At 58.3% G+C, this 114242-nt stretch carries 108 protein-coding genes, 1 tRNA gene, 2 pseudogenes and 1 riboswitch (1 of these 112 only partly in view); of the genes and pseudogenes, 72 read left to right on the top strand and 39 right to left on the bottom strand.

Annotated elements, in window-relative coordinates:
• Positions 1-40: 40 nt before the first annotated feature.
• Positions 41-141: riboswitch (guanidine-I (ykkC/yxkD leader) on the bottom strand.
• A gap of 283 nt (positions 142-424) precedes the next feature.
• Together AACY11_RS01055 and AACY11_RS01050 are read left to right on the top strand one after the other, a co-directional pair.
• Positions 425-688 carry a hypothetical protein gene (locus AACY11_RS01055; RefSeq protein ID WP_093438415.1) on the top strand — a complete coding sequence of 88 codons (264 nt, stop codon included), beginning with the start codon at positions 425-427 and terminating at the stop codon, positions 686-688.
• Between the two features lie 180 nt (positions 689-868).
• Positions 869-1276, top strand: a complete 408-nt coding sequence (locus AACY11_RS01050) for a hypothetical protein (RefSeq protein WP_194933739.1) — start codon at positions 869-871, stop codon at positions 1274-1276.
• Positions 1277-1402: 126 nt separating this feature from the next.
• Here AACY11_RS01050 and AACY11_RS01045 read toward each other — a convergent pair whose 3' ends face one another.
• Entirely contained in the window at positions 1403-6529 is a 5127-nt protein-coding gene (locus AACY11_RS01045; RefSeq protein ID WP_339430729.1) for an SET domain-containing protein-lysine N-methyltransferase, read from the bottom strand.
• Between the two features lie 387 nt (positions 6530-6916).
• Here AACY11_RS01045 and AACY11_RS01040 point away from each other — a divergent pair, with 387 nt between their 5' ends.
• The 3 genes from AACY11_RS01040 to AACY11_RS01030 are packed head-to-tail and all read left to right on the top strand — an operon-like array spanning position 6917 to position 14581.
• On the top strand, positions 6917-8161 hold the full coding sequence (locus tag AACY11_RS01040) for a glycosyltransferase family 4 protein (RefSeq protein ID WP_339493653.1): 1245 nt from the start codon (positions 6917-6919) through the stop codon (positions 8159-8161).
• A gap of 1 nt (position 8162) precedes the next feature.
• Positions 8163-9017, top strand: coding sequence for a hypothetical protein (locus AACY11_RS01035; protein ID WP_339430731.1), 855 nt, complete (start codon positions 8163-8165; stop codon positions 9015-9017).
• Between the two features lie 2 nt (positions 9018-9019).
• The gene (locus AACY11_RS01030) at positions 9020-14581 is read left to right on the top strand and encodes a calcium-binding protein (RefSeq protein ID WP_339493652.1); all 5562 of its coding nucleotides are present in this window, start codon (positions 9020-9022) and stop codon (positions 14579-14581) included.
• A 69-nt stretch (positions 14582-14650) separates the two neighbouring features.
• On the opposite strand, the gene AACY11_RS01025 is transcribed toward AACY11_RS01030, so the two are convergent.
• Complete coding sequence (locus AACY11_RS01025) at positions 14651-15763, bottom strand: enoyl-CoA hydratase/isomerase family protein (protein ID WP_339493650.1); 1113 nt, start codon at positions 15761-15763, stop codon at positions 14651-14653.
• Positions 15764-15895: 132 nt separating this feature from the next.
• Between AACY11_RS01025 and ung the strand changes: the two genes are divergently transcribed.
• Entirely contained in the window at positions 15896-16588 is a 693-nt protein-coding gene (gene ung / locus AACY11_RS01020) for a uracil-DNA glycosylase (protein WP_339493649.1), read from the top strand.
• A 64-nt stretch (positions 16589-16652) separates the two neighbouring features.
• Here the strand turns inward: ung and AACY11_RS01015 are convergent, their stop codons facing one another.
• From AACY11_RS01015 to AACY11_RS00995, 5 genes are read right to left on the bottom strand one after another with little or no spacing between them, the layout of a single operon-like run.
• A complete protein-coding gene (locus AACY11_RS01015; protein ID WP_339493648.1) occupies positions 16653-17678 on the bottom strand; it encodes an AbrB family transcriptional regulator in 1026 nt (341 codons plus the stop codon).
• Complete coding sequence (locus tag AACY11_RS01010; RefSeq protein ID WP_339430737.1) at positions 17671-19185, bottom strand: tripartite tricarboxylate transporter permease; 1515 nt, start codon at positions 19183-19185, stop codon at positions 17671-17673. Before AACY11_RS01010 ends, AACY11_RS01015 begins: the two co-directional genes overlap by 8 nt.
• Before the next feature lies 1 nt (position 19186).
• Positions 19187-19645, bottom strand: coding sequence for a tripartite tricarboxylate transporter TctB family protein (locus tag AACY11_RS01005; RefSeq protein WP_221731337.1), 459 nt, complete (start codon positions 19643-19645; stop codon positions 19187-19189).
• Positions 19646-19705: 60 nt separating this feature from the next.
• On the bottom strand, positions 19706-20683 hold the full coding sequence (locus AACY11_RS01000; protein WP_339430739.1) for a Bug family tripartite tricarboxylate transporter substrate binding protein: 978 nt from the start codon (positions 20681-20683) through the stop codon (positions 19706-19708).
• Between the two features lie 53 nt (positions 20684-20736).
• Entirely contained in the window at positions 20737-22029 is a 1293-nt protein-coding gene (locus tag AACY11_RS00995) for an OprD family porin (RefSeq protein ID WP_339493646.1), read from the bottom strand.
• Between the two features lie 236 nt (positions 22030-22265).
• Between AACY11_RS00995 and AACY11_RS00990 the strand changes: the two genes are divergently transcribed.
• On the top strand, positions 22266-22937 hold the full coding sequence (locus tag AACY11_RS00990) for a response regulator (RefSeq protein ID WP_339430741.1): 672 nt from the start codon (positions 22266-22268) through the stop codon (positions 22935-22937).
• On the top strand, positions 22930-24315 hold the full coding sequence (locus AACY11_RS00985; RefSeq protein ID WP_339493645.1) for a sensor histidine kinase: 1386 nt from the start codon (positions 22930-22932) through the stop codon (positions 24313-24315). Before AACY11_RS00990 ends, AACY11_RS00985 begins: the two co-directional genes overlap by 8 nt.
• Positions 24316-24406: 91 nt before the next feature.
• Here AACY11_RS00985 and AACY11_RS00980 read toward each other — a convergent pair whose 3' ends face one another.
• Both AACY11_RS00980 and ygfZ read right to left on the bottom strand, forming a co-directional pair.
• On the bottom strand, positions 24407-25228 hold the full coding sequence (locus AACY11_RS00980; protein WP_339430743.1) for an HDOD domain-containing protein: 822 nt from the start codon (positions 25226-25228) through the stop codon (positions 24407-24409).
• A 34-nt stretch (positions 25229-25262) separates the two neighbouring features.
• Entirely contained in the window at positions 25263-26204 is a 942-nt protein-coding gene (gene ygfZ, locus AACY11_RS00975; protein WP_339493643.1) for a CAF17-like 4Fe-4S cluster assembly/insertion protein YgfZ, read from the bottom strand.
• Between the two features lie 151 nt (positions 26205-26355).
• Between ygfZ and AACY11_RS00970 the strand changes: the two genes are divergently transcribed.
• The gene (locus tag AACY11_RS00970) at positions 26356-26610 is read left to right on the top strand and encodes an FAD assembly factor SdhE (RefSeq protein ID WP_093438371.1); all 255 of its coding nucleotides are present in this window, start codon (positions 26356-26358) and stop codon (positions 26608-26610) included.
• A complete protein-coding gene (locus AACY11_RS00965; RefSeq protein WP_339430745.1) occupies positions 26594-27046 on the top strand; it encodes a protein YgfX in 453 nt (150 codons plus the stop codon). Before AACY11_RS00970 ends, AACY11_RS00965 begins: the two co-directional genes overlap by 17 nt.
• Here the strand turns inward: AACY11_RS00965 and nadB are convergent.
• Entirely contained in the window at positions 27015-28631 is a 1617-nt protein-coding gene (gene nadB / locus AACY11_RS00960) for an L-aspartate oxidase (protein WP_339430746.1), read from the bottom strand. The genes AACY11_RS00965 and nadB overlap by 32 nt on opposite strands.
• Before the next feature lie 557 nt (positions 28632-29188).
• Here nadB and rpoE point away from each other — a divergent pair.
• The 3 genes from rpoE to AACY11_RS00945 are packed head-to-tail and all read left to right on the top strand — an operon-like array spanning position 29189 to position 31362.
• The gene (rpoE, locus tag AACY11_RS00955) at positions 29189-29770 is read left to right on the top strand and encodes an RNA polymerase sigma factor RpoE (RefSeq protein ID WP_003172477.1); all 582 of its coding nucleotides are present in this window, start codon (positions 29189-29191) and stop codon (positions 29768-29770) included.
• A gap of 30 nt (positions 29771-29800) precedes the next feature.
• Positions 29801-30388: a sigma-E factor negative regulatory protein gene (locus AACY11_RS00950; RefSeq protein ID WP_007911408.1), complete on the top strand. Its 588-nt coding sequence runs from the start codon at positions 29801-29803 to the stop codon at positions 30386-30388.
• Positions 30389-30396: 8 nt separating this feature from the next.
• On the top strand, positions 30397-31362 hold the full coding sequence (locus tag AACY11_RS00945; protein ID WP_339493641.1) for a MucB/RseB C-terminal domain-containing protein: 966 nt from the start codon (positions 30397-30399) through the stop codon (positions 31360-31362).
• A gap of 29 nt (positions 31363-31391) precedes the next feature.
• On the opposite strand, the gene AACY11_RS00940 is transcribed toward AACY11_RS00945, so the two are convergent.
• Positions 31392-31538 (bottom strand): hypothetical protein, encoded by a 147-nt coding sequence (locus AACY11_RS00940; protein WP_221729411.1) that lies wholly within the window; start codon positions 31536-31538, stop codon positions 31392-31394.
• Between the two features lie 34 nt (positions 31539-31572).
• On the opposite strand from AACY11_RS00940, the gene AACY11_RS00935 reads away from it, so the two are divergent.
• Positions 31573-33003, top strand: a complete 1431-nt coding sequence (locus tag AACY11_RS00935; protein ID WP_339430748.1) for a DegQ family serine endoprotease — start codon at positions 31573-31575, stop codon at positions 33001-33003.
• A gap of 77 nt (positions 33004-33080) precedes the next feature.
• Here the strand turns inward: AACY11_RS00935 and AACY11_RS00930 are convergent, their stop codons facing one another.
• Positions 33081-34514, bottom strand: coding sequence for a M48 family metalloprotease (locus tag AACY11_RS00930; protein ID WP_221729409.1), 1434 nt, complete (start codon positions 34512-34514; stop codon positions 33081-33083).
• 99 nt (positions 34515-34613) lie between these two features.
• On the opposite strand from AACY11_RS00930, the gene AACY11_RS00925 reads away from it, so the two are divergent.
• Positions 34614-34853 carry a sulfurtransferase TusA family protein gene (locus AACY11_RS00925; RefSeq protein WP_221729408.1) on the top strand — a complete coding sequence of 80 codons (240 nt, stop codon included), beginning with the start codon at positions 34614-34616 and terminating at the stop codon, positions 34851-34853.
• A 32-nt stretch (positions 34854-34885) separates the two neighbouring features.
• On the top strand, positions 34886-35956 hold the full coding sequence (locus AACY11_RS00920) for an AI-2E family transporter (protein ID WP_339430750.1): 1071 nt from the start codon (positions 34886-34888) through the stop codon (positions 35954-35956).
• A 139-nt stretch (positions 35957-36095) separates the two neighbouring features.
• On the opposite strand, the gene AACY11_RS00915 is transcribed toward AACY11_RS00920, so the two are convergent.
• Entirely contained in the window at positions 36096-36569 is a 474-nt protein-coding gene (locus AACY11_RS00915; protein WP_339493640.1) for a peroxiredoxin, read from the bottom strand.
• Between the two features lie 10 nt (positions 36570-36579).
• Positions 36580-37140: a glycine cleavage system protein R gene (locus AACY11_RS00910; RefSeq protein WP_016984694.1), complete on the bottom strand. Its 561-nt coding sequence runs from the start codon at positions 37138-37140 to the stop codon at positions 36580-36582.
• Positions 37141-37479: 339 nt separating this feature from the next.
• Here AACY11_RS00910 and dapA point away from each other — a divergent pair, with 339 nt between their 5' ends.
• The 6 genes from dapA (at position 37480) to AACY11_RS00880 (ending at position 41964) form a co-directional block, all read left to right on the top strand.
• Entirely contained in the window at positions 37480-38358 is an 879-nt protein-coding gene (gene dapA, locus AACY11_RS00905) for a 4-hydroxy-tetrahydrodipicolinate synthase (RefSeq protein WP_339430751.1), read from the top strand.
• Between the two features lie 17 nt (positions 38359-38375).
• A complete protein-coding gene (bamC, locus tag AACY11_RS00900) occupies positions 38376-39491 on the top strand; it encodes an outer membrane protein assembly factor BamC (RefSeq protein WP_339464863.1) in 1116 nt (371 codons plus the stop codon).
• Positions 39492-39495: 4 nt separating this feature from the next.
• Positions 39496-40257, top strand: a complete 762-nt coding sequence (locus AACY11_RS00895; RefSeq protein ID WP_339493638.1) for an MBL fold metallo-hydrolase — start codon at positions 39496-39498, stop codon at positions 40255-40257.
• A gap of 28 nt (positions 40258-40285) precedes the next feature.
• Complete coding sequence (gene purC / locus AACY11_RS00890) at positions 40286-40999, top strand: phosphoribosylaminoimidazolesuccinocarboxamide synthase (RefSeq protein WP_122608857.1); 714 nt, start codon at positions 40286-40288, stop codon at positions 40997-40999.
• Between the two features lie 84 nt (positions 41000-41083).
• Positions 41084-41173: transfer RNA gene (locus AACY11_RS00885), tRNA-Ser, on the top strand.
• A 245-nt stretch (positions 41174-41418) separates the two neighbouring features.
• A complete protein-coding gene (locus tag AACY11_RS00880) occupies positions 41419-41964 on the top strand; it encodes a YfbU family protein (RefSeq protein ID WP_339464864.1) in 546 nt (181 codons plus the stop codon).
• Positions 41965-42005: 41 nt separating this feature from the next.
• Here AACY11_RS00880 and AACY11_RS00875 read toward each other — a convergent pair whose 3' ends face one another.
• Positions 42006-42491 (bottom strand): tyrosine-type recombinase/integrase, encoded by a 486-nt coding sequence (locus tag AACY11_RS00875; RefSeq protein ID WP_445261971.1) that lies wholly within the window; start codon positions 42489-42491, stop codon positions 42006-42008.
• 5 nt (positions 42492-42496) lie between these two features.
• Here AACY11_RS00875 and AACY11_RS00870 point away from each other — a divergent pair, with 5 nt between their 5' ends.
• The 7 genes and pseudogenes from AACY11_RS00870 to gmtX all read left to right on the top strand — a co-directional run bounded on the left by AACY11_RS00870 (position 42497) and on the right by gmtX (position 47746).
• Positions 42497-43549 (top strand): phage late control D family protein, encoded by a 1053-nt coding sequence (locus AACY11_RS00870; RefSeq protein WP_339493637.1) that lies wholly within the window; start codon positions 42497-42499, stop codon positions 43547-43549.
• A gap of 13 nt (positions 43550-43562) precedes the next feature.
• Positions 43563-44021: pseudogene (locus tag AACY11_RS00865) on the top strand (glycoside hydrolase family 19 protein); the annotation flags it as partial.
• A 38-nt stretch (positions 44022-44059) separates the two neighbouring features.
• Positions 44060-44602 carry a lysis protein gene (locus tag AACY11_RS00860; RefSeq protein WP_339493636.1) on the top strand — a complete coding sequence of 181 codons (543 nt, stop codon included), beginning with the start codon at positions 44060-44062 and terminating at the stop codon, positions 44600-44602.
• A 608-nt stretch (positions 44603-45210) separates the two neighbouring features.
• Positions 45211-46152, top strand: coding sequence for a 2-hexyl, 5-propylresorcinol biosynthesis aromatase DarA (darA, locus tag AACY11_RS00855; protein WP_339434329.1), 942 nt, complete (start codon positions 45211-45213; stop codon positions 46150-46152).
• 7 nt (positions 46153-46159) lie between these two features.
• A complete protein-coding gene (gene darB, locus AACY11_RS00850) occupies positions 46160-47311 on the top strand; it encodes a beta-ketoacyl synthase DarB (RefSeq protein ID WP_339434328.1) in 1152 nt (383 codons plus the stop codon).
• 86 nt (positions 47312-47397) lie between these two features.
• Complete coding sequence (locus AACY11_RS00845) at positions 47398-47520, top strand: hypothetical protein (RefSeq protein WP_339434327.1); 123 nt, start codon at positions 47398-47400, stop codon at positions 47518-47520.
• Positions 47474-47746, top strand: a complete 273-nt coding sequence (gene gmtX, locus AACY11_RS00840; RefSeq protein WP_339464866.1) for a gamma-mobile-trio protein GmtX — start codon at positions 47474-47476, stop codon at positions 47744-47746. The genes AACY11_RS00845 and gmtX overlap by 47 nt, the downstream gene beginning before the upstream one ends.
• Positions 47747-48048: 302 nt before the next feature.
• Here gmtX and AACY11_RS00835 read toward each other — a convergent pair whose 3' ends face one another.
• Positions 48049-48255 carry a hypothetical protein gene (locus tag AACY11_RS00835; RefSeq protein WP_339431019.1) on the bottom strand — a complete coding sequence of 69 codons (207 nt, stop codon included), beginning with the start codon at positions 48253-48255 and terminating at the stop codon, positions 48049-48051.
• Positions 48256-48406: 151 nt separating this feature from the next.
• Positions 48407-48598 carry a YegP family protein gene (locus tag AACY11_RS00830; RefSeq protein WP_221729401.1) on the bottom strand — a complete coding sequence of 64 codons (192 nt, stop codon included), beginning with the start codon at positions 48596-48598 and terminating at the stop codon, positions 48407-48409.
• Positions 48599-48939: 341 nt separating this feature from the next.
• On the opposite strand from AACY11_RS00830, the gene AACY11_RS00825 reads away from it, so the two are divergent.
• The 3 genes from AACY11_RS00825 (at position 48940) to AACY11_RS00815 (ending at position 51583) form a co-directional block, all read left to right on the top strand.
• Complete coding sequence (locus AACY11_RS00825) at positions 48940-49860, top strand: LysR family transcriptional regulator (RefSeq protein ID WP_221729396.1); 921 nt, start codon at positions 48940-48942, stop codon at positions 49858-49860.
• A 95-nt stretch (positions 49861-49955) separates the two neighbouring features.
• Positions 49956-51164 carry a low temperature requirement protein A gene (locus AACY11_RS00820; protein ID WP_339431021.1) on the top strand — a complete coding sequence of 403 codons (1209 nt, stop codon included), beginning with the start codon at positions 49956-49958 and terminating at the stop codon, positions 51162-51164.
• A gap of 53 nt (positions 51165-51217) precedes the next feature.
• Positions 51218-51583: a 5-carboxymethyl-2-hydroxymuconate Delta-isomerase gene (locus AACY11_RS00815; protein WP_339431022.1), complete on the top strand. Its 366-nt coding sequence runs from the start codon at positions 51218-51220 to the stop codon at positions 51581-51583.
• Between the two features lie 3 nt (positions 51584-51586).
• On the opposite strand, the gene AACY11_RS00810 is transcribed toward AACY11_RS00815, so the two are convergent.
• Both AACY11_RS00810 and AACY11_RS00805 read right to left on the bottom strand, forming a co-directional pair.
• On the bottom strand, positions 51587-52522 hold the full coding sequence (locus AACY11_RS00810; protein ID WP_339431023.1) for a LysR family transcriptional regulator: 936 nt from the start codon (positions 52520-52522) through the stop codon (positions 51587-51589).
• A 197-nt stretch (positions 52523-52719) separates the two neighbouring features.
• Complete coding sequence (locus tag AACY11_RS00805) at positions 52720-53904, bottom strand: cyanate transporter (protein WP_339493724.1); 1185 nt, start codon at positions 53902-53904, stop codon at positions 52720-52722.
• A gap of 343 nt (positions 53905-54247) precedes the next feature.
• On the opposite strand from AACY11_RS00805, the gene AACY11_RS00800 reads away from it, so the two are divergent.
• The 4 genes from AACY11_RS00800 (at position 54248) to AACY11_RS00785 (ending at position 58522) form a co-directional block, all read left to right on the top strand.
• On the top strand, positions 54248-55897 hold the full coding sequence (locus AACY11_RS00800; protein WP_339431024.1) for a phosphoethanolamine transferase: 1650 nt from the start codon (positions 54248-54250) through the stop codon (positions 55895-55897).
• Between the two features lie 163 nt (positions 55898-56060).
• The gene (gene rnd / locus AACY11_RS00795; RefSeq protein ID WP_221729391.1) at positions 56061-57194 is read left to right on the top strand and encodes a ribonuclease D; all 1134 of its coding nucleotides are present in this window, start codon (positions 56061-56063) and stop codon (positions 57192-57194) included.
• Entirely contained in the window at positions 57191-57484 is a 294-nt protein-coding gene (locus AACY11_RS00790) for a YcgL domain-containing protein (protein ID WP_339431025.1), read from the top strand. Before rnd ends, AACY11_RS00790 begins: the two co-directional genes overlap by 4 nt.
• Before the next feature lie 105 nt (positions 57485-57589).
• Positions 57590-58522 (top strand): D-2-hydroxyacid dehydrogenase, encoded by a 933-nt coding sequence (locus AACY11_RS00785; RefSeq protein WP_339431026.1) that lies wholly within the window; start codon positions 57590-57592, stop codon positions 58520-58522.
• A 124-nt stretch (positions 58523-58646) separates the two neighbouring features.
• On the opposite strand, the gene AACY11_RS00780 is transcribed toward AACY11_RS00785, so the two are convergent.
• A complete protein-coding gene (locus AACY11_RS00780) occupies positions 58647-59240 on the bottom strand; it encodes a nitroreductase family protein (RefSeq protein ID WP_339493635.1) in 594 nt (197 codons plus the stop codon).
• Between the two features lie 163 nt (positions 59241-59403).
• Here AACY11_RS00780 and AACY11_RS00775 point away from each other — a divergent pair, with 163 nt between their 5' ends.
• Both AACY11_RS00775 and AACY11_RS00770 read left to right on the top strand, forming a co-directional pair.
• The gene (locus AACY11_RS00775; RefSeq protein ID WP_339431028.1) at positions 59404-59853 is read left to right on the top strand and encodes a YcgN family cysteine cluster protein; all 450 of its coding nucleotides are present in this window, start codon (positions 59404-59406) and stop codon (positions 59851-59853) included.
• 35 nt (positions 59854-59888) lie between these two features.
• Entirely contained in the window at positions 59889-61118 is a 1230-nt protein-coding gene (locus AACY11_RS00770) for a hypothetical protein (RefSeq protein ID WP_339493633.1), read from the top strand.
• Between the two features lie 113 nt (positions 61119-61231).
• On the opposite strand, the gene AACY11_RS00765 is transcribed toward AACY11_RS00770, so the two are convergent.
• The 4 genes from AACY11_RS00765 to AACY11_RS00750 form a co-directional block, all read right to left on the bottom strand.
• Positions 61232-61609, bottom strand: a complete 378-nt coding sequence (locus AACY11_RS00765; protein ID WP_339431030.1) for a YgaP family membrane protein — start codon at positions 61607-61609, stop codon at positions 61232-61234.
• 81 nt (positions 61610-61690) lie between these two features.
• Positions 61691-62161, bottom strand: coding sequence for an RNA methyltransferase (locus AACY11_RS00760; protein ID WP_221729385.1), 471 nt, complete (start codon positions 62159-62161; stop codon positions 61691-61693).
• A gap of 192 nt (positions 62162-62353) precedes the next feature.
• Positions 62354-62725 (bottom strand): YajD family HNH nuclease, encoded by a 372-nt coding sequence (locus AACY11_RS00755; RefSeq protein ID WP_007911336.1) that lies wholly within the window; start codon positions 62723-62725, stop codon positions 62354-62356.
• Between the two features lie 49 nt (positions 62726-62774).
• Positions 62775-63461: a spermidine synthase gene (locus AACY11_RS00750; RefSeq protein ID WP_221729383.1), complete on the bottom strand. Its 687-nt coding sequence runs from the start codon at positions 63459-63461 to the stop codon at positions 62775-62777.
• Positions 63462-63539: 78 nt separating this feature from the next.
• On the opposite strand from AACY11_RS00750, the gene AACY11_RS00745 reads away from it, so the two are divergent.
• The gene (locus AACY11_RS00745; RefSeq protein WP_339493632.1) at positions 63540-63824 is read left to right on the top strand and encodes a hypothetical protein; all 285 of its coding nucleotides are present in this window, start codon (positions 63540-63542) and stop codon (positions 63822-63824) included.
• On the opposite strand, the gene AACY11_RS00740 is transcribed toward AACY11_RS00745, so the two are convergent.
• On the bottom strand, positions 63821-64294 hold the full coding sequence (locus tag AACY11_RS00740; RefSeq protein WP_339431034.1) for a cyclic nucleotide-binding domain-containing protein: 474 nt from the start codon (positions 64292-64294) through the stop codon (positions 63821-63823). The two genes, AACY11_RS00745 and AACY11_RS00740, sit on opposite strands and share 4 nt — an antisense overlap.
• Before the next feature lie 136 nt (positions 64295-64430).
• Positions 64431-66485, bottom strand: a complete 2055-nt coding sequence (locus AACY11_RS00735) for a S9 family peptidase (RefSeq protein WP_339493631.1) — start codon at positions 66483-66485, stop codon at positions 64431-64433.
• Between the two features lie 236 nt (positions 66486-66721).
• Here AACY11_RS00735 and AACY11_RS00730 point away from each other — a divergent pair, with 236 nt between their 5' ends.
• The 3 genes from AACY11_RS00730 to AACY11_RS00720 are packed head-to-tail and all read left to right on the top strand — an operon-like array spanning position 66722 to position 68575.
• On the top strand, positions 66722-67228 hold the full coding sequence (locus AACY11_RS00730) for an MFS transporter (RefSeq protein ID WP_339493630.1): 507 nt from the start codon (positions 66722-66724) through the stop codon (positions 67226-67228).
• A 15-nt stretch (positions 67229-67243) separates the two neighbouring features.
• Positions 67244-68020 (top strand): class II glutamine amidotransferase, encoded by a 777-nt coding sequence (locus tag AACY11_RS00725; protein ID WP_339431037.1) that lies wholly within the window; start codon positions 67244-67246, stop codon positions 68018-68020.
• A gap of 12 nt (positions 68021-68032) precedes the next feature.
• Entirely contained in the window at positions 68033-68575 is a 543-nt protein-coding gene (locus AACY11_RS00720) for a DUF2937 family protein (protein ID WP_339493628.1), read from the top strand.
• 41 nt (positions 68576-68616) lie between these two features.
• Here the strand turns inward: AACY11_RS00720 and AACY11_RS00715 are convergent, their stop codons facing one another.
• Positions 68617-69531, bottom strand: coding sequence for a LysR family transcriptional regulator (locus tag AACY11_RS00715; RefSeq protein ID WP_339493627.1), 915 nt, complete (start codon positions 69529-69531; stop codon positions 68617-68619).
• Positions 69532-69690: 159 nt separating this feature from the next.
• On the opposite strand from AACY11_RS00715, the gene AACY11_RS00710 reads away from it, so the two are divergent.
• From AACY11_RS00710 to AACY11_RS00690, 5 genes are all read left to right on the top strand, one after another.
• Positions 69691-70989, top strand: coding sequence for an MFS transporter (locus AACY11_RS00710; RefSeq protein ID WP_339493625.1), 1299 nt, complete (start codon positions 69691-69693; stop codon positions 70987-70989).
• Between the two features lie 76 nt (positions 70990-71065).
• On the top strand, positions 71066-71818 hold the full coding sequence (locus AACY11_RS00705; protein WP_339493624.1) for a 5-oxoprolinase subunit PxpA: 753 nt from the start codon (positions 71066-71068) through the stop codon (positions 71816-71818).
• Positions 71815-72519, top strand: coding sequence for a 5-oxoprolinase subunit PxpB (pxpB, locus tag AACY11_RS00700; protein WP_339431042.1), 705 nt, complete (start codon positions 71815-71817; stop codon positions 72517-72519). The genes AACY11_RS00705 and pxpB overlap by 4 nt, the downstream gene beginning before the upstream one ends.
• Positions 72516-73433, top strand: a complete 918-nt coding sequence (locus AACY11_RS00695; RefSeq protein ID WP_339431043.1) for a 5-oxoprolinase subunit C family protein — start codon at positions 72516-72518, stop codon at positions 73431-73433. Before pxpB ends, AACY11_RS00695 begins: the two co-directional genes overlap by 4 nt.
• A gap of 119 nt (positions 73434-73552) precedes the next feature.
• On the top strand, positions 73553-74101 hold the full coding sequence (locus AACY11_RS00690; protein ID WP_339431044.1) for a hypothetical protein: 549 nt from the start codon (positions 73553-73555) through the stop codon (positions 74099-74101).
• A gap of 69 nt (positions 74102-74170) precedes the next feature.
• On the opposite strand, the gene AACY11_RS00685 is transcribed toward AACY11_RS00690, so the two are convergent.
• The 3 genes from AACY11_RS00685 to AACY11_RS00675 all read right to left on the bottom strand — a co-directional run bounded on the left by AACY11_RS00685 (position 74171) and on the right by AACY11_RS00675 (position 77504).
• Complete coding sequence (locus AACY11_RS00685) at positions 74171-75349, bottom strand: vWA domain-containing protein (protein WP_339431045.1); 1179 nt, start codon at positions 75347-75349, stop codon at positions 74171-74173.
• Between the two features lie 12 nt (positions 75350-75361).
• Complete coding sequence (locus AACY11_RS00680) at positions 75362-76207, bottom strand: AAA family ATPase (protein ID WP_007911294.1); 846 nt, start codon at positions 76205-76207, stop codon at positions 75362-75364.
• Positions 76208-76430: 223 nt separating this feature from the next.
• On the bottom strand, positions 76431-77504 hold the full coding sequence (locus AACY11_RS00675; RefSeq protein WP_339493622.1) for a DUF748 domain-containing protein: 1074 nt from the start codon (positions 77502-77504) through the stop codon (positions 76431-76433).
• 128 nt (positions 77505-77632) lie between these two features.
• On the opposite strand from AACY11_RS00675, the gene cysK reads away from it, so the two are divergent.
• The 4 genes from cysK (at position 77633) to AACY11_RS00655 (ending at position 81121) form a co-directional block, all read left to right on the top strand.
• Entirely contained in the window at positions 77633-78607 is a 975-nt protein-coding gene (gene cysK / locus AACY11_RS00670) for a cysteine synthase A (RefSeq protein ID WP_339493620.1), read from the top strand.
• 184 nt (positions 78608-78791) lie between these two features.
• Positions 78792-79730: an aspartyl/asparaginyl beta-hydroxylase domain-containing protein gene (locus AACY11_RS00665; RefSeq protein WP_339431048.1), complete on the top strand. Its 939-nt coding sequence runs from the start codon at positions 78792-78794 to the stop codon at positions 79728-79730.
• 269 nt (positions 79731-79999) lie between these two features.
• Positions 80000-80164 carry a hypothetical protein gene (locus AACY11_RS00660; protein ID WP_339431049.1) on the top strand — a complete coding sequence of 55 codons (165 nt, stop codon included), beginning with the start codon at positions 80000-80002 and terminating at the stop codon, positions 80162-80164.
• 93 nt (positions 80165-80257) lie between these two features.
• Positions 80258-81121, top strand: a complete 864-nt coding sequence (locus AACY11_RS00655; RefSeq protein ID WP_339493619.1) for a DMT family transporter — start codon at positions 80258-80260, stop codon at positions 81119-81121.
• 58 nt (positions 81122-81179) lie between these two features.
• On the opposite strand, the gene AACY11_RS00650 is transcribed toward AACY11_RS00655, so the two are convergent.
• Positions 81180-82088 (bottom strand): DMT family transporter, encoded by a 909-nt coding sequence (locus tag AACY11_RS00650; RefSeq protein ID WP_339431051.1) that lies wholly within the window; start codon positions 82086-82088, stop codon positions 81180-81182.
• Positions 82089-82315: 227 nt separating this feature from the next.
• Here AACY11_RS00650 and aceK point away from each other — a divergent pair, with 227 nt between their 5' ends.
• The 5 genes from aceK (at position 82316) to AACY11_RS00625 (ending at position 90522) form a co-directional block, all read left to right on the top strand.
• Entirely contained in the window at positions 82316-84037 is a 1722-nt protein-coding gene (aceK, locus tag AACY11_RS00645) for a bifunctional isocitrate dehydrogenase kinase/phosphatase (protein WP_339493617.1), read from the top strand.
• A gap of 135 nt (positions 84038-84172) precedes the next feature.
• Positions 84173-88084 (top strand): ATP-dependent RNA helicase HrpA, encoded by a 3912-nt coding sequence (gene hrpA / locus AACY11_RS00640; protein ID WP_339493616.1) that lies wholly within the window; start codon positions 84173-84175, stop codon positions 88082-88084.
• Between the two features lie 328 nt (positions 88085-88412).
• A complete protein-coding gene (locus AACY11_RS00635; RefSeq protein WP_339464887.1) occupies positions 88413-89534 on the top strand; it encodes a beta-ketoacyl-ACP synthase III in 1122 nt (373 codons plus the stop codon).
• Between the two features lie 146 nt (positions 89535-89680).
• Positions 89681-90292, top strand: a complete 612-nt coding sequence (locus AACY11_RS00630; RefSeq protein ID WP_221729362.1) for an RNA polymerase sigma factor — start codon at positions 89681-89683, stop codon at positions 90290-90292.
• Positions 90286-90522, top strand: coding sequence for an anti-sigma factor family protein (locus AACY11_RS00625; RefSeq protein WP_221729361.1), 237 nt, complete (start codon positions 90286-90288; stop codon positions 90520-90522). Before AACY11_RS00630 ends, AACY11_RS00625 begins: the two co-directional genes overlap by 7 nt.
• A gap of 132 nt (positions 90523-90654) precedes the next feature.
• On the opposite strand, the gene AACY11_RS00620 is transcribed toward AACY11_RS00625, so the two are convergent.
• Complete coding sequence (locus tag AACY11_RS00620; RefSeq protein WP_339493615.1) at positions 90655-91977, bottom strand: putative porin; 1323 nt, start codon at positions 91975-91977, stop codon at positions 90655-90657.
• Between the two features lie 281 nt (positions 91978-92258).
• Between AACY11_RS00620 and AACY11_RS00615 the strand changes: the two genes are divergently transcribed.
• Positions 92259-93383 carry a GNAT family N-acetyltransferase gene (locus AACY11_RS00615; protein ID WP_339464888.1) on the top strand — a complete coding sequence of 375 codons (1125 nt, stop codon included), beginning with the start codon at positions 92259-92261 and terminating at the stop codon, positions 93381-93383.
• Between the two features lie 110 nt (positions 93384-93493).
• On the opposite strand, the pseudogene AACY11_RS00610 reads toward AACY11_RS00615, so the two are convergent.
• From AACY11_RS00610 to AACY11_RS00590, 5 genes and pseudogenes are all read right to left on the bottom strand, one after another.
• Positions 93494-93874 (bottom strand): annotated as a pseudogene (locus AACY11_RS00610) (aquaporin); the annotation flags it as partial.
• Between the two features lie 26 nt (positions 93875-93900).
• The gene (locus tag AACY11_RS00605; protein ID WP_339431057.1) at positions 93901-95733 is read right to left on the bottom strand and encodes an ABC transporter ATP-binding protein; all 1833 of its coding nucleotides are present in this window, start codon (positions 95731-95733) and stop codon (positions 93901-93903) included.
• Positions 95734-95821: 88 nt separating this feature from the next.
• Positions 95822-96385 carry a peptidylprolyl isomerase gene (locus AACY11_RS00600; protein ID WP_339431058.1) on the bottom strand — a complete coding sequence of 188 codons (564 nt, stop codon included), beginning with the start codon at positions 96383-96385 and terminating at the stop codon, positions 95822-95824.
• Between the two features lie 3 nt (positions 96386-96388).
• Positions 96389-97192, bottom strand: a complete 804-nt coding sequence (locus AACY11_RS00595; RefSeq protein ID WP_339493613.1) for an alpha/beta fold hydrolase — start codon at positions 97190-97192, stop codon at positions 96389-96391.
• Between the two features lie 14 nt (positions 97193-97206).
• On the bottom strand, positions 97207-98130 hold the full coding sequence (locus AACY11_RS00590; protein WP_339431060.1) for a LysR family transcriptional regulator: 924 nt from the start codon (positions 98128-98130) through the stop codon (positions 97207-97209).
• Between the two features lie 49 nt (positions 98131-98179).
• On the opposite strand from AACY11_RS00590, the gene AACY11_RS00585 reads away from it, so the two are divergent.
• Together AACY11_RS00585 and AACY11_RS00580 are read left to right on the top strand one after the other, a co-directional pair.
• On the top strand, positions 98180-98494 hold the full coding sequence (locus AACY11_RS00585) for a 3-phosphoglycerate kinase (RefSeq protein ID WP_221729354.1): 315 nt from the start codon (positions 98180-98182) through the stop codon (positions 98492-98494).
• A 230-nt stretch (positions 98495-98724) separates the two neighbouring features.
• The gene (locus AACY11_RS00580; protein ID WP_339431061.1) at positions 98725-99324 is read left to right on the top strand and encodes an FMN-dependent NADH-azoreductase; all 600 of its coding nucleotides are present in this window, start codon (positions 98725-98727) and stop codon (positions 99322-99324) included.
• Positions 99325-99561: 237 nt separating this feature from the next.
• Here the strand turns inward: AACY11_RS00580 and rne are convergent, their stop codons facing one another.
• Positions 99562-102729, bottom strand: a complete 3168-nt coding sequence (rne, locus tag AACY11_RS00575; RefSeq protein WP_339493612.1) for a ribonuclease E — start codon at positions 102727-102729, stop codon at positions 99562-99564.
• 699 nt (positions 102730-103428) lie between these two features.
• On the opposite strand from rne, the gene rluC reads away from it, so the two are divergent.
• The 3 genes from rluC to sppA are packed head-to-tail and all read left to right on the top strand — an operon-like array spanning position 103429 to position 106051.
• A complete protein-coding gene (gene rluC, locus AACY11_RS00570) occupies positions 103429-104388 on the top strand; it encodes a 23S rRNA pseudouridine(955/2504/2580) synthase RluC (RefSeq protein WP_339431063.1) in 960 nt (319 codons plus the stop codon).
• Entirely contained in the window at positions 104375-105037 is a 663-nt protein-coding gene (locus tag AACY11_RS00565) for an HAD-IA family hydrolase (RefSeq protein WP_339493610.1), read from the top strand. The genes rluC and AACY11_RS00565 overlap by 14 nt, the downstream gene beginning before the upstream one ends.
• Positions 105038-105061: 24 nt before the next feature.
• Positions 105062-106051, top strand: coding sequence for a signal peptide peptidase SppA (gene sppA / locus AACY11_RS00560; RefSeq protein ID WP_339431065.1), 990 nt, complete (start codon positions 105062-105064; stop codon positions 106049-106051).
• Between the two features lie 72 nt (positions 106052-106123).
• Here the strand turns inward: sppA and AACY11_RS00555 are convergent, their stop codons facing one another.
• Positions 106124-106702, bottom strand: coding sequence for a Maf family protein (locus AACY11_RS00555; RefSeq protein ID WP_339431066.1), 579 nt, complete (start codon positions 106700-106702; stop codon positions 106124-106126).
• Between the two features lie 105 nt (positions 106703-106807).
• On the opposite strand from AACY11_RS00555, the gene AACY11_RS00550 reads away from it, so the two are divergent.
• From AACY11_RS00550 to tmk, 10 genes are all read left to right on the top strand, one after another.
• Positions 106808-107335, top strand: coding sequence for a YceD family protein (locus AACY11_RS00550; protein ID WP_014339505.1), 528 nt, complete (start codon positions 106808-106810; stop codon positions 107333-107335).
• 13 nt (positions 107336-107348) lie between these two features.
• Complete coding sequence (gene rpmF / locus AACY11_RS00545; protein ID WP_003179396.1) at positions 107349-107531, top strand: 50S ribosomal protein L32; 183 nt, start codon at positions 107349-107351, stop codon at positions 107529-107531.
• Between the two features lie 4 nt (positions 107532-107535).
• Positions 107536-108546 (top strand): phosphate acyltransferase PlsX, encoded by a 1011-nt coding sequence (gene plsX / locus AACY11_RS00540; protein WP_339493608.1) that lies wholly within the window; start codon positions 107536-107538, stop codon positions 108544-108546.
• Positions 108547-108669: 123 nt separating this feature from the next.
• Positions 108670-109608 (top strand): ACP S-malonyltransferase, encoded by a 939-nt coding sequence (gene fabD, locus AACY11_RS00535; protein WP_339464892.1) that lies wholly within the window; start codon positions 108670-108672, stop codon positions 109606-109608.
• Positions 109609-109624: 16 nt separating this feature from the next.
• Positions 109625-110365 (top strand): 3-oxoacyl-ACP reductase FabG, encoded by a 741-nt coding sequence (fabG, locus tag AACY11_RS00530; RefSeq protein WP_339464893.1) that lies wholly within the window; start codon positions 109625-109627, stop codon positions 110363-110365.
• 196 nt (positions 110366-110561) lie between these two features.
• Positions 110562-110798: an acyl carrier protein gene (gene acpP / locus AACY11_RS00525; protein WP_003175607.1), complete on the top strand. Its 237-nt coding sequence runs from the start codon at positions 110562-110564 to the stop codon at positions 110796-110798.
• A gap of 108 nt (positions 110799-110906) precedes the next feature.
• A complete protein-coding gene (gene fabF, locus AACY11_RS00520; protein ID WP_339431070.1) occupies positions 110907-112151 on the top strand; it encodes a beta-ketoacyl-ACP synthase II in 1245 nt (414 codons plus the stop codon).
• Positions 112151-112966 (top strand): aminodeoxychorismate lyase, encoded by an 816-nt coding sequence (pabC, locus tag AACY11_RS00515; RefSeq protein ID WP_339431071.1) that lies wholly within the window; start codon positions 112151-112153, stop codon positions 112964-112966. The genes fabF and pabC overlap by 1 nt, the downstream gene beginning before the upstream one ends.
• 3 nt (positions 112967-112969) lie before the next feature.
• Positions 112970-114139: an endolytic transglycosylase MltG gene (gene mltG, locus AACY11_RS00510; protein ID WP_339493607.1), complete on the top strand. Its 1170-nt coding sequence runs from the start codon at positions 112970-112972 to the stop codon at positions 114137-114139.
• 19 nt (positions 114140-114158) lie between these two features.
• Positions 114159-114242: the start of a dTMP kinase gene (gene tmk, locus AACY11_RS00505; protein ID WP_339431073.1), read on the top strand. 549 nt of this gene lie beyond the right edge of the window; only the first 84 of its 633 coding nucleotides appear in the window; it begins with the start codon at positions 114159-114161; its stop codon lies beyond the right edge, outside the window.

The following is a 114242-nucleotide window of genomic DNA, read 5'->3' as shown; positions in this document are numbered from 1 at the left end:
GGCGGACAGGAAGGCAACGCGGCACCGCGAACGGTGGCTTGTCTCCCGGGCTTTTGTCCCGCCGTGTAACCTCAACTGGAGGTCGCCAACTCTCGGACCAGTCACTCGCAGATGCGAGCCGGAACCCTAGTCAGCCATTGCAAATTGTGGTGCCGCGAACCTGTGATGACTCCTGCACGGGTTTGCTTAAGCGAGACGCGTGCCAAGTCGCGTCAGGCGCTCTGGCACGGGCGCGCGGCTTACCTAGTGTTGGTGGCGAGGCTGCTGAGGCGCTTTGAGTTGGTGCGCGGCTGCACCGTGATGCAGCGTGTTTGCCGCTGATCCGATGATTTTGCGCTGTTGGCACTCGGTCTGGGTTTGCCAGTCAAAACAGATGTCAGCCGGTCTGTGCCGACTGCTGTCGCGGGTCTTTCAGGAGGCCGCCATGCTTATTCAAAAAACATTGCGAAGGGTGCTGCTGGGAGCGGTGCTCGGTTTGGGTCTGTCCGGTTGTTACTACTACGCCGGGCCCTACGATGCTTATCCGTCTACCTACTACTATCCCGGCTATTACTCACCTTATTCCTACGGTGGTTATTACGCTCCGCGCTACTACGGCGGCGCGCGTTATTACCACGGTGGCTACGGCTATCGAGGCGGTTACGGACGGGGTTATCACGGCGGCGGATATCACGGTGGCCACCATTAATCAGCGGCTGAATGACAGCGTTTTCCAAATGAACAGGATTTCATCAATCACTTGTTTCAACTTGTTGCAGGAACGCACCAGATGCCGAAAACGCTGTCTGATTTTTCGACAGTCACCGATTAAATGACTGTCGCCTGCCAGCGTCGCTGGTGTGGCCAACCCGCGGTCCAGGAGGCCGCCATGTATAGACGAATTCTTCTACTTGCTGCGATGATGTTTTCCGTTGCCGGTTGCGTCCCGTACTCCTACGCGGACTCGTATTACAGCTCAGAGGTCTACACATCACCCGCACCGGCCTACTACAACACGGGCGGCACGTATTACAACGGTGGCAGCACGTATTACGCGCAGCCTCGCTACTACCAGCCGGCCCCGCGGTATTACCAGCAACCGCGCTATTACCAATCGGCGCCGCGTTACTACCAGCCGGCTCCACGTTATTACGAAAGCCGTCGCTGGCACGACAACGATCGCGGGCGTTGGGATGGCCATCGTCGCGGCGGTTGGGATAACGATCACCGCGGTCGCGGTAACTATGACCGACACAGCGGGCGTGGTGACCATAACGGGCGTGGCAACCGATGGTAATCACCCGCCAACAAAAAGCGGCGCATAAAGCGCCGCTTTTTTGTGCCCGGAATATTGTCAGGATGCAGCCGCAACGGTAAACGCAGGATTAATGGCCATAGCAGGCTCGGCGCCGGAACTGAATACTCATCGACTAGGGTCCGGTTTAATCGCTATATCAGGCACTGGCTTATAGGAAAGGCCGTAATCAACCAGCAATTCTTCACCCTTCCTGATGTCATTCAGCGCCACGTAAAACGTCAGGTTTTTCCCCACTGCGATGGAAATGACGTTATTCGAGCGCCACGCCGGCCCACCGCCCAATTGCGAGGTATTGATCAGGCTCAGGTTGTTGCCCGTGTGCAGCGCACTCACCGAGCGATTGCCCGACCGTGTGCCGAACAAGTAGGTCAGTACAGCCCTTGAACCTTGTTTGCGTATTTCCTGAAACAACGACGCTTCTGATTCATGGAATTTGCCTGCGTACGGTCCTAGCACTTCAAATTTGGCAATATCGCGTCGTGCCCACACTGACGCGCCGCGATTGGGCCCACCGTCATCCAGTGCCGTGAACACTTCCAGAGTTTGATCAAACCGTGATTGATGCCGTCCTTCGGTACGCAACCAGTCTTTGATCGATTCCTTGATCTGGCTTGAAACGTTTTTTTTGCTTGCGTTATCGAGACCGTCAAGCAGGCCATTCCAGTGGGCGATACGGATGTCATCTATCGGCCCTTCGAGGGATAAAGTCCGGCTGATTGTCGGGTTTCGCGGGTCCTGCAGAATCGGCAGGTTGTTGTCGACCTGATGAGGCAACGACGAGGAGATCCCTGGTTCAACTTTGATAGCGACAGGCAAGATGTCCGAAGAGGGACCCGGAACTTCTGCGACACGGTCTGGCGTGTCGGCGGGTCTTTTCGGCGGCGGTGACTCCAGTGAGGCCGGCGCCGGACGCTTTTGTGGCGTACTCGTTTCAGCTTGTTGGCCTTCAAGGCGTGGCATGGAGCTTTGCCCCGAATGGCCTGCAACCTTGCGAATCATGGACTGCCCCCTTGGCCCAAGACTGCCATCGACCCGGACATAATTGTAAAAAGTGTTCGGATAAAGATGATGATGACCGGCAAATCCTTCGATGGTCATTGTGTCTCGCTCTTGCTGAGACATGTTTTGCCACGCAAGAACATGTGTTTCTTCCGGCTGGTTAAACGGTAAGTCGTCAGGACGGTCACGCACTAATACGCCAGTCGCGCTCAACTCGCCGTCGGGCTTCACGTAGTACTCGAATGTTTTCCGAGGCAGGTTGTTCTCTCGGGCAAACCCCTTGCGTGTGAGCCTCTGTCGCTCCGCTTGCGGTAATGCCTCCCAGTCCCGCAAATGTTCGGCAATGACCCTTTGCTTACGCACTCTCGAAGTCCGGCCTGTCAGTTGGGTGGACATTTCAGGAGGCAAGGCATTTTTGATACGGTGCAAGGCTGCGGTTCTGAGGGATCCATCGACTTTGACGTTCGCCTGCCATGTAGCAGGATTGAATGCGTGTTGACGGATGAATTCCTCTGCCGTGAGGGTGTTATCGCGCTGCCCGGAAAGCACCCACCACTGACGTAAATGTTCATCGGTCAAAGTCTTGTAGGTGCCACCGGCCGCGCGGTGCATCAAGGATTGTCCGGTTGGTTTCAGGCTTCCATCGGCATGTACATAGCCCGCAAAAGTCTCCGGGTGAAGAAAATGAAGACCGGAAAATCCTTGAGTTGTGATGGTGTCACGTTCTTGCTGGGTCAAGTTTTGCCAGGCACGGACATGCGTTTCGCTGGTCCTGTTGAAGGCTTTGTCTGTCGGACGGTCACGCACGAGTACGCCGGTTTCACTCAATTGGCCGTCAGGCTTCACGTAGTACTCAAATGTTTTTCGCGGCAGATTGTTCTGCAGCGCAAAGCCGTCACGCGTCAGCTTCTGCTGCTCTGCTTGAGGCAGCGCCTCCCATTGCCGCAGGTGCTCGGCAGTGACCCTTCGAGTCTTGCCCTTCGGAACCCGGCCGGGCCAGTCGATTTCCGGAACTCTCTGCGTATCAGGTTGCTGATCCGGGACAGGTTGATCGGTGTTTTTTTTCACCTTGTCCAGACGTTTGATCGCCTCCTCTGTCAGCGACCCATCCTGCCTGACATGTTTTCGCCATATGTTGGGGTTGAGCTGATGTTGATGCATGAACTGCGCTTCTGTCACCGTGTTGCCCGGTTGCCTGAAGAGCACATTCCACTGGTGTAAATGGTCATAACCGAATTTGTTATAGGCACCACCGGCCGCGCTGTGCAGCAGCGCTTCGCCGGCCGGCCCCAAGCGACCGTCGGCTCTTGCGTAACTTCTGAAGGTTGCCGGGTTGAAGTGATGCAGACCGGCAAATCCCCCCATGGTCATTTCGTCACGGGCTTTCTGCGTCATGTTCTGCCATTCACGGACATGCGCTACGTTCGGCAGATTGAAGGCTGTATCTGCGGGGCGGTCACGCACCAGCACGCCGGCAGCGCTCAATTCACCGCCAGGCTTGACGTAGTACTCAAATGTATTTCGCGGCAGTAGATACTGTCGGGCAAAGCCGCCGCGGGTAACTTGATGCTGTTGCGCCGGGGACAATGCTTCCCACATCCGTAAATGCAATGCACTAATCTCCCGTCCACCCCCTTGCGCGCCCAGTCGTTGCCACTGGTCACCGCGGAGATGCTGGATCAGCAATTCGGTTTGCCGGTTGCGGTGATAGACCCGCGCCTGCACGACGCCATCTTCACTGCGAGTGACTTGCCTGACCTCGTACACCGCTGTTTTACCGCTGCTATCGGTATGGCGTATGTGGGAGAGATGCCCGTCGGCGGCAACATATATCCCTTGGCCGTTGCGCGAGAGCCCGGCAATGCTGGATTCGGGCACACTGAAGTGACTGAACAGAGCATGGCTCAGCTCGTGCAACTCATCGAGGTATGAAGTGACCACTTTACCGGCGACCGCCTGGGTGGTGACTGCAAACTCCTCGATCGGACTGCCGTAAGGTCGCATCGTGTCGGCATCAAATGAATACCATTGACCGTTCTTCAATACAGCTGCGCCTTCCACAGTCTGGCCGGCGACTTTTACGGTGCCCGTTGCCGCTGCGTCATACTGTTTGCTGACAGCTTTCAATACTTCGTAACTGTCGGCAGCGCCCCTGAGCCGGTTGACGGTTTTGGCGCCTTTGGACAGTAGATAAAGGCCACCGGTCCCCACCAGTCTGGCCAGATCACCCAAGCCGCCCACCGGGTTGAGCACATCGATTGTGGCGACGCCGATGACATGGACGGTCTTCAAGGCCTTGGCTCCAGTGGAGAGCGCAGTGCTGCCGATCCTGATCAGTTTTCCTGCAGTGGCGGCGCCCGCCGTGAGAAAACCGAATATATCCACGGTGAGATCAAACACCGCCGCGCCATAGTTGCCCTGCTGAAAATTGACAATGGCTGATCGGAAGGGGATCAGGTTCAACAAAAACTCACCCAGCGGTTTGGGCTGGTAATACTCGTCCATGGGTGTCTGCCCGCGGGCCAGCGCTCTGATTGCGGGATCATCCAGATCGAGATGTTGCACAAAGGCGTCGGCAATCGCACGGGACCGAGCGCTGCTGAAACTGTTAAAAAGTGATTCGCTCAACGCGCGCTCACGCCCCAGCTCACTTGCCGCCTCACGGGGGATAAGCTCTCTGGTCGTAAAATATTTGTTGGCTTCCCTTGATTCCCGGTGCTTTGCCCTGTGCAGGGCTGTTCGTTCAATCGTGTCTTTATTGATATTGATTTCATACGCCCGAAGGTTGCCGCTCAGCTCCGTTCTGATGAGCAGTCCGGGCTCGTTCGGGCAAGGAGTATGATTAAAGAAACCATCTGACACATATGAACCTTGTTGGAAGAAACTGATTTTTCCAAACTCGAAGTTCTTTTTGTCCTCCAGTGGGAGCAGGCAGATCATGTGCCTGACCGTTGTATTGACGGCGGCTTTTTTATCCTCGATGGCGCGCGTGAACTGCTGCTCGAAAGCTTCCCGCACTCCAAACGTCGGGTTGTTATTCAATGCCTCCAACGGGATGCGGGCATCAATGGATGCCAGCGGCCGCGGATTGGGCAAATCCATCATCGCGTAATCCTGTAGCGAATGAATGCCACTGAAACCCGACTGCCCACTCTCGCCGCGATACGTATCCGTGTGGAGTGCCTTGACCTCGAAAAGCGTGCCCAGATCGCCAAATCGCTCTATCAATACGGCCAGGGCAATGTCTTTTCGTGTCGGTAATTCTTTGTCCAGTATTCTGGCGGCAACAAGCCGCTCATCAAGCTCCTGGTTAAATGCCGCCCTTATCGTTTCAAGTTGTCCGGCGGGGTAGTTATCAGCGTGCCGTTTCAGAATGATTTGGTTGGCGACAGCCCAATCGAGTAATACGGCTGCCTGAATGCGTTGGCTGGATGCAGGGTCAACCAGGCGAGCACTTTCAGACTGACTCATGATCTGGGCAAACGACATGCCGGGGACTTTGCCCGGTGTTTGAGCCTCGATGGTCATTGCCGCAATGGTCAGGTTCGCCCATGCCAGACTGCCAACTTTTACATTCCCGGGTATGTCCTCAATCAGAAATTGCGGTGCCGACCTGCCCAGCAAAAGGTACGCACCGGCTTTCGCCAGGGCAGCGCTGGTTCTACCTTCCCGGCTCAAGTGATCAGCCAGGTTATCTGCGACTTCAGAGGCGCGCCGGCCCCAATGCTGATCACTGGCCAGATCAAAATCGGCTGTTTTGCGCCGATCAGGGGCAGTGATCGATTCGGGGTCCAGTTGCAGTGTGATGCCTGCCAGCAGGTAATCCATCGCACTGCTTTCGCTGTCGATACCCTGCATTCTTCGTTGCAGCGCATTGCCCATCAGTTGCCCTTGCGCGGAGCCGATCAGGATTTCGAGTATCCGGGCAGGATCGTTCGCGATGTTATCCGGGAGTGGGCAGCGATAACGCAGAAACTCCAGCGCACCACCCTGGGTCTGCATCACCAACGGCTGGTCGCCCAAGTGGTGCGCATGATTCATCGTAATCAGGCGCAAGCGCCGTTGTTCGTCTGGATTCAGTGGAATCGGCCAGGACAACGCCCCACCCCAATTGCCTAAGGGGGGCTCAATCGTGCTGTCAGTGACAGCCGGCAGCGCTTCGATGCCTTCAGGTTCATCGGGGGGGAGCGGTTGTGTCAGCGAAGGTGTGCGTTCTAGGGTGTTGCCCGTCATGAGACTGTCCATAGTCAAAGAGTCGTCCTTGGGAAAGCGCGGTTAGGCGCTTCCAGCGTTCACGAGTGTAAAAACACGCGGTGAACACATTCCATAAATCAAGTGCGAGTTCTTGTGTCCAGTTAAACGCCGTGTTGGCGGTCGGACAGGATGTAGATTTGCGTCCGGTCCGACCCTGCGTCTGGCTCAGTAACCCGTCAAATCCGCCAACGGATGCCGCCCCGCGTTACTACGCAACCGTCGAAAAGTCGTCCCGTTAGCCATCTCCTAGGGCATTCCCAGACGCTTCCTACAGTTTCATTTCCTTGCATTTGTTAGCGTCTGTTCGTGCCGATCAAGGTGAGCAAAACTCAGTTCAACAGCGGCGAATAAAAGGACGATGCCGCTATGAAGCTTCTTGTTATTCACCAAAACTTTCCGGGCCAGTTCCGTCATGTGGTGCTGGCGGCGATTGACAGGCGTTATGAGGTTTTAGCGATAGGTCGGGATACGGCGCCGGGTATCGCAGGGGTGAAAATATATCGATACCGCGCTGCCAGCCGAGCGCCGAGCGGTATTCACCCCTACCTGACCCGTTACGAACAAGCGGTGACTGATGGACAGAAGGTTTTTGAAACTCTGAGCCGGCTGAAACATTCGGGTTATCGGCCGGACGTGATTCTCGCTCATCCCGGATGGGGGGAAACGCTCTTCGTCAAGGATGTCTATCCTGACGCGCCGCTTATTCACTATTGCGAATATTACTATCGGGCGCAGGGCGCAGATTCCGGGTTCGACCCTGAATTCCCGCGAGCAACAAGAGAGTCATCAAGGCTGCGAGTGCTCAATTCGCTGCATCTTTTGAATCTTGAGCAATGTGACATTGCCATTGCGCCCACGCGGTGGCAGCGCAGTCTCTTTCCGGCCGCTTATCAGTCGGCCATTCGGGTTATTCACGAGGGCGTCATTCAGAGTTCCTGTTTGGCGAAAGCTGGGGCCGTCAGGTTGCCCAATGGCGTCGAACTGAGAGCCGGGCAGCCGATCGTTACTTATGTCGCGAGGAATCTTGAGCCTTATCGCGGGTTTCACAGTTTTATGCGAGCGATCCCGCATATTCAGGCTGAGTGTCCCGGTGCGCAGATAATCATAGTGGGCGGTGATGACGTCAGTTACGGGGGTAAGCCGGTTGGCTATGCAAATTGGCGCAGCAGGATGGAGGCAGAGGTAAGTTTCGATCATTCCACCGTTCATTTCACAGGGAAGCTTCCTTACCAGACTTACCGGGCAGTTCTGGACTGTTCAAAGGTTCATGTTTATTTGACGTATCCGTTTGTTATGTCGTGGTCGTTACTGGAGGCGATGGCGGCTGGGTGTGTGGTAGTAGCGTCGGATACGGCTCCGGTAAGGGAGGTGATCGTCGATGGTCACAATGGAATGCTGGTGGATTTCTTCGATCATCACGGTATCGCCAAACGTATTGCCAAGGTTCTTGATTCCGTTGATGAGTTCGACTGCCTGCGCCGCGCTGCGAAGTTGACGGCGAGCAGATTTGATGTGGCGTACGGCACGAAACATTACTTTGAGGTATTTGAAAGCGCGATGTTCGGGCATCCCAAGAAACCGCATGCTCGTCAGTTTGACAGGGAGATTTGAAATGCTCCGGATGTCGCACAAGCCATGGGTTAAATGGTTTAAGAGGTTGTTGAAATACGGCTTGTTTATTTATGCCTGTTATTGCGTGGTGAATTTTTATATCCGTGAAGAACAGGTCGCCGAGGCGATGGCAATCTATTACGCGGATCAGGAGGCCTGTCAAAAGAAGCTGGCGAGCATGAAGCAGGTGCCCATACTGGGCGGCAGCTATGTGGATAAGACTCTGGTCCCGGAGTTTTATGTGGGCATGCCTGAACTGGCGAATAAGAAAGCGTGTCTGGCCAATACGCTCAAGGGGCATTTCTGGTGGACCGGGACGGAGATACGGTCTTACCACGATCAGAGTGTAAAGCCGACTCCTGAAAGTTGGCGTCTTTATAAACTGAACGCTGGGCTTTATACAAAAAAAGAAAACACTGAACCCCATGAACGGGGCTATCGGCACGTCAACTGGCCGGATGAGTTGATTGTGAAGTTGAAAAATTATCCTGGACTGGAACTTTGGCTGAATGCACCTCCGCCGCATTTCAAGAATGAGGCTTCCGTTCGAAAGTTTGTCATTGCTGACTGGCCGCGGCGTGATGGCACTCCTCGATTGATAAGCTGTAACGGCTTGATTCGCCCGGCTGCTGAGGAGGAACTGACTGACGAGAAATTGGCGAAACTCAGTAGGGCCGAATTGGAAAACCTGGATTTTGGGAGTTTGAACTTTTTTTGCACTGTGGAGTTACACAGCTTTGATTTTTCCGGAGGGCACGGTCGGGTAAGTCTCGGTCTATCGTCATTACGAGAGTCACCTGAGATGCTTAAGTTTCTCAGTAGCTATCTTTCACGCTCTGTTATTACAAGGAAGTAACGATGAGTTATGTTTTTAATGATCTGGAAAAAACAGAAATCTTAAATGCAGCAAATATTTGCAAGGGACTGATGTTCGATTCTGAAGATGTCGAATATCTTGCGCTGGAATTAACAGGGGCTAGCTGCGCTCCCCTGTATCAAAAGCTATTCGATATTATTGGCGGAAGAGTTTCTGAGGCTACCGCTGTCGATCAAGAAGCGGGAAAAGTTCTGAAAAGCGCCAGGCTCTGGCTTGCCGTGGCCATTGATGCCAACGGTGGAAACGGTGCCTACTCCGCCCTGATTCGCGGCTACACCTCGCGGCAAGGTGAACTGAGATTGAATAAAATCTTCAGTGAAAACCTGATGCAACTGTCATCGAATCAGGTCGCCGCCAATTTCATCAATACTTTGATCGACGGATCCCTCGCGGGTCGGCTGGCACCCTGGACGGTTCCATCCATCAGCCAGATTGCAGAGATTGATGCCAGTGCGATCGGCAAGGCACTGTTTAGTGAGGCTTGCGGAGAGAAGGATACAGCCGTGAGCCATAACGCCGGCTGGTCAGGGACAGTCGGATTCAGCCTGTTGGGTGGAGCGCCGCCCTATGAAACCTGGAGATTGATCTCTGCGGGTGATTCGCAAGGGGAAGATGGCGGCCCGCCGATTCAAGCAAAAGCCAACAGGCTCGATGACTATAAAAATATTCTGTTCGCCATCGATTCCTACAGTGTCGGCCTGCGAGCGGCGATCAGCAATTTCGGCGTCAATCCATTGCAAAGTCTGCTTTCCGTCGTGCCAGAGCAAATCAATATCGCGCTCGCCAGTGGCAGCCTCAATCCGCTGATTCAGCATGTCGTGAAAGGCACGCCGGTTTCCGTCGTGGTCGACCTGATATTGCGCTATGGCCAGAACGAATTTCTGGACATGTTCAAGCGCACCTACAACGGCGATTCAGCAGCGCCACCTACCACCGATGAAACCTTCGCCACCAACGCTTACGCATTCTTCTCGGCATTTTCACCAGAGCAGTCCCAAAGCATCGTCACCCGTTCGATAGGCGAATACGGAAACGCCAATTCATGGGCAAAACTGGCTGGCGAGTCGACACCCATCGGCCTGGCGTTGCGTAATTCCCTGAAGCAACTCAGTGAAATCGTCATCGAACGCGATGACGGTTACCCCGGACGCGGACTGGAACTCTACGATCCGCTGACCGGCGAAGGTTTCATCACTGCGCAATGGCTTGCCGATCGTGCGCAGATGTTGGCCCGGTTGATTGCCCGAACCCAGGGCTCGTTTGGAGAGCACTCGCTGCAGAAGTTTTCCTACTCCGATCTCGCCTCAGCCAAACAGGCGCCGATGACCACCGGTGTGTTGAATCCGCTGGTCATGTTCGGCGATGACGGTGCACGGTCTTTCGCAGGCGGTGCGAACACTGATCATCTGTATGGCGGCGCGGGCAATGACACGATCAACGGACTGGCAGGTCACGATGTCATCGAGGGTGGACGCGGCAACGACTTGCTTGGTGGAGGCGACGGCAATGATGCGTTGCACGGAATGGCCGGTGATGATGTTCTGGTCGGAGGAAAGGGTAACGACTCTTTGAGCGGTGGCGAAGGCAGCGACCGCTATGAGTTTTCCAGCGGTGATGGCATCGATGAGATCTTCGACGCCAACGCCAATGGGCAGCTGTGGATCAACGGCGCGCCGATTCCTTCACTCAAACGTCGCGCCCCTTTGAGCAATATCTGGTCGACCGAGGATCAGGCCATCACCCTGACCCTCATCGAAGAACTCACTGAACCCACCCTCAACATCAAATATGGCCTGAACGACCTCGTCGTTATCAAGAACTTCCGCCCCGGGATGCTTGGTATCCGACTTCCTGAACACCAAGACCATACGGTCTCTGCTCCCGATCTGGTTCTCCAGGGCGACTGGAAAGCGAAAGATATCGACCCCAATGTTCCCGGTGATCAGTTCTCATACGATGAGCTGGGCAACGCGTTGCTATTGGCCAACGTAAAACAGAGAAACAAGGCCGATGTGCTCTACGGCTCTGCAAAAGACGACGTCATTCTCGGACTTGGTGGATCAGACCGATTATTCGGCAAGGACGGAAACGATCAGTTGTTTGGGGATAAACAGACGACGCTCGAAAAAGCCATGGCCGCTGGTGACTCTAAAGGGAAAGCCGCTCGAGGCGATTGGCTTGACGGAGGCGCCGGCCACGATTTGCTCATCGGTACGGCATCCCAGGACGTGCTTCTGGGCGGTAACGATCGGGATACGCTGATTGGAGGTGCGGGAGATGACGTTTTATCAGGGGATGAAACGACCGGCGCGCTGGAGCAGAAATGGGGATTCAAACGCGTCGAAGTGCTTATAGACGGTGGTGTCACCAGTCACCGAACTGTCTTTTCACAGGCCTCCTTTAACAGTTCGACGCAGGGCGATAACGATGTTCTCTACGGCCAGGGCGGTCGCGATGTTCTCAATGGCGGATGGGGCGAGGATCTACTTGATGGCGGAACAGAAGATGATCTTCTTGCAGGGGATGGGGGGGATGACACGCTGGCCGGAGGAAGCGGTAACGACACGATAATGGGAGACAACCTCGATTGGGGCGGGGGACTGCAAAGCAAACACCATGGTAACGATGTATTGGACGGTGGAAGTGGCGATGATTGGCTCGCTGGTAACGGTGGAAACGATGCGATTTATGGTGGTCCAGGCAATGACACTCTCAAGGGCGATGACGATGTACTGAACGGCGTTGCCGGTGACGCTGCCCACTTTTTTGGAAGCGACCTGCTGGACGGTGGTGCAGGAGACGACACACTCTGGGGCGGTGGGGCGGATGATCTGCTGTTCGGAGGTGAGGGTAACGACGCGCTGGCCGGGGATTATGCTGAGCATCCAATTCGGTACCACGGTAATGATTTACTTGATGGTGGAGCGGGCGATGACACACTTCAGGGAATGGGGGGGGCCGATACCCTGATCGGTGGGGCAGGAGCTGACGCGCTGGATGGCGATGTGTCCAACCTGCAGTCAGGTGGAATCAACAATGATTACCTTCAAGGCGATGAAGGAAACGATACCCTTCTGGGCGGCTTGGGCGCCGACACGCTTTATGGCGGCGCTGATGATGACATTTTATCCGGCGACTACGCGCAGACAGCCGAAGCCGAACATGGCGCAGATTATCTGGACGGTGGTTCAGGCAACGATACCTTGCTCGGCGGTGGTGGCAACGACACGTTGTTGGGCGGGGAGGGTGTAGACCACCTTCGTGGGGATTCCGGCAATAACGTTTTTGATGGCGGGCCCGGTAACGACGTGATGGAGGGCCATGACGGCGCTGATGTTTACTATTTCGGGGTGGGTGATGGTCTTGACGTTATCACCGATTCAGGTGGCAGCAATGTCATCAAGTTCGGTGCCGGGTTCTCTGCGGAAAGTTTGAAAGCCGACATTATTGATGTTTCCGTAGGCCGGGTATTGCGGCTGTTCAATGGTGAGGGGGACGCCATCCTTATCAGGAATTATGAAGAATGGAAGAATTCAACGTTCACGTTTAGCGATGGTGTCATTCTCGGCTATCAAGAGGTCATGAAAAAAACGCTGCCAGCTGTAGAGATCATCGAGCCGCCAGCAGGGGATGGAGTGCTGGCCAAAGAAGAAGATAAAGACATTATTGCAAACGAAGTACAGGTTGCTGTTCCGGACCAATCAGGGATCGTTGTTCCTGGCGAGGAACGAAGTAATGCCATTGATCATAATGTTGGCTGGACAGACAGGTTCCTGGCGGAGCTCAAAGCAAAGCGCTCCGCTAGCAGGCATGCAACAGGCTTTACCTTGAGCAAACCAGGTGTCTGGGTTCGTAACCATATAACCACCAACGATACGGGTTATATCACCCACACTGATGTGATCGATGAAAGCATCGAAACGGGGGCATTGTCTGAAACGCCTCAATGGATGGGGTCTGCCACTGGCGATGCGGTATTTAGCGAAAGACAGTCAAGCTCTACATCCCGATCCAGTTTTCGAGAGGTAAAGAAAGAGGGCATTACGTCGCCGTTATTGCTGGAGCCACGTTATTTTCGATCTGGCACTGCCAGCGGTTTTTCATTCAAAGTCGGCGACGTAATTATTGCAGATAGAACAGATTCAGGTGCTATCGAAGGATGGTACATCTATCCTGCTGAAAGTTTCACGGCGGGCGAAACTGTCCGCAAGGAATTTCGGCGGGATGTCACAACTGAAACGATCAAACATAAAGTTGTCCACGGCGACGATGTCGGTGGGCGAGTTAATGTCGAAGTCGGCAATCTTTTCCTGGGGGGTGCAGGCGATGACCTGATCGTCGCCTATTCTGGTGTTCTACTTGATTACGGCTATATTAATGAAAGGATACCGGGTGCCTTTCTGTCCGCCGGTGCAGGCAACGATACCCTCCTCGGTTCTGAAGGCGCTGATTATTTAGTGAGCGGCGCTGGGGATGACTACCTGTACGGTGAAAACGGTGCCGATACTTACATCGTGCAGGCGCATGCCGGCGCAACGACCATTATCGCGGATGTGCTGAATCCGGTTTTTATCCGACCTGAAGTAGGTGTTGCCGGATGGAAGGACGAGTATGGATTAGTCGATCAAGATACTGTCGTGCTTCCAGAAGACGCGACGCAGGAGAATTTGCAGCTCAGTTGGGGCGCAACACTCATTGAAACAGTGAATGTTGAGTTGGCACCTGATCCGCGTCGTGATGCCTATCGCCATCCGCCGCGCGCGCAAATGCTCTATTCGACACTCGATATTAAATGGGGTGGGTCGCAGAAAGTTCGCATTGTTCTACCCAATGCCGGAGATATCGAGGGTTCCGGCATTGAGATTATTAAATTTGCAGATGGCTCAAGCCTTACTCTCAAAGAACTGTTTGGCTCCAGTCAGCTGGGTCCTGCCCCGAATACTTATTACAATGGTCTCTTGGTCGATAATGCGGCCAGTGCCAAATCTATGAGAAATGGCCAAGCGCTCCCACTGGTGGGAAGTCACGGTAATGACACTCTAAGCGGCGCAGGTGAAATCAGAGGTATGCAGGGACATGATGCGCTGATGGGGAGTGTCGACGATGATGTACTGCTAGGCGGTCCCGGTAATGACACGTTGTCTGGTGGTGCTGGCAACGATCTCTACAAATACGATGGTCTTGGAAGAGACTTGATTAATAACACCGGGGGTGGGATCGATGGAATCGATTTTTCTGGTGTGGGTATACCTATTGAACAATTAAGGTTTCATCGCGATCAGGAAGATCTTGTCATAGTGGTCTGCTATGGCATGGGCCCCAAGGTTCGAGTGGCTAATCATTTTTCTGGAGGCGAAAGCGCGATTGGGTTCATAAGGGTTAGCGGCGAAGGAGAAACGGTTAAAGACTACCCCGCAGCGCAAATTGCCGAACGACTGCATCCTCTTCCGCCACTGCGTGATGTGGAGGATATTCTTGTAAAAGAAAATGAAGAGTCGCAACTCGCGTTGGCCGAGATAATCAAGTTCTACGAACTGAATTAACTGTAATAACGTCAGTTTGAGGGTGCCCGCGATCGAAGACAAAGGTGACCATCGCGGGCAATCAGTACTTCAATACTGCGTCAGATCCGCCAACGGATGTCGTCCCTCCCAAACCTTGTGAAAGTGCGCCTCGACCACTGCATCCGGCACGTGATTGACGTCCGGCCAATGCCAGTGCGGCTTCTGATCCTTGTCGATCAACCGTGCGCGAACCCCTTCGCTGAACTCCGGATGCCTGCAGCAATTGAGGCTCAGGGTGTATTCCATCTGAAAGACTTCGGCGAGTGACATATAACGGGCGCGGATGATCTGTTCCCAGACCAGATGAGCGGTCACCGGCGAGCCTTCGCTCAGGGTCTTGGCAGCGCGGGCGAGTAACGGGTCGCTGCTGTCACGTTGCAGGCTGATGGCTTTCCACGCACAGGTGACGTCGCTGACGTCGAGCAGATCGTCGATTTGCTGACGACGCGGCAACCACTGCGCCTCTGGCAATTGGCCAACGGCTTCCTGCTGCAACGCTTTGAGCAGGCTGTTGAGTTGCATGTCGGTCTGTTCCTGCCAGTTCAATTGCAGCAGGCCTTCGATCAGTTCCGGTTGTTGTTCGTCGAGCATAAAACGGTCGGCCAAGCCCAGATCAATCGCATCGCGCCCGTTCAGATGCGCGCCGGTCAGGCCGAGAAACAAGCCGAGCTTGCCCGGCAGCCTTGAGAGAAACCAACTGGCACCCACATCCGGATACAGACCAATGGTGATTTCCGGCATCGCCAAGCGGCTGCTCGGGGTGACGATCCGCGTGCTGGCGCCTTGCAACAGGCCCATGCCGCCACCGAGCACGTAACCATGGCCCCAGCAGATCAGCGGTTTTGGATAAGTGTGCAGGCTGTAATCCAGGCGATATTCCGCGCTGAAGAACTGCGCGGCCAGCGGCGGCACTTCGCCGGGACGGGCGCGACAGGCTTCCACCAGGCTGCGCACTTCGCCGCCGGCGCAGAAGGCCTTGGCGCCGTTGCCGCGCAGCAGTACGCAGACGATTTGCGGATCCTTGGCCCAAACGTTCAGTTTGTCGCTCAAGGCGTTGATCATTGGCAGGGACAACGCGTTCAGCGATTTTTCAGCATCCAGGCTGGCGATACCGATGCGGGCGCCGTCGGTGCCGGTGAGTTCTTCGAAGTGCAGATTCATCGTGACCTCGATCGGGAATTGGAGCGTTCAGTATGATCGCTGTGGGGGAAAGTGCCGGATCTGCGTCAGATCAATTGACAAGCGTGGTCGGCTTTCCTAGGGTTCGCCCCATTGTTTTTGCCGGGTATGACCATGACTGCTGACGACCGTATCAAACTCGAACCGAGCTGGAAGGAGGCACTGCGTGCCGAATTCGACCAGCCTTACATGGCAGAGTTGCGTAACTTCCTGCAGCAGGAGCGGGCGGCCGGCAAGGAAATCTATCCGCCGGGGCCGCTGATTTTCAACGCGCTGAATTCGACGCCGCTGGATAAAGTCAAAGTGGTGATCCTCGGCCAGGACCCGTATCACGGCCCGGGCCAGGCCCATGGCCTGTGCTTCTCGGTGCAACCGGGCGTGCCGGCACCGCCGTCGCTGGTCAACATCTACAAAGAGTTGAAGCGCGACCTGAACATCGACATCCCCACCCATGGCTACTTGCAGAGCTGGGCCGATCAAGGCGTGTTGATGCTTAACACCACCATGACGGTGGAGCGCGCCACCGCCAACGCGCACAAGGACAAGGGCTGGCAGTTTTTCACTGATCGAATCATTGGGCTGGTCAGCGAGCAGCAGCCGCACCTGGTGTTCATGCTGTGGGGCGCCCATGCGCAGAGCAAGCAAAAGCTGATTGATGCGACCAAGCATCTGGTGCTGACGTCAGTGCATCCGTCACCGTTGTCGGCGTATCGTGGCTTTTTGGGTTGCGGGCACTTCAGTCGCACCAACAAGTTTCTGGAGCAGAACGGCGAGACGCCGATTGAGTGGCGGTTGCCGCCGGTTTGATGGGGTGACCGGGTTGCCTTCTTCGCGAACAGGCTCGCGAAGAAGGCAACCCGGTCTTTCTGAATTACTCGGGATTGCGATTCCAGTATTTGAACAACGGCTCAGCCAGAAACAGCACAAATAACAACCGCATCACCTGCATCGCCGTCACCAGCGGCACCGACAGTTGCAGGGTCTGCGCCGTCAGACTCATTTCAGCGATACCGCCAGGCATCATGCCCAGGGTCAGCGAGCGTAGATCCAGATGGGTCAGTGTGCTCAAGCCCAGCGCCGCCAATGTTGCGATCAACATGGTCAACACCGTGCCGATCAACGTGCGGCCCATGAACGATGGCGCCCGCCGGAAGAATTGCCGGTTGAAGTGGCAGCCCAAACCGCTGCCGATCAGCCACTGGCCAATCTGACTGCCGCCATCGGGCAGACCGATGTGCAAGTCCCAGCCAATGCTGATCGACGCGCTCACCAGCAATGGCCCGAACAGCCAGGGATTGGGTTGACGCAGTCGCTCCCAGACCCAGGCGAGCAGGGCACCCGCCGGAAACAGAAGCGCCAGCCAGCGCCAGTCGACGCTGCCTGCGTGAGAAACAGGCGTGCCATCGCCGAGCAAATACTTGAACGCCGCCGGCACACACAACACCACCACCAACACCCGCAAACTCTGCCCCGCCGCGACATGGCTGAGCATCGCGCCGTTGCGCGCGCCGAGGTTGACCATCTCACCCGAGCCGCCGGGCATGCTGGAAAAAAACGCGGTAGCTCGATCTTCGCCGGTACGGCGCATCAACCACACACCGACCACCGCCGACACACTGGTGACCAGCGCCCCGAAGAAGATCAAACCGAAATGACTCAGCACCTGTTCCATCACCACCGGGGTGAAGTGCAGGCCGATTCCCACAATCCACTGGCCGCATTTACGCCCGCCAGGGATTTCGCTCAATTGCCAAGGAGTGAAGCAGCGCACGAGGATGATCGCCAGCAACGAGCCGACCATCCACGGCAGTGGCCAGCCGATCTGGCTGGCGATATAACCGCCAAGCAGACCGACCAGCGGCGTTCCCCACCCGGTCTTGAGCGACCGATCAGACACCGGCAATGGCGCGACGGGCAGCGGAACGTTTGCGCCAGATACGGATGATCGGCATCAAGAGCATGATCCCCGTCAACACCCAGCAACCGAGGGTGATCGGGCTCGACCAGAGGATTTCCAGTGCACCGTTGGAGATCGACAGGGCGCGGCGCAGGTTCTGCTCCATCAGTTCGCCGAGGATGAAGCCCAGCAGCAGCGGCGACAACGGGAAGTCCAGCTTGCGCAGGATGTAACCGAAGATACCAATGCCGATCATCAGGAACAGATCGAACGTGGTGGCATGCACCGCGTAAACGCCGATCCCGGTGATGATGGCGATGACCGGCACCAGTGCCCAGTTCGGCACGGCGAGGATGCGGGTGAACACGCGGATCATCGGGATGTTGAGAACCACCAGCATGACGTTGGCGATGAACAACGAGGCGATCAGACCCCAGACGATGTCCGGTTGTTGCTGGAATAGCAGTGGGCCCGGCGTGATGTTGTACAGCGATAGCGCACCGATCATCACCGCGGTGGTACCTGAACCTGGAACACCAAGGGTCAGCATCGGCACCAAGGCACCGCAAGCCGCGCCACCGATGGCGGTTTCCGGGGCTGCGAGGCCACGGGCATCGCCCTCACCAAATTTGCCTGTGGCGCCGGCAAGACGCTTCTCGGTCATGTAGGCCACGGCGCTGGCAAGCGTCGCACCGGCCCCCGGCAACACGCCCATGATGAAACCCAGCACGCCGCAACGCAGGTTCACCGTGAACACCGACGCCGCTTCCTTGAAGTTGAACATCATGCGCCCGGTGGCTTTTACCGCTTCCTGGCCGTGGTGGGTTTTTTCCAGCAGCAGGAGGATTTCGCTGATGGAGAACAGGCCCAGCACCAGCACGACGAACTGAATGCCGTCAGTCAGGTGAATGTTGTCACCGGTGAAGCGATACACGCCGCTGTTGGCGTCGATGCCGACGGTCGACAGGAACAGACCGATCAGCGCCGCAATAAAGGTTTTCAGCGGTCGATCACCGGCCATGCCGCCGAGACAGACAATCGCGAAGACCATCAACACGAAGTATTCCGCGGGACCAAAGGCAATCGCCCATTTCGCCAGCAGCGGGGCGAACAGCACCATGCCGCAAGTGGCGATGAGCGCGCCGATGAACGAACTCCACGCCGACAGCGACAACGCCACGCCAGCCAGACCCTTGCGGGCCATCGGGTAGCCGTCGAGGGTGGTCATTACGGTGGAGGCTTCGCCAGGAATGTTCAGCAGGATCGAACTGATTCGCCCGCCGTATTCGCAGCCCAGATAAACCGCCGCCAGCAGAATCAACGCCGATTCCGGCGGCAGGCCGAGGGCGAATGCGATCGGGATCAGCAGGGCCACGCCGTTGATCGGGCCCAGACCCGGCAGCAGGCCGACGACAGTACCGATCAAGGTGCCGCAGAGCGCGGTGACCAGGTTGTAGGGGGTCAGCGCGACGCCAAAGCCCTGACCCAAATAGCCAAGAGTATCCATATCAGTTCTCCAGAACGTCGAGCAGGCCGAGGGGCAGCGGAACGTCCATCACACGGTCGAACAGCAGGTAAAGACCGACGGCCATCAGGCTGATGATCACGATGCTTGGCAACCAGCGGCCGCCGTACAGGCGCGCCATCGGTATGCCCGTCAGGATGCTGGCGATGACGAAACCAAGGGGTTCGAAGGTGCCGGCGAAGACCAGCAGCAGAATCACGCAAATACCGATCTTGGTCAGGGTTTCACGATCCAGCGGCGGCTCGTCATCTTTGCTTTTGATCGGTGCGGGACGAAACACCATGTACAGCAAGGCCAGGCCCATCAGACCGAGCATCAACAGAGGAAAGGCGCGAGGGCCAACCGGTTCGTAGGAAAAGGCTGCCTGATACGGCCAGGCCATCAGTGCCAGGCCGACGCAGGCCAGCAACAGCACCGAGGCGAAAATGCGTTGAATAAGCATGGGGGAACTCCTGTGCTGCAGCCCCGGGCGAACGGGGCCACAGCCGCTAGACAGAGACGATCACTGAATCAGGCCGAACTCTTTGGCCAGCACTTTGTAGTCCGCGACCTGCTTCTTCACGTAGGTGTCCAGTTCCGGACCGGTCATGGCGAACGGGAACAGTTCACGCTGATCGCGCAGCTTGGCGAAGTCTTCGGAGGCCAGCAGTTTGTCGAACGCCGCTTTCCACCAGGCGTAGTCTTCATCGCTGACTTTTGGCCCGAGGTAGAAACCGCGTACCACCGGCCAGACGATGTCATAGCCTTGCTCTTTGGCCGTCGGGATGTCTTTCATTTCCGGCTGATCCAGACGCTTGTCGGCAAACACCGCCAGCAGACGCATGTCACCGCTCTGGATGTGCGGCATGGAGTCGGAGATGTCGGTGCTGCCGACCTGAATGTGCCCGCCAAGCAGGGCCGTGGCGATTTCGCCGCCGCCTTCGAGGGCGACGTAACGCAGGTCACGCGGGTTGATCCCGGCAGCCTTGGCGATCAGCGCTGTTTGCATCCAGTCCTGGCTGCCGACGGTGCCACCGGAACCGATGACCACTTTGCTCGGATCTTTCTTCAGCGCCTGAACGAGATCGTCGAGAGTCTTGTAGGGCGAATCGCTTTTCACGGCGATGGCGCCGTAGCTTGTACCGACGGCTGCCAGCCAGCGCACGTTGCTTTCATCGAAACGACCGAACTTGCCCTGAGCCAGGTTCAGCAGCGAACCGCTCGACCACGCCACCAGGGTGCCGGCGTCGGCGGGACGTTGAGCGACCACCGCGTTGTAGGCGACCGCGCCGACACCGCCGGGCATGTAGGTCACGCGCATCGGTTTGCTCAGCAGCTTCTCGTTGACCAGCGCACTTTGCGCCAGTTTGCAGGTCAGGTCGAAACCACCGCCAGGCGAAGCCGGGGCGATACATTCCGGACGTTTCGGTTCGGCCAAGAGCTGGCCGGCAAACAGGATGCAACTGGCGGCGAGAGCCACTTTACGCAGTGATAAGTTCATTTCAGTCTCCACGGACATTGTTGTTATTCGAGGTGTTGCTTACCCAAGGGCGGTTACCAAAGAGCAACGCTATAGCTCACCAGCAGACGCACTTCGTCCGCATCGCGAGCAGAATAGTTGGAACGGTAGGTTGCATTACGCAGGCGCACGGCAACGTCTTTCAGGGCGCCGCTTTGCACCACATATTTGATTTCGGTGTTGCGCTCCCACTCTTTGCCTTCATCACCGTTCTTGAGTTTGATGTTGTCGCCGCTCAAGTAGCGGGTCATGAAGCTCAGGCCAGGGATGCCGAGTTTGCCGAAGTCATAGTCGTAACGTGCTTGCCAGGAGCGCTCTTCGGCGCCGGCGAAATCGTTGATCTGCACGAAGTTGACCAGGTACGGGTCACTGCCATCGACATAGGGGAATGCACTGTCGCCGGACATGTGCTGATAACCGGCGGTGAACTTGTGGCCGCTCAAGGCATAGCTGACCAGACCGTTGAGCGAGCGGTTGTCGATCTCGCCGCCACGGGCTGCGCCTTGGTCATCACTGAGGGCAAAACGCAGGTCGGTCGCAAAAGTCCCCGGGCCCATCGACCGTGAGGCGACGAGGCCGAAAAAGTGCTGGTTGTAGACTTCGTCGAGTTGGGCGAAGTGGTAGCTGCCGGTGATCTTGTCGGTGAACTTGTAGTCCACGCCGCCAAAATCGAAGTGTTTACCGGCGACGGCGCCAGCGAAACGGCCGTTCTTGTTGTTGAGGGCGATGTCCTCGAAATCGGTGCTGTCGCGATCCTTGGCCTTCTCCAGACGGCCACCGGTGAAGGTCAGGTTCTTGAACTCTTTGGACGTCAGCAAGCCGCCTTCAAAGGTCTGCGGCAGGATGCGCCCGTCGTTCGCCTTGAGGATTGGCAGTTCGGGAATCAGGCTGCCGATTTTCAGTTCCGTGGCGGAGATCTTTACTTTGCCGGTCAGGCTGACTTTCGAGTATTCGTTCGCGGCGCGCCCATCGTCGTGGGTCGGCAGCAGGCCGCTGCCGGTGCGATCCGGACTCGAATCGAGTTTGACCCCGAGCATGCCCAGCGCATCGACACCGAACCCCACGGTGCCGTCGGTGTAACCCGATTGCAGATTGAGCATGAAACCCTGAGCCCATTCATCGCGTTTGGATTGCTGGGCGCTGGTGCCAGAGCGAAAGTCGCGGTTGAAATACATGTTGCGGGTTTCGAAGGTGGCGCTGCTGTCTTCGATGAAGTCGGCGTGGCTCAGCGGCGAAAAACCGGCGAGGGCGGCGGCACTGGCAAGGGCGGTATGGCTGAAACGGGAAGGACGAACAGGCGTGAGAGCCTTGGTCTGCAAGGACGGCATGCGGGGGTACTCCGTTTATTGTTCTTATTGGTCGAAAACGCTTCGTGGCGTTTTTCGTAACGCTGTGTGGCATCAGCGACGGCAGTCTGGACTGTCCGTGCATTGACTCTAACGGGCCAACCTTTCGCTAACCTTTCAAATGACTTTCACGGTTTTCGGGCTTCACAGCGGCAGAGGCGGCTGTAAACTCCGCGGCAAAGCGTGGCGTCGGCCACCCCTGAATGAGGTGAAAATCCATGCGTGTTCTGCTCGTCGAAGACCATCTGCAACTGGCCGAAAGTGTTGCTCAGGCGCTCAAGAGCACGGGTCTTACCGTGGATGTGTTGCACGATGGGGTGGCGGCCGACCTTGCGCTCGGCAGCGAGGAGTACGCGGTGGCGATCCTCGATGTCGGCCTGCCGCGCATGGACGGGTTTGAGGTGCTGGCGCGATTGCGCGCGCGCGGAAAGAATTTGCCGGTGTTGATGTTGACCGCACGCAGTGATGTGAAGGATCGCGTGCACGGCCTCAATCTTGGCGCTGACGACTACCTTGCCAAACCTTTCGAGTTGACCGAACTGGAAGCGCGGGTCAAGGCCCTGTTGCGCCGCACTGTGCTCGGCGGCGAGCGTCAGCAGCGTTGCGGTGTGCTGGCCTACGACCTCGACACCCGTCGTTTCACCCTCGGCGAGGAATTGCTGAGCCTGACGTCTCGCGAACAAGCGGTACTCGAAGCACTGATAGCAAGGCCGGGGAGGGTGATGAGCAAAGAGCAACTGGCGTCGCAGGTGTTTGGCCTTGATGAGGAGGCCAGCCCTGACGCGATCGAAATCTACGTGCATCGCTTGCGCAAGAAACTCGATGGCCAACCGGTGGCGATCGTAACCTTCCGTGGCCTCGGCTATCTGCTGGAAAGCCGCGATGCATAAGCCCAGCAGCTTGCGCTGGCGGTTGCTGTGGAATCTGGCGATATTGCTGGTGGTGTTGATGCTTGCCAGTGGCTTGAGTGCTTACTGGAATGGCCGCGTCGCCGCCGACACTGCCTATGACCGAACCTTGCTGGCCTCGGCGCGAACCATCGCTGCCGGCTTGTCCCAGCGTGACGGCACCCTCAGTGCCGATGTGCCTTATGTGGCCCTCGATACGTTCGCCTACGACAGCGCCGGGCGGATCTATTACCAGGTCAACGACATTCATCAGAAGTTGATTTCCGGTTACGAAAACCTGCCAGGACCGCCGCCCGGCACGCCAAGAACCGACGATTATCCGGCGTTGGCGCGCTTCTACAACGCCACCTACCGGGGCCAGAACGTGCGCGTGGTCAGCCTGCTCAAAGCGGTGAGCGAGCCGAACATGAATGGCATGGCGGAAATCCGCGTCGCTGAAACCGATGAAGCTCGCGTCAGCATGGCACGCGGTCTGGCGGGCGATACGTTGCTGCGATTGGGCATGTTGGCGATTGGCGCGTTGCTGTTGGTCTGGTTCGCGGTCAGTGCAGCGTTGCGGCCATTGGAGCGGTTGCGCACGGCGGTGGAGGAGCGTCAGCCCGATGACTTGCGCCCGTTGCCATTGGTGGAAGTGCAGCACGAGTTTGGCCCGCTGGTACGCAGCCTCAACCATTTTACCGAGCGCCTGCGCGGCCAATTTGAACGTCAGGCGCAGTTCATCGCCGATGCGGCGCATGAATTGCGTACGCCATTGGCAGCGCTCAAGGCTCGGCTTGAGTTGGGTTTGCGATCAAGTGAACCCGAGACGTGGCGCAGCACTCTGGAATCCTGCGCGCAAAGCACCGATCGTCTGACCCATTTGGCTAATCAGTTGCTGTCGCTGGCCCGCGTCGAAAACGGCGCTCGGGCAATTGCCGAGGGCGGCGCGCAGTTGCTCGATCTGAGTCAATTGGCCCGTGAACTGGGCATGGCCATGGCGCCGCTGGCGCACGCGCGCGGTGTCGCCCTGGCGCTGGAGGCGGATGAGCCGGTGTGGTTGCGTGGCGAGCCGACGCTGCTCAATGAGTTGCTGAGCAATCTGGTGGACAACGCATTGGCGCATACACCGTCGGGCGGCAATGTGATTCTGCGGGTCACGGCGCCGGCGGTGCTTGAGGTTGAAGATGACGGGCCGGGGATTCCGCTGGAGGAGCGTGATCGGGTGTTCGAGCGCTTCTATCGGCGTAATCAGCAGTTGGCGGGCTCGGGTTTGGGCTTGGCGATTGTCGGTGAGATTTGTCGGGCGCATCTGGCGCAGATCAGCCTGCACGATGGTGAGCAGGCGGGGTTGAAGGTGCGGGTGAGCTTTATCGCCGGGTGATTTGTATGGGGTGTGCAGGCCTCTTCGCGAGCAAGCTCGCACAGTGGGCGCGTAAACCTGTGGGCTTGCTCGCCAATGGCGTGGTTTCAGATCAGTAAAACATCGTCCGCGACTCTTCCAGGTCTGCGCACAACACTTTGTTCTCGGGATCGATCCCAAGCTTCCTGAACGCCGGGACAGTGAGCGGATCAATGCGTGCAAACGGATGATCGGTGTCCTTGTGGCAATACAGGCTCGCCACTTGCACCAGATCGACGTAATCGATTTCAGCCGAATCGCGTGTGAAATCCTGATAAAGCCCCGGCAATTTCACCAGTCGCTCGGGGAACTCCCAAACGCGCAGCAGTTTGTCACCGAGCAGCGGATGAATGTTGTCGATCACATGGTTGAGGCTGACCGGGTCCGACAGCAGTTCGTAGTGGTCTTCGGCGTAGGTCAGAATCGGCAGCACACCGATCTGATGCACCAACCCGCCCAATGCCGCCTGATCGGGCTTGAGCTGGGAGTAGCGGCGACACAGCGCATAACTGACCCCGGCGATTTCCAGGCTCTTGCGCCAGACGTCGCGCATTTTCTGTTCCACCACTTCGGAACTGGCGTGGAAAATCTGCTCCATCACCAGGCCGATCGCCAGATTGCTGCTGTAGTTGATGCCCAGTCGGGTGATGGCCGTGTGCAGATCGGTGACTTCCTGCGCCGCGCGCAGCAGGGGGCTGTTGACCACTTTGATCAGGCGCGCCGAGAGCGCGGTGTCTCGGCCTATCACTTTGCTCAGGTCGCTGACGCTGATTTCCGGATCTTCAGCGGCCTTGCGAATTTGCAGGGCCACCTCCGGCAACGTGGGCAGAACCAGGTCATCGTTGTCGATGGCCTCAATCAAATCCTTTTGGACCTTATCCGCCAGTTCGCTCATTTAGACTCTCTAGGGTGTTGCACAAACGCTGCGATCAGCGCTGGATTTCGCGGTCGCGATCCAGTTCGTAGGGCAAATCGAGCAAGTGCAGTGTCTGGCCTTCAAGGCTGCCCAGATGCAGATTGCCCGCTTCGGCAGCTTCGGCCTGCAGCACCGCCAGTAGTTCAATGTTTTGTCCGGCGTGGGCGGCCAGTACGATTTCGCCGATCGAACTGTTGTGGCTCGGCGCGAACAGTTGCGTGCCGGGCTCCGGCAACTCACCCGCCTCCAGGCTCACGCGATACAGGCGGCGCTTGAGTTTGCCCAGGTATTGCATGCGCGCGACGATTTCCTGGCCGGTGTAGCAACCCTTCTTGAAACTTACGCCGCCAACTGCTTGCAGGTTGAGCATCTGCGGGATGAGCAGTTCGCGGGTGCTCGGCATGACCTGGCCGATACCGGCGCGGATCTGGCCCAGCAGCCAATGATTGAGTTCACCTTCAGGCAGGACCGCCGACAATTTGCTTTTGATCGCATCGGCTTGATCGGCCGGCACCCAAAGTTCGGCACGGTCCGGCGAGACGCGAATCGCGACCAGACCTTCACTGCGCACGACGCTGTCGGTTTCCGCCGGCAAGTCCAGACCGAGGCTGGTCAAGGCGCTGTCACCATGCGACAGGCCGAAACGCACCCAAGCGGCGCTTTCATCAGTCAGTTTGGATTTGGAGAACACGGCGTATTTTTTCAGATCCGCCAGTTGCGGCTCCAGCAGCTCACTGGCCATGGCCAACACCACGCCGTCACCTTCGAGCAGAATGCGGAAACTGGACTGCATCCGGCCTTTTTGTGTGCAGCGCGCACCCAGACTGGCCTTGGTGTCACTCAGGTAGTTGATGTTGCAGGTCAATTGGCCTTGCAGGAATTTTCCGGCATCCGCGCCGCGAACCGCGAGAACGCCTTCATGAGACAGGGTGCAGAAAAAAGCAGAATCGGCCATGGGTCTTCGCAGGGTAAAAAAGTCTGGGGCACATCATAAGGGGGCGTTGTTGAAATGGGTAGTTCATAAAGGATCGATGGTGCCCGACCAAAGCCGACTGTGCGAGCCGCGTGGGGGCTGTATACTTGCCGCCAAATTTGAGGAGGGCCCCATGGTCGAACAAGTTGAACTCAATCGCCTCTTTTGGCACAGCCGTCGCGGCATGCTTGAACTTGACGTGCTGCTGGTGCCGTTCGTGAAAGAGGTTTACGCAGACCTGAATCAGGTGGATCGCGATTTGTACGTGCGACTGCTGACGTGTGAGGATCAGGACATGTTCGGTTGGTTCATGGAGCGCAGCGAGTCCGAAGATCCGGAATTGCAACGCATGGTTCGCATGATCCTGGATCGTGTTCAGCCCAAGTAATACGTTCGAATGCCGCTGGCATGCCTCACGGCAGTTGCTGGCGGCGTATCTATTGGCCCAGGCATTCGCTTTGGGCTCGTTGTGCCTACTGTCTATTCCTCTCTGGGCGAGTCTGGTCGGTGCTTTCGGCTGCCTGGTTCACGGTTTCTGGGTATTGCCGCGGCAGATCCTGCTGAGTCATCCAAAAGCATTTTGTGGATTGCGTCGAGATGCCGATGGCTGGCAATTGTGGAATCAGGTCGAAGGCTGGCAAGCCGTGCAGTTGCGCCCCGACAGTCTGGCGCTGCCGTTGATCGTGGTGCTGCGCTTTCGTTTGCGCGGGGAGTGGCAGGTCAGGTCGATCTGTGTGCCTCGGGACTCGCAGACGGCGGATCTGCACCGACGTCTGCGAGTACGACTCAAGTTCAGCCGACGTAGGTGGGCGGCACCAGAATAGTGTCGAGCGCTTCGGGCAGCAGGTCAGGATAGTCGAGGGTGTAATGCAGGCCGCGACTTTCCTTGCGCTCCATGGCTGAGCAAATCATCAGCTCAGCAACCTGGGCGAGATTTCGCAGCTCAATCAGATCGCGACTGACTTTATAGTTGCTGTAGAACTCGTCGATTTCGTCCAGCAACAGGCGCACACGGTGCTGGGCCCGTTGCAGGCGCTTGTTGGTGCGCACGATACCGACGTAGTCCCACATGAAACGGCGCAGTTCATCCCAGTTGTGCGCAATGATTACGTCTTCGTCGGAATCAGTGACCTGGCTGGCGTCCCACGCGGGCAGGGCGCTTGGCGCTGTCACATCATCGAGTTGCGCCAGAATGTCTGCCGCCGCCGAGCGGGCGTAGACGAAACATTCCAGCAGCGAGTTGCTGGCCATGCGATTGGCGCCATGCAGGCCGGTGAAACTGGTTTCACCGATGGCATACAAACCCGGTACATCGGTGCGACCGTTTTGGTCGACCATGACTCCGCCGCAGGTGTAGTGCGCGGCGGGTACGACCGGGATCGGTTGTTGAGTGATGTCGATGCCGAAACCGAGACAGCGTTCATAAACCGTCGGGAAGTGACTTTTTATAAAGGCTTCAGGCTTGTGGCTGATGTCGAGATAGACACAATCCACACCCAGACGCTTCATTTCATGGTCGATGGCGCGTGCGACGATGTCTCGCGGTGCGAGTTCGGCGCGCTTGTCGAAGCGGTGCATGAAGCGATCGCCATTGGGCAGCTTCAAATGCGCGCCTTCGCCGCGCAACGCTTCAGTGATCAGGAAGCTTTTGGCTTGCGGGTGATACAGGCAGGTGGGGTGGAACTGATTGAATTCGAGATTTGCCACGCGGCAGCCCGAGCGCCAGGCCATGGCGATGCCATCACCACAGGCGCCGTCAGGGTTGCTGGTATAGAGGTAGACCTTGGCAGCCCCGCCGGAAGCCAGAATCACGAAACGCGCTCCATAGGTATCGACTTCACCTGTGGCGCGGTTCAACACGTAGGCGCCCAGGCAGCGGTCGCCGTCCATGCCCAAGCGTCGTTCGGTAATCAGATCGACGGCAACCCGCTGCTCCAGCAGTTCGATGTTGGAGCGTTCTTTGGCTTGGGTCAGCAAGGTTTTGAATATCGCAGCGCCGGTGGCATCGGCCGCATGGATGATGCGCCGGTGACTATGGCCGCCTTCGCGGGTCAGGTGGAATTCAAAGCCGCCGTCTTCAGTGCCGGACTGTTCGTCGCGGGTGAACGGCACGCCTTGATCGATCAGCCACTGGATGGCTTCCCGGCTGTGCTCGACGGTGAAGCGCACGGCGTCTTCATGGCACAGACCGCCGCCGGCGTTCAGGGTGTCATCGACGTGGGATTCGACAGTGTCGGTGTCGTCCAGTACGGCGGCGACGCCACCCTGGGCCCAGAATGTCGAACCGTTGGCGAGATCGCCCTTGCTCAATACGGCAATGCGCAAATGGCCTGGAAGGGTCAGCGCAAGACTCAAACCGGCAGCACCGCTGCCAATGACCAGAACATCGTGTTGAAACTGTTGGCTCATTTCAGGATTCCGCTCAAAGCGACCCGGATCGGGGGTGGCGCAAGACAGCTGGATTGGCGAGTCAAGACAACCACACAGCCCACTAGTATATAGAGGGGTGGGGCGGCACAATAGCCGGGCCTATATGGCATTGTGAAACTACTGTGACGGAAAAAACCGTGTGTTTCGTCGGAAGATTTTCCATGAGTTTTGGGAAAAGACGACTGTATCGACGATGAAACAGACTTTTCCTTCCCGGGGTTGCCCAATGTGGAGTGGGTGCGTCTATAAATAATTGGAACTTTTGCCAAAGGTCCAAGATCAATAGACGGTGCCAGAAACAAGGGACAGTGTCGGCTTACGTGCGGAATCTGCGGTTGGGTTCCTGCCGGCGAAACCGATGACAAGATTATTCGCGCAGCCGGTTTATCCCGCGCTGCGTTTTTCGTGCGTGCCAAAACAGAGCCCGCAGGAAACTTGCTTGGAGGGGGAGAACTTTTGCGAAAAGCCCGAGTCTATGGTTGCAAGTCTGGTCATTTAGTTATGCAAGTCTCCTCCGGGCTTATCGAGGAGTGTTCATGCTAACCCAGGAAGAGGATCAGCAACTGGTCGAACGCGTTCAACGTGGCGACAAGCGAGCTTTCGATCTGCTGGTGCTGAAATATCAGCACAAAATTCTCGGGTTGATCGTGCGTTTTGTGCACGACACCCATGAAGCCCAGGACGTGGCTCAGGAAGCCTTTATCAAGGCGTATCGAGCACTTGGAAACTTTCGCGGCGACAGTGCGTTTTATACGTGGCTGTACCGTATTGCCATTAACACGGCGAAGAATTACCTGGTTTCACGCGGCCGCCGGCCGCCGGATAGCGATGTAAGTTCCGAAGATGCAGAGTTCTACGACGGCGATCATGGCCTCAAGGATCTCGAATCACCAGAACGTGCACTGCTGCGGGATGAGATCGAAGGCACCGTCCATCGAACCATTCAGCAACTGCCAGAGGATTTGCGTACGGCTTTAACTTTACGTGAATTCGATGGTCTGAGTTACGAGGACATTGCGAGCGTCATGCAGTGTCCGGTGGGTACCGTGCGCTCTCGGATTTTCCGCGCCCGGGAGGCCATCGATAAAGCCCTGCAGCCGTTGTTGCAGGAAAACTGAGACAGCGGCGACAGCCAAGAGAGGAACGCCATGAGTCGTGAAGCCCTGCAGGAATCGCTGTCCGCAGTGATGGATAACGAAGCGGACGAATTGGAATTGCGTCGAGTGCTCAATGCACTGGACGACGTTGAAACCCGTGAGACCTGGGCTCGTTACCAGATCGCTCGGGCAGCCATGCACAAGGATTTGCTGCTTCCACGTCTGGATATCGCTGCGGCAGTGTCTGCTGCACTGGAAGACGAAACGGCTCCGGCCAAAGTATCCCGTAGCCCATGGCGCAACCTCGGCCGTCTGGCTGTTGCAGCCTCGGTAACTGTTGCCGTTCTGGCCGGTGTTCGTCTTTACAACCAGGACGAAATTGCAGGTGTTGAACTGGCACAGCAATCGAACCAGCCAACCCTGGCCACTCCACAAGTAAAAGGCCCGGCTGTTCTGGCAGGCTATAGTGAGAGTTCGGAAGCCACTGGCCCTATGGCCAACGGCGTACTGCAAGGTCAGCCGGGCTGGCACGATCAGCGTCTGCCGGGTTACTTGCGCCAACACGCTCAACAGGCAGCGCTGAAAGGTACTGAAAGCGCACTGCCATATGCACGTGCAGCGAGCCTGGAAAACCGTTAAGGAGGATCATGCGCGCCATACCTCTACTCTCGCTTCTGCTCAGTGGCTGGTTCGGTGTTCCAGCCCACGCCGACGAGGCCCAGGACTGGTTGAACCGTCTGGGCCAGGCCGAACAGCAGCAGAGCTTTAAAGGCACATTCGTTTACGAGCGTAACGGTAGTTTTTCTACCCATAACATCTGGCATCGCGTCCAGAATGGCCAGGTTCGCGAGCGTTTACTTCAGCTCGACGGTTCTGCACAGGAAGTCGTGCGCATTGATGGACATACTCAATGCGTCAGCGGCACCCTGATTGCCGGGCTGGGGGATACTCCCAACTCCGCCGCTCGTTCTCTCGATCCGCAAAAGCTTAAGAACTGGTATGACCTTGCCGTCATTGGCAAATCGCGCGTGGCCGGGCGAGACGCAGTGATCGTATCGCTCACGCCTCGTGACCAGCATCGTTACGGGTTTGAGTTGCATCTGGACAAGCAGACCGGGCTGGCGCTCAAGTCATTGTTGCTCAATGACAAAGGGCAGTTGCTCGAACGCTTCCAGTTCACCAGTCTCGATACCGCCGATGTACCCTCTGATAAAGACCTGCTGGCCGACGCCGACTGCAAGCCCGTCAAGCTCGACAGCGACAAGGCTTCTGCCGTGAAAACGGCTCAGGTCTGGCATTCAGTGTGGTTGCCCCCGGGCTTCGAACTGACCAGCAGCGCTTCGCACAAAGATTCGGAAACAAAGGCGCAGGTCACCAGCCTGATGTATGACGATGGCTTGGCGCGCTTCTCGGTTTTCCTTGAGCCATTGAATGGCGCTACCGTTACGGATACTCGCACCCAGTTGGGCCCGACTGTCGCCGTATCCCGTCGGTTGACCACGCCGGAAGGCGAGATCATGGTCACCGTGGTGGGTGAGATTCCAATCGGCACTGCCGAACGAATTGCGCTTTCGATGCGTAATACCGATGCCCCAGCAACCAGCAAGCAGTGAGCTGATTTCAGTCATTACCCTTTCTTCGTTCAGACGGAGATGAAATGTTTGTTGAGCATTTTCATTTGCAAATCACCCGGAAATTTTTTATAGGTCAGAGCCTCACGGCTCTGGCCTTGTTTGTTTTTCCTGGAAGAAAAATACCGGTGTGTGGTTTCCGGTGTTCCTTGTTCCATATCGCTTAAACCTGCTCGTCGTAACGGGAGCTGTATGTCGATACCTAGCTTGAAGTCTTATCTCTCCATTTTCGCCACCGTGCTGTTGCTCGGTCAGGCCGTACCTGCTGCGCAAGCAGCCGATCTGCCTGACTTTACGCAACTGGTCGAACAAGCTTCGCCGGCAGTGGTGAACATCAGTACCACGCAGAAATTGCCGGATCGCAAAGTGAACCAGCAGATGCCCGATCTCGAAGGCCTGCCACCGATGCTGCGCGAGTTCTTCGAACGCGGGATGCCGCCTCAGCAGCGTTCGCCTGGCGGCGGACGCCAGCGTGAAGCGCAATCGCTGGGTTCGGGGTTCATCATCTCTCCGGATGGCTACATCCTGACCAACAACCACGTGATTGCCGATGCTGACGAAATTCTCGTACGCCTGGCTGATCGCAGCGAAATGAAAGCCAAGCTGGTCGGCACTGATCCGCGCTCCGACGTGGCTTTGCTGAAAATCGAAGGCAAGGATCTGCCGGTGCTCAAGCTTGGCAAGTCCCAGGATTTGAAAGCTGGCCAATGGGTGGTGGCAATCGGATCGCCTTTCGGCTTTGACCATACGGTGACCCAAGGCATCGTCAGCGCCGTGGGTCGTAGTCTGCCGAACGAGAACTACGTGCCGTTCATTCAGACCGACGTGCCGATCAACCCGGGCAATTCCGGTGGCCCACTGTTCAACCTGAACGGTGAAGTGGTCGGGATCAACTCGCAGATCTACACCCGTTCCGGCGGCTTCATGGGTGTGTCGTTCGCGATCCCTATCGATGTGGCAATGGATGTGTCGAACCAGTTGAAGAGCGGTGGCAAGGTCAGCCGTGGCTGGCTGGGCGTGGTCATTCAAGAAGTGAACAAGGATCTGGCCGAGTCGTTTGGTCTTGATAAACCGGCCGGTGCGCTGGTTGCACAGATCCAGGATGATGGTCCGGCGGCCAAGGGCGGTCTGCAAGTGGGCGACGTGATCCTGAGCATGAATGGTCAACCGATTGTCATGTCCGCTGACCTGCCGCATCTGGTTGGTGCACTGAAAGCGGGTGCCAAGGCCAATCTGGAAGTGATCCGTGACGGGAAGCGCAAGAATGTCGAACTGACAGTCGGTGCCATTCCTGACGAAGACAAAGAACTGGATGTTCTGCCGAAGTCCGGAACCGAAACGAGCAGCAACCGCCTCGGTGTGTCGGTGGGCGAGCTGACTGCTGAGCAGAAGAAAGCGTACGACCTCAAAGGGGGTGTGGTCATCAAGGAAGTGCAGGACGGTCCTGCGGCGTTGATCGGTCTGCAACCAGGTGATGTCATCACCCACCTGAACAACCAGGCCATCGGCTCCACCAAGGAGTTCGCCGAGATCGCCAAGGCGCTGCCGAAGAATCGCTCGGTGTCGATGCGTGTTCTGCGTCAAGGTCGCGCGAGCTTCATTACCTTCAAACTGGCTGAATAAGCAGGCTGACGGTTAAAAAAACCGCCTCGAAAGAGGCGGTTTTTTTATATCTGAAGCTTTTATATCGGTGGTATGACTCAGCCCATCATGTCCTTGACCATGCGTTCCTGCTCCATCAACTCGCGTTGGCGTGCGTCAATGCGTGCGGACAGCGGGAAGTTGCTGCCCGCCTTGCGTTTGGCAAAATCGAGCTGCTGGATCGCCTGACGGTAATCGCCGACCAGCGCGAAATACTCGGCGCGTGCTTGGTGCAGGCCGATGATATTGCCTGACAAGCCACGGGTTTCGGCAACCTGATACCAGACGTCCGGATCATTCGGGCGTGATTTGAGCAAGCCTTCCAGCGCCTTCTCGGCATCGGCGGCGCGATTCTGTTTGAGCAGCAGATCGACACGAACCTGGTTCAGTGGATAGTTGCCAGGATACTGCGTAAGCATGCGGTCAACCCGCGACTGTGCATCGGGCAGGCGATTGTTGGTGATGTCCAGGTCGACCTGAGCAAGGTTGTAGATGATCTCGTTTGGCGACTTGGCCAGCAATTGCTTGAGGTTCTCCCGGGCTTCATTCAACTGGCCACCCTTTATCTGCGCGATTGCCAGACCATAGCGCGCCACATCGTTTTTCGGATTCTCGTCCAGTTGTGCGCGAAAGCGCTTGGCGCCTAACCCCGGGGTTCCCTCGTAGATCAGTTGGACGCGGGCGCGAATCAACTGATAGCGCATGGAGTCTTCGATGCCGCCGGGCTTGGCCTGTTCGGCACGGTTGCGGGTGTCGGCGATCCGCGATTCGGTAACCGGGTGGGTCAACAGGAATTCTGGTGGCTTGGCATCGAAACGATACTGGCGCATCAAGCGCTCGAACATGTTCGGCATCGAGCGCGGATCGTACCCGGCCTTCTCCAGATTGAGGATGCCGATACGGTCGGCTTCCTGTTCGTTCTGGCGGGAGAAGGTCCGTTGCGACTGAATCGCAGCAGCCTGAGTGCCCGCGATGGTTGCAATGCCGGCGTCACCGCCACCGGCCGCGGCGATCACGATCCCGGCCAGCAGCGCGGCCATCATCGGCACCTGCATCCGCTGTGACGCCTCGACACCGCGGGCGAAGTGGCGTTGCGACAAGTGAGCCAGTTCGTGTGCCAGTACCGACGCGTATTCGCCCTCGGTCTGCGCATTGAGGAACAATCCACCGTTGACCCCGACCACGCCGCCAGGTGCCGCAAAAGCGTTGAGCTGCGGGCTGTTGATCAGGATGAATTCAAGGCGCCGGTCAGTAACCTGGCTGGTCTCCACAAGCTTGTAAACGCTCGATTCGACGTAGTCCTTGAGTTGTGGATCGTTGAGCTGTGAAACCTGACTGCGCAACATGGCCAGCCAGGCGCGACCGAGCTGGTATTCCTGTTGTGGCGAGACAATGGCAGAGCTGGCGTCGCCGAGTGACGGCAGATCGTCGGCAAAGCCCGGTGAGGCGAGCAGGCAAGCGAGCGTCAGCAGGGTAGGGCGCAGAAAAGTCATGCACAAAGCCTTAGAAGACAAAGACCTTACTGTAGCCGGACACCAGGCCTGCGACCAGATATTCTAGGCCGCTCGACTGACCTGATCCGGAGTGAAGCAATGACTGACGCTGTAGCCCATGATGTGGAACTGGACGCCAGCGGCCTGAATTGTCCGTTGCCGTTGCTCAAGGCAAAAATGGAACTGAACAAGTTGTCCAGCGGTGCGGTGCTCAAGGTGATCGCCACGGATGCGGGCTCGCAGCGCGATTTCCGCACCTTTGCCAAATTGGCCGGTCATACGCTGCTGCGTGAAGAAGATGAATCGGGCGTCTATCGTTACTGGTTGAAAAAGGCCTGAACCTGACAGCGTAAAAGACCTAAGGATTATTGATGTTCAAAGTGTTACGCGACTGGATTCAGCGCTACTTCTCCGACGAAGAGGCTGTGGTGTTGGCGGTGCTGCTGGTGCTGGCCTTTACTGCGGTGCTCACCCTCGGCGGCATGCTTGCGCCTGTATTGGCGGGGATGGTGCTGGCGTATCTGATGCAGGGCCTGGTGGTCACGCTGGAGCGTCTGCGCATGCCGGGCGGTGCTGCGGTGGCGTTGGTGTTTGCGCTGTTCATGGGCGTCTTGATGCTCTTCATCGTCGTGGTGTTGCCGCTGCTGTGGCATCAGTTGATCACGCTGTTCAACGAGCTGCCGGGCATGCTTGCCAAATGGCAATCGCTGCTTTTGTTGCTGCCGGAGCGCTATCCGCATCTGGTGTCCGACGAGCAAGTGTTGCAGGCCATCGAAGTGGCGCGCGGCGAGATTGGCAAATTCGGCCAGTTGGCGCTGACGTTCTCGCTGTCGAGTTTGCCACTGTTGGTGAACATCATGATCTACCTGGTCTTGGTGCCGATCCTGGTGTTCTTCTTTCTCAAGGATCGGGCAATGATCGGCGAGTGGGTACGCGGCTATCTGCCCCGCGAACGGGCGCTGATCACCCGTGTCACGCAGGAGATGAACCGCCAGATCGCCAATTACATTCGCGGCAAAGTCATCGAGATTGTGATTTGCGGCGGCGTGACCTACATCGCTTTTGTCGCGCTGGGCCTCAACTATGCGGCGCTGCTGGCCTTGCTGGTCGGGGTTTCGGTGGTGGTGCCGTATGTCGGAGCGGTGGTGGTGACGGTGCCCGTGCTGCTGATTGCGTTGTTCCAGTGGGGCTGGAGCGATCAGTTCATCTATTTGATGGCTGCTTACGGGATCATCCAGACACTGGACGGCAATGTGCTGGTGCCGTTGCTGTTTTCCGAGGCGGTCAATCTGCACCCGGTGGCAATCATTTGCGCGGTGCTTTTGTTTGGCGGGTTGTGGGGGTTTTGGGGCGTGTTCTTTGCGATTCCCCTGGCGACGCTGTTCAAGGCAGTGCTGGATGCGTGGCCACGCAAGGAGCCGGCGGTGGCGCCATTGCTTTAGTGGCTGATCCGTATTGTTCGGTGCGGCTCAAGGCCCATTCGCGAGCAAGCCCGCTCCCACACTGGATCTGTGAATGCCACAGTTCCTATGTGGGAGCGGGCTTGCTCGCAAAGGCGTCAGTGAAAACGACGCAACAATATCAGGCCTTGTTCAGATTCTGGGCAGCAACCAGCACCGCATCCACATGGCCCGGTACTTTCACGCCGCGCCATTCCTGACGCAGTACACCGTCCTTGTCAATGAGGAACGTGCTGCGATCAACGCCCAGGTATTCCTTACCGTACAGCTTCTTCAGCTTGATCACGTCGAACAGTTGGCAGACGGCTTCGTCCTTGTCGCTGATCAGCTCGAACGGAAATTCCTGCTTGCACTTGAAGTTCTCGTGGGACTTCAGGCTGTCGCGGGAAATGCCGAAGATTTCCGTGTTGGCAGCCTTGAATGCCGCGTACTGATCTCGAAAGCCCTGGCCTTCGGTGGTGCAGCCCGGGGTGCTGTCCTTCGGATAGAAGTAGATCACCACTTGCTTGCCCTTCAGGGCAGAGAGGCTGACGGTTTGCCCGCTGGTGGCAGGTGCTTCGAAATCCGCTACCGGTTGGTCGATGACAACGGCCATGAAAGCTTCCTTACATTGGGTTTTGTGGGCGCCAAGGCTCGATCAGCGCGTCGAGGTTCATCGCGTCGGCGAAGTCCAGGAACTGGTCACGCAGCCAACTGATCTGGGTGCCGGCCGGCAGGGTTACGGTGAATGTCGCGTTGAGCATGGTGCCGCCCGTCTGTGGCGCCTGATACGTGTCGCACGTCAGGTTTTCCAGTTCGACGTTGTGATCCATGAAGAACTGGCACAACTCATTGATGATGTCCGGGCGATACGCCGAGCTGACGTAAGCCACATACGGCAGTGCCTGCGGGCGATTTTCCAGCGCCGCGCTACGCACCACGTTGACGGTGAAAGCGTGCTTCTTGGCGAGGCCCGACAGGCTGCCTTCCAGACGCGCGAGGGCGTCCCAACTGCCAGAGATCTCAAGGATCAGCGCGCTGCACTCGCCGTGGCGGGTCAGGCGTGAAGTAACCACGGCGCAGCGATTTTCATGGCTGGCGCGGCACAGGACGTTAGTCAGCTCCATGGGGTTGGCGCCGAGGGCACTGATGACAAGGAATTGTTCGCGAACTGTGGGGGTGGACATGCAGCATTCCTAAAGCGATGAGCGGTCGGTAGGTTTACGGTCGTTGGCCGTCGGGAATTGCCTGTGTGCCCATTCAGGCTGTCCGTTCAAAAAGCCCCGGCAAAGCACTCGCGGCTCGCTCCACTATAGCGGGAGCGCGTCGATGCGACGCAGGAACGGGGTTTGGGAGGCCGAAAAGGGAGGCTGTAACCCGGCGTACAAGCTGATCTGTACCGATCAAAGTCTGAAGGGTAGCGAAAAGCGGCGCCAAGGGGAATGGCGGCAGCGCAGTACTTCGCTTGTGCAAGCATCTTGGCGCCAGTACCATTACCGCTCTCTTTTTCCGGCAGGAGCGGTTTCATGATTGCGGGCAGTATGGTGGCACTGGTCACTCCCATGGATGCACAAGGGCGTCTGGACTGGGACAGCCTCAGCAAACTCGTGGACTTCCACCTCAAGAACGGCACCCATGCCATTGTCGCGGTCGGTACTACCGGCGAGTCGGCAACCCTTGATGTAGAAGAACACATCGCCGTGATCAAAGCCGTGGTCAAACAGGTTGCCGGCCGCATTCCGGTCATCGCCGGTACCGGCGCCAACTCGACCCGTGAAGCCGTCGAACTGACCCGCAACGCCAAAGCCGCCGGCGCCGATGCCTGCCTGCTGGTCGTCCCGTATTACAACAAGCCGACTCAGGAAGGTCTGTACCAGCACTTCAAGCACATCGCTGAAGCGGTCGACATCCCGCAGATTCTCTACAACGTGCCTGGCCGCACGTCTTGCGACATGCAGGCCGAGACCGTGATTCGCCTGTCCACCGTGCCTAACATCATCGGCATCAAGGAAGCCACCGGCGACCTGACGCGTGCCAAAGCGATCATTGATGGCGTGAGCAAGGACTTCATCGTGCTGTCGGGCGATGATCCGACCGCGGTCGAGCTGATCCTGCTGGGTGGCAAAGGCAATATCTCTGTTACCGCCAATGTCGCTCCACGCGAAATGGCGGATCTGTGCGAGGCCGCGCTCAAAGGCGACGCCGATACCGCACGGGCCATCAACGAAAAACTGATGCCTCTGCACAAAGACCTGTTCATCGAAGCCAACCCGATTCCGGTGAAGTGGGCTTTGGTTGAAATGGGCCTGATGCACGAAGGCATCCGCCTGCCGCTGACGTGGCTGAGCGCACCTTGTCATGAAACGCTTCGCACGGCCCTGCGCCAGTGCAGCGTCCTGGTTTAATTGAGGAAGTACAACGCATGAAGCGAATGGCCGGACTTTCCGCACTTGCCTTGATTATCTCCAGCACCAGCGGCTGCGGATGGGTCTGGGGGCCGGAAGGTTATTTCCGCGACCGTGGTAGCGATTACCTGCAAGCGCAACAGACTGCACCGATGCAACTGCCATCGGATGTCAGCACCTCCAAACGTCTGGATCCGCTGCTGCCGATCCCGCGCAACGTCGCTGACGATACCGCCAAGGGTGAGTACGTTGTTCCGCGTCCTCAGCCGTTGTCGGCCATCGCCGATGCCAGTGATTACTCGCTGCAGAAAAGCGGCGATTCGCGTTGGGTCATGGGGCAGCATCCACCGGCCGAAGTCTGGCCAGTGGCCGTGCAGTTCTTCGAGGACAACGGTTTCCGTCTGGATGAACAGCGCCCGCAAACGGGCGAATTCACCACCACCTGGCAGCACTCCGATGAACTGTCCGCTGCCATGGCCAAGCGCCTGAGCGCAGCGGGCGTCGGCGCCGACAGCGAAACCCGCGTCCGTGTGCGTGTCGAGCCGGGTGTGCAGCGCAATACCAGTGAAATCTATGTGGTCAGTGCCGAGCGGCCTGCCGGCAGTACTGCAGACGTAGCCTTCACCAATCGTTCGGTCAACACTGGCCTGGACGCAGCGCTGGTCGACGACATGCTCGCGAGCATGAGCCGTACTGCCGAAAAGGGCGGTTCGGTGTCGATGCTCGCTTCGCGTGATTTCGATACGCCAAGCCGCGTCAGCCTCAGCGAAGATGGCAGCGGTAACCCGGTGTTGAACGTCGGTACCGATCTGAACCGTGCATGGGCCAGCGTTGGCCGTGCGCTGGAGCAGGGCGAATGGCGTGTTGAAGACATCAACCGCAGCCTGGGCCTGTACTACATTAACCTGGCCGAAAAAGCCGAGAAGAAAGACGACAAGCCTGGTTTCTTCAGCAGCCTGTTCGGCAGTGCGCCGAGCAAGGAAGAAATTGAAGCCCGTGCCGAGCGTTATCAGGTTCGCCTGAGCAAGGTTGGCGAGAACATCCAGGTCACCGTCGAGAAAAACATCAACACCGTCGCACCGGCTGACGTAGCGCGCAAAGTGTTGAGCGTGATTCAGGACAATCTGGGCTGATCACATGCGTTTTGCCGTTCTCGGCAGCGGTAGCCAAGGGAACGGCACGCTGATCGCCAGTGCTGATACGTATGTGCTGGTGGATTGTGGTTTTTCCCTGCGGGAAACCGAAAAACGCCTGTTGCGCCTGGGTGTGAACCCGGCGCAACTGAGCGCGATACTCGTAACCCACGAACATGCCGACCACGTGCATGGCGTGGGTTTGCTGTCTCGGCGCTACAATCTACCGGTCTACCTCAGTCGCGGCACACTGCGCGGGATGCGCAAACCGATTGAACCCGCAGGCTTTCTGGCCGGCGGCGAGCAACTGCAGATCGGTGCACTGAACATCAAGGTCATTGCCGTGGCCCATGATGCGCAGGAACCGACCCAGTATGTCTTCAGTGATCACGAGCAGCGGCGCTTCGGCCTGCTGACCGACCTGGGTTCCTACTGCGAGCGGGTGCTTGACGGTTATCGGGATCTCGATGCGTTGATGATCGAGTCCAATCATTGCCGCGATATGCTGGCTCGTGGTCACTACCCGTACTTTCTCAAGCAACGGGTGGGCGGCGAGCTGGGACATTTGAACAACCACCAGGCGGCATTCCTGGTGTCCGAGTTGGGCTGGCAGGGTTTGCAACACCTGGTTCTGGCCCATCTGAGCAGCAAGAACAATTTGCCGCAGCTGGCCCGGCAATGTTTTGTCGACACCCTCGGGTGCGACCCGGACTGGCTGCAACTGGCCGATCAAGATTCAGGGCTCGACTGGCGCCACATCGCCTAGCCCACCTACTTAGCAAGCGGAGCCCATCATGGAAAAACGTGAAGAACTCTACCGCGGCAAAGCCAAATCGGTTTACAAGACCGACGACGCTGACCGCTTGATCCTGCTGTTTCGCAACGACACCTCGGCGTTCGACGGCAAGCGTATCGAGCAGCTCGACCGCAAAGGCATGGTGAACAACAAGTTCAACGCCTTCATCATGCAAAAGCTCGAAGCGGCCGGCGTACCGACCCAATTCGACAAACTGCTGGGCGACAACGAATGCCTGGTGAAGAAGCTCGACATGATCCCGGTCGAGTGCGTCGTGCGTAACTACGCCGCCGGTAGCCTGGTCAAGCGCTTGGGCGTCGAAGAGGGCCTGAAGCTCAACCCTTACACCTTCGAGCTGTTCCTGAAGGACGACGCCAAGGGCGACCCGTTCATCAACGAATCCCACGTTGTCGCATTCGGCTGGGGCACCGCCGAGCAACTGGTTCGCATGAAAGAACTGTCGCTCAAGGTCAACGAAGTGCTGACCAAGCTGTTTGACGACGCCGGCCTGCTGCTGGTCGACTTCAAGCTTGAATTCGGCGTGTTCAGCGACGGCTCCATCGTCCTGGGTGACGAGTTCAGCCCGGACGGCTGCCGTCTGTGGGACAAGGACACCAAGAAGAAGATGGACAAAGACCGCTTCCGCCAAGGCCTCGGTGACGTCATCGAAGCCTACGAAGAAGTCGCCAATCGTCTGGGCGTACCGCTTTAATCGACGCAAGCATCTGATAGCACGGAAAAAATTTCGCTTGGGGGGTTCGCAACCAGCGAAAGTGTTGTTATGATGCGCGCCGTTGGAGAGATGCCAGAGTGGCCGAATGGGACGGATTCGAAATCCGTTGTACCTTCACCGGTACCTAGGGTTCGAATCCCTATCTCTCCGCCATTATTGAACAAGACGAAGCCCCCGTAATCATTGATGATTACGGGGGCTTTTTCGTTTCAGGTCGATTGTTTAGGGCATATTTAGGGCATTTATTCTGTCTCACGGACCTGCCTAGGCCGTTCTATGCTGTACTAATTTCCCCATCTGAGATTTCTCCCTCTCAGTTTCGTCTAGCATGATGGCGGGCTGGCATCGTTGTGCCGGACTCGGACGTTTTTCACTGGACTGAAATCCGGAGAAAGGAAATGCCAACCGTAATCGAAAAACTGACCATCGCAATGCTCTGCGATCTTCATAAGAAGCTTGGGGTTGAAAGCCGGTACGACTTAGACTTGGTAACTCAAGCAGTCGGCGAAGATGATTTGTGGATTTTGAGGTGGGCATATAACGATTTCAATGAAATCGATAATCCTGAAGAAGTAGTTTTTGTAGGTGATGTTTTCGACATGTTCTCTTTTATTGGGAGGGGATATGCTGCGCTCTCACAAGATGACAAGACGAGGGTAGATCAATCGAGTGACCACGTAGCCGCCTGGCTTACCTTCTCTGGATATGATGGTAACAACGAAAGCCGGTACCGGGGCATCGCTCACACTTTGGTGAATCGTTTGAATCGCTTCACTGAGTTCAAAGATGTTGCGAACAACAACTCTCATTGCCCTATGGTTAACACCTATGCGCGTATGTATGCCGCATTTGAGCTGATTCGAAAAAACGTGATCATGCGTGAAATGACGGCAGATGAAATCATTCAAGTAGTCAGCGAGGCCGTTCATCCAGACAATCGCTAACCGCCGTCTTCCCTGCTTGGGGAGGTATTCCTCCCCAGGTATTAGTTTTCGCGAAACCCCAGCATTTTCGACACGATACCGGCTATGCTCTTGGTGTCCTTAGGTATCCATCTACCGTAATGCTTTCTCACCATTGTTGTGTCGGCGTGCCCTAGCTGTCTGGCCACCCATTCGACGGGCACATAGCTCGATAGCATCTGGCTGGCGAACGTGTGGCGGCACTGGTTGGCGCCTCGATGGCGCACTTCTGCCTTTTTCAGATGAGCTGTGAACCAATTGCTCAGGGTTTTGCCGCTCCACAACGACCCGCTGGTAGAGCTGCGGAAAAGAAACCTGACTTTCATCTTCTTTGACGTGATGTTGTCGCGCTGGATAACGGTGATCTCTTCGACTGGTGATTCCCTGGCCGCAGCAACGATGTCTCGCATCAGTTCCAGTGCAGGGTCTATCAGCTCGGCGAGCCGTTGCGTTACGCGTAACGGTGCATTCTTCTCTGACCCGCCTTGTGCTGGCTTTTTTTTGGGCAAAATCCATGACCCCGATGTTTCGAATCGTCGCCGATGGTGCCGACGTCACGGCCAAGATCAACGATCGGCTGTTGTTGCTGCGCACCTCGGACAAGCCCGGCATGGAGTCCGACGAGTTTGAGTTGCGTATTGATGACCGGGATGGACAAGTGCAGTTGCCTCGGCGGGGCAGTTCGATCGAGGTCTATTTAGGCTATGCCGAAACCGCTTTAGCCCGCATGGGACGTTACACGGTGGACACCGTCGAAGTGTCGGGGCCGCCGGATACGATCGTGATCAAAGGCAAGGCCAGCGACATGCGTGGCAGCGGCAAGATCATCCGTAGCGGAAGCTGGAAGGACGTGCCGCTGTGGAAGATCGTGGCCGACATTGCCGCGCGCAATGGCTGGCAGCCGGTGTGCCCGGTGTCGACCAAAGTGGCGCGAGTGGATCAACTCAACGAGTCCGATTTTAATTTCATCACCCGGCTGGCCAAGCAATACGACTGCACGGCCAAGGTGGCCGATGGCAAGCTGTTGGTGATGCCACGTCAAGGCGGACAGTCCGCAAGCGGCAAAGCGTTCGGCGCGGTCACGCTGACACGCAGCGACCTCAGCCGCTGGCAATTCAGTCTCGGCGATCGCAGCTCGCACAAGGCGGTTGCGACCAAGCACCAAGACAAGAAAGACGGAAAGCTGGCCATCGTCACCATCGACAACGACGACGCGCCGGATGGCCTGCCGGCGGTGCATACCGACCGGCATATCTACCCGAATAAGACCGCTGCCCAAGCGGCCGCGAAAGCGCGTCTGGCGGCGTTCAACCGCTCGACCGCCGACGTGCGTTTTGAGATGCCTGGGCGCACGGACATTTTTGCCGAGCGGCCCATTCTCGCCCAGGGCTTCAAGGTCGGGCTTGATGGCGAGTACCTGGCGGATTCGGTCGAGCAGGTGTTTACCCAATCAGGCTGGTCGACCACGGTTGAGTGCAATGCTGGCAAGCAAGGCAAATCCAAGCCCAAGGGAAAGAAAAAGACGGACAACAAGCCGCTCAAGGTCGTGAGCGTCGAGAAGCTGTAGCGCATCCCAATGCCGCCAAGCGGGCGTTTTTGTATCCGCCCTAAACACAGCCATGGCGCATCGGCAGATCAACACGCCGAAACGCCAAGCCGCGTTTCTGGCTCAACTCGGTCATGAGTCGGGTCAACTGCAGTACGTGCGGGAACTGGGTGGCGATCAGTACCTGAGCAAATACGACACCGGCAACCTGGCTGCGAAACTGGGCAACACCCCGGCTGCGGACGGTGATGGCCAGCGCTATCGCGGTCGCGGGCTGATCCAGGTTACTGGCCATGACAATTACCTGCGCTGCAGCTTGGTGCTGTTCGGCGACGAGCGATTGCTCCGCACCCCTGAGCTGCTGGAGTTGCCGCAGTGGGCTGCCGAGTCGGCCGCGTGGTTCTGGTCGGTGAATGGGCTGAACGCGCTGGCCGATCAAAATGAATTCAATACGATCACCCGCAGGATCAATGGAGGTCTCAATGGCCTGTAGGAGCGGCTGGAGTTGTTGGGGCGGGCGAGGGCGGTGTTATGCGTCTCGGCGAACTGATCCCGGCACCGTATCGGCTGGTGGCCAAAGGCTTGGTGCTGGGCGTCATGGCCGGTGGTTCTGTGGCCATTACCTGGCAAGTACAGGATTGGCGCTACGGCAAACAGCTCGCAGAGCAGGCCCGCCTCCACACCGAAGCCCTCAACCAACTGAACCAGGCCCCAGCCGCGCAACAGCGTGCCGAACAGGACAAACGCCTCGCGCTCGAGCAGCGCCTGGCAACCAGTGAACAGACCCATTATCGAGCCTTGAGCGATGTCCAACGTGATCAAGGTCGCCTGCGCGACCGCCTTGCCACTGCTGATCTGCGCCTGTCAGTCCTACTCGACGCCACTACCGGCGCCGGCAGCGGATCGGTGTCAGCCACGCCCGCCACCGGCGGCGTGGTTCATGGCCCCACAAGAGCCGAACTTGACCCAGCGCATGCTCAACGAATTATCGGCGTCACCGATGACGGCGACCGGGGGCTGATTGCCCTCGCGGCGTGTCAGGCATACGCCAAAGAAGTCTCAACACTGAAGTGAAAAAGAGCGGCTGATCCGGATGCGTCAACATCCGGTCCAGCCGCCGTCCCTATCCAGTTCAAAGATCGGCTGCTGTCGATTTAACAGAAATTTCGGTTACGCAAAATCCGGGACACCTGCAGAACATGGGAGTTACACCACGTCCTGGCCCAACAGCGCCATCGTGTATTCGCGCCACTGAATCGAGGGCACGCGATAAAATTCGCCGCACTTATTTGACAGGCCACAATAAGTATCTAGAGTTCGTCTGTGAAGAACTGGAAGGAATCCAGTCTGCCCGAGCTAGAATCAGGAGTTGCATGATGTACAAGATCACGGATGAGCCGCAGTTGAACCGCGCAAAAGCCTACCAGAACAATCCCGCCCACTCGTATATCGACTTTCGCCAGACAGCCTCCGCGGCTATCTGCAAGTTGGCGTCCCTCTTCTATTGCGTACGCCACTAGCGACGTACTGCATTCGCTCGTCCCGAATAAAAATTAGACGTTAAAAACTTGGTGTGCCATTACCCCAACAAGCTATCCGGGGTGGAGCATCACGCTCTACAGAACTGCCACTCGAATCTCTGGCGTGTTTGTGTAGTTGAAAAGCAAAAGGTCCCTGCACTTATGAAACATGTTCTTGTGATTCGTTATTCGCAAAGCGGTCAGTTGAGCGAAGTGGTCGAAAGTCTAATTTCGCCTCTACGTTCGACACAGGAGGTTAAGGTACATGAAGTGGTACTCAAGCCCCGGGTTGCCTATCCGTTTCCTTGGCCTGTGGGCAAATTTTTCGACGTGTTTCCCGAGACCGTGCAGCTCAGCCCGCCGGCCATCGAACCGGTGTATACGAATCACACTCAGCCCTTCGACTTGGTGATCCTAGCGTATCAGGTCTGGTATCTGTCGCCATCACCGCTGATCACCGCATTTCTCAAGAGCGCGGAAGGCAAGCGTCTGCTGGCCGGGCGCCCGGTGGTCACGGTGATCGCCTGCCGCAACATGTGGCTGATGGCCCAGGAGGCGGTCAAGCGTCTACTGGATGAGGCCGGCGCGCAGTTGCGCGACAACGTGGTGCTAACCGACCGGGCCAATACCTTCGCCACACTGATTACCACACCGCGCTGGATGTTCACCGGCAACCGCGAGTCATTCCTCGGCCTGCCCAAGGCCGGGATTAGCGCCCAGGATGTCCAAGGCGCTGCACGTTTCGGGCGGGCATTGAATGCCGCCCTGTATGCCAATAAAGAGAAAGCCGAAGGGCCGATGCTGGCTGGACTGGGGGCGGCGACCGTCAATCCTGGGCTGATACTCAGCGAGCGAGCGGCTTATAGAGGCTTCAAGTTCTGGTCGGGAATAATTTGCCGTTTCGGCAAGTATGGACAATGGCTACGGCGACTCTTGCTGTGCTTATTCATCGTCTATCTATTGTTGGTCATCATGACCGTCCTGCCTATTTCACTTGTGTTACGCCGCTTGCTTCATCCATTTATCCGGACGCGCCTCAATGAGTTGCAGCGTTATTACGAACAGCCGTCCGGTTCGCAACTAAATTTTGAATCTAAAGAGTGAAATAATCATGAGTAATTCGTTTGTCTATATTACGAAAACATCCACGTATATGCCGGGAGAGGCGGTCGATAACGATACGATGGAGAACATTCTCGGGTATGTGGGCGGGCGACCTTCACGGTCTCGGCAGGTGGTGTTGCGTAATAACGGAATCAAGCAACGCTATTATGTGCTGGATCCGGAAACTGGTGTTCCCCGTTTCACTAACGCGCAAATAACCGCCGAGGCGATCAAGGGCCTGGTGGGCGACGATTTTGCCCTGGACTCCATGGAATGCCTGTCCACCGGCACCACCTTGCCGGACCAACTGATGCCCAACCATGGCGTGATGGTGCATGGCGAGCTGGGCAACAAACCTTGTGAGGTGGTGTCCACCGCCGGCATCTGCCTGGCTGGCCTCACCGCGCTGAAATATGCCTACCTGTCGGTGCTTGCGGGAGCCAGCCGCAAGGCAGTGGCCACAGCTTCGGAGGTGGTTTCGCCGGTGCTGCATGCGCGCAATTTCGATGCGGAAAACGAGGCGCTGGTGGCGCAGATGGCGGCCCGCCCAGAAATCGCCTTCGATAAAGACTTCCTGCGCTGGATGCTATCCGACGGGGCCGGGGCCTTCCTGCTCGAGAACCAACCACGGGCCGGCAGCCTGTCGTTACGTATCGACTGGATAGACATCTTTTCCTACGCCAACGAATTACCAACCTGCATGTACGCGGGCGCGGAAAAGGCCGAGGACGACAGCTTGACCGGCTGGATGCGGCTGCCCTCTGAGCAATGGGCATCGCGCTCGATTTTCGCAATCAAGCAGGACGTGCGGCTCCTGAACGAGAACGTGGTGAAGTACACCCTCGGCAAGCCGCTCAAGGAGGTGATGATCAAGTACAACCTGTCGCCCGAGGCCATCGACTGGTTCCTGCCGCACATGTCATCGGAATACTTCCGCAAACCGATTGTCGAGTGCATGGAAAACACCGAATTGGCGATTCCCCAAGAGCGCTGGTTCACCAACCTGTCTCATCGTGGCAACACCGGCTCGGCGTCGATCTACATCATGATCCACGAGCTGCTTGAGTCCGGACGCCTGCACAAAGGGCAGCGCGTGCTGTGTTTCGTCCCGGAAAGCGGGCGCTTCTCCGGTGGTTTCATGCATCTGACGGCGGTCTGATACGCCTCACCATGGCGCAAGAGCCCAGTGGTCGGCACGGGCCGGCCACTGTTTCGTGGTACGCATCCAACCGCAAGGGAATGAACATGGAAACGTTCGAACAACATGTGAAAAAAGTGGTGGCGACCGAGCTGGACGTCAACCAAGCAGACCTCACAAATTATGCCCACGCCTCACAATGCCCTGTCCGCGCAACTGCCTCATTCTGAGCGCGAAGCCTTACACAAGGCCATATCGCCGAACTACTTGAAAGATCGCGGCCTGCGGGAAGGCAGCTATGGCGAAATCGTCAACGAGCGCGGTCGGACAGTGTTCGAGGTGGGCTTTACCCGTGCGATTCGCAAAGGCTGGCTGGTGATCGCCCATCTCAAGGCAGGCACTGCGCGACAACTAGGACTGGCCCCATCCTCTGTAATTCCAGAAATCGGGAGCTGACGTGGAACAGTGCGTTGCCCTGAGCCGTAGATGAATGGGGCGAATCCGATGGTTTTTTCTTCTGGGGTTTCGGTCATTTTGCGTCTCCGTACATAGAGACGTGTGATGAGAGAAGGCTTGTATCGCGGTGCAGGCGAAGCGGGCTTAACAGGTTACTTGTTTGTATCGTTCAACTCCCTCGATTCCGGAGCTGCCGCATTCTGCCCGCGAGTTACTTCACCGAACATGGAAAGGCCTCACAGGATCAAACCTGTGGGGCCTTTTCATTTTTGCAGGAGCTACCGCTCCCCGCACTCAGCCACTCACGACAGCGAGTGCCCTAGCTCCTGTTTGATCAGCTCATAAACTTCCTTGTGCGTTGAGTTATGCAGCGTGTTGTCCTGGCATGCCGAAGCCAGGAAGGTTTTGACTTCTTCTTTGGCGTGCGGGTAGAGGCTGGCGACGTAGTCGGCCTCATGTTCTTGGGTGCAGTTGAAGTACTTGTCGTCTTTCGCTTTGTCTCTAGCCATTGTGCGGCTCCTTTTGGGTTCAAATGATGTGGAGAAACAGGGCCGGATGGCCCCATACGTCACTGAGCGTAGGGACGTAAAGACGGCCCGCCAGTCGTTCGAACAAAAAAGGAAAAGGTTGTAGGACGCAGTCGCTCATTCACTCTCGCGGTTAAATCTCCTTCACCGGCGTCTCCCCTGTTGCTCCTTTGATCAACTCGATTACATGCAAACAATCGGCCTTGTTCACATAAGACTCACCACTGGCGATGGTTTCGTGATTGCCTGCGCGCAGCCTCCAGCGCCATTGCCCTTTGCCAGTGCTCGGGGTGCCTTTGGATTGTCTGTAAATCTCGAAATACATTCAGTTCGCTCCATGCGATTTATTTGTGCGACAGCCTTTTTGACGCATGGTCGCAAGCCTAGCGCAGACGGGTTTTTTGGCTATCGGACATTTGTTTCCAATCGTTCGCGGATGTTTCTGAAGGGGGCATGTTTAGTACGTTGAGAATGGTCACTTGGCGAAGAGCTGCAATGTGTATTTGAACGACGTTCCCGTGCACGACATACGGGACTGAACGGTGACGCACAGGTCATGGGCTGAGGGTGAAAACACAGAAGGTCCAGTGAGGTCGGCAAAGGTTGATGGACGCCGAGCCCCAGGCCTTTCTACACTGCCCGTATTCCGGGGAGCGGGGGCAGTGAATGAATCGCAATGAACTACGCAAGGCCGACATCAACCTGATGGTGGTCTTCGAAACCTTGATGCTCGAGCGCAACGTGACCCGTGCGGCGGAGAAGCTGTTTCTCGGTCAGCCGACCATCAGTTCGGCGCTCAACCGTTTGCGCACGATGCTCAACGATCCGTTGTTCATTCGTGTCGGGCACCGCATGGAGCCGACGGCCCGTGCTGAAGATATCTTTCGTCACCTCAAACCGGCGCTGGATTCGTTGTCAGTGGCATTGAGCCTGACCCGTGATTTCGATCCTGCGGTCAGTACCATGACGTTCCGCATCGGCCTGTCTGATGACGTCGAGTTCGGCCTGTTGCCGCCGGCGTTGCGTGCTTTGCGTCAGGAAGCACCGAACGTGGTGTTCGTGGTGCAACACGTCGACTATTGGCGAATCCCCGATCTGCTGGCCGCCGGCGATATCACGGTCGGTATCAGTCAGACCCGTGGCCTGCCGGCCAACGCCAAACGCAAACTGCTGCGGCACATTCAACCGAGCATCCTGCGTGCCGACGCCTGCGATACGCCGCTGACCCTCGATGAATATTGCGCACGTCCCCACGTCCTGGTGTCCCACACCGCCAACGTCAGTGGTTTCGCCGACGAGTGGCTGGCAGAGCTTGGCCGTACCCGTCAGGTGGTGCTGTCGGTGCCGCAATACAGCGCGCTGCCGGCACTGTTGGCCGGCACGGACCTTATTGCCAGCCTGCCGGATTACGCCGCCGCCGCCATGGCCACCTCCGGGTTGCTGTTCAAGGAACCGTTCCCGTTCAAGACGCCGACACTCGACCTGTCGATGGTCTGGCTCAGCCACGTCGACAGCGACCCGGCAGAGCGCTGGTTGCGTTCGCGGCTCGAAGCCTTGATGAGCGAGCGCCCCCCGACACCGCTCTAAAACGCGCGACACGACCCTGACGGGCGTTGTTCAACTTGCCGGGAGGAAGTCTGCCTGCTTTGCTGTGACGTATGAATCCGGCGGAGAACTGTGCCATGAGCATCACCCGTACGTTGCTGCGTGGGCGCGGCAGTCTCGACAGTGGCAAGGTTGGCATGGTCGAGCTGTTTTTCGATCTGGTGTTCGTGTTCGCCGTAACCCAGTTGTCGCATTCCCTGCTCGCCCATTTGTCGATTCTCGGCGCGGTGCAGGTAGCGTTGTTGATGGTCGCGGTGTGGTGGGTGTGGATCTTCACGTCCTGGATCACCAATTGGCTCGACCCGGAAAAACTGCCGATCCGCCTCGGGTTGTTTGGCCTGATGATTGCCGGTTTGTTGCTCTCATCGGCCATTCCCAAGGCATTCACCGAACGCGGTTTGATGTTCGCCGCAGCGTTTGTGTTCATGCAGGTCGGGCGCACGCTGTTTGCCATTTGGGCGGTGCGCGGCGAATCGCTGAGCATGACCCGCAACTTTCAGCGCATCCTCGTCTGGCTGATGCTGTCCGGGGTTTTCTGGATGGCCGGGGCGTTTGTCGAGGCAGAGCAACGCCTGTGGTGCTGGTCGGCGGCTTTGTTGATCGAGCTGATTTCGCCGTCGCTATATTTCTGGGTGCCGGGCCTTGGGCGTTCGTCGCTGAGCGACTGGAACGTCGAAGGCAATCACATGGCCGAGCGCTGTGGCTTGTTTGTGATCATTGCCCTGGGTGAGTCGTTGCTGGTGACCGGTGCGACGTTTGCCGAATTACCGCTGAGTGCGGGCGGATTGCTCGCCTTTCTCGTCTCGGTGCTGGGCAGTATCGCCATGTGGTGGGTGTATTTCGACAGCGGCGCCGAACGCGCGCACCATCGCATCGCTCATTCCACTGATCCTGGGCGCCAGGCGCGGATCGCTTACACCTATCTGCATGTGCTGATCGTTGCCGGGGTGATCGTCAGTGCCGTGGCCGATGAGCTGGTGCTGGTGCACCCGGATCACGCCAGCGACGCCGGTATCCTCGCGATCATTGCCGGACCGTGGTTGTTTCTGCTCGGCAATGCGCTGTTCAAATGGGTCATGGCCGACCGGTTGCTGCCCCCTTTGTCGCATCTGGCCGGGCTGGTTCTGCTGATGCTGTCCTTCCCATTGGCGTTGAATCACTGGTTTTCAGCGTTGCAACTGGGCGCGCTGACCACGACGATCGTGATCGTGGTCGCTGCCTGGGAAACCTTGGCGCTACGTCAGACATCGTCACCCGTGGTGTCAGAAAAAGCCTCAAGGGAGTAGGGCGCAGCTGTGTTATATGTACGGCCTTTCTGCCGCCCGACTGGAGTACCCCGATGCCACACCTGCACATGGAATACACCGCCAACCTGCCGCAACTGAACGCTGACGTCGCTTTGATCCGGCTCAACAACACCTTGGTGGGTTCCGGTCAGTTCGCGGCGGAGTTCGATATCAAGAGCCGTGCGGTGAAAGTGGAAACCTTCAAGGTTGGCACCGCCATGGGCGAGCGTGCTTTCGTGCATGTGAAGCTGGCCCTGCTCAGCGGCCGTTCGCCGGAGATCAAGAAACAGCTTTCGCAAAGCCTGCTGACGGTGTTGCAAGAACTTTGCGAATGGCCTGCCGACATTGAGGTGCAGTTGTGCGTTGAACTGCTCGATATCGACCGTGATTCCTACAGTAAAACCGCTATTGGCATGTAAGCGTCAGGCCGCTTCCAGCTCACTGCACACCTGGATTATCTGCTCGCGGAGCCAGACGTTGGCGCTGTCCTGATCGACGTTCTGGCTCCACTGCATGTCGAGCGTGAACCCCGGCAAGCCGTTGGGCGCCTCGCAGTGGTTAAACACGGCTTCGTTGGTCAGTAAACGCTGAATACGCCGGGGCAGAGTGAGGATGAAGTCGGTGCCGGTGATCAATTTCAACGCAGCACTGTAGCTGTTCGAGCGCGCCACAATCTGGCGTTTCTGTGCCTGTCGCGCGAGCCAGCCGTCGACCATGTTGGTGGTGGAGGTCCAGGGTGTGGGGAACACATGCCGGCGTTCGGTGAAGGCCTGCAAGCTCAGGCGCGGTTCCAGTGGTGTGGCGCGCTTGTCGAAGACGCAGACCAAATCATCTTCCAGCAGCATCCGAGACTTCAGGTCAGCGTGGTTGCGGTGGAAGTTGGGGCCGAAGCTGATCACAAGATCGAGGCTGCCGTCGCGCAGCTCATCCGCTGGCACATCGGTTTCAAACTTGTGCATGTTGACCATCACCGGCAAATCATTGAAGTCGAAGCGTTTCAATAAACGCGGCAGGATCAGTTGTTCGAAGTATTCCGGGGCACAGATGTTGAAGGTGACCGCTTGCTGGGTTGGATCGAACACCGGGGCGCCGGCGTGGCACAGATTGATGCTCTCGAGAATCTTCTGTACATGGCCGTACATGGTGCAGGCCTTGTAGGTCGGACGCATGCCGGTGCGTGTGTTGATGAACAGTTCGTCTTCGAAACTGGTGCGCAGTTTTTTCAGGCAATAACTGACGGTGGACTGGCTGACAAACAGTGTTTCCGATACATCGGTGACGCTGTTCTGCTCATACACGGCGATAAACACCATGAGATCCTGCATGTCGAGCTTTCGAAGCAAGTTACTGTTCAGCATCCGTTCTATCTCGCTGTGCTCCTTGCGCTGAATCCGCGCAAACGTGTGCGAACGATCCTAGCGGAACGATGGTGCCAGGAGAAAGCCCTGTAGGATATTTCGCGGACAGTTGTGGGACAGAAAGTTTTAGCAACACGACGTCGCCCGACAAAGCGCTAAAACATGGCCAGAAGCCTTCAGTTACTGCGGGTTTGCGGTCAGCGGACATGTCGTTGGTAATGCCGGGGATCGAAACGCAACACCATCAGCAGCATGACGACCATCATGGCCGTCAGCGCCCCCCAGGCCCATTCGAAGCTGCCCAGTTGATCGCGGACCATCCCGGCCAGTAATGGTGAGAGGCCGGCAATCAGATAACCAATGCCTTGCACGAAGGCGGTGAGGCCGCCGGCGCGCTTCGGGTTGTCGAGGTGGTCGAGGGCGACGATCAGGCTCATCGGAAACAACCCGCCGATGCCCAGGCCCAACAGGCACGGCCACAGCAGGCTGAGGTGTTGCGGGCTGAGGATCAGCCCGCAGAAGCCGGCGATGATCAGGCCGAGCAGTGCCATCAGTACCCCGCGCCGATCACGGCTGCGATTGGCGATAGCCGGGACTATGAGTCCGGAAATGACCTCCATGGCGGTCAGAAAACCTAACAACAGCCCTGCGTTTTGTTCGCTCCAGCCTTTTTCCACGTAGTACGGCGCCAGCCAAGCGAGCACACAGGTGTAGGACGCTGTTCCCAGACCGAAGAAGATTGCGAGTAACCAGGCGCGAGCATTGGAGAAAAACGCTTCTTTCCTCGCCGCCCCCGTCAGGGTGTTTGGCAGTGACCTGCGTTGCGACCACCAGAACACTAACGCCAGCAGCGCCAGCGCCGCCCAAATGGCCAAGCCCAGGCGCCAGCTACCGGTTTGTACCCTCACCAGTGGCGCGAATGAGGCCGCAATCGCCGCGCCGCCCATGATCGAGGTGACATACAAGCCCATGCACAGCGCCACGTTGTCGGCGAAGCGCGATTTGATCAGCGCCGGCATCAACGCCTGAATCAACGCGATGCCGATGCCCGCCAACATGGCGCTGACAATCAGTTCGCCAGCCGAGTCGATAAACAGCCGTGACAGCGTCGCCAGAGCAATGATCAGCAGCGACAACAGCACCGTACGCTGTTCACCCAGGCGCTGACTGATACCGATGCCGAAAAACATCGCCAAGCCCATGGCCGTCACCGGCAACATGGTCAGCAACGATGCAAGGCTGAAACTCAACGGGATGTCGCCGCGAATCGCCGAAAGCAGTGGCCCGACGGCTGCCATCGATGGTCGCAGATTGAGAGCGACCAGAATGATCGCGAGCATTAGCCCGACGGCGGGGCGGGAGGTGGTGCGGATGTGTTCCATCGTCAGGCCTTTGATATCAGGGCTGAGGATTAGGCGCGTGGCCACTCGGTGCGGGCAAACCAGAAAATCCGCTGCTGTATTTAAATATTCGATAACCGCGAATCCCCCTCCGTGGGCGCGGGCATGCTCGCTTGCACAGGGATGGGGGGCAGGCCAAAAACTGGAGCAAGCCTGAAGCACTCTCAAATATTTTTCGGATTTCGACTTATTACCAAGCCCTAACTAATCGTTGGCGACTTTTTCACGAAAAATTGATGGATGCCTGTCTACAGTTTTGCAGGCCTTGGTTAATGAATTTTTCACAACTAACCGGGGCTCTTCTTTTCAGGAATAACCCACCACTATGTTGAAGTTGAATTCCGTGCGCCCGGAGTGGGTGACGTTGATTGCCAGTGCCTTTCTGTTGATCGGTTTCAATTTTGTGCTCTGGCAGCACCTGGTCGAGATCACTGCCGCAGATGGCAACGGCGTTGCCATGCGCGTGGCTTTTGGCGTGATGATCCTTGCCGCGTTCAACATCGTGCTGACCTTTCTCGCCTTTCGTCCGCTGCTCAAGCCGATTCTGACACTGATGTTCTTGATCAGTGCCGGTGTGGCTTATTTCATGAGTCAGTATGGCGTCATGATTGATGCGGGCATGCTTCGTAACTTCGCCGAAACCAATGCCACGGAAGTTCGTGATCTGCTGTCGTTGAAGTTGTTTGCTTACTTGTTGTTTCTTGGTGTGTTGCCTTCTTGGTTGTTGTGGAAAGTGCCGGTCAACTATCGTCGCTGGCATCGCGAGTTGTTCAGCAAAGTTGTTGTCAGTTTTGTATCGGCTGCCGTGATCGGTGGGGTTGCACTGGCCAACTATCAGGGGTTGTCCTCGCTGTTTCGCAATCATCATGAATTGCACTTGATGCTGGTGCCGAGCAACTACATCGGCGCGACGGCCGGTTACCTGCGTGAACAGGTGGCGTCGGCGCATCAGCCGTTCGTCAAGATCGGCGAGGACGCCCAACGCAATCCGGACTTGAAAGTACAGCCACGCAAATCCCTGACCGTGCTGGTCGTGGGGGAAAGTGCCCGGGCGCAGAACTTCGGCATCCTGGGTTATAACCGTGACACCACGCCAAAACTGGACAAGGAAGCGGGGCTGATCGCGTTCACCGACGTACATTCCTGCGGCACTGAAACGGCGGTCTCGGTGCCGTGCATGTTTTCCAACATGGACCGCAAGGATTACGACGCCAGCAAGGCCAAGAACGAAGAGGGCCTGCTCGACGTGCTCAAGCGTGCCGGTATCGATGTGATCTGGCGCGATAACCAGTCTGGCTGCAAAGGCACTTGCGATCGGGTCACGCTGCAGGATGTCAGCAACCTCAAAGACCCGGCGCTGTGCGCCAACAGCGAGTGCCGTGATGAAATCCTGCTGCAAGGTCTGCAAGGCTTTATCGACCATCTGGACAAGGACACTGTGTTGGTCCTGCATCAGATGGGCAGTCATGGCCCGGAATACTTCAAGCGCTATCCGAAGGAATACGAACACTTCACACCCGTCTGTGAAAGTAACGCGCTGAACAATTGCAGCCGAGAAAGTATCGTCAATGGTTACGACAACACGCTGGTTTACACCGACCATGTGTTGTCGAGCCTGATCGATGTACTGCGCGCCAATCAGGACAAGGTTGATACCGCCATGTTGTACCTGTCGGATCACGGCGAGTCGTTGGGCGAATACAATTTGTTCCTGCACGGTACGCCTTACATGCTGGCGCCGGAGCAACAGAAACATGTGGCGATGCTGGCGTGGTTCTCTGACAGTTATCAGAAGGCTTATTCGGTCGATACTCACTGCCTGCAAATGAACCGAGACAAACCGTTGAGTCAGGACAACCTGTTTCACTCGATGCTCGGCTTGCTTGAAGTACGCAGCAAGGTTTATCAGCCGGGCCTGGACATGTTTGCCGGTTGCCGTGGCGCAGGGATTGATGGCGTGTTGGCCAAGGACTGAGCAGTTTCGGGCCCGTTGTCCTGATACGACGGGCCTGCCTGTTTGCCCTATCAGACTATTCTTGCTGTTTGGCAGGACATTTCGTTACAGCTCTTGTCCTTCGCAGGCGCGTAAATCGCCAGTGGCGATATATACTGCGCGCCATTCTTCAAGGGAGAGCCGTGTGGCCATCGATATTCACTGGATTCGCGACAACGAAAGCCTCGCGCAATTTTGCGCCGAGTGGCAGCAACTGCCTTTCGTGGCCCTCGACACCGAATTCATGCGGGTCGACACCTTCTACCCGATTGCCGGCCTGTTGCAGGTGGGTGACGGCAAGCGCGCCTACCTGATTGACCCGTTGACCATCAACGCCTGGCAACCTCTGGCCGCGTTACTGGAAAATCCGGCGGTACTCAAGGTTCTGCACGCGTGCAGCGAAGACCTCGAAGTCCTGTTGCGCCTGACCGGCAGCATGCCGGCGCCGCTGTTCGATACCCAACTGGCCGCTGCTTACTTGAACCTCGGTTTCTCGATGGGCTACTCGCGGCTCGTGCAGGCCGTGCTCGGCATCGAACTGCCCAAAGGCGAAACCCGCTCCGATTGGTTGCAGCGACCGTTGTCCGAGACACAAATCAGCTATGCCGCCGAAGATGCCGTGCATCTGGCGGAGGTATTCGTACAGCTGCGTCCGAAACTGTCTGACGACAAATTCAACTGGGTTCTGGAGGACGGCGCCGAGCTGGTTGCCAACCTGCGTCGGGAAACCGACCCATACGAGGTGTATCGCGAGGCCAAACTGGCGTGGAAACTGTCCCGCGCACAACTGGCCGTGCTGCGTGAACTGTGTGCCTGGCGCGAGCGCGAAGCCCGCGCCCGAGACCTGCCGCGCAACCGCGTTGTGCGTGAGCATTCGCTGTGGCCGCTGGCCCGTACGCAACCGGACTCTTTGAGTGCGCTGGGCAAGATCGAAGACATGCACCCGCGTACCGTGCGTCAGGACGGCGAATTTCTACTTGATCTGATCAAGCGCTCTGGCAGTGTGGGCCCCGATCAATGGCCGCCTGCGGTGCCGGAACCGTTGCCGATCGAAGCGGCTACGTTGATCAAGCAATTGCGCGCGCTCGGTCAGGCCGAAGCCGAACGGCTGAACATCGCGCCAGAACTGATGCTGCGCAAGAAAACCCTCGAAGCACTGCTCAAGAGCGGTTTCCCCGAGGGTCCTTACCAATTACCTGAGTCGCTGCGTGGCTGGCGCCGCGAACTCATGGGTCAGAAGCTGCTCGACAGCCTGGCCACCGCCGGAGAACAGCCTTGAAACGTATTTGTTCCATTTACCAAAGCTCCAAGCGCAGCGGCATGTACCTTTATGTGCTCAAAAGCGATGCACTTGAACAAGTGCCCGAAGCGCTGATGCTGGCCTTCGGCAAAGCCAGACATGCTTTCGATCTGGTGCTGTCGCCCGAGCGAAAACTGGCCAGTGAAGACATCGTTGTGGTCCTGGAAAACCTCGAAAAGCAGGGCTATCACCTGCAAATGCCGCCGGCTGAGGATGAGTACATCGAACATTTGCCTGAAGAGTTGCTGCGACGCAACGACCCGATCTGATTGGCGGGGCCCTGTTCTGGGCCTCTGGTAACCCTGGAACTGTTTTTACCGCGATGACCGCCCGAAATACGGCGGTTGTCTGCACGGTTTGCGAAAGGTTTGAAGATGCGCGTTCTGATTGCTGAACACGACCACGCGATATACGCCCGGCTGCTGCGTCAGGCAGCGCCGGAGCTCGAAGTACTGACCAGCGGCGACTCCGCTGAACTGGCTCGTCAGGCCACCGATTGTCCGGTTTGGCTGGGGCAGCCGGATCTGCTGGCGACCCTGTTGCGTCAGGGCCATCAACCCCAATGGCTGCAATCGACCTGGGCCGGTATCACGCCACTGCTGGCTGATGGCTTGCGCCGTGATTACCGCCTGACCCGCGCGGTGGGGATTTTTGGTCAGGTGATGGCCGAATACGTACTGACTTACATGCTCGGCCACGAACGCGAAGTGTTGGCACGTCTGGTCAGCCAGGTCGAGCGCAAGTGGGACAACCGCACGGGCCAGAGTCTGGTCGGACGCAAGGTGCTGATCGTCGGCACCGGCGACATCGGCCTGAGCGTGGCGCAGTTCCTGCGGCCGTTTGGCGTCGAGTTGTACGGTATTGCCAGCAGCGCCCGAGAGCAGGCACCGTTTGTCGAAGTGGGCTCGATGGCCGATTTGCCACGTCTGGTGGGCGAAGTGGATTACGTGGTCAACCTGTTGCCCAACACCGAACACACCCACGATGTCTACGACGCGGCGCTGTTCAAGCAATTCAAATCGACCGGGTTGTTCATCAATGCCGGGCGCGGTGTCGCGGTGGTCGATGCGGATCTGGTGGAGGCCCTGAAGGAAGGGCATCTGGCGGGCGCGGTGATCGACGTCTGCCGGCAGGAGCCGTTGCCGCAACGTCATCCATTCTGGACGGCGTGGGGCTTGTTGCTGACCGGCCACAGCTCGGCGCCGACGTCACCTGCGTTGATGGTGCAGTTGTTTGTCGACAACCTGCGGGCGTATCAGGCCGGTGAGGCGTTGCGCGGGGAAGTGGATTTCAGCCGCGGTTATTGAGTTTTCCCGATCCAATAGTGGGAGCGGGCTTGCTCGCGAAAGCGGTGTGTCAGTCATCAGAAACGTTGACTGACACACCCTCTTCGTGAGCTGGCCTGCTCCCACTGTTTTTTTGTGGTGTGGCTTAGAGGGTGAAGTCGCCTTCAGCCGCCAGTTCGCTCAGCGGACGACGGGGGCTAGGCTCCTCGCGTGCTTGCAGGTAATCGGCCAGGGTCGCCTTGTCCCCCTGCTTGCCCACCGCCACGGCGGCGTGCAGTGCGTAACCTTCTGGAGTGTTCAGCTCCTGGCGGGTCAGTTCCTGATCAAAACCGGCCATGCCATGGGTGTGCCAACCGCTGATGCTCGCTTGCAGCGCCAGATGGCCCCACGCCGAGCCCGTATCGAAGGTGCTCCACAGCGCAGGGGTTTCTTCAGTGGCGCCCGGTACGGCGAAGCTGGTTTTGGACATGACGATCACCAGCGCCGAGGCATGTTGCGCCCAACTGCGGTTGAATTCGTTGAGCAGGCCCAGATACCGCTCCCAGTTCGGCGTATCGCGACGCGCATAGAGAAAACGCCATGGCTGCGAGTTGTAGGCCGACGGCGCCCAGCGTGCGGCTTCGAAAAAGCTCAGCAGGGTTTCTTCCGGGATCGCTTCGCCGGTAAAGGCGCGGGGCGACCAGCGATCGGTGAATTGCGGGTGAATGGCGTAATCGGCAACGCGAGGGTTGGCACTCATCAAGAAATTCCTGGACACGTTTTTAAAAGAAGAGAGGCAAAACCCTACTGGGCGGCGCTTGGGCTGACAAGCGCGTTTTACCGACAGTCGCCAGCGCTTGGCCCGCAAGCCCGCTGGCACTAGACTGGCGGCCTTTTCACCACCTGATGTTGATGCTTGAGCCATGGCCGCCAAAGTCGAACCGTTCTGGAAACGCAAAACCCTCGATCAACTGGATCACGAGGAATGGGAATCGCTGTGCGACGGCTGTGGCCTGTGCTGCCTGCAAAAGCTTGAGGATGAGGAAGACAACAGCGTCTATTACACGCGCATCGCCTGCAAACTGCTGGATCTGAAAACCTGCCAGTGCAGCGATTATCCGAATCGCATCAAGTTTGTCCCGGACTGCATCCAGCTCACGCCGGGGCAGGCCGAAGCGTTCAAATGGTTGCCGCCGACCTGCGGATATCGGCTGGTCAGCGAGGGCAAGGATCTGCCGTTATGGCATCACCTGGTGTGCGGTGATCGCGAGGCGGTGCACCACGAGCGGATTTCCCAATCCGGGCGCATGCTCGCCGAAGGCAGCGTGCCGGAAGACGACTGGGAAGATCACCTGATTTTCCGGGCCGGCTAAGCGCCCACGGATTCAAGTTTCAACAAGGAGTGTGTATGGCTGTGGGATTGCGGCAGGCGTTGATCGCCGTGCTGCTGGCGCTGAGTGCGCCGGTGTGGGCGGCGAAGAAAGTAGACCTGGATTATCACGTGCGCTTGTTGCCCAAGAGCGATCAGGCTGAAGTGCGTTTGACCCTGGCCAAGGGCGCCGTTGTGCGCAGCCTCGATTTTGACCTCGGCGATGGCAGCCATTACAGCGACTTCAAGGCCGATGGCCAATGGCAACTGACGCCGGGCAAGCAGGCGCGCGGTGTCTGGCGTCCGGCGAGCGAAAAGGCCAGCCTGACCTATCGCGTGCGCATCAGCCACGGTCACAGGAACGGCAGCTTCGACACGCGCATGACGTCAACGTGGGCGTTGATGCGCGGTGACGATTTGGTGCCGACGGCCAAGCTGGATCAACAGGACGGCACCGAACTGGTTTCGCGCCTTCAATTTGAGTTGCCCGACGGCTGGAAAAGCATCGAAACCGCGTGGCCACGCATCGGCAAAAACAAATTCCGCATCGACAATCCCTCACGCTTGTTCGACCGCCCGACCGGTTGGATGCTGGCCGGCCACCTCGGCAGCCGTCGCACCCGGTTAGGTGAAACCGAAGTCACCGTGGCCTCGCCGCAAGGGCAGGGGATGCGCCGCATGGACGTGCTGACGTTGCTGACGTTTGTCTGGCCGCAGGTGCAGGCGCTGTATCCGCGTCATCCGGCCAAGCTGTTGATCGTCGGCGCCAGCGACCCGATGTGGCGCGGCAGCCTGGGCGCGCACGAGTCGATCTATCTCAACACGCGTTTGCCGTTGGTCAGCGAGAGTGGCAGCAGCGCGCTGGTGCGTGAGTTGGCTCAGGTGTTCGCTCGGATCAATGACGAGCAGCGCAGCGACTGGATCAGCGAAGGGTTTGCCGAGTTTTACGCGATCGAACTGGTGCGCCGTGCTGGCGGCATGAGCGATGAGCGCTATCAGAGTTTGCAGGCGAAATTGGCCAGGGATGGCGCAAAGGTCACGACGCTGCGCGGCGAGCAGATCAGCCAGGCGCAGGTTTCAAGGGCGGTGGTGATGTTGCAGGAGCTCGATGGCGAGATTCGCTTGAAGACGCGCAACAAGCGTTCGCTGGATGAAGTGTTGCGGGGCGCGATGCATCTGGGGACGGTGAGTACCCAGGAGTTTGTGCAACTGGCCGAGCGTGTTCTGGGCGAGTCTTCCAAAGTTCTTGATACCGCGTTGCTTCAGTAATACCGCCTTCACGAGCAAGCCCGCTCGCACATTGGTTTTGTGTTCGACGCAGATCAAATGTGGGCGCGGGCTTGCTCGCGAGGAGGCCATCAGCCTCACAACAAATTAAGGATTCAAACCCCGGCTTTCGGCGATTTCACCGACTCATTGCCAGTCACCGTCGCCGTGCTGGTCGCGGCCTCGGCATTGGCCTTCAGCTTGCTCAACTCATCCCCGGCACGCTCGATCCTGGCCCGCACGTTATTGATGTCCTGACGGCTTTTCTCGTACAGGCTTTTCACCGAACTGTGCCCGGTAATCCCCCGAGCCATGGCCACACCGCCGATCGCTACTTGAATCAAACCGAAAACGCCGCCACGGCGCAGGCCTTTGCCGACCATGATCACGCCGCCGGCCAGCGAGCCGATACGCTCCCAGCCTTCGACGTTCTGTTCGGAACGGCTCTGAAACGGGGTGGATTCGATACGTTCGACGCGTTTGAGCTCGGTCATGATCTTTCTCCAGGCATTGGGTAGTGGATAAACAAGCTGACTGCGCGGGCGGACAGCTTGTTCCATCGGATAGGCGACGTTTTAGCGGAATTTCGGCCCGGAGCGGGTGTTCAGGCCCTTGGCCATGCGGTCGTAGAGCACGACGTTGACCGTGGCAGCGAGGTTCATGCAACCGGTGGTCGGGATGTATACGACGTCTTCGCACCAGTCGCGGATCTCTTTATCCAGCGAGCCGTCTTCCGGGCCGAAGATGTAGAGCGCGCGATCCGGATGGGTGTATTCCGGCAGCGGGCGAGCGCCTTCGACCAGTTCCACGGCGACGGGCACGCAGTTGAGCGGCAGGATTTTTTTCAGATCATCGATGCCGATCAACGGGATGTCGTAGTGCACACGTTTGGTGTCGGTGACGAAGTCGGCGGCGCGATCATAACGCTTGCCGGTGTAGAACACGGTCGACACGCCATAACAGCCCGCGGCGCGCATCACCGAACCGACGTTCTCCGGTGATTTGGGGTTGTACAAACCAATGCAGCTGTAACGTTTGTCTGCCACGAGCGGGGAGCCTTCGGGAAAAAGAGGGCGATTATACGGGGATTGGGTGGTTGTGGTCAGGTCATGGATTGGCGGTACCTGGGCGGGCGCCTTCGCGAGCAAACGCGCTCCCACATTGGATCGACGTCGTACACAAAACCAATGTGGGAGCGGGCTTGCTTGCGAAGAGGCCATTCAGGCCAATGAAGATCTTTAGTCTTCTTTTTTCATCAACCCGGCCAGGGCGGCAAACGGGTTATGCGTCGCTTTGGCAATCTTCGGCGTGCTCAGCGAGCCTTCGCTGAAATATTGCTGGTCGGTGTAACGCGAGTGTTCGTTGTCGTGGCAGTACAGGCACAGCAACTCCCAGTTCGAACCGTCCTGCGGGTTGTTGTCGTGGTTGTGGTCGCGATGATGCACGGTCAGTTCGCTCAGACGCTTGCCGGAAAACTCACGGGTGCAGCGACCGCAGACGTGCGGGTACATTTTCAGGGCCTTGTCGCGGTAGCCCATTTCCTTGTCGCGCTGGTTGTCGGCGAGGATGCGATCCAGCTTCGACGTGTTGGTTGGAGTGGACGAACTCATGGGTTCACCTTTGTAGAAAGACGGATGACGGTTATGTTCGCAGTTTAGCTCAGCCCTTGAGCTTCTCGGCAATCCAGATCGTATGGCGGGTGCCCTTGTTGCCGTGGGCGAAGACCTGCACTTCTTCGGCCTTGAAACCGGCCTTCTTCAATTTGTCGGAAAACTGCCGGTCGGCGCTGGCCGACCACACCGCCAGCACGCCTTTGGGGCGCAGGGCCTTGGCGCACGCATTGAGCCCGGCGGCGGAGTAAAGCCAACTGTTGGCCTTCTGCGTCAAGCCTTCGGGGCCGTTGTCGACGTCTAGCATGATCGCGTCGAAGCCATTGGGTTCGCTTTGCAGCACCTTGGCGACATCGTCCTGACGGATCACTGTGCGCGGGTCGAGCAGGGGACGGCCGGATTTTTCACCGAGCGGCCCACGATTCCATTCGACCACGCCCGGTACCAGTTCAGCGACCACCACTTCAGCGCTCTTGCCCAAGTGCTTGAGCGCCGAGGCGAGGGTGAAACCCATGCCCAGCCCGCCGATCAGCACCCGCGAATCCGGTCGGCCGGCGACCTTGCGGCAAGGGATCTCGGCCAGCGCATCTTCTGAACCGTGCATGCGCGTGTTCATCAATTGCCCGCCATCGCCGCCCTGAATCTTGATGACGAAATCCTCGCCATATTCGAACAGGCACAGGGCACCGCCGTTTTCAGGGATCGGCGTGGTGTCGAGCAGAACGAAACGTTTCATGGAAATCTCTACAAGGGGGAAGGCAAGCAGGCCCGTTGGGAGTAGCCTGAGCGCAGACTAAGGCCAACGGAGCCCTTGATGAAGCGCACCATTCTAACGGTCATTGCCCTGGCCGCGCTCTCGATTAGTGCCGTGCAGGCGCAGCAGACCATTGCGGTCAGCCCAATGCCACAACCGGGTTCGCCCGGCACCGCAACGCCAACACTCTATCCGCAGATCACGCCGATCAACATCCCCAAGTCTGGCGCCGGCAGTGGCAGCCCGCCGTTGGTGCCGATCGAAATGCCAAGTCCGCCGAGCAAGGATCAAGCGGTGCCGGGCATTGAACCGACCGGCACCAAAGCCAAATCTCCCGGCGGTTAGACTTGTTGCGCCGCCAGTTGACCGTCGGCCATGCGCAGGCGTTTGGAGAGGGAGACAGCGAGGGCGCGGATGATCTTGGCGGCGATTTTCGGCGCATCGTTGAGCATTTTCTCCAGCGAGTCTTTGCCCAGGTTGAGCAACTGACAGTTGCTCGCCGCGATGCAGGTCGCCGAGCGCCGTTCGCCGTCGAGCACAGCCATTTCGCCGAATGCCCGGCCGCTGCGCAGGGTGGCCATGGTGATGGTCTGGCCGTCGGGGCCGGTTTTCTGCACGGCCACCTGGCCGGTGTGGAGGATGCACATGAAGCTGCCAGCATCGCCCTCGCGGAAGATGGCTTCGCCCTCGGCCACCGTGCTGATGCTGAAGTAGCCGGAGGCGGCGGCGAAGTCTGCCAGTTGCAACTGATCGAACAGACCGCAGTCCATCAGCCAGTCGCGGATTTCGTTGTTCAGTAAAGTCGGTTCTGACATGTCTTGGCGATCTTTTTGTTTTCACATGGGCTCGGCGTTACACGAACCCTGTGGGGGCGGGCCAGCCCCCACAGGGTTTTGTGTGTTATCGACAGCCGGGGTCTGTAGTTAAGACCCAAGTGACCGACGGAGTTCCTCAGGCCAGCCCCAAAACCTTGAAGACAAATGCATATTCGAGTGCTACGTCACGTAATCCCTGGTAACGCCCGCTCATGCCACCGTGCCCGGCGCCCAACTCTGTCTTGAGCAGCAGCGGGTTGTTGTCGGTTTTGGTCGCGCGCAGCTTCGCCACCCACTTGGCCGCTTCCCAGTACTGCACGCGGCTGTCGTTGTAGCCGGCGATCACCAGCGTCGCCGGGTAGTCCTGCGCGGCGACGTTTTCGTACGGTGCGTAAGCCTTGATGCGTTCATAGACGTCCGGCTCTTCGGGGTTGCCCCACTCGTCGTATTCGGTGACGGTCAGCGGCAGATCCGGGTCGAGCATGGTATTGAGCACGTCGACGAACGGTACCTCGGCAATTGCCACGCCGAACAGATCCGGACGCTGGTTGAGCACGGCGCCAATCAACAGGCCACCGGCGCTGCCACCGCTGATCGCCAGTTTTTGCGCCGTGGTGATGCCGTTGAGAATCAGGAACTCGGCGCAAGCAATGAAATCACTGAAAGTGTTGTGTTTGTGTTCTTGCTTACCGGCGCGATACCAGGCTTCGCCCAGCTCACCGCCGCCGCGCACATGGGCGATGGCGAAGGCCATGCCGCGATCGAGCAGGCTCAGGCGTGCATGGGAAAACCACGGGTCGAGGCTTGAACCGTATGCGCCGTAACCGTACAGGTACAGCGGCACCGGTTTGCCTACCATTTCGCGCTTCATCACCAGACTGATCGGCACTTGCGTACCGTCCGGCGCGTTCGCCCACAAACGCTGACTGACGTAGGCGTCGGCGTCGAAATGGCCTAGCACCGGGGTTTCTTTCAGCACGGTTTGCTCGCCGGTCGCGAGGATCAGTTGGCGCACTTGGGCTGGACGGTTCAACGCCTCGTAACGCAGGCGAATCCGGTCACTTTCAAACTCCAGGCTGTTTTGCACATAGAGGCTGTAGGCCGCGTCCGGCAATTGCACGCGATAAGGCGCCAGCCCCTGTGGGTGAACTTCGATGATCGGCAAGCCGCCTTCGCGCAGGCTCAGGGTCATGGCTTGGGTGTTGAGGCTCACGTCGTCGAGCATCACGCTGTCGCTGTGAGGGATCAGGTTCTGCCAGTCGGCCTCCGTTGGTGCGACGCCGGTGTCCGGCGCCTGATACAAGGCGTAGTTGATGCCGTCGCGGTTGGTGCGGATAAACCATGTCCACTCGCCATCGAGCAGGCCGTGATCGACATCGTATTCGTGATCCTCGACCCGTGGCGCCAGGCAAGTGAAGGGCAGATGCGGCTGATTGGCGTCCAGCGCCCAGACTTCGCTGGTGGTCTTGCTGCCCAGCGACAGCAGTAATTGCTGTTCGGAGCTGGAGCGATAGCAATGCAGGAAGAAACGTCCGTCTGCTTCGTTGAACACCTCTTCGGCAGCGGTGCCGTCGAGGCGGTAACGGAACAATTTGTGTGGGCGGTGAGTGTCGTCCAGCACGCCGAAGAACACGGTCAGGCTGTCGTTGGCCCAGGTCATGCTGCCGTCGCAATCCTCGAAGGCCAGTTCGCTGACCTTGTCGTTGGCCAACTCCTTGACGAACAGCGTGTAAACCTCCTCGCCCGAGGCGTCGACGCTGTAGGCCAGACGCTGGTGATCGGGGCTGATGCTGAACGCGCCAAGCGAAAAGAACCCGCCATTGGCAAGCACGTTCGGGTCGAGCAGCAGTTGCTCGCGGCTTTCGTCTAGGGTCAGGCTGTCGTCGGCAGGACGCGGGCAGCGGTAGTGCCGGGCGTATTCGTCACCGGCGGTGGTGCGTGTGTAATACAGATACGGCCCCCATGGCGAGGGCAGGGACAGGTCGGTTTCGAGGATCCGGCCCTTGATCTCTTCGAACAGGGTTTCGCGCAGTGGCGCCTGATCGGCGGTTTGCGTCTCTTGCCAGGCGTTTTCGGCCTTGAGGTAGTCGAGCACCGCGTCGGTGTCGCGCTCCTGCAGCCAGGCATACGGGTCGGCGCCGGCGGCCTTGTGGGCAATCGGGGCACTGATGGCGTTGGCGGATTCGGGCATGAATGGCTCTCGGACAATGTACGGAATGAGGTTTTGCGCAGCGCATGAAGCCAATGCAGAACCTGTGGGAGCGGGCTTGCTCGCGAAGGCGTTCTGCCAGATCACACCTGTTTGACTGACCCGCCGCTTTCGCGAGCAAGCTCGCTCCCACAATGTTTGCGGCTGGCCGTCTGGCATTGGGACAAGCCTGAAGCGCGAAAAGTCGTTACTATAAGCGCCTCTTTGCCTGCCTTGCCATGGACACCATGACCGAGAACGACTATCTGATCGCCTGGGGCCTCTACGCCTTTGCCGCTGTAGGCTGCCTGTTGGTATGGATGCGCCTGACCCGCTGGATGTGGCGCTGGCTGCGCGAGCCGCTGCGTGTCTTGATGGCGGTGCTGTTGTTCAGTCCGACCATCATTGACCCGGTGAAGGAAAAGGTCGCTCCGGCCATTGCCATCACCACGCTGGATCTGGCGTTCAAGGTCGGCAACAACGCCTGGCGGGCGATTTCCGACCTGTTCATGTACGGCATGATCGCCTTTGGCCTTTACCTGGTTTTCGTGCTGATCCGCTTTCCGGTCGAGCGTGCTTCACGCGCTCGCCGCGAACAGGCTGAAGCCACCAAAGCCGCCAACGCTGCGGCCCGCGCGGATGACCGCGACGATGATCAACCGTTCGGCGGTGCCGGTGATGATCGCTACGGCCGTGCGCCAGTGCCGAGCAATCCGCAGCGCATGCGGGTCGAGCCGCGTCTGTAACCCGAGAGCCCGCACATGTGTGAATTACTGGGCATGAGTGCCAACGTGCCGACCGATATCGTGTTCAGCTTCACCGGGCTGATGCAGCGCGGCGGTCGCACGGGCCCGCACCGTGACGGTTGGGGCATCGCGTTCTATGAAGGCCGTGGCTTGCGTCTGTTCCAGGACCCGGCCGCCAGTTGCGAGTCGGAAGTGGCCAATCTGGTGCAGCGTTATCCGATCAAGAGCGAAGTGGTCATCGGCCATATTCGTCAGGCCAATGTCGGCAAGGTCTGCCTGTCCAATACCCATCCGTTCGTCCGTGAACTGTGGGGACGCAACTGGTGCTTTGCGCACAACGGTCAACTCGCCGATTTCACCCCGATCAACAGTTTCTACCGCCCGGTCGGCGATACCGACAGCGAAGCGGCATTCTGTGATTTGCTCAACCGCGTGCGTGCAGCGTTTCCGGAACCGGTCGATATAGAAGTGCTGTTGCCCGACCTGGTCGCCGCGTGCGCCGACTACCGCAGCAAAGGCGTGTTCAACTGCCTGCTCAGCGATGGTGACTGGCTGTTCTGCTATTGCTCGACCAAACTGGCACAGATCACCCGGCGCGCACCGTTCGGCCCGGCGCGATTGAAGGATGTCGATGTGATCGTCGATTTCCAGGCCGAAACCACGCCCAACGACGTGGTCACGGTGATTGCCACCGAGCCTTTGACCGAAAATGAAAACTGGACCCGCTACGAACCGGGCCAATGGAGCCTGTGGCGACGCGGCGAATGCGTAAGCCAGGGCACTACCGAATAAGGATTGCACCCCATGTTGCTCAGTTATCTACGGCTGGTGTTGTTTGCGGCGGGCCTGTTGATTGGTGTCCAGGTGCCTGGGTTCATCAACGATTACGCGAAACGGGTCGAGGCGCATCTGATCGAGGCGCAGACCGGCCTGCGCGGTTTCCAGGGCACGGCCGAGCAATTGTTCAAGGGCGACTTGCAGGCGCTGGTCGCTCATTACCGCGCCAGTGACGACCCGGTGTTTCGCAGCGATGCCGACAGCCTGAGCACGTTGCTCAATCGTCAACTGGCGCTGGATAAACAGTTCCAGGCGATGCAGGGGCCTTGGTACATCCGCTTCCTGCAAGTGGTGCTGGCTGCCGATCCGGATATTCGCAAGGAAACCTGGAACGGCTACAGCTATCAGATTCTGCTGACCCCGCAAGCGATGATCTGGGGCATGAGCGGGGCGTTGCTGTTGTCGTTCGGCATTGAATGCCTGTTCCGTCTGATCGACTGGGTGGTGCTCGGTGGCAAGCGCCTGCGCCAGAGCCGGCCTATCGAAGACCGCGATGTGCGCGGGTTGTAAGGGTTCAGTCGCTGTGGCGAGGGGATCAATCCCCTCGCTGCTCAGTCAGTCAATGTGATGTAGCGCTCGCCCATCTCGCGCGCATACCCTGCCAGCACCTGCTGACACAACGACACAATCTCCTCGACCCAATCCACGCCCACCCGCCACGACACCACCACCTGCAAGTTCGATGGCCGTTGGTCGATGGCGAGCAAGGTCAATTCCCCCCGCATCAATTCTTCGGCCACCAACACCGGCGGCAGCGCGCCAATGCCGAATCCATCGCGCAACAAACGCGTGATCGCCGACACCGAATTCACACAGTTCAAGCGTGGCGTCAGCACGCCGTTGGCCTGCATCAACGCCAGAACGTCCTGATGTGGCCGGGAGTTTTTCGAGTAGGTGATGATCCGTTCCTGGGCCAGATCCGCAAGGCTTGAGAAGTCGCGGTTGTAGATCGAATGGGTCGCCACGATCCAGCCCAGCGGATGGCTGGCCAGCTCCAGACTGCGCACGCTTTCATGACGCACCAGGTCGGTTTGCAGGATCAGATCGAGAAAGCCTTTTTGCAGCTGATCGCAGAGGTTGAGCGACGTATCGGCCACCAGCTCGATTTCCACCCGTGGATACAGGTCGGTCATGTGCGCCACCAGGGGGCTGAGCCATGTGTGGATGACCGTGTCCATCACGCCAATGCGCACCCGGCCGACCTGGCTCGAACGGGTTTCGATCGATTGCTTGAGCGCGCTCATGGTGTCGAGCATCTGCTCGGCATATTCGAGCACTTTCAGGCCTTCGGGCGTCAGGCTGACCCCGCGTGAATCGCGCAGAAACAGCTTCGCCCCCAACTCGTTTTCAAGCACCGCAATGCGGCTGGAAATCGACGCCTGAGTGGTGAAAAGCTTGTCGGCGGTCAGGCGAAAACTCTTCAGTCGGGCGACCCAGACAAAGGTCTCGAGAAACTTCAGATTCATGGGCAAGGCTCGGGTGACAAATTTTTCTTATGCCTAAGGCGGGTTTTTATTCGTTGGACGCAGCAGGGCCATGGGACGAAAAATCGGCGCATCCGGTTCCCACGATAGGCGTCGTCGGGGCTTCGAACAAGACCAATAAAAAACCTGCGGAGATTGGCCATGAGTGCTCCCGATACCCTTCCCGACACACTCGATACACCCACGGCAACGGCGCGTCCGGGCCCGTTCGACTGGTATCGCAACATCAACAAACAGGAGCGTCGCACGTTCTGGAGCTGCAAGATCGGCTACGGTCTGGACGGCATGGACACGCAGATGCTCAGCTTTGTCGTGCCGACGCTGATTGCGATGTGGGGCATCACCACCGGCGAAGCCGGGCTGATTCACACCAGCACGCTGATCGCCTCGGCCATCGGCGGTTGGGTCGCCGGGATTCTTTCCGACCGCATCGGGCGCGTGCGCACGTTGCAACTGACGGTGCTGTGGTTCGCCTTCTTTACCTTCCTCTGCGGCTTCGCTCAGAACTACGAGCAGTTGCTCATTGCCCGCACCCTGATGGGTTTTGGATTCGGTGGCGAGTGGACCGCCGGTGCCGTGTTGATCGGCGAGGTGATCCGCGCCAAGGATCGCGGCAAAGCAGTGGGCATGGTGCAATCCGGTTGGGCATTGGGGTGGGGGCTGACGGCGATTCTGTATGCGCTGCTGTTTTCGCTGCTGCCGCCGGAAGACGCCTGGCGGGCGCTGTTCATCCTCGGCATCGTCCCGGCGATTTTTGTGATCTTCGTTCGGCGCTTGGTCAAGGATCCGGAGATCTATCGCCAGGCCAAGGCTGCACAAACCCCGGAAAACCCGGCGAAGTTCTACGAGATTTTCGCGCCAGGCATGCTGTTCACCACGATTCGCGCCTCACTGCTGACCACCGGTGCGCTGGGTGGGTACTACGCGATCACGTCCTGGTTGCCGACCTTTCTCAAAAATGAACGCGGTTTAAGCGTGCTCGGCACCGGTGGTTATCTGGCGATGGTGATCGTCGGCTCGTATGTCGGTTACGTGATCAGCGCCTATCTGACCGACCTGTTGGGCCGTAAAAAGAACTTCGTTCTGTTCGCCGTCGGCTCTTTCACCATCGTTCTGCTCTATACGCAGATGCCGGTGAGCAATGGTGTGATGCTGTGGCTGGGCTTCCCGCTGGGCTTCTTTGCCTCGGGGATTTTCAGCGGCATGGGCGCGTTTCTCACTGAGCTGTTTCCAACGCGGATTCGCGGTTCCGGCCAGGGCTTTTGCTACAACATCGGCCGGGCGCTGGCGGCGTTGTTTCCATTGCTGATCGGTCTGCTCAGCCAGAAAGTGCCATTGAGCATGGGCATCGGTGCCTTCGCTGCAGTGTCCTACGGCGTGGTGATTCTTGCTGCATTGAGCTTGCCGGAGACTCGCGGCAAGCAACTCGATGCGCAGTAACTGATAACCTGCGGGGACAGCCCAATCGGCAAATGTCCTACGGATAAAAAGACAAGAAGCTACAGGAGTGTTCACCGTGAGCCGCCTGCTATTGAATTGCGACATTGGCGAGAGTTTCGGCAACTGGACCATGGGTCTGGACGCCGAGGTCATGCCCTTCATCGACTGCGCCAACGTGGCCTGCGGCTTTCATGCCGGCGACCCGAGCATCATGCGCAAAACCGTTAGCCTGGCGCTGAGCCACGGCGTGCAGGTCGGTGCGCACCCGGCCTATCAGGATCTGGTCGGGTTCGGCCGGCGCTCCATGGTGTATTCCGTTCAGGAACTGCAAGACATCCTGCATTACCAGATCGGCGCCCTCGACGGCATTTGCAGGGCGCAGGGCGGTCGGGTCAGTTACGTCAAACCGCACGGCGCGATGTACAACGACATGATGGCCAACCCGGCACAGTTGCGCGCAGTGATTCAGGCGGTTGCCGCTTACGACCCGACGTTGCCATTGATGTTGATGGCCACCCGTGACAACTCGGCAGCGCAGCAGCTCGGGGACGAATACGGCGTGACCCTGTGGTTCGAAGCCTTCGCCGACCGCGCCTACGACAGCGCCGGCAAACTGGTCTCGCGGCAATTGCCGGGTGCGGTGCATCACGCTGCGCACACAATCATTGAACAAGCCCTGACCATTGCCCGCGGGGGCCCCCTCACTGCGAGCGACGGTAGCGCGTTGTACCTGCACGCCAACACCCTGTGTGTGCATGGCGATAACGCCAGCTCGGTGGCTGCCGTGCAACGCATCCGCGAGGCCTTGAACCAGCAGAGCGCGTCATGAACCCAAGGATTGAAGTCGTGGCGCTGGATTGTCTGATGCTGCGCCTGTTCGATGACATCGCCGAGGCCAACATGCCGTGGATGCTCGCCGCCAGTGAGCGCTTGCGTGCGGGGTTCGGCCCGCAACTGATCGATCTGGTGCCGTCCTACACCACACTGATGGTGCATTACGATCTGTTGGCCCTGAGTCCTAATCAGGCTCGGGCATTGATTGCCGAGGCGTTGATCGACCTCTCGCCGAATGTGCGAACCGACGGCCAGAGCCATGTGCTGCCGGTCTGGTACGACTTGAGCGTCGGGCCGGAACTGAGCTTGCTCGCTGAGCGAAGCGGGCTGGCGGTGGAGGAGGTGATCCGTCGTCACAGTGCCCGGGAATACCAGGTGTTCGCCCTTGGGTTTGCACCGGGGTTTGCCTTCATGGGCCTGGTCGAAGACATTCTGGCCGCACCACGCCTGAACACCCCGCGCAAGAAAGTCGCCGCCGGCAGCGTCGGCATCGCCGAGCGCCAGACGGCCGCGTATCCGGTGGTGTCCCCCGGCGGCTGGAACCTGATCGGCCGCACCCCGGCGACACTGTTCGACCGTCATCGCGACGGGTACAGCCTGATGCAGCCCGGTGACACCGTGCGTTTCGAAGCGGTGAGCCGTGCCGAGTTCATCCGTCTGGGTGGTGATGACACCCCGCAGGAGGCGCTGGCATGAGCCGACTGACGATTGAAGCCAGTACGCCGTTATGTCTGTTGCAGGACGCTGGGCGTTTTGGCGTGCGACATCTGGGCGTCACTCAGGGCGGCGCGACGGACTGGCGCTCGATGAACTGGGCCAATTGGCTGCTGGGCAATGATCTGGACATGCCGGTGATCGAAATTACCCTCGGCGGATTTACCGTGCAGGCAGCAGAAGATTGCCTGCTGGCGCTGGCGGGGGCTGATCTGGGCGCGAACATCGATGGCCAGTCGTTGGCGCCGTGGCGCAGTTTCAAATTGCACAAAGGACAGACGTTGCAGTTCACCCGGCCGCTGCTCGGGGCTCGGGCTTATCTGGCGGCCCCCGGTGGATTTGATGCGCCCAGGGTTCTTGGCAGCCATTGCACGGTTGTGCGCGAGGGACTTGGCGGTCTTGATGGCATGGGCCTGCCGTTGGCCAAAGGGGCGACGCTGAGCTATCAGGGGCAAACCTTTCTGGTTCGGGAGGTGCCACTGGAGCATCGACCGGATCTGCGGCTGAATGCGCCGCTTGATCTGGTGCTGGGTGCGCAGATCGGTCAATTCAGCGGGCAGAGTCTGTTTGATGTGTTCAACAGTGACTGGACACTGGACAGTCGCGCCGATCGCATGGGCATTCGTTTGCTGGGCACGGCGTTGCAGTATCAGGGCTTGCCGATGATTTCCGAGGGCATTCCTCTTGGCGCGGTGCAGGTGCCGCCCGACGGGCAGCCCATCGTGTTGCTCAATGATCGACAGACCATCGGTGGCTATCCCCGGTTGGGAGCGTTGACGCCCTTGGCGTTGGCGAGCCTGGCGCAGTGTCTGCCGGGGGCGAAGGTGAGATTGCGGCCTGTGATGCAAGAAAATGGCTGGAAAAAACACATCGACTATCTGAAGTCCTACTTGTGAAATTGGCTGTTTCAGACTGAGTTGCGAGATGCTTCCTTTCTTTCTAAGTACATTGCCCTACAGCACTTCCCTGGAGCGTGTGGAACTATTTAGCCTTATCTCAAACAAGGAAGTTACAGATGCGTTATATGAAAGTCGTTGCTCAAGAGGGGGCCGAAGGTGGCGTCAGTGTCGGAAGCCGTATTGTCGGTTTTTATGATCGCGCCGAAGTTGACGCTGTTTATGAGGTGAAGATAAATCGCTTTGGCAATGTGCAGAGGCTCAGTGCTGACAGCATCCATTGCGAAGAACTGGTGGGTCGAATCGAACGATTCATGTCGAGTGCCAGCCTCGATATAAAGCGTATGTTTGACTGGAACCATCGCGGCGATCAGAACGGCAAATCCATGGAGCTTGTTGCCGAGGGGCACGTCACGGACGGTATCGCAACAAAGGTGAAGTTCCGCTTTTTGACAGAAGACGGTCAAGTCAACAACGAAGTGTTCCTCAGTCCGCAAACCGATGCCACGAGGGCGAGGAGTGCAGAGCTGGAAATTCGCGGGACCGAAGCCATTACGCCGGGCAAAAAAAGGCGCAGCAAGAAAAAACCGGGTGCTGTACTCCCAGAGGTACAAGACACTCGATTTATGAACAGGCTATGCAAAGCCTATATCGCGTTGAACTGGTAAAGAGTCTTCGCCAAATGCCCTGAAAGGCGACAGTGTTGAGGCTGTTGCCTTTCAGGGCATCGAGTATTTTTACTTGGACAGAAACCGCATGCCTTCTTCCAGGCCGCGCAACGTCAGCGGATACATCTGATCTTCGATCAAGTCGCGCACTATGTTGGTCGACGAGGTATAGCCCCACGTATCTTTCGGGTACGGGTTGATCCAGATGAGTTTCTTGTACTTCTCCATGAAGCGCTGCATCCACAGATAACCCGGCTCTTCGTTCCAGTGCTCGACGCTACCGCCGGCCTGGGTGATTTCATAAGGCGCCATGGCCGCGTCGCCGATGAAGATCACTTTGTAGTCGGCGCCGTACTTGTGCAGCAGGTCCTGAGTGGCGAAACGCTCGGACGTGCGGCGCATGTTGTTTTTCCACACCGATTCATAAATGAAGTTGTGGAAATAGAAGTACTCAAGATGTTTGAACTCGGTCTTGCAGGCCGAGAACAGCTCCTCGCAGGTTTTCACATGGGCATCCATCGAGCCGCCGATGTCGAACAGCAGCAACAGTTTCACGGTGTTGCGCCGTTCCGGGCGCATCTGGATGTTCAGCAGTCCGGCGTCCTTGGCGGTGTGATCGATGGTGCCGTCAATATCCAGCTCTTCCGCCGCACCCTGACGGGCGAATTTACGCAGGCGGCGCAGGGCGACCTTGATGTTGCGCGTGCCCAGCTCCACGGAATCGTCGAGGTTCTTGTACTCGCGCTGATCCCAGACCTTTACCGCTTTGCCCTGGCGTTTGCCGGCATCGCCAACGCGAATGCCTTCCGGGTTGAAGCCGCCAGAGCCAAACGGGCTGGTGCCGCCGGTGCCGATCCATTTGTTACCGCCGGCATGGCGCTCCTTCTGTTCTTCCAGGCGCTTTTTGAACTCTTCGATCAGCTTGTCCAGGCCGCCAAGTGACTGAATCTGCGCGCGCTCTTCGTCGCTCAGCGAACGTTCGAACTCCTTGCGCAGCCAATCTTCGGGAATCAGCGCCTGCAAGTGATCGTCGAGTTTTTCCAGGCCATTGAAGTAGGCGCCGAACGCACGGTCGAACTTGTCGAAATGCCGTTCGTCCTTCACCAGAATCGCCCGGGACAAGTAATAGAACTCGTCCATGTCGGCGAAGGTCACGCGCTGTTTCAGCGCGTTGATCAGATCGAGCAGTTCGCGCACCGATACCGGCACTTTGGCTGCACGCATTTCATTGAACAGGTTGAGCAGCATGGCATCAGCCTCTTAGCGGGTGCCGCGACGGCTCATGAACGCCAGACGCTCAAGCAATTGCACGTCCTGTTCGTTCTTCACCAACGCACCGGCCAGCGGCGGAATCGCTTTTGTCGGATCGCGTTCGCGCAGTACCGCTTCACCGATGTTGTCGGCCATCAACAACTTCAGCCAGTCGACCAGTTCCGAGGTCGACGGCTTCTTCTTCAGGCCCGGAACCTTGCGCACGTCGAAGAACACGTCCAGCGCTTCGCTGACCAGATCCTTCTTGATGTCCGGATAATGCACGTCGACGATTTTCTGCAGGGTGGTGCGGTCGGGGAAGGCGATGTAGTGGAAGAAGCAGCGGCGCAGGAAGGCGTCCGGCAGTTCTTTCTCGTTGTTGGAGGTAATGATGATGATCGGGCGTTTTTTGGCCTTGATGGTTTCGTCGATCTCGTAAACGTAGAACTCCATCTTGTCGAGTTCTTGCAGCAAGTCGTTGGGGAACTCGATGTCGGCCTTGTCGATTTCGTCGATCAACAGAATGACCCGCTCTTCGGACTCGAATGCCTCCCAGAGTTTGCCTTTCTTCAGGTAGTTGCGAACATCGTGGACTTTTTCGTTGCCCAGTTGCGAGTCGCGCAGACGGCTGACCGCGTCGTACTCGTAGAGGCCCTGATGGGCCTTGGTGGTGGACTTGATGTGCCAGGTGATCAACTTGGCGCCGAACGACTCGGCCAGTTGCTCGGCGAGCATGGTCTTGCCGGTGCCCGGTTCACCCTTGACCAGCAGCGGCCGCTCCAGGGTGATGGCGGCGTTGACCGCCAGCTTCAGGTCATCGGTGGCGACGTAGGCCTGGGTGCCTTCGAACTTCATCTGCTAATCCTCGAACGGTAACGCCGACCTGAACGGGCAGGGCGGGGGCGAAATAATCGGATGCCCGACTATAACGCGCCCCCCGGTCGACTGTGAACGCAGACGGGTTATTCAGTCTCTGAATGGAGCGTCACATGCTGACTGGGTTTTGGTCTCGGGCCAGACAAACACCCCTGTGGCGAGGGGATTGGTCCCCGATGGCTGCGAAGCTGCCCCAAACACACTAACCCGCATCCGGCTTGGGTCGCTCATACCGCGCGTTGAACGCCTGGATGAATCCATTGCGTAAAATCTGCAAGAACGCTTCGAACGCGTTGATATCTTGCTGATGGACGTTACCGCTGAGTTCGACTTTGGTGGCGAACTGATTCTTGCCCTGGTTTTTAAGCACGGTTTCAGTGCCGCCGACCAGTGCCTCCCAGACCGAACGAAAGATACTTTTGTTCTTGTTTTCCACGTCCTGCTGCCAGTTGAACACTTCGACATCGCGCAGCAGCGGCTTGATGTAACCGGTAAGTTTGGCGTTTTCGGCTTTGGCCTCAATCACCACATCACCATGGCCGGCGTTGAAGTCGAACTTGCCATAGGCCGAGGCAAAGTCGTTCATGCGCTTGAGTTCGATATCACGGGCGCGCAGGCGGAACTCAAAGTCTTCGAAGTTGCTCAGTGGATCGAAGGTCGCGGTGGTTTCCAGAGGCGCGTGGCCTAACAACAGCGCTTTGCCCTCGAAGCGTGCGTTGCGTTTACCTGCGGTGTCGACCACGTTTGTCAGGTTGTAGAGGCTGGCATCGACATTTGTCGCATTCATGTTCACCGGTGGTTTGGAATTGAAGTTGCGGAAATTGATCCGCCCGTCGCTGATCCGCACTTCGTTAAGCGTAATCGGCAGGAGTTTGCCCAGTTGCTCACGCCAGTCGGTGCCTTTACCGGTCTGGGAGTCCTGTTTATTGCCTCCATCGACGAAGTTCACTTCGGGTTTGATGAATTGCACCTTGGCCACCACGGCATGGTCGTACCACAGCGAGTGCCAACTCACGGAAAGATCGATCAGCGGTGCATTGACTAACGGGACTGGCACCTTGCCGTCGACCTTGACGATCTTCAGGCCGTTGATTTTGTAAGCGCCACGCCACAGTGCCAGATCCACATCGGTGATCTGGCCGCGATAGTCGCCCATGTCCGCCAGTTTGCCGTTCAGGTAGTCACGCACCAGGTAGGGCAGGGCGATGTGCAGTGCGATCAGCAGCACGACAATCGTGGCGAGAGTCCATAACGGCCAGCTATAACGACGCTTCATGGCGACATTTCCTAAACGATATAAAACGATGGACTGTCATGCGCCGCAGACGTTCGACCCGACTGGACTGTGATGGGTAACAGGCATACCTTTGAGCGCTGAATTCAATGCTGCATAAGGACCCAGCCATGAGCCGTATTTACGCTGACAACGCCCATTCCATCGGCAACACGCCGCTGGTGCAGATCAATCGCATTGCGCCGCGTGGGGTGACCATCCTGGCCAAGATCGAGGGGCGCAACCCCGGTTATTCGGTCAAGTGCCGGATCGGTGCCAACATGATCTGGGACGCCGAAAGCAGCGGCAAACTCAAGCCGGGCATGACCATCGTCGAGCCGACTTCGGGTAATACGGGCATTGGCCTGGCCTTCGTGGCGGCCGCTCGTGGTTACAAATTGATGCTGACCATGCCGGCATCGATGAGCATTGAGCGTCGCAAAGTCCTCAAGGCCCTTGGCGCCGAACTGGTGTTGACCGAGCCCGCCAAGGGCATGAAAGGCGCCATTGAAAAAGCGGCAGAAATTGTTGCCAGTGATTGCGGCAAATACTTCATGCCGGCGCAGTTCGATAACCCGGCCAACCCGGCTATCCACGAAAAAACCACGGGGCCGGAAATCTGGAATGACACCGACGGTGCGGTCGATGTGCTGGTGGCCGGGGTCGGTACCGGCGGAACCATCACCGGTGTTTCGCGGTATATCAAGAATACCCAACGCAAACCGATTCTATCGGTGGCCGTGGAGCCTATGGCATCGCCGGTGATCACCCAGGCGCTGGCCGGCGAAGAGATCAAGCCGAGCCCGCACAAGATTCAGGGTATCGGTGCCGGGTTCGTGCCGAAAAACCTCGATTTGACGATGGTTGACCGGGTCGAGCAAGTCACCGACGAAGCGTCGAAAGCCATGGCGCTGCGTCTGATGCAGGAAGAAGGCATCCTGTGCGGCATTTCCTGCGGTGCGGCGATGGCCGTGGCCGTGCGATTGGCCGAGACCCCCGAGATGCAGGGCAAGACCATCGTGGTGATTTTGCCGGACTCGGGTGAGCGTTATCTGTCGAGCATGCTGTTCAGTGATCTGTTCACTGAGCAGGAGAACCAGCAGTAAGCGGATTGATTCAGATCAGCCAGGATTCAAGGGCGTTATGTTATTGAAGGCTTTGTTGCGCAAGGCTTGACACTGAATCTTGGGTTGGATGGGTTTTTCCCTTGGCCAGTAGTGTTTATCATGGCCGGCTGCCATGCCGGGTACGAGGCATGGCGTAGCGTTGTCTTTTTCCTGGGAGTTGTTGATGACCTTTTCGTTTACCGCCAAGGCTTTGGTGTTGCTGCTGTTTGTGGGCAGTACGCTCTATGTGCATTTGCGCGGCAAGGCGCGTTTGCCGGTACTGCGTCAGTTCGTCAACCACTCGGCGCTGTTCGCCCCGTATAACGCCCTGATGTACCTGTTCTCCGGCGTGCCGTCCAAGCCCTATCTGGATCGCAGCAAATTCCCGGAACTGGATGTGCTGCGCGATAACTGGGAAACCATCCGCGACGAGGCCATGCACCTGTTTGACGAGGGCTACATTCGCGCTGCCGAGAAGAACAACGACGCCGGTTTTGGCTCGTTCTTCAAGAAGGGCTGGAAGCGTTTCTACCTCAAGTGGTACGACAAACCGCTGCCATCTGCCGAAACCCTGTGCCCGAAAACCGTGGCGTTGGTCAGTGCCATCCCCAACGTCAAAGGCGCCATGTTTGCGCTGCTGCCGGGGGGCAGCCATCTGAACCCGCACCGCGACCCGTTTGCCGGTTCGCTGCGTTATCACCTCGGCTTGTCGACACCGAACTCCGACGATTGCCGGATTTTCGTCGACGGTCAGGTCTACGCATGGCGTGACGGTGAAGACGTGATGTTCGACGAGACCTACGTGCACTGGGTCAAGAACGAAACCGACAAGACCCGCGTGATCCTGTTCTGCGACATCGAGCGACCGTTGAGCAATCGCCTGATGACCCGCATCAACCGCTTTATCAGTGGCTGGCTGGGCCGTGCGACTGCGCCGCAGAACCTCGACGACGAACGCGTTGGCGGCATCAACCAGGCTTACGCCTGGAGCAAGAACTTCAGCGACAGGTTCAGCGGTGTGGTCAAGCAGTGGAAGCGCCGCAATCCGAAAGCCTACCGCGTGATGCGCCCGATCCTGGCGGTGGTGGTGTTGACGTTACTCGGGTATTGGCTGTTTGGTTGAGGCCGAACCCGAAACGAAGAACCGCTCCTTGTGAGCGGTTTTTTTTATCTCGGAATACAGGCAAACAGGACAGTCGGCAAGGAGGCTTGGTTCGTCTTCGATACTCGTCGATATGGCTTGCGAGCCATGTCTGGCCGAAGCAATGCCCTTGAATCTGTCGCTACCGACACGCAGCCAAAATCATTGCAATCCATGTCCCGCGCTGGTTATAGTCGGCCATCGTGAGCCCAACGACTCACCCAGCCACCCTCAAACAAAGATCTGCCCAAATGCCTGCATCCCTCATCAACGCGGTAGTCGATTCAGCGCTCAACGCTGGCGTCGTGCCGTGCGGGAATCAGCAGACCAAGCAGATCAGTCATTACCCTCCACCTGTCAGTAGCACGCCGGTGTGCGCAGTCGTAGCACCGCCGGGCGTTGGCGTTTCGGGCTGATCAGCATTCTCTGCTGACCCTTGCGCCCGCCAGAAAACTACTGAATTTCAGCCTCGGCTGAGTTGGCTATTTGCCTGACTACAGGTGGTATTCATGTTTGTCCTTTCGAAAAAAACCGCGCTTGCGGCGATGTCCACGAGCCTGTTCGTGTTGTTGTGGAGCAGCGGCGCGATCTTCTCCAAATGGGGCCTGGCCCACGCTTCACCGTTTGCGTTCCTGCTGATTCGCTTTGCCATTGCTTTGGGCGGGTTGGTGCTGCTGATTCCGTTGCTCAAGCTGAAACGGCCCAAGGGTGGCAGGCCGATGCTGTTTGCGATTGCCACAGGCGTGGTGTTGCTGGGGGCTTATCAGATTTTCTATCTGCTGGCCTTGAACACCAAAGTAACCCCGGGCGTGATGGCAACCATCATGGGCGTGCAGCCGATTCTCACCGTTGTCTTGATGGAGCGGCAGCGCTCGGCAAGCCGGCTGTTCGGTCTGGCGCTGGGGTTGGCCGGTCTGATAATGGTGGTTTATCAGGGGATGGGTTTGGCCGGGATGTCCTGGGCGGGAATGCTGTTTGGCCTGCTGGCGCTGGCGAGCATGACCCTGGGTTCGATCATGCAGAAACGCATCACCGACAACCCCCTGGGCACATTGCCGGTGCAGTACCTGGCCGGGCTGTTGTTGTGTGGGGTTTTCGTGCCGTTCCAGCCGTTTCATTTTGAACACAGCGCAGGTTTTATCGTGCCGGTGTTGTGGATGGGCCTGGTGGTGTCGGTGCTGGCGACACTGTTGCTGTATCGCCTGATCGCCCGGGGCAATCTGGTGAATGTCACCAGTTTGTTCTACCTGGTACCGGCAGTGACGGCGGTGATGGATTATTTGATCTTCGGCAATCGCCTGGCCGCGCTGAGTGTGCTGGGGATGCTGTTGATCATCGTTGGCCTGGCGTTTGTGTTCCGTAAAACCGCATAAAACCTTGCGTAAAAAAAGGCCCGGGAGATGATGCCCGGGCCTTTTTGCATCTGCTGAATTACTGCGCGGCGGCTCGGGCAGATTTGACCACCGCCGGCTTTAGCACCAACCACAACGCCAGTGCAATCAACACCCCGCCATAGATGTGCGCCATCGACAGCGGCTCATCGAGAAACAACGCGCCCCACAACACGCCGAACGGCGGGATCATGAAGGTCACGGTCATCGACTTGACCGGGCCGATGGAACTCAGCAGACGGAAGTAAATGATGTAGGCAAATGCGGTGCAGCCCAGGCCCAGGCCCAGCAGCGACAGCCACACGCTCCAGCCGCCCCAATTTGCCGGTGGTGCGGTGATCACGCTGTAGCCGAACAGTGGCAGCAGGAACAGCGTCGCGCCGAGCATGCTGCCCAGGGCCGAGAGGCGACTGTCCAGTCCACCTGCCTGATCCAGCCAGCGTCGCGCGAGAAATCCTGCAAAACCGTAACACGTGGTCGCGAGCAGGCAGGCAATGGCGCCCATCAGCAATTGCAGGTCAAACGCCACGGGGCCGGCACGGGTCAGCACGCCGACGCCGAACAGTCCGAGGAATACCCCGCCAAGTTTGGCCACGGTGAGTTTTTCACTGAAGAACAGTCCGCCGATCAGCACGCCCATCAAGGGGGTGGTGGCGTTGAAAATCGCTGAATAGCCGGCCGGCAATACTTGGGCCGCGACCGAATACAGGGTGGCCGGGATGCCCGAGTTGATCACGCCCAGCAGCATCACGGTTTTCAGTTTGCCTTTGAAATCCCAGCGCACGCGCATCAACCCCAGGATCACCACCAGACCGACAGCGGCAATCGATACCCGCAAGAACCCGGTCGGCACCGTACCGACCACTGGCGCGATGATGCGCATGAACAGGAAGCTCGCGCCCCAGATAGCAGCGAGCGACAGCATGCGGAAAATATCGACGGGGCTCACGGTGACACTCCTTCCTTTATCGGGACGAGAGTGTTGCCGAGCGCCCTGACGATGGCAACCGCTATTGGGGCATTTAACTTTGGTCCGACCGGTTCAATGTTGACGCCGGCAACGAATAATTCCTGTCATGTGCAACCACGACGCGGTTTTGGCACAAATTGCACTTCACCTGCGGCCGGTTCCGTGGCTAAGCTCAGGCATTCCGAATGCACGCAGAGGTCTCATCTATGCCGCAGCAATGGCCAGCCCCCGACATCGCCCGCATGATCCTCGATGGCTTTGACGATTACCGCGAGCATTTCCGTCGGATCACTGACGGCGCCCGGGAGCGCTTCGAGCAGGCGCGCTGGCAGGAGATCCAGACGGCCTCGGCGGCGCGGATCAACCTCTACGAAGACAAGGTCGGCGAAACCATCGCCCGGCTGCGTGAACATTTCGACGACGAAGCACTGATGGACGTCAATGGCTGGCCACTGGTGAAAAGCGCCTACATCCGCGTCATCGATTTGCGCTTCGACGATGAGCTGTCCGAGACCTGGTACAACTCGATTTTCTGCGGGCTGTTCAGCCATGACCTGATCAGCGACGGCTGCATGTTCATCCACACCACCCGGCCGAGCCTGCGCCGAGCACGCGCCGCGCAAACCCGCACCTACAAGCCGCAAGGTCAGTTGTCCGGGATGCTGGCGAGTATCTTTGCCGACTACCGTTTCGGTGAGGATTACGCCGATTTGCCCGGTGACCTGCACCGCCTCGAAGCGCAATTGCGCGAGAACCTGCCGGACTGGGTCTGCAAGGATCCGGAACTGAGCGTCGAACTGTTTTCTTCGGTTCTGTATCGCAACAAGGGCGCGTATCTGGTCGGGCGCATCTACACCCGCGACGAGCAATGGCCGCTGGTGATTCCGCTGCTGCACCGCGAAGGGCGCGGGATTCAGATCGATGCGCTGATCACCGATGAAGCCGATGTGTCGATCATCTTCTCCTTCACCCGTTCGTATTTCATGGTCGACGTACCGGTGCCGGCGGAGTTCATCGGCTTTCTGCGGCGCATTTTGCCGGGCAAGCACATCGCCGAGTTGTACACCTCGATCGGTTTCTACAAGCACGGCAAGTCCGAGTTCTATCGCGCGCTGATCAATCACCTGGCCAGCACCGACGATCAGTTCATCATGGCCCCGGGTGTGCGCGGCATGGTGATGAGCGTCTTCACGCTGCCGGGTTTCAACACCGTGTTCAAAATCATCAAGGACCGTTTCTCACCGTCGAAAAACGTCGACCGCGCCACGGTCATCGAGAAATACCGCTTGGTGAAAAGTGTCGACCGGGTTGGGCGCATGGCCGATACCCAGGAGTTTGCCGATTTTCGTTTTCCGCTGAGCAAGTTCGACCCCGCGTGCCTTGAAGAATTGCTGGAAGTGGCGCCGTCCACGGTGTCGGTGGAAGGCGATACTGTGCTGATCCGCCACTGCTGGACTGAACGGCGCATGACCCCGCTCAACCTGTACCTGGAGAACGCCAACGAAGCGCAGGTGCGTGAGGCACTGGAGGATTACGGCTTGGCGATCAAGCAATTGGCGGCGGCGAATATCTTTCCCGGCGACATGCTGCTCAAGAACTTCGGCGTCACCCGTCACGGGCGGGTGGTGTTCTATGACTACGACGAAATCTGCTTCCTGACCGAAGCCAACTTCCGCCACATCCCGACACCGCGCACGCCAGAGGATGAAATGGCTTCAGAGCCGTGGTACTCGATCGGGCCGCTGGATGTGTTTCCCGAAGAGTTTCCGCCGTTCCTGTTCGCCGATGCCGGTCAACGCAAATTGTTTGATCAGTTGCATGGCGAGCTGTACAACGCCGATTACTGGAAGAGCCTGCAGGAGGCGATTCGGGCAGGGAAGGTCATCGACGTCTTCCCGTACCGGCGCAAGGGCCTGGATAACGAATAACAGCAGCGACGAGCGGCAAGTGACAAGCTTCAGGCCAGCAGTTGATTCAACTTGCGGCGTGTAGCTTGCCGCTTGTAGCTGCTTTTCTGCGACAATCGCCACCCTGCGCCACTAGACGACTGAATTGCGTACCCGATGACCGAAGAATCGCCCTCCATCGACAAACTGCTGAAAAACCTCGACCACGCCATGCTCGCCGACCGCCACCGGCTGCGGCGGCAGTTGCTTGAGCTGCGCAAAAAGCCAGACGAGGCCAAGCTGGCCCAGTGGGTGGCGCGCATGCAGGCGTCCTGTGATCAGGTGCTGGCGCGCAAGGCCAGCCTGCCGGTGATTCGTTACGACGACAGCCTGCCGATTGCGGCCAAGCGTGACGAGATCAAAAAGGCGCTGGAAAAGCATCAGGTGCTGATCATCGCGGGCGAAACCGGCTCGGGCAAAACCACGCAGTTGCCAAAAATCTGTCTGGAAATCGGTCGCGGCCAACACGGTTTGATCGGCCACACCCAGCCACGGCGGATCGCTGCCCGCAGTGTTGCCAGTCGCGTCGCAGAAGAACTCGCGACGCCGCTCGGGTCGCTGGTGGGCTACCAGGTACGCTTCGAAGATCAGAGCGATTCCAACACCCTGATCAAACTGATGACCGACGGCATCCTGCTGGCGGAAACCCAGAACGACCGCTATCTGGAACGCTACGACACGATCATTGTCGACGAAGCTCACGAACGCAGCCTCAACATCGACTTCCTGCTCGGTTACCTGAAAACCCTGCTGCCGCGCCGTCCCGACCTGAAGGTCATCATCACCTCGGCCACCATAGACCTGGAGCGTTTCTCCAAGCATTTCGATGACGCACCAATTGTCGAGGTCTCCGGCCGCACCTTCCCGGTGGACACCTGGTATCGCCCATTGACCCTGGAGCAGGACGAGGAGGGCAACCGCGTTGAGGACGACCTGACCGTCGATCAGGCAATCCTCGCCACCCTCGACGAAATTGCCGCCTACGAGCGCAGCGAACGTCGCAGCCCAGGCGACGTGCTGGTGTTCCTGCCCGGTGAGCGCGAAATTCGCGATGCCGCCGACATGCTGCGCAAGGCCCAACTCAAACACACCGAGATTCTGCCGCTGTACGCGCGCCTGTCGCCGGCCGAGCAGCAGCGGATTTTCCAGTCACACCCCGGCCGTCGCGTCGTGCTGGCGACCAACGTCGCTGAAACCTCGCTGACCGTGCCGGGCATCCGCTACGTGATCGACAGCGGCACTGCGCGCATCAGCCGCTACAGCTACCGCGCCAAGGTTCAGCGTTTGCCGATCGAAGCGATTTCCCAGGCCAGCGCCAACCAGCGTAAGGGCCGCTGCGGCCGGGTCGAGCCGGGCATTTGCATACGTTTGTACAGCGAAGAAGATTTCCTCGGTCGCCCGGAATTCACTGACCCGGAGATTCTGCGCACCAACCTCGCGGCGGTGATCTTGCAGATGCTGCATCTGCGCCTCGGCGAAATCACTGCGTTCCCGTTCATCGAGCCGCCGGACGGCAAGGCGATCAGCGACGGTTTCAACCTGCTGCAAGAACTCTCGGCGGTGGATCGCAACAGTCAGTTGACCCCGCTCGGCCGTCAGTTGGCGCGCCTGCCAGTCGACCCGCGCATGGGCCGCATGCTGCTTGAAGCGGCGAAACTGGGCAGCTTGCAGGAAGTGCTGATCGTCGCCAGTGCCATGTCGATTCAGGACCCGCGCGAGCGTCCGCCGGAGCGCCAGCAAGCGGCGGATCAGGCTCACGCGCAATGGAAGGATGTCGATTCCGACTTCGCCGGCCTGGTCAATCTGTGGCGTGGTTTTGAAGAACAGCGCCAGGCGCTGACCGCCAGCCCGTTGCGCAATTGGTGCCGCAAGAACTTCCTCAACTATTTACGTCTGCGCGAGTGGCGTGATTCCCATCGCCAGTTGAGCCTGATCTGCCGCGACATGCAGTTGAGCCTCAATAAAGAACCAGCCGATTACCCGAAACTGCACAAAGCGGTGCTCGTCGGTTTGCTCAGCCAGATCGGCCAGAAAACCGAGGACGGCGATTACCTCGGCGCCCGTCAGCGACGTTTCTGGATTCACCCGTCGTCGGGCATCGGCAAGAAGCGTCCGCAATGGCTGATGACCGCCGAACTGGTAGAGACCACCAAGCTCTATGCGCGCATGGTCGCCAAGATCGACGCCGACTGGATCGAGCCGCTGGCCGGGCATCTGATCAAGAAAAATCACTTCGAACCGCACTGGGAGAAGAAGCGCGGCCAGGTCGTGGCCTTCGAGCAGATCACCCTGTTCGGGCTGATTGTGGTCGGGCGCCGACCGGTTCATTACGGCCCGGTTGACCCCGTGGTTTCGCGTGAGCTGTTTATCCGCGAAGGTCTGGTGCGGGGCGAGATTCAGTCCAGAGCCAAGTGCCTGAGCGCCAACAAACAACTGCTCGAACAGCTCGATGAACTGGAAGCCAAGGCCCGTCGCCGCGACATTCTGGCCGACGAAGAAACCCTGTACGCCTTCTACGATGCGCGGCTGCCGGCGGAGATTCACCAGAGCGCGACGTTCGACAGTTGGTACCGGATCAACAGCCAGAAAGACCCGCAACTGCTGATCATGCGCGAAGAAGACGTGCTGGCCCGCGAGGCCAGTGAAGTCACCGCGCTGCATTACCCCGATACCTTGCACATCGGTGATCTGGAACTGACGCTCAGTTATCACTTCGAACCCAATCACCCCCGTGACGGCGTGACCCTGCGGGTGCCGGCGCCGTTGCTGCCGATGCTGCCGCCGGAGCGTCTGGAATGGCTGGTGCCGGGGCTGATCGAGGCCAAGTGCATCGCTCTGGTGCGCAATCTGCCCAAAGCGTTGCGCAAGAACTTCGTGCCGGTGCCGGACTTCATCAAGGCTGCGCTGCAACGCATGACCTTCGCCGAGGGCTCGCTGCCCCAGGCGTTGGGGCGCGAGTTGTTGCGCATGACCGGTGCGCGGGTCAGCGATGAGGCGTGGGCGGAAGCGGCGCAGCAGGTCGAAGGGCATCTGCGCATGAACCTGGAAATCGTCGACGGCCAAGGCAAATTCCTTGGCGAAGGACGGGATCTGGCCGAACTGACTGCGCGTTTCGCCGAAGCCAGTCAGGCCGCACTGGCCGTGCCGCAGAGTGCCAAGAGTCAGCAGCCGGTGGAGGCGAAAGTCTTCGCGCCGGTGGCAGCAAAAACTCAGCAGAAAATTGCCGGGCTGTCGATGACGGTCTACCCGGCGCTGGTGGAAGAGGGCGGCACGGTCAAGGAAGGGCGGTTCTCGACCCCGGCCGAAGCCGAGTTCCAGCATCGTCGTGCGTTGCAGCGCTTGCTCATGCAGCAACTGGCCGAACCGGCCAAATTCCTGCGCGGCAAATTGCCGGGGCAGACCGAACTGGGCTTGCTCTACCGTGAACTGGGCCGGGTCGATGCGCTGGTCGAAGACATTCTGCTGGCCAGTCTCGACAGTTGCATTCTCGACGGCGAAGACCCGTTGCCGCGTGACGGTGCAGGGTTGGCGGCGCTGGCCGAACGCAAGCGTGGCAGTTGGACCGAACACGCCGAGCGCGTGGCGCGGCTGACGCTGGAGATTCTGAAGATCTGGCATGGCCTGCAAAAGCGCTTCAAGGGCAAGATCGATCTGGCCCAAGCCGTGGCGTTGAATGACATCAAGCAACAGATCAGTCATCTGGTTTACCCGGGGTTCGTGCGGGAAACGCCGATGCAATGGCTCAAGGAGCTGCCGCGTTATCTGAAAGCGGTCGAGCAGCGTTTTGAAAAACTGGGCGCGCAACTGCAGAAGGATCGGGTCTGGAGCGGTGATCTGGCCGGTTTGTGGGCCCAATACCAGGCCCGCGCCGCCAAGCATGCCCAGGAAGGCAAACGCGATCCACAGCTTGAGTTGTATCGCTGGTGGCTGGAGGAATATCGGGTTTCGCTGTTCGCCCAGCAGTTGGGAACGAAAGTGCCGATTTCCGATAAGCGCCTGAATAAACAATGGACCCAGGTCGAACCCTAGATCTATCGACGTGCACAATCCCCCTGTGGGAGCGGGCTTGCTCGTGAAGGCGTAGTGTCAGATAACTGATTCGGTGACTGACACACCGCCTTCGCGAGCAAGCCCCCCGCCTTGGGATTTGCGTTGTGCTTGAGAAAGGGGCCAAAACCTTGGGTTTATGGCAAACTTCGCGACCATAAATGCCTGTTTCGCGACCCAGAGCCTTCGGCGTGGTCACGCAACGGAATAAAACGATGCCAGGTTTGCGTCCCCCGGATGGGAATAGACCCTTTGTGTGTTGGTACGACGGTTCCAGCACTTTCTGCCTGAACAGATTAGAGAAACGACCATGCATAATGTCGTCATCAGCGGCACCGGCCTGTACACCCCGGCCAACAGCATCTCCAACGAAGAGCTGGTGCAGTCTTTCAATACCTACGTTGCGCAATTCAACGCGGACAACGCAGACGCCATCGCCAGCGGCGACATCCAGGCCCTGACGGAATCCAGCGCCGCCTTCATCGAAAAAGCCTCGGGCATCAAGAGCCGCTTTGTCATGGACAAAGAAGGCATTCTTGATCCGCAGCGCATGGCCCCGCGTCTGCCGGAGCGTTCCAACGAGGAATGGTCGGTACTTTGCCAAATGGCCATCGGTGCTGCCGAACAAGCCTTGCAACGCGCCGGCAAAACCGCCGCTGACATCGACGGCGTGATCGTCGCCTGCTCCAACTTGCAGCGTGCTTACCCGGCCATCGCCATCGAAGTCCAGGAAGCCCTGGGCATTCAGGGGTTCGGTTTCGACATGAACGTGGCCTGTTCCTCGGCCACCTTCGGCATTCAGGCAGCCGCCAACAGCGTGCAACTGGGCCAGGCCCGGGCGATCCTGATGGTCAACCCGGAAGTCTGCACCGGTCACCTGAACTTCCGTGACCGCGACAGCCACTTCATCTTCGGCGACGCCGCCACGGCCGTGATCATCGAGCGCGCCGATCTGGCTACGTCCAAATACCAGTTCGACGTGGTCAGCACCAAACTGCTGACCAAGTTCTCCAACAACATCCGCAACAACTTCGGCTTTCTCAACCGCGCAGCGCAAGAGGGCGTCGGTACTCGCGACAAGCTGTTCGTGCAGGAAGGCCGCAAGGTGTTCAAGGATGTTTGCCCGATGGTGGCTGAACTGGTCGGTGCGCATCTGGAAGAGAACCAGCTCAATGTCGGCGATGTGAAGCGTTTCTGGCTGCACCAGGCCAACCTCAGCATGAACCATCTGATCGTACGCAAACTGCTGGGCCGCGAGGCCACCGAAGAGGAAGCCCCGGTGATCCTCGACACTTACGCCAACACCAGCTCTGCCGGTTCCGTGATTGCTTTCCACAAGTATCAGGATGATCTGGCTGCCGGTTCGCTGGCGGTATTGAGTTCGTTCGGTGCGGGTTACTCGATCGGTAGCGTGATTCTGCGCAAGCGTTGAAAGTGGTTTAATTTCCGCTTAATCACGCTGACCTTTCCTACATCCGAATCGGTTGAAACGCTGTAGTTTTCGGAAATGGCGGCAGGAGACGCTTCAGGCGAATCCTGCCGCTATCATTTTCGAAGTCGGAACAAGGGGATTGATGGATGGCGGTTGACGACACCCAACTGCTCGCGCGTTTGCTGGCAGGCGAGCAACAGGCTTTCAAGGAACTGGTCACGACTTATCAAAGCGCCATGCGCGCCGTCGCTTATGCGATTGTCGGCCAGCGTCACGTCGAAGAAGTGGTGCAAGATGCATGGCTGTCGGTAGTGCGCCATATCGGCAGTTTCGAAGGCCGCTCCAGTCTCAAGACCTGGTTGCTGACCATCACCGCCAACTCGGCCAAGAGTCGCTACAAGCAGAATCGCCGCGAAGTGTTGATGGATGACCTGCCGTCACCCCACGGCACCATTGATGATGACCGCTTTTCCCCCGGCGATGGCCACTGGCTGATCGCACCGTTCGCCTGGCACCAGGACACGCCTGAAGCGCTGCTCACTGAAAGCGAGTTGCGTGAGTGCCTCGAACACACACTGCTCAACCTGTCGGAACTGCAAAGCAGCGTTTTGTTGTTGCGCGAACGCCAGGGCCTTGAGCTCGAAGAGATCTGTAATCTTCTGGAGATATCGCTCTCCAATGTCCGTGTGCTGCTGCATCGTGCGCGGCTGAAAGTCTTCGCGACAGTGGAGCATTTTGAGGAGACCGGGGAATGCTGACCTGTAAGGAACAAGTAGCGCGCTCCAGCGATTATCTCGATGGCCAGCTGAGCTTTCGCGAAAAACTGATGGTGCGTCATCACCTGATGTTCTGCCCCAATTGCCGGCGCTTTATACGCCAGATGCGATTGATGCAGGCGACGCTGAAGGCGATGCCGGAGAAACCTGAAGAGGGTGTGGATGCGTTGGCCGAGCGGCTGGCGGCGCGGCGCCGGGAAGACAGCCCCTAGGGGGAGAAGCAGACTGGCGCGCCTGCGGCACACGGATGATGGGGATCGCCGTAGCCGCGCCAGACTGTTGAAGCATCTCAAGCGCTGCACCCGGATGAGAAGCGCATCGCCTGAGATCTGTTGCTCTGGTGCTTAGAACTTCGCTTCTGCGTCCAGTTGCAGAATGTTGGTGTCGGCGTCGCGCTGAGTGCGGCTGGAGTAGTCAGCCTTGGTCAGGAAGTACGTGGCGCCGAGGGCGAAATTCTTGTCGATGTCGTAACCGACTTTGAACTTGTGCCCACGCGAACCGGTGGTGCCATTGGCGAAGTCGGAATCAGTGAAGGCGCCGACCACAGCATTGCGTTGCACGTCACGATAGTTGTAGTCGAGGTTCAGACCGAAGACTTTCGACTTGGCGCCGAGCAACCAGGCGGTGTCCTGATCGGTCACGGCATCGTTGTTCTTCACATACTGACCGTAGAACGACAGCGGCATTGGCAGACCGCCGATGTCGATCTGGCTGAAACCCTCGTACAGACGGAATTCGTTGTTGGCCGAGTTGCCATTGACGGCCAGTGCGCACGGTGTGGAAGAGCCCGTGCAACGGCTGTCCTGATCGTTCTGGTAGGCGTAGACGCTGCCGCCAACGGTCAGCTTCAGGTTGTCGGTGATGGCGATGCGGCTACCCAACTGGCCGGAGGTCAGGCGCAGGTCGTGACGGAATTGCACGCCTTCGCCGTCGACGTTGTCCTTGAGGTTGTAGTTGCCCAGGCTGCCGAACAGTTCGGCACTGCTGCCCAGTGGGTACTTGTAAGTGACGGCCAGACCTTCCGGGTTGATGTCGCCGTCCCAGATCACGTCGCCCATGCTCACCCACGGTTGCAGCATCTTGCCGCCGATCACATGCAGGTTCTTGATCGCATCAGGGTGGTAGTCGATGTAGCCCAGGTCCAGCCAGATCTGCTTCTTGTCGAAGTAGTTGTCCAGGTCCTGGTTGGTCGAACGAGCATCGTCGCCGCCGCCGGTGGCGATACGGATGCCAGTGTCCACTTGCGGGTTGATCTCGGTGTAGGCACCCAGACGTGCACGGATGCGCTGACGATCCTTTTCGCGGCCGCCGTTGTTGGCTTCGCCGTCGATCTTGACGGTCTCCTGGCGGATGCGCACGTCACCCTTGAACTGGGTCTTGGCAGCCCAGGCCAGTTTCTGGTCGAAGACGCTTTGTTCGTTGGTCTTCTTCGCGACAGCCGCGACTTGTTCTTTGGTCTCTTGCTGCGCCTGCTGGGCGATTTGCTGAGCCTTCTGATCCTTGGCCAGTTCAGTTTGCAGTTCTACATACTGCGCCTGGGAAATCGAACCGTTAGCCTTGAGCATGTCGAGCAGTTTGGCGTCGACTGCAGCACTGGCCGGAACGCTCATGGCCAGTAACAGGCCACCGCACAGGGCCGCCGCAGTTTTCGTGGAAGCAAGACGCATAGCAATCTCCGAAGATGAGTGGGATGGCTGAACCATCCTGGGCACAACCGACGGTTGAAGGTCGGAAAACAGTGTCCGGGTAGAACCCGGCGCTCTAAAAACAGGCGCCAGTATCGCGATGGTTTATGACAGGGCAGTGGCACGGTGATGGCAGGTTGATGACGGTACGCGTTGGTCGTGAACCATTGATCTAGAGCGCTGTCGCCCGATGACGGGTGTGCAATGCGGCGCAATCGGCGATACTCGCCGAGCGCTGAAACCCCGAAGTGGAGAGCTCTTTGATGCCGTTGCACTGCCTGCAGAACCTGTCAGAAATCGCCCCGGCCACTTGGGATGAATTGGTGCCGGACAATCAGCCGTTTCTGCGTCATGCTTTTCTCAGTGCGCTGGAGGACAGCGGCAGCGTCGGCCCTCACACCGGTTGGCAGCCGGAGCATTTACTGCACATCGAAGATGGTCGGCTGATCGCCGCCTTGCCGGGTTACCGCAAGTGGCACTCCTACGGCGAGTATGTGTTCGACCATGGCTGGGCCGATGCCTGCGCCCGAGCCGGAATCGATTACTACCCCAAACTGTTGACGGCTGTGCCGTTCAGTCCAGTCAGCGGCCCTCGGTTGCTGGCGGCCAAGGTCGAAGACGGTTTTGAGCTGCTCAAGAGCCTGCCCGGTTATCTGGAAATCGAAGGGCTGTCCGGCGCGCACATCAATTTCACCGATCCGTTCACCGACGCCGCCATGGCCGAGCAGCCGGGCTGGTTGCAGCGCATCGGCTGTCAGTATCACTGGCACAATCGAGGCTATCGCGACTTTCAGGATTTTCTCGACGTGCTCAGTTCGCGCAAGCGCAAACAGATGCGCAAGGAGCGCGAGCAGGTGGCGGGGCAGGGCTTCGAATTTGAATGGCTACAAGGGCGAGAGCTAAACGAATCGCAGTGGGATTTCGTCTACGCCTGCTATGCCAATACCTACGCCGTGCGTCGGCAGACACCGTATCTGACGCGAGAGTTTTTCAGTTTGCTGGCCGCGCGCATGCCCGAATCGATCCGCGTGGTGCTGGCCAGGCAGGGCTCACGGCCGGTGGCCATGGCCTTCAGTCTGGTTGGCGGTGACAGTTTTTACGGGCGCTATTGGGGATGCCTTGCCGAATTTGATCGGCTGCACTTTGAAACCTGTTTTTATCAGGGCATGGACTACGCGATTGCCCAGGGCTATCAGCGTTTCGATGCCGGTGCTCAGGGCGAGCACAAACTGATTCGTGGCTTCGAACCGGTGATCACTCACTCGTGGCATTACCTGCGGCATCCGGGTCTGAAAGCGGCGGTAAAAGACTTCCTGCAGCAGGAACGCGCCGGTGTCCTGGCCTACGCCGAAGAAGCGAGAGCAGCCTTGCCCTACCGCCAAACCTAAATCTCCAATGTGGGGCTTGCTCGCGAAGGCGGTGTGTCAGTACAGCAAATATTGCCTGACACCACGCCTTCGCGAGCAAGCCCGCTCCCACATTTGGTTTTGTGTTGGGCTCAGGTTTTTTCGTTACCCAACCAGAGATAAATCACTCCACCGGCCACCGCACCCGACAGCGGCGCCACCCAGAACATCCACAACTGCGCGATGGCCCAGCCGCCGACCATCAGCGCCGGCCCGGTACTGCGCGCCGGGTTCACCGAGGTATCGGTCACCGGAATCGAGATCAGGTGGATCAACGTCAGCGCCAGACCTATGGCAATCGGTGCGAGGCCCGGCGGTGCACGTTTATCGGTGGCGCCCAGAATGATGATCACAAACATCGCAGTCATCACCCGTTCGGTGACAAACCCGGCCGCCATCGAATACTGACCGGGCGAATGCTCGCCGTAACCGTTGGAGGCGAGGCCGGCGGCAATGTCGAAACCCTCACTCCCACATTGCAATTGTATTGACCCAATGATCAATCGATCCCGACAAATCCGCCGGTCTGGTGCGCCCATAACCGCGAATACAGTCCGCCATGGGCCAGCAGTTCGGCGTGGGTGCCGCTCTCGGCGATCTTGCCGTTTTCCAGCACCACCAGGCGATCCATGCGCGCGATAGTCGAGAGGCGGTGAGCAATGGCGATCACTGTTTTGCCCTGCATCAGGGTTTCCAGGCTTTCCTGAATCGCCGCTTCGACTTCCGAGTCCAGGGCCGAGGTTGCTTCGTCCATGATCAGAATCGGCGCGTCCTTGAGCAGCACGCGGGCAATCGCGATGCGCTGACGTTGACCGCCCGACAGCTTCACCCCGCGCTCGCCGACATGCGCGTCGAAGCCGGTGCGGCCTTCAGCGTCCGACAGCAACGGAATGAACTCATCGGCACGGGCCTTGTGCGCGGCATCCCAAAGCTGTGCGTCAGTCGCGTCAGGCTTGCCATACAGCAAGTTGTCGCGGATTGAACGGTGCAGCAGCGACGTGTCTTGAGTGATCATACCGATCCGCTCACGCAGGCTTTCCTGGCTGACGTCGGCGATGTTCTGGTCGTCGATCAGGATGCGCCCGCCCTCGACGTCATAGAGGCGCAGCAGCAGGTTGACCAAGGTTGATTTACCGGCGCCGGACGGCCCGATCAGACCGATTTTTTCACCCGGTTTGATGGTCAGGTTGAGGTCGCCGATGATGCCTTTCTTCTTGCCGTAGTGAAAATCGACATGCTCGAAACACACCTCGCCATTGGCCACGGCCAGCGGTTTGGCGTGTTCGTGATCGGTGACGCTGACCGGCTGCGAGATGGTCCGCAGACCGTCCTGGACCATGCCGATGTTTTCGAAGATGCCCGTGACCACCCACATGATCCAGCCGGACATGTTGACGATGCGGATCACCAGACCGGTGGCCAGGGCAATCGCGCCGACGGTGATCAGCGATTGCGTCCACAGCCACAGGGCCAGCGCGGTTGTGCCGACGATCAGCAAGCCGTTCATGGCGGTGATCGCCACGTCCATGCTGGTGACCACGCGGCCGGCCATTTGCGCTTTGACGGTTTGTTCTTCGATCGCTTCCCTGGCGTAGTGCTGTTCGAAATGAGTGTGAGCGAACAGCTTGAGCGTGGCGATATTGGTGTAGCCGTCGACGATTCGGCCCATCAGTTTCGAACGTGCGTCGGAGGCTTCCACCGAGCGGTCCTTGACCCGCGGCACGAAGTAACAGAGTGCGCCGATGTAGGCGACGATCCACGTCAGCAACGGGACCATCAGGCGCCAGTCGGCTTCGGCGAACAGCACCAGCGCGCTGATCGCGTAGATCACCACATGCCACAGTGCATCCACCGCTTGCACTGCTGAATCACGCAGCGAGTTGCCGGTCTGCATGATGCGCTGGGCAATGCGCCCGGCGAAGTCGTTCTGGAAGAAGTTCAGGCTCTGCTTGAGCACGTAGCTGTGGTTCTGCCAGCGGATCATGCTGGTCATGCCGGGGCTTAACGTCTGGTGCACCAGCAGGTCGTGCAGGCCGAAGAAAATCGGTCTGAGCACAAGCGCAACCACCACCATCCACGTCAGTTCGAGGGCGTGATCGCTGAAGAAATTCGGATTTGGCGTACCTTGGGCCAGGTCGATGATGCGACTCAGGTAACTGAACAGCGCCACTTCGATCAGCGCGGCGAACAGGCCGACCACCAGCAGGGCGGCGAAACTCGGCCAGACCTGCTTCAGGTAATAGGTATAGAAGGGGAGCACACGGTCGGGCGGAGACGCCGTAGGGGCGTCGCGGAATATGTCGATCAGTTGTTCAAAACGGCGATAGAGCATCAGATAACCGCCCGGAGTACGGGCTCTCCTTTTATCAGTGTGAGCGGCGCGGGATCAGGCCGTCGCCGCTCGATATGCCCTGCTGTACTCAGTCGAGGCGTTTGGCCGACTTGATGATCACAGGGTCGACAGGCACGTTCTGCATGCCGCTTTTGGTGGTGGTTTGCGAGTTGACGATGATGTCGACGACGTCCATGCCCTTGACCACTTTGGCAAACACCGCATAACCGGCGTCACGGCCTGGATCGAGGAAGGCGTTGTCAGCGACGTTGATAAAGAACTGGCTGGTGGCCGAGTTCGGATTGGAAGTACGGGCCATCGACAAGGTGCCGCGAACGTTATGCAGGCCATTGCTGGCTTCGTTCTTGATCGGTTCCTTGGTGTCCTTTTGTTGCATCTGCTGGGTGAAACCACCGCCCTGAGCCATGAAACCCGGGATCACACGGTGGAAAATCGTGTTGTTGTAGAAGCCACTGTCGACGTACGCCAGAAAGTTCTTGGTACTGATCGGCGCTTTGACCGGGTCCAGTTCGATTTCGATCTGGCCATTGGTGGTGTCCAGCAGCACGTGCGGCGCTTTGGCCGGGGTAGCAGCCATCAGGTTGGCAGCAAACAGCACGGTGCCGGCGACGAGGGCGAGTTTTTTCAGCATGGGTCAGTGATCCTGAGATTGAATATCGGCTGCGGCGAGAAACGCCAGCAGCGTTTGATTGAAGCGTTCGGGCTGATCGAGCGGGGTGGCATGGCGTGAATCAGCGATCACCACCAGCCGCGCATCGGGCAGCAGTTTTACATAGGTTTCTTTAAGTGCCACAGGTGTGTAATCACGGTCGGCACTGACGATGAGCGTTGGACAGGTCACCCGGGAAAGTCGTTCCTGAACCCCCCAGCCAACAATTGCATCGAAGCTGGCGAGATAAGCACGTTTGTCGTTTTTTGCCCAGCGTTGCGCCATTTTCTGCCGCAGATTCGCCTGTTCGGGTTTTGGGAACAGTTTGCTGCCCAGCGCCTTGCCGATGGTCGCCAGGCTCAGCACGCGCATCAGGCTCCAGCGTTTGAACCATTGCCAATAGTCGTCGAGGCTGCGCAGTTTGACTTCAGGGGCGCTGTTGACGATGGTCAGGCTCTTGAGCATCTGCGGCTGATCGACACCCAACTGGAAGCCGATCATGCCGCCCATCGACAGACCGACGTAGTGCACCGGACCAAGGTTCAAATACTCGATCAGCGCCACCATATCGGCGCTGAACCCCGCGATGCTGTAGCGCTCGCGGGGTTTGTCCGAGCGCCCGTGGCCACGGATATCCGGGACGATCACCCGGTAGTGCGCGGCCAGCGCCGGAATCTGCATTTCCCAATCCAGCGTGCTCGAGCCGAGCCCGTGAACCAGCAGCAACGGCGTGCCGTGGCCATATTCCTCGTAGTGCAGGTTGCAACCTTCGTGCGCAAAATAGGCCATCGCTGGACTCCGTGTCAGACTTGCTCAGGGGCGGCGAACGGTGCGTCCAGCGGCAAGGTGTCGAAGGTGCGCAACAGTTCGATGAGGATTTGTGTCGCCGGGCCCAGCGGTTTGTCCTTGTTCGAATACAGATAGAAACTCGGGTTGCGGCTGCCGCCCTGATCCAACGGTAGCAGCTTGAGCGATCCCTCTTTCAGTTCCCGTTCGATCATGTGTCGCGGTAACCAGGCAAAGCCCAGGCCGCTGCTGACGAATGTCGCGGCCGTGGCGAGACTGCCGACGGTCCAGCGCTGTTCGGCGCCGAGCCAGCCGACATCCCGTGGCTGTTGACGACCGGAGTCGCGGATGACCACTTGCATCTGGGTTTCCAGATCCTGGAAGCTCAGTTCACGATTGAGCCGATGCAGGCTGTGGTCTGGGTGAGCAACCGCAACAAACTCCACGTCGCTCAGCTCCGCGCCCAGGTAACCGGGAATGCTCAGGCCGGTGATGGCCAGATCGGCCACGCCTTCGAGCAGCACCTCCTCGACACCCGACAACACTTCCTCACGCAGACGCACGCGACAGCCACGGCTCTGTGGCATGAACGCAGTCAACGCACGCACGATACGTGCGCTTGGATAAGCCGCATCGACCACCAGCCGCACTTCCGCTTCCCAGCCTTGCTCCATGTGATGGGCGAGATCTTCCAGTTGACTGGCCTGTTTGACCAGTTGCCGCGAGCGGCGTAGCAACACGCCGCCGGCTTCGGTCAGTACCGCTTTACGACCGTCGATCCGCAGCAACGGCACACCGAGCTGATCCTGCATACGGGCAACGGTGTAACTCACCGACGACTGCGAACGGTGCAGAACCTCGGCGGCCTGGGCGAATCCGCCGTGGTCGACTACGGCCTGCAATGTTCGCCATTGATCCAGGGTCACGCGGGGCGCTTTCATCAATAGCTCCTCTTGTCCTAAGCTGACGGTCCCCATTGGAGACTGTCGAATGAAAAAATTCTGTTGTGTGGTGCTGGCACTGCTGCCGTTGACAGCCTTTGCGTATCCGATCGATGTGCAGAAAAATCTCAATGGCATGAAGATCGACTACCAGAGTTTCGCCACGGATAACGACATTGGCTCCATCCAGGTGGCCAACTACGGCGACGTCGACGCGAGCTGCAAAGTGGTGTTCCGCAACGGTCCCGAGGCGCCACGCACACGTAACATCGAAGTCGTGGCCGGCAAACATAAAAACGCCACGGCCAAGTTCACCCGCACCATTATCAAACTGCGCATCGATCTGACCTGTACCCCGAAATAACAGCAAATCTTCCTTGTGGAAGCGGGCTTGCTCGCGAAGGCGGTAGATCAGTCATCCATGCTCGTGCTGACACATCGCCTTCGCCAGCAAGCTCACTCTCAAAGGGTTGAGTTGCATCTAAACTAAATTTTCGATGCTTTGCAGCAATTATTTGCGCTTTTTCATCGATTCAGCTCTGTTTAACCTTCACTCCATCGACCTACAACATTCTCGGATGGAGGCTACACAACATGTCCCGCGTTCTGATCATCGAAAGCAGCGCCCGCCAGCAAGACTCGGTGTCCCGTCAGTTGACCCAGACCTTCATCAATCAGTGGAAAACCGCGCACCCCGACGATCAGATCACTGTGCGTGATCTCGCCGTGAACCCGGTGCCGCACCTGGACATCAACCTGTTGGGTGGCTGGATGAAGCCTGCCGATCAGCGCAGCGACAGCGAACAGTCTTCTCTGGATCGCTCCAACGAATTGACCGATGAACTGCTGGCTGCCGACGTGCTGGTCATGGCCGCGCCGATGTACAACTTTGCGATCCCGAGCACCCTCAAGGCCTGGCTTGACCATGTGCTGCGTGCCGGCGTCACCTTCAAGTACACCGACACCGGTCCGCAAGGCCTGCTGAGCGGCAAGCGTGCCTACGTGCTGACCGCTCGCGGCGGAATTTACGCCGGCGGCCCGGCGGATCATCAAGAACCTTACCTGCGTCAGGTGATGGGTTTTATCGGTATCCACGACGTGACCTTCATTCATGCCGAAGGCATGAACCTGGGTGGCGACTTTCAGGAGAAGGGCTTGAACCAGGCCAACGCCAAACTGGCTTCCGTCGCTTGATAGGTTAATCGCCAGATAATCACTGGATGTTCTAGTGCTCTGGCGCAACCCCTTCAAGGTTTTACGCGCATCGAACCTCCCTTTGCACTTATTGCTCCTGAGTGCTGTAGCCCGATTGAACGCTTTAGCGAGATCGGGCTTTTTTTTGTTCTTCACGCAATCCCGGTACGGTAATCGGTGAGCATAAAAAAAGCCCCGCCTGAATATTCAGGCGGGGCTTTTTATTGGCTTTTGGAATCAGACGAGGGGTTTAGGCTCGTGTTCTTTTTCCTGGGCCTCTTCGTGATGCTCGGCCGCGTCCTGAACGGAGCGAGGCGCTTCAGCAATGGCTGCTTCAACGACGACTTCTTCAGCAGCCGGGGCAGGAGCTGCCTCGACCACTTCAGCCGCAGGAGCAGCTGCGGCAGCCAGTTCAGCTTCCTTCTGCAGACGTTCTTCTTCGCGCTTGCGACGACGCACTTCGCGTGGATCGTTTGGAGCGCGGCCGTTTGGCGTCAGCGCGCTGACTACAGGCGCTTCAACCGCTGGGGCTTGGGCAACCACTGGCGCTTCGACGACCGGCGCTGGAGCAGGTTCGGCAGCGGCAACCACTGGCTCGGACACCGTGGCTTGTGGCACTTCAGCTTCAGCAGCAGGCGCTGGCGCTTCGGCTACGGTTGGCTCTGCAACCCAGTTGAATGCAGTTTGCTCTTCGCGAACTTCACGCACGCTTTCGGTCACGTTTTCAGCGACGGTTTCGACAACCGGCTCTGCAACGACAACGGGCTCTTGGGCTACGAAAGCAGGTTCGGCAACGATTTCAATCTGAGGCTGGGCTTCAACCTGGGCTTGAATTTCGCGAACCGGTGCCACTTCGACTTCCGGAGCCGCCGTCACTTCCACCGGAGTGGTTGCTTCAACCACCGGTGCTTCAACTGGAGCAGTTTCCAGTGTAGCGGCAGTGGCGCGTTCGGCTTGCTCGTTGGCTTGCGCTTCAGCCGGAGCGCTGATGACGCTGCTGGCGACGGTGGTGGTAACAGCCAGGCCAGCGGCCAGATCGGCAGCGCTTGGTGCTTCAGCGTTTTCGCCGGACTCGGATTCTTCCGATCCTTCGATCACGTTGCCGTTGGCATCACGCTGACGCTCGCGACGGTTGCTGCGACGACGCTGGCCGCGGGAGCGACGACGTGGACGATCGCCTTCGGCGTTCTCCGAACCATCTTCCGGCAGTTGCTCTTCATTGGTGATCACTTCGTCTTCAACGACGGCAGCAGCGGCCTGCTCTGCACGCGGTTGACGCTCTTCACGCGGCGGGCGCGGTGCGCGCTCTTCGCGAGGCTGGCGGGCCGGACGCTCTTCTGCATTAACGGCGGCAGCGGCGGCTGCTGGAGCGGCATCCAGTGGCTCGCGCAGTTCGCGTACACGTTCTTCACGCTCGCCACGAGGCTTGCGGTCTTCACGCGGCGCACGTGGGGCGCGTTCTTCACGAGGTGCGCGAGGTGCGCGTTCTTCGCGGGCGGCTGGCGCTTCAGTGCGAGCTTCGCGAGGTGCACGTTCTTCGCGGGTCTCACGTGGCTTGCGCTCTTCATCGCGACGACCATTACGGTTGCGGCTCTGCTGGCGACCGTTGCGACGTTCTTCGTTGCGGGCTGGACGCTCGGTAGCTGGTTTTTCAACGACCACCGGCGCGGCGGGCTCTTCTTTGGTCGCGAACAGGCTGACCAGCGACTTCACCAGACCTTTGAACAGGCTTGGCTCTGGCGCGGCCACTGGAGCTGGTGCTGGTGCAGCAGGTGCGGCCACTTCGGTCGGAACCGGAGCGTTGGCGCGGGCTGGTGCGGTCTTGACCGCGGCTTCCTGGCGAACCAGGGTGCGGGTTGCGGCGGCTGGCTGGACTTCTTCGACGTCGGCAGCGGCAGCGGCGATTTCGTAGCTGGACTGGTTGGTCGCGGCTTCCGGGCTGTCATCACGCAAACGCTGAACTTCGAAGTGCGGCGTTTCGAGGTGGTCGTTTGGCAGGATGACGATACGGGCACGAGTGCGCAGTTCGATCTTGGTGATCGAGTTGCGTTTTTCGTTGAGCAGGAACGCAGCCACCGGGATCGGCACCTGGGCGCGAACTTCGGCAGTGCGGTCTTTCAGGGCTTCTTCTTCGATCAGGCGCAGGATCGCCAGCGACAGCGATTCAACGTCACGGATGATGCCGGTGCCGTTGCAACGCGGGCAGACGATGCCGCTGCTTTCGCCCAAGGATGGGCGCAGGCGCTGACGGGACATTTCCAGCAGGCCGAAGCGCGAGATACGGCCGATCTGCACGCGAGCGCGGTCGGCTTCCAGGCATTCGCGGACTTTCTCTTCCACGGCGCGCTGGTTCTTGGCAGGGGTCATGTCGATGAAGTCGATGACGATCAGGCCGCCGATGTCGCGCAGGCGCAACTGACGGGCGATTTCTTCAGCCGCTTCAAGGTTGGTCTGCAGAGCGGTTTCTTCGATGTCGCTGCCTTTGGTGGCGCGCGCCGAGTTGATGTCGATGGACACCAGCGCTTCGGTCGGATCGATAACGATGGAACCGCCGGAAGGCAGTTCGACGACGCGCTGGAAGGCGGTCTCGATCTGGCTTTCGATCTGGAAACGGTTGAACAGCGGAACGCTGTCTTCGTACAGCTTGATCTTGCTGGCGTACTGCGGCATTACCTGGCGGATGAAAGTCAGGGCTTCGTCCTGGGCTTCAACGCTGTCGATCAGCACTTCGCCGATGTCCTGGCGCAGGTAATCGCGGATCGCGCGGATGATCACGTTGCTTTCCTGGTAAATCAGGAATGGCGCGGAGCGATCCAGCGAGGCTTCTTTGATGGCGGTCCACAGTTGCAGCAGGTAGTCGAGGTCCCACTGCATTTCTTCGCTGCTGCGGCCAAGGCCTGCAGTGCGCACGATCAGACCCATGTCGGCCGGGGCAACCAGGCCGTTCAGTGCTTCACGCAGTTCGTTGCGCTCTTCGCCTTCGATGCGACGGGAGATACCGCCGGCACGCGGGTTGTTCGGCATCAGCACCAGGTAACGACCGGCCAGGCTGATGAAGGTGGTCAGGGCTGCGCCCTTGTTGCCACGTTCTTCTTTTTCAACCTGAACGATGACTTCCTGGCCTTCGCTCAGGACGTCCTTGATGTTGACGCGGCCTTCGGGGGCTTTCTTGAAGTATTCGCGGGAGATTTCTTTGAGGGGCAGGAAGCCGTGGCGCTCGGAGCCAAAATCGACAAAGGCAGCCTCAAGGCTTGGTTCGATGCGAGTGATGCGGCCTTTATAGATGTTGGCCTTCTTCTGCTCGCGTGCACCGGATTCGATGTCCAGGTCGTAGAGGCGTTGGCCATCTACCAGTGCAACACGCAACTCTTCGGGTTGAGTTGCGTTAATCAGCATTCTTTTCATGTAGTACCGTCGGTTTCCGGGCTGCCGGAAACGGCGTTCGGCACACACGACTTCTCACGGTCGGTGTCAGGTGCGTCGGGAGTGGTTGGCCATTCCCGTGTCCAGCGATGTGCGACCAATTGGGCCGATACCGCGACGTACGCGTCCTGCTTGCTGTGGCTACTTAAGCACTCAGTCAGGAGGAGGAATCAACCAGTGGCTGTGGACGAGATGAAGCGTCTTGATAAAGCCTATTGCTACACAGTCCAGCGGTTGTGCATCTCCACCCTACACGTATCCCTGATAATTCGGGTGCTGCCGCGCGCAGAATCCGCAGCGGGTTGGCATTTACCGTGAACTCCGAAAGGGGAGGTCACGCATCATGGCTAATTTAGGCGATGTTTCCGAAGCGTTCGCTCGGGGTCATTCGCAGCTGACTGCACTTTGTGAACTGGCCGTGAATATCTGCCTGCCAGACGAGTAAAAACTCTGCTCGGCGGTGTAATTCAGGCCTCATGTCACCTGCGCTTGTTACAACTGCAAACTCCACCGTTACGTAGCGAAAGCCCCGTAGGACGGCCTCGCGTCCTGGTGAATTGCGTTGGTCAGGGCCGGTTTTTGACCGTGGTTCCGCTGCCCAGGCCGCTTTTGGCGGCGTTCGCGACTATAGCAGCAATGATTAAGTGCTTCAATTCCATAAAAATTGTTATCATCCGCGGCATGACAACTACTGCCCCTTCGACTCCAGGCGTTCAATTGCTTGAAGTCTCGCCGGAGTATGCCGGCCAACGAATCGACAACTTTCTCCTCGCCCGGCTCAAAGGCGTGCCCAAGACCTTGATTTACCGCATTTTGCGTAAAGGCGAAGTGCGCGTGAACAAGGGACGGATCAAGCCTGAATACAAACTGCAGGCCGGCGATATCGTGCGCGTGCCGCCGGTTCGCGTGCCGGAGCGTGATGAACCGGTGCCTTTGGCCCAGGGACTGTTGCAGCGTCTGGAAGCATCGATCGTCTACGAAGACAAGGCGCTGATCGTGATCAACAAGCCCGCCGGCATTGCGGTTCATGGTGGCAGCGGTCTGAATTTCGGCGTGATCGAAGCCTTTCGTCAGTTGCGTCCCGATACAAAGGAGCTGGAACTGGTCCATCGTCTCGATCGTGACACTTCCGGCTTGCTGATGATTGCCAAGAAACGCAGCATGCTGCGTCACTTGCACGAAAAATTGCGTGGCGATGGTGTCGACAAGCGCTACATGGCGCTGGTTCGTGGTAATTGGGCGACCTCGATCAAGCAGGTCAGTGCGCCATTGCTCAAGAGCAACCTGCGTTCCGGTGAGCGCATGGTTGAAGTCAACGACGAGGGCAAAGAAGCCCTGACTGTGTTCAAGGTGCTGCGCCGCTTCGGCGATTTCGCCACCATGGTCGAGGCCAAGCCTGTTACCGGTCGTACCCACCAGATTCGCGTCCACACCCTGCACGCCGGGCATTGCATTGCTGGCGACAGCAAGTACGGTGATGACGATTTCACCAAGGAAATCCGCGATCTGGGCGGCAAGCGCCTTTTTCTGCACGCTTACATGCTGACCGTGCCGTTGCCTGACGGTGGCAAGCTGACCTTGCAGGCCCCGGTCGATGAAATGTGGGCCAAGACTGTGGAGCGCCTGAGTGCCGCACCCTGATTACAAACTGCTGATTTTCGATTGGGACGGTACGCTGGCCGATTCCATTGGCCGGATTGTCGAGGCGATGCATTCCGCGTCCGGGCGGTCCGGTTTCGAGTTGCGCGATGACTTTGCCGTCAAGGGCATCATTGGCCTGGGTTTGCCCGAGGCGATTCGCACGTTGTACCCCGAGATCAGCGATACCGAAATGGTTGCGTTCCGCGAGTATTACGCAGATCACTACATCGCTGCAGAAGCCGTGCCTTCGCCGTTGTTCGAGGGTGTCGTCGAGTCGATGGCATCCTTTCGCGAGCAGGGTTATCACCTGGCAATCGCGACCGGCAAGAATCGTCGCGGACTGGATCGGGTGCTCAAGGCTAATGGCTGGGAAGAGTATTTCGACATTGCCCGTGCTGCCGATGAAACTGCGAGTAAACCGCACCCTCTGATGCTGGAGCAGATTCTTGCTCATTGCGGTGTTCGTGCGGAGCAGGCGCTGATGGTGGGGGACTCGTCCTTCGATCTATTAATGGCGCGTAACGCGGGGATGGAGTCGGTGGCGGTCAGTTATGGCGCGCAATCGATTGAATCACTGCAGCAGTTCGAGCCGCGTCTGTCGATCGATCGTTTTTCCGAATTGCATGCCTGGCTGGGGCAGCGGGCCTAATACGTTTTTGCTGGGGTGAATGGCATGACCGACGAATGGAAGGCACCGGCCAAGGCAAGTGCCGACGGCGGTGACGAGAAAAGCTGGAAGCTGTTGGAAAAGACCCTGCTCGCCGGTGTGCAGGAGCAACGTCGCTCGCGGCGTTGGGGGATTTTCTTCAAGCTTCTGACGTTTGTTTATCTGTTTGTTGCGTTGATCCTGTTCACGCCGCTGATGGATATGGAAAAGAGCGCCGCTCGCGGCACGAACTACACCGCGCTGATCGATGTTGCCGGCGTGATCGCCGATAAGGAATCGGCCAGTGCTGACAACATTGTCGGCGCCTTGCGCGCAGCGTTCGAAGACAAGAAAGTCAAGGGTGTCATCCTGCGTATCAACAGTCCTGGCGGTAGTCCGGTGCAGTCGGGGTATGTCTATGACGAGATCAAGCGTTTGCGCGGTCTGCACCCGGACACCAAGCTGTATGCGGTGATTTCCGATCTCGGTGCGTCCGGTGCCTATTACATTGCCAGTGCGGCGGATCAGATCTATGCCGATAAGGCGAGTCTGGTGGGTTCCATTGGTGTGACCGCTGCTGGATACGGTTTTGTTGGCACCATGGAGAAACTGGGTGTTGAGCGTCGCACCTACACCTCGGGCGAGCACAAGTCGTTCCTTGATCCGTTCCAGCCGCAGAAACCTGAAGAAACCGCGTTCTGGCAAAGTGTGCTGGATACCACGCACAAGCAGTTCATCAATAGCGTCAAGCAAGGGCGCGGCGATCGCCTGAAGGATAAAGAGCATCCGGAGCTGTTCTCCGGGCTGGTCTGGTCGGGTGAGCAGGCGCTGCCATTGGGCTTGATCGATGGCTTGGGTAGCGCCAGTTCGGTGGCGCGTGACGTGATCGGTGAGAAAGAACTGGTTGACTTCACTGTTCAGGAATCGCCGTTCGATCGCTTCTCGAAGAAGCTTGGTGCAAGCGTTGCTGAGCAGTTGGCGATGTGGATGGGGTTCCACGGTCCTTCGTTGCGCTGAGTTGTTTTAAAGATCAAAAGATCGCAGTCTGCGGCAGTTCCTGGGAGCTATCGAAGGCTGCGATCTTTTGCTTTAAGGGATCTGCATTCCCTCGGCCAGCAGCATGTCGATCAGGCGAATCAGTGGCAAGCCGATCAGGCTGGTGGCGTCCGGGCCTTCGGTGGACTGGAACAGGCTCACGCCCAGGCCTTCGGCCTTGAAGCTGCCGGCGCAGTCGTAGGGTTGCTCGATGCGCAGGTAACGCTCGATGCGCGCCAGATCGAGTTGCCGCATATGTACGGTGAACGGCACGCAGTCGACCTGGCATTGGCCGGTCTGGCTGTTGAGCAGGGCGAGGCCGGTGAGGAAGGTCACGCTGGCACCACTGGCAGCCATCAGTTGCTCGCAGGCTTTCTCGAAGGTGTGCGGCTTGCCGATGATCTGCTCGCCGAACACGGCGACTTGATCGGAGCCGATAATCAGATGAGCGGGGTGGTTGTGGGCCAATGCTCGGGCTTTTTGTTCGGCGAGGCGTTTGACCAGTTCGATCGCCGGCTCGCCGGGGCGGTGGCTTTCGTCGATATCCGGCGAAGTGCAGGTGAACGGCAAGTGCAGGCGGGCAAGTAATTCGCGGCGATAAGTCGAGCTTGAAGCGAGTAATAAAGGCAGCATTCGCGTCTCCTGAGGGAGGTGTGGATTCTAGCGCAGGCGTGCAAGTGACGGACAGGGCACAATTTCCTTTGACATGGGTGGGTGCATCCCTATAATGCTGCGCCTATGTTGAATGACCCGATTCCACCTCACGTTGACCCGCGCAAATTGGCTGACCGTGGCACCACCCTTCAAGGTGAACTGCTGCTGGCCGATTTGAAGAGACTCTGCGACCCGCTTTCCGACAATGTCGGTACGGTGCAGGCCAAATTCGTTTTTGAACGAGATGAACGTAAATCTGTGGTGATCCACAGCTTTATCGACACCGAAGTCAAAATGGTTTGCCAGCGTTGTCTTGAGCTGGTCACCCTGCCGATCCACAGCGAATGCAGTTACGCCGTGGTGAAGGAGGGTGCGAATACCCAGTCGTTACCGAAAGGTTATGACGTGCTGGAACTGGGCGAAGATCCATTGGATCTGCAGTCACTGATCGAGGAGGAGCTTCTGCTCGCCTTGCCCATTGTGCCTGCTCATCATCCGGAAGAATGCCAGCAGCCGGCGGGAGCAGATGAGCCCGAACCGAGCGAGGACGAGGTAACGCGGTCCAACCCGTTCAGTGTATTGGCGCAGTTAAAGCGTGACCCAAACGTTTAGGAGTTAATCAATTATGGCTGTTCAGCAGAACAAAAAATCCCGCTCTGCCCGTGACATGCGCCGTTCGCACGACGCTCTCGAGGCTAGCACCCTGTCTGTAGAAAAAACCACCGGTGAAGTTCACCTGCGTCACCACGTATCGCCAGAAGGCGTATACCGTGGCCGTAAAGTGATCGACAAGGGCGCTGACGAGTAATCACTTGTCCGCTCAAGTCATCGCGATTGACGCAATGGGCGGGGACTTCGGTCCCCGCAGCATTGTTCAGGCCAGCCTTGCTTGCCTTTCTGCTACGCCCTCGCTGTACCTGACCCTCGTCGGTCAACCCTCCCTTCTTGAAGAATTGATCAACGGCCAATCGGCTGCCGATCGCGCGCGCCTGACAATTGTTGCGGCGTCTGAAGTCATCACAATGGACGAGAAACCGACCCAAGCCTTGCGTGGCAAGCCGGATTCGTCGATGCGTGTCGCCTTGGAGTTGGTGCGTGATGGCAAGGCTCAGGCCTGTGTCAGTGCTGGCAATACAGGGGCGTTGATGGCGCTGTCGCGATTTGTCCTCAAAACGTTGCCTGGCATTGATCGGCCAGCCATGGTTGCGGCGATCCCGACACAGAAGGGGTATTGCCAGTTGCTTGATCTGGGCGCCAATGTCGATTGCAGTGCCGAGCATCTTTTGCAGTTCGCTGTGATGGGCTCGGTGGCGGCGCAGACACTGGGCATCGCCCGTCCGCGCGTGGCGTTGTTGAACATTGGCACCGAAGACATCAAGGGTAATCAGCAAGTCAAGCTGGCGGCCACCTTGTTGCAAGCGGCGCGAGGGATTAACTACATCGGGTTTGTCGAGGGCGACGGGTTGTATCGCGGTGAGGCGGACGTGGTGGTATGCGATGGCTTTGTCGGCAATATCCTGCTCAAGTCCAGCGAAGGGCTGGCGACGATGATCGCGGCGCGTATCGAGGCGCTGTTCAGGCGTAACCTCGCCACGCGCGCTGTCGGTGCCTTGGCGTTGCCATTGATGAAGCGCTTGCAGGCTGATCTGGCGCCGGCGCGACATAACGGCGCAAGCTTTCTGGGTTTGCAGGGCATTGTGGTGAAAAGTCACGGGTCGGCCGGGGTTCAAGGCTTTCAGAGTGCTATCGAGCGCGCGTTGATCGAGATTCAGGAGAACCTGCCGGAGCGTCTCCACGGTCGTCTGGAGGATTTGTTGTCTTAGGCGTTTTCGTCGGACAATGCTTAAATGTGACCGCCCGGTTCAAAGGGCCATCCAACTGTCAGTTTCTTGCGTCCCCAAGTGGGGCGTCATTATTCGACGACAAGATCATTAGGGGCTTGTTACATGTCTGCTTCCCTCGCATTCGTCTTTCCAGGACAGGGTTCGCAGTCCCTCGGCATGCTGGCCGAGTTGGGCGCGCAACATCCATTGATCCTCGAAACTTTCAAAGAAGCATCCGATGCTCTGGGCTATGACCTTTGGGCGCTGACCCAGCAAGGGCCGGAAGAGCTGCTCAATCAAACCGATAAAACCCAGCCGGCCATTCTGACTGCATCGATTGCCCTTTGGCGTCTGTGGCTGGCTGAAGGTGGCGTGCGTCCAGCTTTCGTTGCCGGTCATAGCCTGGGTGAATACAGTGCGCTGGTTGCTGCAGGTAGCCTGAAGCTGGCTGACGCGGTGAAGCTCGTTGAGCGCCGTGGTCAGTTGATGCAGGAGGCCGTACCGGCCGGGCAGGGTGGCATGGCTGCCATCCTTGGCCTGGAAGACGCCGACGTGCTCGCAGCCTGTGCTGAAGCGGCGCAAGGCGAAGTGGTCAGCGCCGTCAACTTCAACTCGCCGGGCCAGGTGGTTATTGCGGGTGCCAGGGCGGCTGTCGAGCGTGCCATTGAAGGCTGCAAGGCGCGTGGCGCCAAGCGTGCCATGCCCTTGCCGGTAAGCGTGCCGTCGCACTGCGAGCTGATGCGTCCGGCTGCCGAACGCTTTGCCGCAGCCATCGCCGCCATTGACTGGCAGGCGCCGCAGATCCCTGTGGTACAGAACGTCAGCGCGCAAGTGCCGGTCGATCTGGAAACCCTCAAGCGTGATCTGCTCGAACAACTCTACAAGCCAGTTCGCTGGGTCGAGTCGGTACAGACTCTGGCTGCGAAAGGCGCGACCAATCTGGTCGAATGCGGGCCGGGCAAGGTGCTTGCCGGTCTGAACAAACGTTGCGCCGAAGGCGTTGCGACTTCCAACCTCAATACCCCAGACGCTTTCGCTGCCGCTCGCGCAGCGCAAGCCTGAATCAGGAGAAGCTTGCATGAGTCTGCAAGGTAAAGTTGCACTGGTCACCGGTGCAAGCCGCGGTATCGGCCAGGCCATCGCACTGGAACTGGGTCGTCAGGGCGCTACCGTCATTGGTACCGCAACTTCTGCCAAGGGTGCCGAGGCTATCTCCGCTACTCTGAAAGAACATGGCATTCAGGGTACCGGTCTGGAACTCAACGTCACCAGTGACGAATCGGTCAGCAGTGTACTGGCGAGCATTCAGGAGCAGTTCGGTGCGCCGGCAATCCTGGTCAATAATGCCGGTATCACCCGCGATAACCTGATGATGCGCATGAAAGACGATGAATGGTACGACGTGATCGATACCAATCTGAACAGTCTGTATCGCCTGTCCAAGGGCGTTCTGCGTGGCATGACCAAGGCGCGTTGGGGACGAATTATCAGTATTGGCTCGGTGGTGGGTGCCATGGGCAACGCAGGCCAAGTAAACTATGCAGCCGCCAAGGCCGGTCTGGAAGGTTTCAGCCGTGCAATGGCGCGTGAAGTCGGTTCGCGTTCGATTACGGTCAACTCGGTAACCCCAGGGTTTATCGACACCGATATGACCCGCGAACTGCCTGAAGCACAGCGTGAAGCCTTGCAGACGCAGATTCCGCTGGGTCGTCTGGGGCAAGCTCAAGAGATCGCGTCTGTGGTCGCTTTTCTTGCATCCGACGGTGCGGCATACGTTACTGGGGCTACAATCCCGGTGAACGGTGGGATGTACATGTGAGTAAAATGTGACGGATTGCTTCAAAAAAATGTCATACGAGCTGTCTAAAATCCGTTATAAAGCTGCAATCTATTTATAGACAGAGGGCTGCAGGGTTTGAGGAGTGAAGCTTTCAGTTGAAAAGCTGAAAAGTCTTTCTATACACTTACCCACCGGCCAGCTGCCTGAATTTGTCCATTAGGAGTGAAAACAAGGTATGAGCACCATCGAAGAGCGCGTCAAGAAAATCGTCGCCGAGCAACTGGGCGTTAAAGAAGAAGAAGTGGTTAACACTGCTTCCTTCGTTGAAGACCTGGGTGCCGACTCCCTTGACACCGTTGAGCTGGTGATGGCTCTGGAAGAGGAATTCGAGACCGAAATCCCTGACGAAGAAGCTGAGAAGATCACTACAGTACAAGCTGCAATCGATTACGTTACCAGCCACCAGGCGTAATAGTTTGTAATCGTTGCTTGCTGTCATGGAAAAACCGCACTGCCATCATGGCGTGCGGTTTTTTCTTTAGGCCTGATGCAAAATCGTCATTTGAAAAAGGAGAGTGCTGTGTCGCGTAGACGCGTCGTAGTCACCGGTATGGGTATGTTGTCGCCACTGGGCACGGATGTGCCGAGCAGTTGGCAGGGCATTCTGGCTGGCCGTAGTGGCATTGGTCTGATCGAACACACCGACCTTTCTGCCTATTCCACCCGCTTTGGCGGCTCGGTAAAGGGCTTCAATGTCGAGGAATACCTGTCGGTCAAGGAAGCGCGCAAGCTTGACCTGTTCATTCAGTACGGCCTCGCCGCAGGCTTTCAAGCCGTGCGCAATGCCGGTCTGGAAGTCACTGACGCCAACCGTGAACGCATTGGCGTCGCGATGGGTTCGGGTATCGGCGGCCTGACCAACATTGAAGAAACCAGCCGTACCCTGCATGAGACGGGGCCGCGCCGAATTTCACCGTTCTTTGTGCCAGGCTCGATCATCAATATGATTTCCGGTTTCCTGTCGATCCATCTGGGGGCACAGGGACCTAACTACGCCATCGCCACCGCGTGTACCACCGGTACGCACTGCATTGGTATGGCGGCGCGCAACATCATGTATGACGAAGCCGACGTGATGATCGCCGGCGGTGCCGAAATGGCGGCGTGCGGTCTGGGCATGGGTGGCTTCGGCGCGTCCCGTGCGCTGTCGACCCGCAATGACGAGCCGGCCCGTGCCAGCCGTCCTTGGGACAAGGGCCGTGATGGTTTCGTGCTGTCCGACGGTGCTGGTGCGTTGGTCCTCGAAGAGCTCGAACACGCCAAGGCTCGTGGCGCGACCATCTATGCCGAGCTGATTGGTTTCGGTACCAGCGGCGACGCGTTCCATATGACTTCGCCGCCCGCCGACGGCGCCGGTGCAGCCCGCTGCATCACCAATGCACTGCGTGACGCGAAGATCAATGCCGATCAAGTGCAGTACATCAACGCCCACGGCACTTCGACGCCGGCTGGCGATCTTGCCGAAGCCAACGCAATCAAGACCGTGTTCGGTGATCACGCCTACAAAATGGCGGTCAGTTCTACCAAGTCCATGACCGGTCACCTGTTGGGTGCGGCGGGCGCGGTCGAAGCGATCTTTAGCGTGCTGGCAATCAACGGCCAGGTGGCACCACCGACGATTAACCTTGAAGAGCCCGACGAAGGCTGCGATCTCGATTTTGTGCCGCACACTGCGCGCAACATGGATATCGACGTCGTGCTGTCCAACTCCTTCGGTTTTGGCGGTACCAACGGTACCTTGGCGTTCCGCCGGTTCGCAGGTTGATGGACTGCTGGGTCGACGGTCAACCGGCTGACACGCTGTCGCTGAAAGATCGCGGCCTGGCTTACGGCGATGGTCTGTTCGAGACCGTTGCCGTGCGTGGCGGCCAGCCGGTGCTGTTGGATCGGCATCTGGCGCGACTGGCCGATGGCTGTTCGCGTCTGGCCATTGCGACCGACATCGAACTGATTCGCCAAGAGCTGCTGAGCTATGCGGCGGCGATGGGCGAGGGCGTGCTCAAGCTTATCCTCACGCGGGGCGATGGTTTGCGCGGTTATGCGCCAGATCCTGCGGCGCAGGGTCGACGCATTCTGCAAGGCAACCCTCCTGCCGCTTACCCCGCTGTCCACGCGCAACTTGGCATTCGCCTCTTTCCTTGCAGCACGCGATTGGCCAGCCAGCCCTTGTTGGCGGGTCTGAAACACCTCAATCGCCTGGAACAAGTCATCGCCCGCGCCGAATGGCAGGACAGCGAACACGCTGAAGGCTTGATGCTCGATCAGGCCGGTCGAGTCATCGAAGGGGTGTTCAGCAACCTGTTTCTGGTGCGTGATGGGGTGTTGATCACACCTGATTTGAAGCGTTGCGGCGTGGCTGGTGTGATGCGCGCCGAAATATTGTTTCAGGCCGAGTCTTTGACCATCCCCACACAAATCGCCGATATCAGCCTTGAACAGCTGCAATGGGCCGATGAAGTCTTTCTCTGCAATAGCGTTTATGGCGTTTGGCCGGTACGTGCCTACGCTGCGCTGAGCTGGCCGGTTGGCCCGCTCACCCGTAAACTGCAAACCATTGCCCGCGCCCTACTGGATGCCTGATTCGTGAGACGTAAACTTTTGCTGCTGCTGGAAACCGGATTGGTTCTGGCAGGGTTGCTGTTGGGCGCCAGCGCCTGGAAGATTCACTCCGCACTGGAGCAGCCTCTGAACATCACGCAGGAAGAGCTGCTGGATGTGCCGAAAGGTTCCACACCGACCCGGACTTTCCTCGAGCTCGAAACCGATGGCGTCATCAAGGACGCATTCTGGCTACGGGTTTATTGGCGGTTCAATCTTGCCGGTACGCCAATCCACAGCGGTGAATACCGCATGCAGCCGGGCATGACTGTCGATGGTCTGATCGACTTGTGGAAGCGTGGGGAGGTGGTTCAGTACAGCCTGACGTTGGTTGAAGGATGGAATTTCCATCAAGTGCGCGCGGCGTTGGTCAAAGACGAAAAAATCGAGCACACCCTCAATGGTCTTAGCGACAGCGACGTCATGGCGAAGATCGGCCACAAGGGGTTGTTCCCGGAAGGTCGTTTCTTCCCTGATACCTATCGCTTCGAGCGTGGCATGTCCGATACCGAACTGCTGAAAAAGGCCTTTGATCGTCTCGACGAAGTATTGGCCAAGGAGTGGGAAAATCGCTCCGCCGACGCGCCTTACAGTGAGCCTTATCAAGCGCTGATCATGGCCTCGCTGGTTGAGAAGGAAACCGGCGTGCCGCAGGAACGCGGTCAGATTGCCGGCGTCTTTGTGCGTCGGATGGCGGTGGGCATGCAATTGCAGACCGATCCAACAGTGATTTATGGCTTGGGCGATCGTTACACCGGCAAGCTGACCCGTGCTCATTTGCGAGAGCCGACGCCTTATAACACCTACGTGATTCCTGGCCTGCCGCCGACGCCGATTGCAATGGTTGGGCGTGAAGCGATTCACGCTGCGTTGAACCCGGTGGAGGGCACCAGTCTTTACTTCGTCGCACGTGGCGACGGCAGCCATGTCTTCTCTGACGACCTCGATGCACATAATCGTGCGGTGCGCGAGTTCCAGCTCAAGCGACGCGCCGATTACCGCTCCAGTCCGGCGCCAGCAGTCACGCCTGAGGCGGCTCCGGCATCCGATGAAGCGAAACCTGCAGCATCACCGCAAACTGCGCCTGAGTCGCCGCCGCAGGTTTCGCCTCAGGAGGCTGCACCGGACGCTGCGGCACCACAAGACACGCAATGACTTTGATTAAGGACTGCCTGTGACTGGCTTGTTTATTACCTTGGAAGGCCCGGAAGGCGCCGGCAAGAGCACCAACCGCGAATACCTGGCAGAGCGCCTGCGC

Origin of the sequence: Pseudomonas sp. RA_105y_Pfl2_P56, assembly GCF_963970845.1 — a bacterium.
Lineage (GTDB): Bacteria > Pseudomonadota > Gammaproteobacteria > Pseudomonadales > Pseudomonadaceae > Aquipseudomonas > Aquipseudomonas baetica_A.
This window is presented reverse-complemented; position numbering and strand designations above follow the sequence as displayed.

Coding starts and splice junctions, on each gene's coding strand:
- AACY11_RS01055 (WP_093438415.1), top strand. CDS start 425: ATGCTTATTCAAAAAACATTGCGAAGGGTGCTGCTGGGAGCGGTGCTC.
- AACY11_RS01050 (WP_194933739.1), top strand. CDS start 869: ATGTATAGACGAATTCTTCTACTTGCTGCGATGATGTTTTCCGTTGCC.
- AACY11_RS01045 (WP_339430729.1), bottom strand. CDS start 6,529: ATGACGGGCAACACCCTAGAACGCACACCTTCGCTGACACAACCGCTC.
- AACY11_RS01040 (WP_339493653.1), top strand. CDS start 6,917: ATGAAGCTTCTTGTTATTCACCAAAACTTTCCGGGCCAGTTCCGTCAT.
- AACY11_RS01035 (WP_339430731.1), top strand. CDS start 8,163: ATGCTCCGGATGTCGCACAAGCCATGGGTTAAATGGTTTAAGAGGTTG.
- AACY11_RS01030 (WP_339493652.1), top strand. CDS start 9,020: ATGAGTTATGTTTTTAATGATCTGGAAAAAACAGAAATCTTAAATGCA.
- AACY11_RS01025 (WP_339493650.1), bottom strand. CDS start 15,763: ATGAATCTGCACTTCGAAGAACTCACCGGCACCGACGGCGCCCGCATC.
- ung (WP_339493649.1), top strand. CDS start 15,896: ATGACTGCTGACGACCGTATCAAACTCGAACCGAGCTGGAAGGAGGCA.
- AACY11_RS01010 (WP_339430737.1), bottom strand. CDS start 19,185: ATGGATACTCTTGGCTATTTGGGTCAGGGCTTTGGCGTCGCGCTGACC.
- AACY11_RS01005 (WP_221731337.1), bottom strand. CDS start 19,645: ATGCTTATTCAACGCATTTTCGCCTCGGTGCTGTTGCTGGCCTGCGTC.
- AACY11_RS01000 (WP_339430739.1), bottom strand. CDS start 20,683: ATGAACTTATCACTGCGTAAAGTGGCTCTCGCCGCCAGTTGCATCCTG.
- AACY11_RS00995 (WP_339493646.1), bottom strand. CDS start 22,029: ATGCCGTCCTTGCAGACCAAGGCTCTCACGCCTGTTCGTCCTTCCCGT.
- AACY11_RS00990 (WP_339430741.1), top strand. CDS start 22,266: ATGCGTGTTCTGCTCGTCGAAGACCATCTGCAACTGGCCGAAAGTGTT.
- AACY11_RS00985 (WP_339493645.1), top strand. CDS start 22,930: ATGCATAAGCCCAGCAGCTTGCGCTGGCGGTTGCTGTGGAATCTGGCG.
- AACY11_RS00980 (WP_339430743.1), bottom strand. CDS start 25,228: ATGAGCGAACTGGCGGATAAGGTCCAAAAGGATTTGATTGAGGCCATC.
- ygfZ (WP_339493643.1), bottom strand. CDS start 26,204: ATGGCCGATTCTGCTTTTTTCTGCACCCTGTCTCATGAAGGCGTTCTC.
- AACY11_RS00970 (WP_093438371.1), top strand. CDS start 26,356: ATGGTCGAACAAGTTGAACTCAATCGCCTCTTTTGGCACAGCCGTCGC.
- nadB (WP_339430746.1), bottom strand. CDS start 28,631: ATGAGCCAACAGTTTCAACACGATGTTCTGGTCATTGGCAGCGGTGCT.
- rpoE (WP_003172477.1), top strand. CDS start 29,189: ATGCTAACCCAGGAAGAGGATCAGCAACTGGTCGAACGCGTTCAACGT.
- AACY11_RS00950 (WP_007911408.1), top strand. CDS start 29,801: ATGAGTCGTGAAGCCCTGCAGGAATCGCTGTCCGCAGTGATGGATAAC.
- AACY11_RS00945 (WP_339493641.1), top strand. CDS start 30,397: ATGCGCGCCATACCTCTACTCTCGCTTCTGCTCAGTGGCTGGTTCGGT.
- AACY11_RS00940 (WP_221729411.1), bottom strand. CDS start 31,538: ATGGAACAAGGAACACCGGAAACCACACACCGGTATTTTTCTTCCAGG.
- AACY11_RS00935 (WP_339430748.1), top strand. CDS start 31,573: ATGTCGATACCTAGCTTGAAGTCTTATCTCTCCATTTTCGCCACCGTG.
- AACY11_RS00930 (WP_221729409.1), bottom strand. CDS start 34,514: ATGACTTTTCTGCGCCCTACCCTGCTGACGCTCGCTTGCCTGCTCGCC.
- AACY11_RS00925 (WP_221729408.1), top strand. CDS start 34,614: ATGACTGACGCTGTAGCCCATGATGTGGAACTGGACGCCAGCGGCCTG.
- AACY11_RS00920 (WP_339430750.1), top strand. CDS start 34,886: ATGTTCAAAGTGTTACGCGACTGGATTCAGCGCTACTTCTCCGACGAA.
- AACY11_RS00915 (WP_339493640.1), bottom strand. CDS start 36,569: ATGGCCGTTGTCATCGACCAACCGGTAGCGGATTTCGAAGCACCTGCC.
- AACY11_RS00910 (WP_016984694.1), bottom strand. CDS start 37,140: ATGTCCACCCCCACAGTTCGCGAACAATTCCTTGTCATCAGTGCCCTC.
- dapA (WP_339430751.1), top strand. CDS start 37,480: ATGATTGCGGGCAGTATGGTGGCACTGGTCACTCCCATGGATGCACAA.
- bamC (WP_339464863.1), top strand. CDS start 38,376: ATGAAGCGAATGGCCGGACTTTCCGCACTTGCCTTGATTATCTCCAGC.
- AACY11_RS00895 (WP_339493638.1), top strand. CDS start 39,496: ATGCGTTTTGCCGTTCTCGGCAGCGGTAGCCAAGGGAACGGCACGCTG.
- purC (WP_122608857.1), top strand. CDS start 40,286: ATGGAAAAACGTGAAGAACTCTACCGCGGCAAAGCCAAATCGGTTTAC.
- AACY11_RS00880 (WP_339464864.1), top strand. CDS start 41,419: ATGCCAACCGTAATCGAAAAACTGACCATCGCAATGCTCTGCGATCTT.
- AACY11_RS00870 (WP_339493637.1), top strand. CDS start 42,497: ATGACCCCGATGTTTCGAATCGTCGCCGATGGTGCCGACGTCACGGCC.
- AACY11_RS00860 (WP_339493636.1), top strand. CDS start 44,060: ATGCGTCTCGGCGAACTGATCCCGGCACCGTATCGGCTGGTGGCCAAA.
- darA (WP_339434329.1), top strand. CDS start 45,211: ATGAAACATGTTCTTGTGATTCGTTATTCGCAAAGCGGTCAGTTGAGC.
- darB (WP_339434328.1), top strand. CDS start 46,160: ATGAGTAATTCGTTTGTCTATATTACGAAAACATCCACGTATATGCCG.
- AACY11_RS00845 (WP_339434327.1), top strand. CDS start 47,398: ATGGAAACGTTCGAACAACATGTGAAAAAAGTGGTGGCGACCGAGCTG.
- gmtX (WP_339464866.1), top strand. CDS start 47,474: ATGCCCACGCCTCACAATGCCCTGTCCGCGCAACTGCCTCATTCTGAG.
- AACY11_RS00835 (WP_339431019.1), bottom strand. CDS start 48,255: ATGGCTAGAGACAAAGCGAAAGACGACAAGTACTTCAACTGCACCCAA.
- AACY11_RS00830 (WP_221729401.1), bottom strand. CDS start 48,598: ATGTATTTCGAGATTTACAGACAATCCAAAGGCACCCCGAGCACTGGC.
- AACY11_RS00825 (WP_221729396.1), top strand. CDS start 48,940: ATGAATCGCAATGAACTACGCAAGGCCGACATCAACCTGATGGTGGTC.
- AACY11_RS00820 (WP_339431021.1), top strand. CDS start 49,956: ATGAGCATCACCCGTACGTTGCTGCGTGGGCGCGGCAGTCTCGACAGT.
- AACY11_RS00815 (WP_339431022.1), top strand. CDS start 51,218: ATGCCACACCTGCACATGGAATACACCGCCAACCTGCCGCAACTGAAC.
- AACY11_RS00810 (WP_339431023.1), bottom strand. CDS start 52,522: ATGCTGAACAGTAACTTGCTTCGAAAGCTCGACATGCAGGATCTCATG.
- AACY11_RS00805 (WP_339493724.1), bottom strand. CDS start 53,904: ATGGAACACATCCGCACCACCTCCCGCCCCGCCGTCGGGCTAATGCTC.
- AACY11_RS00800 (WP_339431024.1), top strand. CDS start 54,248: ATGTTGAAGTTGAATTCCGTGCGCCCGGAGTGGGTGACGTTGATTGCC.
- AACY11_RS00785 (WP_339431026.1), top strand. CDS start 57,590: ATGCGCGTTCTGATTGCTGAACACGACCACGCGATATACGCCCGGCTG.
- AACY11_RS00780 (WP_339493635.1), bottom strand. CDS start 59,240: ATGAGTGCCAACCCTCGCGTTGCCGATTACGCCATTCACCCGCAATTC.
- AACY11_RS00775 (WP_339431028.1), top strand. CDS start 59,404: ATGGCCGCCAAAGTCGAACCGTTCTGGAAACGCAAAACCCTCGATCAA.
- AACY11_RS00770 (WP_339493633.1), top strand. CDS start 59,889: ATGGCTGTGGGATTGCGGCAGGCGTTGATCGCCGTGCTGCTGGCGCTG.
- AACY11_RS00765 (WP_339431030.1), bottom strand. CDS start 61,609: ATGACCGAGCTCAAACGCGTCGAACGTATCGAATCCACCCCGTTTCAG.
- AACY11_RS00755 (WP_007911336.1), bottom strand. CDS start 62,725: ATGAGTTCGTCCACTCCAACCAACACGTCGAAGCTGGATCGCATCCTC.
- AACY11_RS00750 (WP_221729383.1), bottom strand. CDS start 63,461: ATGAAACGTTTCGTTCTGCTCGACACCACGCCGATCCCTGAAAACGGC.
- AACY11_RS00745 (WP_339493632.1), top strand. CDS start 63,540: ATGAAGCGCACCATTCTAACGGTCATTGCCCTGGCCGCGCTCTCGATT.
- AACY11_RS00740 (WP_339431034.1), bottom strand. CDS start 64,294: ATGTCAGAACCGACTTTACTGAACAACGAAATCCGCGACTGGCTGATG.
- AACY11_RS00735 (WP_339493631.1), bottom strand. CDS start 66,485: ATGCCCGAATCCGCCAACGCCATCAGTGCCCCGATTGCCCACAAGGCC.
- AACY11_RS00730 (WP_339493630.1), top strand. CDS start 66,722: ATGGACACCATGACCGAGAACGACTATCTGATCGCCTGGGGCCTCTAC.
- AACY11_RS00725 (WP_339431037.1), top strand. CDS start 67,244: ATGTGTGAATTACTGGGCATGAGTGCCAACGTGCCGACCGATATCGTG.
- AACY11_RS00720 (WP_339493628.1), top strand. CDS start 68,033: ATGTTGCTCAGTTATCTACGGCTGGTGTTGTTTGCGGCGGGCCTGTTG.
- AACY11_RS00715 (WP_339493627.1), bottom strand. CDS start 69,531: ATGAATCTGAAGTTTCTCGAGACCTTTGTCTGGGTCGCCCGACTGAAG.
- AACY11_RS00710 (WP_339493625.1), top strand. CDS start 69,691: ATGAGTGCTCCCGATACCCTTCCCGACACACTCGATACACCCACGGCA.
- pxpB (WP_339431042.1), top strand. CDS start 71,815: ATGAACCCAAGGATTGAAGTCGTGGCGCTGGATTGTCTGATGCTGCGC.
- AACY11_RS00695 (WP_339431043.1), top strand. CDS start 72,516: ATGAGCCGACTGACGATTGAAGCCAGTACGCCGTTATGTCTGTTGCAG.
- AACY11_RS00690 (WP_339431044.1), top strand. CDS start 73,553: ATGCGTTATATGAAAGTCGTTGCTCAAGAGGGGGCCGAAGGTGGCGTC.
- AACY11_RS00685 (WP_339431045.1), bottom strand. CDS start 75,349: ATGCTGCTCAACCTGTTCAATGAAATGCGTGCAGCCAAAGTGCCGGTA.
- AACY11_RS00680 (WP_007911294.1), bottom strand. CDS start 76,207: ATGAAGTTCGAAGGCACCCAGGCCTACGTCGCCACCGATGACCTGAAG.
- AACY11_RS00675 (WP_339493622.1), bottom strand. CDS start 77,504: ATGAAGCGTCGTTATAGCTGGCCGTTATGGACTCTCGCCACGATTGTC.
- cysK (WP_339493620.1), top strand. CDS start 77,633: ATGAGCCGTATTTACGCTGACAACGCCCATTCCATCGGCAACACGCCG.
- AACY11_RS00665 (WP_339431048.1), top strand. CDS start 78,792: ATGACCTTTTCGTTTACCGCCAAGGCTTTGGTGTTGCTGCTGTTTGTG.
- AACY11_RS00660 (WP_339431049.1), top strand. CDS start 80,000: ATGCCTGCATCCCTCATCAACGCGGTAGTCGATTCAGCGCTCAACGCT.
- AACY11_RS00655 (WP_339493619.1), top strand. CDS start 80,258: ATGTTTGTCCTTTCGAAAAAAACCGCGCTTGCGGCGATGTCCACGAGC.
- aceK (WP_339493617.1), top strand. CDS start 82,316: ATGCCGCAGCAATGGCCAGCCCCCGACATCGCCCGCATGATCCTCGAT.
- hrpA (WP_339493616.1), top strand. CDS start 84,173: ATGACCGAAGAATCGCCCTCCATCGACAAACTGCTGAAAAACCTCGAC.
- AACY11_RS00635 (WP_339464887.1), top strand. CDS start 88,413: ATGCATAATGTCGTCATCAGCGGCACCGGCCTGTACACCCCGGCCAAC.
- AACY11_RS00630 (WP_221729362.1), top strand. CDS start 89,681: ATGGCGGTTGACGACACCCAACTGCTCGCGCGTTTGCTGGCAGGCGAG.
- AACY11_RS00625 (WP_221729361.1), top strand. CDS start 90,286: ATGCTGACCTGTAAGGAACAAGTAGCGCGCTCCAGCGATTATCTCGAT.
- AACY11_RS00620 (WP_339493615.1), bottom strand. CDS start 91,977: ATGCGTCTTGCTTCCACGAAAACTGCGGCGGCCCTGTGCGGTGGCCTG.
- AACY11_RS00615 (WP_339464888.1), top strand. CDS start 92,259: ATGCCGTTGCACTGCCTGCAGAACCTGTCAGAAATCGCCCCGGCCACT.
- AACY11_RS00605 (WP_339431057.1), bottom strand. CDS start 95,733: ATGCTCTATCGCCGTTTTGAACAACTGATCGACATATTCCGCGACGCC.
- AACY11_RS00600 (WP_339431058.1), bottom strand. CDS start 96,385: ATGCTGAAAAAACTCGCCCTCGTCGCCGGCACCGTGCTGTTTGCTGCC.
- AACY11_RS00595 (WP_339493613.1), bottom strand. CDS start 97,192: ATGGCCTATTTTGCGCACGAAGGTTGCAACCTGCACTACGAGGAATAT.
- AACY11_RS00590 (WP_339431060.1), bottom strand. CDS start 98,130: ATGAAAGCGCCCCGCGTGACCCTGGATCAATGGCGAACATTGCAGGCC.
- AACY11_RS00585 (WP_221729354.1), top strand. CDS start 98,180: ATGAAAAAATTCTGTTGTGTGGTGCTGGCACTGCTGCCGTTGACAGCC.
- AACY11_RS00580 (WP_339431061.1), top strand. CDS start 98,725: ATGTCCCGCGTTCTGATCATCGAAAGCAGCGCCCGCCAGCAAGACTCG.
- rne (WP_339493612.1), bottom strand. CDS start 102,729: ATGAAAAGAATGCTGATTAACGCAACTCAACCCGAAGAGTTGCGTGTT.
- rluC (WP_339431063.1), top strand. CDS start 103,429: ATGACAACTACTGCCCCTTCGACTCCAGGCGTTCAATTGCTTGAAGTC.
- sppA (WP_339431065.1), top strand. CDS start 105,062: ATGACCGACGAATGGAAGGCACCGGCCAAGGCAAGTGCCGACGGCGGT.
- AACY11_RS00555 (WP_339431066.1), bottom strand. CDS start 106,702: ATGCTGCCTTTATTACTCGCTTCAAGCTCGACTTATCGCCGCGAATTA.
- AACY11_RS00550 (WP_014339505.1), top strand. CDS start 106,808: ATGTTGAATGACCCGATTCCACCTCACGTTGACCCGCGCAAATTGGCT.
- rpmF (WP_003179396.1), top strand. CDS start 107,349: ATGGCTGTTCAGCAGAACAAAAAATCCCGCTCTGCCCGTGACATGCGC.
- fabD (WP_339464892.1), top strand. CDS start 108,670: ATGTCTGCTTCCCTCGCATTCGTCTTTCCAGGACAGGGTTCGCAGTCC.
- fabG (WP_339464893.1), top strand. CDS start 109,625: ATGAGTCTGCAAGGTAAAGTTGCACTGGTCACCGGTGCAAGCCGCGGT.
- acpP (WP_003175607.1), top strand. CDS start 110,562: ATGAGCACCATCGAAGAGCGCGTCAAGAAAATCGTCGCCGAGCAACTG.
- pabC (WP_339431071.1), top strand. CDS start 112,151: ATGGACTGCTGGGTCGACGGTCAACCGGCTGACACGCTGTCGCTGAAA.